Raw genomic sequence first — 114,777 nt, 5'->3', positions numbered from 1 at the left:
ACCAGGAGCAGGACATGATCGAGTGCGTCGTCAATCCGGATGAACGCAGCCGGCTCAGCTGTCAGATCACTGTTTCCGCCGCGCTCGACGGCCTCGTCGTGCATCTGCCGGCCGGGCAATACTGAACGGGGCTAACGCACCGTCGTATGTAAAAAGACCGGAGCCGCAAGAGGTCTGCGGTCCGGCCAGCCTTCTCGGGGGAAGTTCTGAGATTACGGTACCGGGGCATTGTCTGCCCCGGTCTTTGTCTTATTCGGCGAAGAAGGCAAAGCGCACGATGAAGAGCGCCGCAACCAACTGCGTTGCCGGGTGGATGACGCTCCACTTGCCGGTGAACACCTTGAGCACGACATAGCTCACGAAGCCGAAGGCAAGGCCGTTGGCGATCGAATAGGTGAAGGGCATGGCGAGTGCGGTGAGTGCTGCCGGTGCCGCTTCCGTCAGGTCGTCCCAGTCGACTTCCGTCAGTTCGCGCATCATAAGGCCCGCGACATAGAGCAGGGCCGGAGCCGTCGCGTAGGATGGGACGGCGGCCGCCAGCGGCGAGAAGAACAGGGCCGCCAGGAAGAGCACGCAGACGGTGAGCGCCGTTAGGCCCGTGCGACCGCCAGCCTGGACGCCGGAGGCGCTTTCGACATAGGCGGTGGTGCTGCTGGTACCGATCAACGAACCGGCAACGATGGCGGTGCTGTCGGCGAGAAGCGCACGGCCGAGACGGCTTGGCTTTCCTTCTTCCACCAGCTTGGCGCGCTTGGCCACCCCGATCAGCGTTCCCGTGGCATCGAAGACTTCGACGAGCACGAAGACGAGGATCACGTGGACCAGACCGCCATGGAGCGCGCCCATGATATCGAGCTGCATGAAGGTCGGTGCGATACTCGGCGGCGCAGAGACGATACCCTTGAATTCGCTGACACCCAGCAGCATCGACAGAATGGTGACGACGAGGATGCCGATCAGGATCGAGCCGCGCACTTTGAGCGAATCGAGCACCGCAATGACGAAGAAGCCGAGGATCGCCAGCAGCGGACCGGTCTGCTTCAGGTCGCCGAGGCCGACCAGCGTTGCCGGATTGTCGACGACGATGCCGGCATTCTTCAGCGCGATGATGCCGAGGAACAGGCCGATACCGGTGGCAATCGCGCTTCTGAGTGAATGCGGGATGCCGGCGATCAGCCAGCTTCGCACCCCGGTTACAGTCAGGATCAGAAAGATCACGCCGGAGATGAACACGGCGCCCAGCGCCTGCTGCCAGGTGAAGCCGAGAGCTGCAACCACGGTAAAGGCGAAGAAGGCGTTGAGGCCCATGCCCGGCGCCATGCCGATCGGCCAGTTGGCGACGAGCGCCATGACGGCCGAGCCGAGTGCGGCGGCAATACAGGTCGCGACGAAGACGGCATCCCTATCCATGCCCGTGGTCGACAGAATGTCGGGATTGACGAAGATGATGTAGGACATCGTCAGGAATGTCGTGACGCCGGCAATCACCTCGGTGCGCACGGACGTCCCATGCTCATTTAACTTGAATAGTCGTTCAAACATATTTCCTCCCTTGGCGGCGTCGCCACGACGCAGCCGAACGACAGAGATCGGGACACAGTCTCCTCCAGTCCCCGACCAGTGCATTTCGATCGTCGCCGAATGATCCGGCGCAACCGCATCACGGACCGCATGCGGCCCATGCCGGGCGGGCGATCGTCCGCCCCCTTGAGACGACGCGAATGCCCTTGTGCACAGCCTTCGGATTGTGCGTCTTCCCGCGGCCGACCGCTAGCCGTCCATTCCAGGGTTCGGCGATGAAAGACTTTCAAATTTTTCGGAGCAGTTGCGGCCGATATGACGGCCATTTCTCGACTTTTTGCCGGCGGATTCGGCGGCCGAAGCACGCGGGAAAAATATCTCCGACCGGCCTCTTGACCTTCCAACGATGGGAAGCCCCATCTTTGTCTCACATCGAAAACAAGGAGACAAGCGATGCAGAACTACAAGATCGACAACATGACCTGCGGACACTGTGCCGGCAGCGTCCAGAAGGCGATCCTGAGCGTCGATCCGCAAGCATCGGTCAAGGTCGATCTCGGCGCGCGTGAGATCAGCGTGGAGACCGTCGCCGCAGCCGGCTCGATTACCGAAGCGCTGAAGGCGGCAGGCTACGACAGTCGCCTGCTCTGAACTGGAAGCTTGACGGTGCCTCCCGGTCACCGGTTGACGCCTCGGCTCAGCGCCGGGGCGTTTGCCGTTTGATGGCAGCGGACCGAAGCAGAAGATCGTGGTGCGCATTATCAGAAGAAATCTTTGAAACCGCCCTTGACCTTCCCATCGTTGGAAGCCCCATCTTCCGATAAAAGAACAGGATAAAGGAGCACGATCATGGGATCTGTGACCACCATCGAAACCAAGAACGCGACGGCAATTCCCGGTGCTGCGCTCACCGCCAGCATACCGGTCGAAGGCATGACATGTGCCTCGTGCGTCGCACGCGTGGAAAAAGCGATCCGCGCAGTCCCTGGGGTTACCTCCGCCTCCGTCAACCTGGCGACCGAGCGCGCCGATGTTCGCTTCGATGCGACGACCAAGGCCGCCGACATCGTCAAGGCGATCGAAAACAGTGGCTATGGCGCCGCTGAGGAATCGATCGAGCTGGCAATCGAAGGCATGACGTGCGCCTCCTGCGTCGCTCGCATCGAGAAGGCGCTGAAGGCGGTGCCCGGTGTGATGCAAGCCAGCGTCAACCTCGCGACCGAGCGCGCCTCCGTGCGGCTCACCAAGGGCATTGCGACGTCTGCCAGTCTCGAACAGGCCGTGCGCGCGGCCGGCTACGACGCCCGGCGCATCACCGGCGACGAGAGCACCGACGAGGAAGCAGAAAAGCGCGAGCGCGAAGCGAGGCGCCTCAGCCGATCGCTGCTGATCGCCGCCGCTCTGACGCTGCCGATCTTCGTCCTGGAGATGGGGTCGCATTTCATCCCGGCCGTGCACGACTTTGTCATGATCAACATCGGCATGCAGGAGAGCTGGTACCTGCAATTTGTGCTGACGACGCTGGTGCTCTTCGGTCCGGGCCTGCGCTTCTACCAGAAGGGCATCCCGGCGCTCCTGCGTCTCGCGCCGGACATGAATTCGCTGGTCGCGATCGGCACCGCCGCCGCCTGGGGTTATTCGGTCGTCGCCACCTTCGCATCCGGACTTCTGCCCGAGGGCACGGCCAACGTCTATTATGAGGCCGCAGCCGTCATCGTCACGCTGATCCTGCTCGGTCGAGTGCTGGAAGCCCGTGCCAAGGGCCGCACCTCCGAGGCGATCAAACACCTGATGGGTCTGCAGGCAAAGACGGCACGCGTTGTACGCGACGGTGAAACGATCGAGATTGCGCTTGCCGACGTTCATGCCGGCGATACCGTGCTGGTGCGCCCCGGCGACCGCGTTCCGGTCGATGGCATCGTTGTCGAAGGTAATTCCTACGTCGACGAATCGATGATCACCGGCGAACCGGTTCCGGTTGAAAAGACCGCAGGTGCTGACGTTGTTGGCGGCACGATCAACAAGACAGGCTCCTTCACCTTCCGCGCCACCAAGGTCGGTGCCGATACGGTGCTGGCACAGATCATCCGCATGGTCGAACAGGCCCAGGGCGCCAAGCTGCCGATCCAGTCGCTGGTCGACAAGGTGACAGCCTGGTTCGTTCCGGCCGTCATCGCCATCGCCGCCATTACCTTCGCGATCTGGCTGATCTTCGGTCCGGATCCGGCGCTGAGCTTTGCGCTCGTCAACGGCGTCGCCGTGCTGATCATTGCCTGCCCCTGCGCCATGGGTCTTGCGACCCCCACCTCGATCATGGTCGGGACCGGCAGGGCGGCCGAAATGGGCGTGCTGTTCCGCAAGGGCGAAGCCTTGCAGACCCTGCGCAACGCCCAGATCATTGCTGTCGACAAGACCGGCACGCTCACCAAGGGCCGGCCGGAGCTGACCGACCTCGACACCGCCCCCGGATTTGAACGTGGCGACGTGCTAGCATTCGTGGCTGCCGTCGAAACCCGGTCGGAACATCCGATCGCCGAGGCGATTGTCGAGGCCGCGAAGGCGGAAGGCATCGCTATTGCAGCGCCTGCCAACTTCGAAGCCGTGCCCGGCTTCGGCGCCAGCGCCACCGTCAACGGACGCAGCGTCCATGTCGGCGCCGACCGGCTGATGGCCAAGCTCGATCTCGACGTCTCGATGTTTGCCGACCAGGCAGCCCGCCTCGGCGCGGAAGGCAAGAGCCCGCTCTATGCCGCAATCGACGGCAGGCTTGCGGCCATCATCGCCGTTGCCGACCCGATCAAGGAAACGACGCCGCAGGCGATCCGCATGCTGCACGATCTCGGCCTCAAGGTGGCGATGATCACCGGCGACAACCGTCGAACCGCAGAAGCGATCGCCGCCAAGCTCGGCATCGACGAAGTCATCGCCGAGGTGCTGCCCGACGGCAAGGTTGCCGCCCTGAAGCGGCTGAAAGCCGGCGGCCGTGCCGTCGCCTTCGTCGGTGACGGCATCAACGATGCGCCAGCGCTTGCCGAGGCCGATGTCGGGTTGGCAATCGGTACCGGCACGGATGTCGCGATCGAAAGCGCCGATGTGGTGCTGATGTCCGGAGATCTCCTGGGCGTGCCGAACGCGATCGCCCTGTCGAAGGCAACGATCCGCAACATCAAGGAAAACCTGTTCTGGGCCTTCGCCTACAACGCGGTCCTCATCCCGGTTGCTGCGGGCGCTCTCTACCCCGCCTATGGCCTGTTGCTGTCACCGATCTTCGCCGCCGGTGCGATGGCGCTGTCGAGCGTCTTCGTGCTCGGCAATGCGCTTCGCCTGAGGAGTTTCCGCGGCGTCGTCGCGCAAACGCCCGCGACGCGATAACAGCACACCTCTCCCCGGCGGCTCGCCCACATGGTGCCTGCCGGGGAGAGTTCCTATATTCGATACGAATACAAGCGCTCCGCGCACCGCTCGAAAGGTGAAGTCATGAACATCGGCGAAGTCGCACGCGCCTCCGGCGTTTCGACGAAGATGATCCGCTACTACGAAACGATCGGCCTCATTCCGCCGGCCGACCGCAGCGAGGCCGGCTATCGCAACTACGGTGACAACGACGTCCACACCCTGCGCTTCATCCGCCGATCCCGCGATCTCGGTTTCACCGTCGAGCAGATGGCCGATCTGTTGACGCTGTGGCGCGACCGCTCGCGCGCCAGCAGCGAGGTCAAGAAGATCGCGCTCGAGCACGTCGAAATCCTCGAGCGCAAAGCCGAGGAATTGAAGGCGATGAGCCGTACGCTGAAGCACCTGGCCGCCAATTGCCACGGCGACGGCCGGCCGGATTGCCCGATCCTCGACGATCTCGCCGCCATGGCGACCGAACCGTGCAAAGCTCCCGAGCCGGCACGCTTCGGTCCGGCCGGCCTCGAGCCGGTCCGCAACCGCCGACGGGCCTAAGAACTTGGGCCAAGGCTCACGCATTCGTGAGCCTGAGCTACGCCGGTAGCATTGACAGGAATCGAGAGCGTTTCTACGGATTGATGATGGAAAAGGCACGACATGCATATCAGCGTCTGCTGACGATGCTCAAGCTGGTGACGATGCTGTCGCTGGCCGTGTTGCCCTTTTCCACGGCTGCCGGCATGACCCACGTTGCCTCGCATGCGGCGATGCAAATGCACGCAGCAACGCAGCCGGATGCCTCGGTCGATACAGCGACCCTAAGCGAGCATTGCCCGAGCGCCGACAGCAACAAGACGAAACCGATCAGCGACAGCGGCAAGGCCGACAAGAAGGACTGCTGCAAGACGTTCTGTGCGTCCGTCGCCGTTCTTGCCGATGCCGGCGAAACCCGCTTCGGCCTGCCACGCTCCACATTGAACGCCGGGCCGCAGTCGCAGCTGAGCCCCGGCGACCGTGCCGGTCTGCACCGCCCTCCAAGAACCTGATTTCGTGAACAGCTGACCGCATCTGCGGTCAAGGTCTTGGCCTGCCCGGCTTTGCCGGTCGGACGCCGATATCCGTCATTCACATTTCAGGTCGTACCATGAAACGTCTGTTTCCCATGGCGCTCCTGCCCATTCTTCTGGGCGGATGCGCAACCACGATGCCTGCCGAGGTCACAAGCCTCGCCGATCCCGCGGAAAGCTCCGCGAATACCAATAACCAGACCTACAGAAGCCCTGTCGCCGGTTACGTCCACCGTGAGCCGGTCGGCCCGAAGCGCTGGGTTCCGCTCAACGATGCGCAATCTCCCGTCAAGGGAGACGCCTCATGACCATGCGGAAGTTCAAGCTTGCAGCGATCATCGGTCTGCCGTTGGTCCTTGCCGGCTGCGCCACAAACGCCGAATATTCGGCTGGGGATGCCGGGTTCACGACCGTCGAGGCCAAGGTCGGTGCCGGAACTGCAAAGCGAAGCGTCTGGATTCAGAACCGCGAACAGGCCGCGAAGGCGGAATCGCAGGTGAAGGCACTGCTTGCGCGCAAATCGGTGGATGCCGATACCGCTGTCCAGATCGCACTGCTCAACAACAAGGGCCTGCAGGCCGCCTATGCGGATCTCGGCGAAGCGTCGGCGGATGCCTGGCAGGCAACGATGCTGCTCAACCCGACGATCTCGATCGGCACCACCGGGATCGGAGCGCCGGAGCTTCAAGCTTACCGCGCCATCGAAGGGCTGATCACGACCAATATCCTGGCGCTGATGACGCGGGAGAAGACCATCGCTGTTGCCGACGCCCGCTTTCGCCAGGCACAGCTCGCCTCAGCCCTGCAGACGCTTGCGCTTGCCGGCGAAACCCGGCGCGCCTGGGTTGAGACGGTCTCGGCGTGGGAAACTGTGGCACAGCTCAACCGGGCGCAGGCAGCCGCCGACGCAGCTTCCGAACTCGCAGCCAAGCTCGGCGAGACCGGCGCCATGGGCAAGGCCGACCAGGCCCGCGAGCATGTGTTCAATGCGGAACTCGCCGGCCAGGTGGCAGAGGCGCGTCTCGCCGCCCGCCTTGCGAAGGAAAACCTCACTCGGAAGATGGGACTTTGGGGAGCGAATGCCGACTACCAGGTACCCAACCGGCTGCCCGACCTGCCGAAGGCGCTTTCCCGCCGGGACAGCATCGAGGCTGAAGCGCTCAAGCGCCGCGTCGATTTGCAGATGGCGCGCCTGGATCTCGAGGCGGTGGCAAAGTCCTATCGGCTGACCGAGGCGACACGCTTCGTCAGCGATCTGACGCTCGTTGCCGGTGCGGAAGCCGAACGCGAGCGCGAAGACGGCGACACAAAGCTCGAGACAACAGGCCAGGTGGAGCTGGAGTTCACCATCCCGATCTTCGACACAGGCAAGGCCAGTCTGCGCAAGGCGGAGCTGGCGCACATGCGCGCAGCAAACCAACTTGCCGAGAAGGCGGTCAACATCCGGTCTGAAGCGCGGTCTGCCTACCAGGCCTATCGATCGCGCTACGACATCGCCCGACACTATCGCAACACCGTCGTACCGTTGCGCACGAAGATCGAGGAGGAAGCCACTCTCAGCTACAACGGTATGATCACCAGCACCTTCGAACTGCTCGCCGACAACAGGTCTAAGGTGGACTCAGTGATCCTCACCATCAATGCCAAACGCGATTTCTGGCTCGCCGACGCCGATCTGATGACGGCCATTCATGGCGGCGGCGCAGCGGCCGACGCAGGCGCGGATTGAAAGGGACGATGACCATGTTCAACAGACGACAAATCCTTGGCGCAGGCGCGGCACTCGTTTCCACCACAGCCTGGGCACAGACCTCGAACTCCGGATTGCCGGAAGCGGAAGGCATGGACAATGCCGCCACGCAGAAGCCGCTCGTGCCGACGAGTGGGCCGGACTACAATCCGGTCGTCACGCTCAACAGCTGGACCTTGCCGCACCGGATGAACAATGGTGTCAAGGAATTCCACCTCGTCGCCGAACCGGTGGAACGCGAGATGGCCGAAGGCATGACCGCCTATCTCTGGGGCTACAACGGCCAGTCCCCCGGCCCGACCATTGAGGCGGTCGAGGGTGACCGGGTGCGCATCTTCGTCACCAACAAGCTGCCGGAGCACACGACGATCCATTGGCACGGCATGATCCTGCCATCGGGCATGGATGGCGTCGGTGGCCTGTCGCAACCGCATATCCCGGCAGGAAAGACGTTCGTCTACGAGTTCGATCTCGTGAAGTCTGGGACCTTCATGTACCACCCGCACGCCGACGAGATGGTGCAGATGGCCATGGGCATGATGGGCTTCTTCGTCATCCATCCGAAGGACCCGGCCTTCATGCGGGTCGACCGCGACTTCGTCTTCCTGCTCAACGCCTATGACATCGACCCCGGCACCTATGTCCCGCGCATCATGGAGATGACGGACTTCAACATGTGGTGCTGGAACAGCCGCATCTTCCCGGACATCGATCCACTGGTCGTTGCCAAGAACGACCGGGTGCGGGTGCGCGTCGGCAACCTGACGATGACCAACCATCCCATCCATATGCATGGTTACGATTTCGAGGTGACCTGCACCGATGGCGGCTGGGTTCGACCCGAGGCCCGCTGGCCGGAGGTCTCGATCGACATTCCGGTCGGCGCCATGCGCGCCTACGAGTTCGACGCCAAGTATGAAGGCGACTGGGCAATTCATTGCCACAAGTCGCACCATACGATGAATGCGATGGGCCACGATGTGCCGACCTTCATCGGCGCCGACAAGACTGAGGTCGCGGCCAAGATCCGCAAGATCAAGCCCGACTATATGCCCATGGGGACGGCTGGCATGGCCGACATGGGCGAAATGGAAATGCCGCTTCCCGACAACACGATCCCAATGATGACCGGCTGGGGTCCGCACGGCGCGTTGGAGATGGGCGGCATGTTCTCGGTGGTGAAGGTGCGCGAAGGCATCTCCGCCGGGGATTACAGCGACCCCGGCTGGTACGAAAACCCGCCGGGAACACAGGCCTGGGAATGGACCGGCGCGCTGCCGGAAGCCACCCGCGCAACCGACGCCAAGACGGTGATCACCGCACCTCCCGCGAAAAAGGGCTGATCGCAATGACCTCTTCCAATGCAAACAAGGAAACCAAGATGAAGACGACACTTTTCGCACTGGCGTTCATCGCCGCTTCCTCGCTCGCCTCGCCGATGCTGGCCAGCGGTTCGCACGCCGGCGGACATGACGCCATGTCGATCGGAGAGCCCGGCGACGCCAAGAAGGCGACCCAGACCGTGCGCGTGACGATGAAGGAAACTGACGACGGCAAGATGATCTTCACACCGGCAACCATCAAGGTCCGCCAGGGGCAGACCGTGCGTTTCGCGATCAAGAATGTCGGCGAACTCGAACATGAATTCGTCCTCGACGACAAGGCGCAGATCCAGGAGCACAAGGTGGCGATGGAGAAGTTCCCGGACATGGAACACGCCGATGCGAATGCCATTCGGCTTGAGCCTGGCAAATCCGGCGAGATCGTCTGGACCTTCACCAACACCGGCACCTTCGAATTCGCCTGCCTGGTGCCCGGCCACTATGACGCCGGCATGCACGGGCCGCTCGAAGTCGTGAAGAAGTGACTGTAACCAGTTGAAAGGATGATACTATGAAAACGCTTATCACATTGTTTGCAGTCCTCGCGCTCGCCGCGTCTGCCCAGGCAGCCGAGTTCACCAAGGGAACGGTCAAGAAACTGGATGCCTCCGCCAAGAAGGTGACGATCGCCCACGAGGACCTGAAGAACCTCGACATGCCGGCCATGACCATGGTGTTTCGTGTCAAGGATGAGGCCATCCTGGCAAAGCTCAAGGAAGGGGCCGCAATCGAATTCGTCGCCGACCGCGTCGATGGCAAGCTGACAGTGACCGAGATCAAGTAATGAGACGCCCAAGGCCCGGTATAAGGAATTCCGGGCCTTGGGCGACCAGGCAGAACAGACAGGAAAGGAGCGTTCGATGTTGAACCTCAAACGCAGACATTTCATCGCCGGTACGATCATGAGCATGTCGATGCTGATATCAGGCATGGCGATCGCAGCCGGACCGATGACGGTCTACAAGGATCCGCAATGCGGCTGCTGCGAACAATGGGCCGAAGCGATGGAAGCGGCCGGCTTCAAGGTCGACATCCGCGACGAAGCCGACATGACGCCGATCAAGACCCGGTTTGGCGTTCCGGCCGACATGGAGGGCTGCCACACTGCCGTCATCGACGGTTATGTCGTCGAAGGGCATGTGCCGCTGGAGGCCGTGCAGAAGCTGGTGACCGAGAAGCCGGATGTGGCAGGCATTGCCGTGCCGGGCATGCCGGCAGGCTCGCTCGGCATGGGCGACGACCCCAAGGCGTCCTATGACGTCTACACTATCGCCAAGACCTCGGGCGCAGCCGCGACCGTCTATTACAAGGTGCGACCGGCGCAATAGCGCCGGCTTGACTGGGCAGATTGAACCGTCAGGCGGCGCGCCAGGCGCCGTCTTCCTCTTTGGTCAGCAACGGCGTGCGGAACACACCGACGACGCGGTCCGGCCAATGCGGCGCGAGGTCGGCCAGGGGCTGTCGCCACCGCTCGGTCTGCAGCATGGCGGCGCCGATCGCGACCGGCTCGACGCCACAGGCCTGCATTAGCGTCAAACCCGCCACGATCGACGTGCCGCTGGAGATGACGTCGTCGACGAGCACGACGCGCTTACCCTCCAGTAGCGGCAGCATGCGCGGATCAACATAGAGCCGCTTCTTCTGGTCGGGCGTGGTGATCGACGACAGCGGCACGGAGAGATCGTCGACGTACCAGAATTTGCGCGACGTGCCGAGCGGCACGTAGCGGGCATGGCCGAGCTTGCGGGCGACGGCAGCCGCGAGCGTCAGCCCCAGCGTCGGCAGGCCGGCTATCACATCCGGATTGAACGGCGCCAGCCTTAGGGCAAGTTCCGTTGCCAGCGTCTCCTCGACGGCAAAACTCGCCTGGTTGACGATCAGCGAAGCCAGCGCGTGCCTGCCATCGGAGAGTTGCCGGATCGGCAACTGGATCTGGCGACCGTCATCAAGCGTTGCCGGGAAGAAATCCCGATAACCGCTTCCAGTCTCGAAACTTTTCGGCGGAAACACTTCCTGCCAGAATTCATGCGGCTGCATCGATACGGTCCTCTTCTGCGCCACAAAGGCTTCGAACGAAAGGCGATGAAAACGCCGGCGCACTGTTCTGGTTCCGGCGGTTTTCGTCTATACCGTTTACCACTTCGATCAAACCGAAAGGGCGCCCCGGCCGACGCAAATCTGGGGAATTCGACGGCCCTTCGCCGACAGACATGCAAGGAACTGCCTGACAATGCGCGTGCCAGATGGGATCACCAACGACCTGCCCTTCCTCACCGAATTCCGCCGTGATCTGCACGCCCATCCCGAACTTGGCTTCGAGGAAGTCCGCACCAGCGATCTGGTGGCCAAAATACTTGAAGAGGCAGGACTTAAAGTCCACCGTGGGCTCGGAAAAACCGGCGTCGTCGGCACGCTGCAGATCGGCAACGGCACGCGCTCGATTGGCCTGCGCGCCGATATGGATGCACTGGCCATGCCGGAGCTGGCCGACCGGCCCTACAAATCCAAGGAAGCCGGCAAGATGCATGCCTGCGGCCATGACGGCCACACGGCCATGCTACTGGGGGCCGCCCGCCATCTCGCCAAGACGCGCAGTTTTTCCGGCACGGTGCACTTCATCTTCCAGCCTGCCGAAGAAGGTCGTGGCGGTGCCAGGCGCATGGTCGAAGACGGACTCTTCCAGCTCTTTCCCTGTGATGCCGTTTACGGCCTTCACAACATGCCCGGTCTCGACCCGGACGAAATGGCCGTCGTGGCAGGACCGCAGCTCGCCTCGTCCGACAGCTGGCGGCTGACCTTCCGCGGTGTCGGTACCCATGGCGCCAAACCGCATCTGGGCCGCGACCCGGTGACAGCGGCCGGCACCTTCCTCGCCTCGCTGCAATCGATTGTCGGTCGCGTCGTCGATCCGCTGCAGCCGGCTGTCGTCAGCGCCTGCTCGGTGCGCGCCGGCGACCCGAAGGCGCTAAACGTCATTCCCGATACGGTCGAGATCGGTGGCACGGCCCGCGCCTATACCCCGCATGTCCGCGATCAGCTCGAGGAGGAGATCGGTCGTCTGGCCCGCGGCACTGCCGAGATGTATGGCATCAAGGTCGACTACGCATTCGAGCGTCGTATCCCGCCGGTCGTCAACGATGCAGATGCGAGCGAACGGGCGCTGTCGGCAGCCCGCGCCGTCTTCGGAGAAAAGACGCGGACACAGTTTCCGCCATCAACCGCCGGCGACGATTTTGCCTTCTTCGGCCTGGAAGCCCCCGGCTGCTACGTCTGGCTTGGCAACGGCCCAGCCGTCGACGGCGCGCTTCACCACAACACCGCCTATGATTTCAACGACGACGCGATCGGTCCCGGTGTCACCTTCTGGACGACATTGGTGGAACAGGAATTGAGCGCTTCGGCGGATCTCTAAACTTCGAACGCAACCCGCTCAGCGCGTATCCGCACGCGTGATTGCTCTGAGCGGATTGCGCCCCGGGAAAAGGCTATGCCAGAAACGGTGGCTGCCGGCCTGCCGCACCGCCGAGAGGTTTTGGCCGCCGGCACTGACAAAGACTGTCGGACTGTTGGACTGGGCACACGGGATTTCGCCAATGCGGCGAACGGATAAATTGCCGTGATCAATTGTGTGCGTGGCAGGGCGACAAACGTCGCCCCGCTTGATGCCTCAAAGAACTTCGAGAACCGGGCTTTCGAGAAGCTTTCCCGTCAGTACATCGGCTATGCCGCGATCGGTCTGGTGCGGGCCGGCGTTGCAGGCAAGCGTCGCTCCGAAACAGGCCTTGAAGACGAGATAGGGCGGCTGCCAATCGACGATCCGCCCGACAGCGTCGCGCAGGCGCGCAAAGCCGGCCGATACTTCGGCCAGCGGCGCATCGGAAACCAGGCCGCACAGCGGCAGCGGCAGGATCGCATCGACCTTGCCGGCAGATGCCACGGCCATGCCGCCGCCGGCGGCAATGACGGCATTGGCAGCCACCATCATGTCGTGGGCGTTGCCGCCGAAGACCGTCAGGTTGTGGCTGTCGTGGGAGACAGTCGTTGCAAAGGCGCCTCGCCATTCTCCCCAGCCGGTGAGCAACCCGACACGCGGCCTGCTGTCGCCGCGGCCGTGGCGATGGGCAACGGCAATCAGCGTCGCGCCTTGCGGCGGAACGACGAAGCCGTTCTGGACGTCGGCCATGACCTCACCCCACTGAGTAAAACGCGGCCGGTCGATGGTAGCGATACGCACCTTCGAACCCGTCGAAGCAATGGCGAAATCGGCCTCGCGCAACGGCTCGATCTTCATCGTATCGACGAGCGCCTGGACGTCTACCTTCGGCGCGGCATCGATCATCCGGCCGTTCACGGCTACCTGCTTGCCGCCCGCAATGACCGTCCGCGCACGAAATGCCTGGAGATCGTCGAAGATCGCGATATCCGCCCGCCGTCCCGGCGCGACGAGACCGAGGTCGGTACGGCCGAGGCGCTGAGCGGCGTTCAACGTGGCGGCGCGCAGCGCCCATTCGGGCTTGAGCCCGTAGCGGACCAGTCGACGCACCACGTCGTCCAGACCGCCGGAGCGATCGAGGTCGTCGGGAAAGACATCGTCAGTGCACAGCGTCACGGTCTGCGGCAAGTGGCCGAGCGTGTTCAGCGCCTCGACGAATTCCGGCAGCAGGTGATCGTGCGAGCCGCGCAGCTCGATCGTGAGCCCGGCGCGGAGCTTCGACTTGAGATCGTCGGCAGAAACCAGTTCGTGATCCGAGCTGACGCCTGCGGTCACGAAGGCCTGCAGGTCGGCTCCGGTGAGGCCGCGCGCATGGCCGTTGACCGCCTTTCCCGCTGTAAGCCCCGCCTGGACGATGGCGTGCATACGGGGATCGCCATCGATCACACCGCGCATGTTCATCATCTCGGCAATGCCGCCGATCTCGGGCCAGGCAAGCATGGTGGCGATGGCATCGCCGTCGAAATCGGCGCCGGCCACTTCCAGACCAGGCGCTGAAGGCACGCTCGAAGGTGCCAGCAACACGCAGCGCAGCGGCAGGTCCGCGATCGCATCGGCCGCCCAGCGCACGCCGGCGATGCCGCTGACATTGCCGAACTCGTGCGGATCCCAGACGATCGTCGTGACGCCGCGCGGCAGCACGGAATCGGCATAGGCAGCGGGCGTCACCATCGAGCTTTCAACATGCATGTGCGTGTCGATCAGCCCCGGCGACAGGAAGGCGCCGGAGGCATCGACCACCGCTGCGGCATCGCTGCGGCTCCCCGGTGCATGCACGCTCGCAATCAGCGAGCCGACAATGCCGACGTCGGCCGCGCGCCGTTCGCCGGTGACCATGTCGACCACGGTGCCGCCGATGATCAGCAAATCGAATGCCTCGGCGCCACGCGCGGCAGCAACGGCGCGGGCGCGCAACGTCGCATCCATCAGGTCCATCGGCTCCTGCGGGCGCGTCACTTGGCGGCTTCCTTCATCAGGGCGCCAAGGATTTGCGCACGCGCCGCTTCCGCATGTACGTCCGTCGCGTACTCGGCATTGAAGGCAGCGTGACTTTCGCGGATCTCGACCACCGTGCGTCCGCGGGTGAGAGTGCCTGCTAACTCCGCATCGATCCGCGCCTTGCGGAAGGAAATCGCGCCCGGATTGACGAAGGCGATGGCGGCGCAGGGATCGTAGATCGCCATCCCCGGACGCCCGCGGCTGGTGCCGATCGAGACGTAGCCGGACAAGAGGTCGGCGATCAGCGCAGCGTTGACGCCACCGGCTGCACGAATGGGAGCGATATCATCGGGATAGGCGAAGACCTTTCGGCAGAGGTCGAGGTCGACCATGCGCAGCGGCAGGTCGTGCGCCAGCACGATCGCCAGTGCTTCCGGGTCGGCGAAGGCGTTGAATTCGGCCGAGGCCGTGTGGTTGCCACTGGTGACGCCACCGCCCATCCAGGTCAGATCGGTGATCTTCGCGGCCAGATCCGGGCGGGCGAGGCACAATGCGGCAAGGTTGGTGAGCGGACCGAGCGCCAGGATACGGCGGGGTCCGTTGTCCTCTTCCAGCCAGTGGCAAAGCGCGTCAAAGGCATCGCTCGCGGGAAGCGGCTCGGCCGTCGGCAACGACAGGCCGGCTGTCGGCATGCCGCTCTCGCCCAGAATCCGTTCCGCGGTTTCGAGTTTGCCGAGCACGGGCAAGGCGCGGCCCTCGTGGATGGGAAACGTCCAGCCGAAGGCCATAGCCGCACTGGCGGCGTTGCGTCGCACCTGCTCCATCGGCGTATTGCCGAAGACGAGCGAGATGCCGTCAATCACCTCATTGGCGTGGAGAACGACGAGCACCGCAGCGATGTCGTCGAACCCCATGTCGGTATCGATCCAGATGCCCATTGCCGGTTATCCGAACCGCTCGAGCCGCGCCGCCTTGGCAACCGGGAGGTCGAAGGTGAGCTCGGTGCCCGGCTGATGCGCGGCGAGGCCCGCATCCTCCTCGGCCTTGATGGCGCCGAGCGGCGTATCGAGCAGATATTCGCGGGTGCTTCCGGAGAAAGAGGCTCCGCGCACAGTGCCTTGGAAAGGACCTGAACCAAGGGTCACCATGCGCGGACGCCACGCAAGCCCTGCCGTGTCAGGCGGCAGGGATTCGGAAAGGGCGATGGGGCCGTTTGCGGCCTTGAGCTTGCCGCCTTCGACGGCAAAGATGTTCTCGAAGCCGACGAAATCGGCAACGAAGCGGGAAACCGGCCGATTGTAGATGTCTTCCGGCGTGCCGATCTGCTCGATCGCGCCGTTCAGCATCACCACGATCCGGTCAGCAAGCGACAGCGCCTCGCCCTGATCGTGGGTGACGAAGATCATCGTCACGCCGGTTTCCTTCTGCACGCGCTGCAGCTCGGTGCGCATCTCCAGACGAAGACGGGCGTCGAGGTTCGACAGCGGCTCGTCGAGCAGCAGGACCTTCGGCTCCATCACCATCGAGCGGGCAAGGGCGACGCGCTGTTGCTGGCCGCCCGAAAGCTCGGCTGGCTTACGCGAAGCGAACTTGGACAGGCCAACGGATTTGAGGCCGGCGGTGACGCGCGCCTCGATATCGCTTGCCGGCAGCTTCTTCAGGCGCAGGCCGAAGGCGACGTTTTCGAACACCGAGAGATGCGGAAACAGCGCATAGGACTGGAAGACCAGGCCGACCGACCGTTTGTTGGCGGAAACCCGGGTGATGTCGATGCCGTCGAGGCTGATGCGGCCGGACGCCGGCGTCAGCAGCCCGGCGATCGAGCGCATCGTCGTCGTCTTGCCGCAGCCGGACGGACCGAGGAAGGCCATCAGTTCGCCCTTGCGGATCGACAGGTCGAGGTCCTTCACCGCAACGGTATCGCCATAGGCAAGCGTCAGTTTTTCGAGGCTGAGGAAGGAAGCGTCAGACATAGCGGGAAAATCCTAGGAAGCGTTCGGCAAGGAAGACGATGCCGATGGACATGAAGGCGAGCAGCGCAGACAAGGCCGCGACCGACGGGTCATAGGTGATCTCCATGTAGGAGAGCATGTCGATCGGCAGCGTGCGCACGCCCGGCCCGGACAGGAACAGCGAGACCGGCACCTGGTTGAAGCTCGTGACGAAGCCGAGGATGAAGGCGGCAAGAATGCCGCTGCGGATATTCGGCATCACCACCCGGAAGAAGGCGCCTGCGCGCGAGGAGCCAAGCAGCACTGCCGCCTCCTCGATATCGGAGCGCAGGTTGTTGAGGCTGGCCGAGACGACGCGCACGGCATAGGGCAGCACCAGCGCCGTATGCGCGAGGAACAGCGCCAGCGTGATGTTGAAACCGAAGGGCACGACGATGTAGCGCAGCAGCGCCAGGCCGACGATGATGCCCGGTACGATGATCGGCAGCGACACGATCGTGCGGATGGTCTCGCCGAAGGGCAGCTTGTAGCGCGACAGCGCGTAGGACGCGGGAATGCCGAGCACCAGAGCCATGGCGGTGCCGCCGATGGCGAGGAGCATCGACACGGCGAAGCTCTCGCGGAAGCTTTCGACCGTGAAGACCTTGGCGACCCACTTCAGCGAAAAGCCCTGCGGTGGAAAGGCCAGGGTCTCGCCACCCGACAGCGATGCCGCGACAATGATGAAGAACGGCCCGATCAGGAAGGCGACGACCAGAAACAGGACGAGCGGAGAAAAGATGCGAGGGGTCATCGTTTGTTCCTCGCGGTGGCGAGCCGTTTCAGAAGGAGATTGGCAGCAAAGCTCATGACGATCAGGATGAAGGCAATGACACTTGCCGAGACGAAATCATTAGCAACGGTGACGCGCTGGTAAAGCAGCGTCTCGAGCATCAGCACCTTGGAGCCGCCGAGGATTGCAGGCGTGATATAGGCCGTCAGCGAACCGGTGAAGACCAGCGTTCCGCCGATGACGAGGCCTTCCTTGGTCAAAGGAAGGATGACCTTCCAGAACACCTGGAACCAGTTGGCGCCGAGCACGCGTGCCGCGGGAATGGCATCCTTCGGCATGTTCTCGAGCGCGCTGATCAGCGACAGGATCATCAGCGGCAGGAACAACTGCAACAGACCGATGAACACCGCCGTCTCGGTGAAGAGAAAGCGGATCGGTTCGTCCGAAAGGCCAATCAACTGCAGCGCCTGGTTGACGATGCCGGTGCGGCCGAGAATGACGATCCAGGCATAGGTTCGCGCGACCGACGAAATCATCAGCGGCAGCACGACGAGGCCGATCATCTGCCCCTTGCTGCGCGGCGAAAGATTGACGATCGCAAAAGCTGCGGCATAGCCGATCACGGCGGAGACGACTGTGACCATCAGCCCGAGCCGGAACGTGCGCAGGAAGACGGTACGGTTCAGCGGGTCGGTGAAGAAGTCGACATAGGCGGACAGCGACCAGCTGTCCGCACTGCGAAAACCTTCGGCGAGCAGAATGACGACGGGCGCCAGAAAGACGATCGCCGCAAACACCGCAGCCGGCAATGCGAGCGCCAATGCCTCGGCGCGGTTCTGAAACATCCCTCGTCTTCCTTTCGTCACGTTCATTTTTGCGGGCGCGGCTCAGTTGGCCGCACGTCCCGCAGAACCGCCCCCACCCTTGTGGATGGGGGCTTCTCTAGGTGTGTTACTGGCCGACCTGGGCGTTCCACTCGGAAAGCCAGGCTTCGCGGTTGTCGAGGGCGACGTCAGACGGAATGAGCTTGAGGTTCTTCACGGTTTCTTCGCCATAGGTGAGGTTTTCGGCGATCTCCGGCGCGACCTTCACCTCCTTGTTGGAGGGGCTGTCGACCAGCTTTTCGGCAAGCGCCGTCTGGATTTCCGTCGAGAGCCAGAAGTCCATGAATTCCAGCGCCAGGTCCTGGTTCTTGCCGCCCTTGGTCAGGACCATCACGTTCATGCCGCCGGTCTGGCCTTCCTTGGGGGTTGCCCACTTGATCGGCAGACCAAGCTTGGTGAAGCCTTCCCAGGAGAAGCGGCCGATCGGAGCGGCCCAGATTTCTTCCTGCTGCATCAGCTGCACGAGCTGCGAAGACTTGACGTAGAAGGTGACGATCTCGTCCTTCTTCGCGCCGACGGCAGCGATCGCTTCCTTCAGGTCCGGCGTGTTCTTGCCGATCGCCTCACCGACCATGTAGAGCGCCGGCGGGCCCTGGTTGGTGGTGACGTTCGGGAAGGCGACGTGGCTGGCGTTCTTCTCGTCGAGCAGGTCTGCCCAGGAGTTCACTTCCATCTTGTCGGAACGATAGACGATCGAGGTGGCGTAGAAGGTGTAGCCGACGCTCATGCCGTCGCCGTTCGGGTCCTTGGCGATGTCATAGAGCTTGTTGAAGTTTGTGAGTTTGCTGTTGTCGATTTTCTCGATCAGGCCGGCACGCGAGGCCGAGAGCGCGTCCGCCATGGAGACGACAGCCATGTCGACGACAGGGCTTGCCTTGTTGGCTTCCATCTTTGCCAAGCGCTCGACGCTGTTGCCGGTCTCGACCACCAGCTTGCAGCCACACTTGGCTTCGAAGGGGGTGTAGACCAGCTCCTTGAAGGCGTCCTGGGCGAAACCATAGACGGAAATGGTCAGCGTCTTTTCCTGGGCGGAAGCGGCATTGGCGCCGATGAGCAAAAGCGCGCTGGAAGCGAGCAGGATCTTCTTCATGACTGGTGTTCTCCTTCTGGGGCGGTGGTTCTGGCTGGGGCCGTGGTTCCGGCGTTGGCAATCGTCTGAGGCTGAAACTGTGTAGCCAGCGGCGCGGCGCTCGATTGCCGCACGACCAACTGCATAGGCACTTCGGCGTTTTCGGCGGTCACCGGCGCACCGATGCCGGCGTCGGCCGGATCACGCTCGCCGATCGCCTTCACCAGCGCTTCGACGGCGATCGCAGCGATCCGCGTCATGTCCATGCGCGCCGTCGTCAGCGCCGGGGTTACCACGGGCGACCAGATGAGATCGTCGAAGCCGGTAACGCTTGCCTTTTCCGGCACGTTGATGCCGGCACGCTGCAATTCGGTCAGCGCCCTCAGTGCATGAAGATCGGAGACGCAGGCAAACGCGGTGAAACCTTCGGCCACCTTCTCGGCAAGACCGAGCGGACAGCCCTTGCCCGCTTCGCGCTCCAGCGGTTCAATCCAGAGGATTTCGACGAAGGCGGCCTCACCAAAGGCCGAGCGAATGCCGCCGATACGGTCGTTCTGCACGTTGGAAGCCGGATTGTTGCCGATGACAAGAACGCGCCGGTGCCCGAGCGCCTTCAGATGCTCGGCGATCTGCCGGCCACCGCCCCAATGATCGGCGGCAACCGTGTTGCCCGGCGTCGATGGGGTATCGATGACAGCGACGGGACAGCCGACATCGGCGATGCGCGTGCCGCGCCGGGGCACGATCACCATGCCGTCGACGTCGCGGTCGATCAGCCGTTCGATGGCCTTGGTCTGGGTGGCGACGTCGCCGCGGGAGTCGGCGATCAGAACACCATAACCGGCCGAAGACGCGGCAAGCTCGATCGCCTGTGCGATCTGTGGGAAGAGCGGATTGGCGATATCGGGAAGGACGAGACCGAGGACGGCGGTGCGGCCGGTGCGAAGCGCCCTGCCCGCAAGGCTTGGCACATAACCGAGCTCTGCGGCAGTTGCGCGGATCTTCTCGGCGAGTTCGGCGGAGACGCGGCCCTTACCGGAAAGCGCGTTGGAGACCGTCGCCGCGGAGACGCCCAGTGTTCTGGCAATCCTCGTCAGTTTTGGTCCGGAACGCGCCAAGGCCGTGGTTTCCGCTATCGGTGATTAAACGATTAATCATGCGATATATCAGAATCTCTTCACTGTCGAATCCTTTTGCCGGCTGTCGAATAATTTGTGCTTCTTGTGGCACTCGGCCTGTGGACAGGCGGTGCGGCGCAGCGACGCCACTCGCCCTCATTTTCGCTGGGCCCCGACCCCTTCCATTCGCGCGGGCAGCCGATTAAGTCTGAGGAAAACGGCGGGGCAGCATCATGACCTTTCAGCGACGGCGTCGGATCATCAAGCGCCAGCGAACCGGCACAGCGCTTCTCGTGGTCGCGCTCATTTCCTTTCTGGCCGGAATGACTGATGCGATCGGCCTTTTGACAGTGGGCGACTTCGTCTCCTTCATGAGCGGCAACACCACGCGTGCCGCGACAGCCGTCGCCGACGGCAACATCCTGCGGTCGCTCATCCTTCTCGGCTCGCTCGCGGTCTTCGTCGTCGGCAATGCCATGGGAACGATCGTCGCAAGCCGGCTTCGCGCCGTCGGTGTTCTGTGCAGCGTTACCGTCATCCTCGCCGTGGCCGCAGCCGGTGGCGACCACCTGCCGAACGTGCTGCGCTTCTATCTCATTGTCCTTGCCATGGGCGTCGTGAACGCCTCCGTCGAGCACATCGAGGGACTGCCTATCGGCTTGACCTATGTGACCGGCGCCCTCTCCCGTTTCGGCCGTGGTCTGGGCCGATGGATCATGGGGACGGGCAACATACAATGGACGATCCAGATCGTCCCCTGGATCGGTATGCTTGGCGGGGCCATCGTCGGCGCCGTATTGGAAAATCGATTCGGGCAACTCTCGCTTTGGGCGCCCGCAATCCTGGCCGGGCTGCTGTGCATTCTGGTCCTGACGATTCCGGTGCGCTGGTCGAAGCGATACGCGCAACGATAATCCCGTCGATGCATCCTCCATGGGAGGAACACCCTTCGCCTGCCGGCGCCAGCCGCAGGTGCAAATTTCAACTTTGCGCGACAAAACGAACCAAAATTCCCACTAAATTACTAGGGAATTTGTATGATGCACCGCAACCGCCCGATGTGTACATTCGGATGGCAAGCGCGATAGCGCGTGATGAGCATTTATGCAGGAGTTAGGGAAATGACTGGCAACACGATCGATTTGGGTGGACTTTCAGGGAATGGCCGGAAAGGCGGGCGCTCGATCCTTGCCTCTGCAGCCTTGGCCATGGTTCTGTCGACGAGCACGGCAGCGCTCGCGCTGGACGCAGGCTTCAACCCGGATGCCTCCATCGTCGTCGGTTCACTCTATGAGCCGCAGAATCTGGACAACACTGCAGGCGCCGGCCAGGGCATCAACGAAGCCTTCAACGGCAATGTCTACGAAGCGCTGTTCACGCTGACCGACGCGGGCGACGTCGCGCCCGGTCTCGCGGCTGAACAGACGATCAGCGAAGACGGCCTGACCTACACCTTCAAGCTCCGGCCGAACGTAACCTTCCATTCCGGCGACCCGCTGACGGCCAAGGATGTGAAGCACAGCATCGAGCGCGTTGTCGCGCCGGACTCCAAGAGCTCGCGCAAGAAGAGCCTGGCGACGATCAGCGAGATCCAGACGCCCGACGACCAGACTGTCGTGGTCAAGCTTTCCGCCCGCTCGATCTCGCTTCCCTACAATCTCAGCTACGTCTGGATCGTCAACGACGCGGCCAAGGATCTGAACGCCAGCGAAGACGGCACAGGCCCCTACCGCCTGGACGAATGGCGCCGCGGCTCCTCGCTGGCGCTGACGCGCAACGACAAGTACTGGGGCACGGCGCCCACCAATGGCGAAGTCGTCTTCCAGTACTTCACCGATGCGACCGCGCTCAACAATGCGCTGCTGACTGGCGCAGTCGATGTCATCACCAGCGTCCAGAGCCCGGATTCAATCGCGCAGTTCAAGGACAACCCCGATTTCACCGTAACCGCCGGCCAGTCGACCACCAAGGAACTGCTGGCGTTCAACGACCGGGTCGAACCCTTCAACAACGTCAAGGTTCGCAAGGCCATCGCCCGCGCGATCGACGACAAGAAGCTGCTGGAGTCGATCTGGGGCGAATACGGCACGTTGATCGGTTCTTTCGTGCCGCCGACCGATCCCTGGTATGTCGACCTCACTGCCGTCGACACCTATGACGTCGAAAGCGCCAAGGCGCTCTTGAAGGAAGCCGGCTTTGCCGATGGCTTCTCGTTCAAGCTCGACACGCCGAATTACGACCCGCATCCGATCGTTGCCCAGTTCCTGCAGAGCGAACTGGCGAAGGTCGGCATCAAGGTCGAGATCAACGTCATCACCGCCAATGAGTGGTACACCAAGGTCTACAAGGCGCATGACTTCCAGGCGACGCTGCAGGAGCATGTCAACCATCGCGACATCGTCTTCTACGGCAACCCCGACTTCTACTGGGGATACAACAATCCGAAGGTTGTCGACCTGATCAAGGAATCCGAAGCCGCCGCAAACACCGACGAACAGACGGCAAAGCTGACCGAGGCGAACCGCATCATTGCCGAGGACGCAGCCAGCAACTGGCTCTACCTCTATCCGCAGATCGTGGTCTCGAGCTCGGCCGTTACCGGCTATCCCGTCAACGGCCTGAACTCGCAGTTCTTCGCCTACAACATCAAGAAAAGCGGGAACTGATCCCTCGTTTTCCAGAGCATTTCCAGGAAAAGTGCGAAGCGGTTTTCCGTCAGGAGATGCGTAAAAACAAAAGACAGAGCGCTTCCGCTTAAGTCGGAAGCGCTCTGAACTATCCGTTGTAACGACGCGCTGATGAAGGAGCCCCAAGCGATTTGGGGCTCCTTTGCGTTGCACGTCAGTCCGCTTCATTGCGCCGACAACAGCAACGCAAGGTCAGATCATTTTCGCCCGCATTTGCGACTGCTCCCCGCGCCGGCTCGGATGCCCGAAGTGCAGTGCAGCGTTTGAAACCCGCCGGGTCATTTCCGCGGAAATCGATGCTCATTTCGGGGACAATGCAGTAGCGTCACGGTTGTTTTTGTGCAAAAGCCAGCACTGCCGGCCTCGGGCGTCACGCCTGTCGGACGAAAGGAATCCTGCCATTCTCGCCTATATCCTGCGCCGATTCGCCATCTTGATCCTGTCGCTGCTGATTGCTGCGGTGGTGCTGTTTGTGTTGCTGCGTCTGCTGCCGGGCGACCCTGCGAACGCCCTGCTTTCCGTCGGTGCCGATCAGCAACAAATCGAGGCGGCGCGCGAACAGGTCGGTTCCAACCTGCCGCTCTGGGAGCAATTCCTGCGCTTCGTCGGCAGCCTCGCCCGCTTCGATCTGGGAACGTCCTTCGTCAGCGGCAAGCCCGTTGTCGAGGAAATTGCCACGCGCCTGACCGTGACGGTGCCGCTGGCGCTGCTCGGTTTCGCGCTCGCGATCGCCATCGCCGTTCCACTTGGCATCCTCTCGGCCGTCAAAGCCAATCGCTGGTATGGTGCGGCCATTTCGACCGTGTCTCAGCTTGGCATAGCCATACCGGTCTTCTGGGTCGGCATCCTGCTGGTGACCGTCTTTGCCGTCAATCTCCGGCTCTTTCCCTCCGGCGGCTACCCCCGGCGCGGTTGGCAGAACGAGGGCCAGGTTCTCTACGCGCTCGCGCTGCCGGTTTTGACGATAGGCCTCGTCATGGCAGCCTCCCTCATCCGCTACATTCGATCTGCCACGCAGGACGTTTTGGGCAGCGACTATCTGCGAACCGCCCGCGCGCTCGGAGCCAGCTTCTCGCAAGCCTTGATCCGGCATGGCATTCGCAACGGCGCCGTGCCGATCGTCTCGATCCTTGGCATCGAACTTGCGACAACCCTGCTCGGCGCCGTCGTGGTCGAGCGGGTGTTCGCCCTGCCCGGCCTCGGCTCGATGTTGCTGCTTGCAATCGAGCAGCGTGACTACCCGAACGTCCAGGGCGTGTTGTTCATCTCGACCCTGCTGGTGCTGCTGATCGGCTTCGCCGCTGACCTGCTCCAGCGCGTCATCGATCCCCGCCTGCGCGAACGGGCGACGGGAGCTGCAACATGACCGCATTGGACCTTTCAGCGGATCGCCCCGCCCGCAGACATTCGCTGGCACTTTCCATCGGGCTTGCCCTCGTCGGCCTCAATGTCGCGGTCGCGATCCTCACCCTGTTCTGGACGCCCTACGATCCGCTCAATGCCTCCGGCGGTCGTCTCGAAGCGCCGTCGTTGCTCCATTGGGTCGGCACGGACCGGCTCGGCCGTGACTACCTGACGCAAATCATGATCGGCGCCAGAACGGCCTTGATCGTCGGCACCGGTGCGGTTGCGATCGGCGCCTCGATCGGCGTGACGCTCGGCATTCTCGCTGCTTTCGCCACGCGCCTGCTTGACGACGTCATGGCCGCCACGCTCGATATCCTGATTGCATTCCCGACGCTGCTGCTGGCGATGCTGGTTGTCGCCGCGAGCGACAGTGCCAGCCTATGGTCGGCGATCCTGGCGCTCGGCCTGGCGATTTCGGCGATCGTCGCTCGTTTGACCCGCATCCTCGCAAAGCGCGTGCTGCGTCAGGACTACATCATCGCGTCGCGGACCTCTGGCACCTCCTGGCCGGGCGTCGTCGTGCGCCATGTGCTGCCCAACATCTGGCCGACACTCTCGGTCAACTTCGCTCTGCAATTCGGCCTGGCAGTGATCGCGGAAGCGTCGCTTTCCTATCTCGGCCTTGGCGCACCACCACCCAACGCCTCCTGGGGCAGGCTGCTGCAGGAAGCTCAAGGCACAGTCTATACCGCCCCCGTCGGCGCAATCGCGCCGGGCATTGCCCTTGTCGCACTGGTCATCGGCATGAACCTTCTTGCCGATGGCCTACGGGATGTCGGCGACCCGACACGCGGGAGATCACGATGAGCGCCTTGCTTTCTGTTCAGGGCCTGACCGTAAGTACCGGTGGCAAGACACTGGTTTCGGACGTGTCCTTCTCCATCGGCTCCGGCGAGCGCATGGGATTGATCGGCGAATCCGGCTCGGGCAAGTCGATGACCGCGATGGCCATTACCGGGCTTTTGCCAGCGAACATCTCCGTCACTGGCTCGATCATGCTTGATGGCCAGGAGGTGGTCGGCACGGATGACAAGCATCTGAACCGGCTTCGTGGGGTTGCAACCGCAGTCGTCTTCCAGGAGCCGCTGACAGCGCTCGACCCCCTGATGAAGATCGGCAAGCAGATTGCCGAACCCGTCCGCCGAAGGCTCACGCGCGAACACAGACGTGCCACGCGGATAGCAGTCGAACGCGAAGTGCTGGATCTGCTCGACAAGGTCGCGCTGCCGCAGCCGGAGCGCATTGCCAATGCCTATCCCCACGAGGTGTCGGGCGGACAGCGCCAGCGTGTGGCAATTGCCATGGCGCTCGCCTGCCGTCCAAAACTTCTGATCGCCGATGAACCGACAACGGCGCTCGACGTGACCACGCAGGCCGAAATCCTCAATCTGCTCGATGGGCTGGTTCGCGAAACCGGAATGGCGCTTCTCTTCATCAGCCATGACCTGCCAGTCGTGGCCGAAGTGGTGGAACGGGTGATGGTGCTTCGCGACGGGATCGCGGTTGAAGAGGGCGCCGTTGCCGACGTGTTCGGCAATCCGTCTCATGATTATACACAGACGCTCGTCGACGCCGCACGTGTGTTCGACGAGGCCCTTGGACGGACGGGATCCTGATGCTCGACCTGCGGAATGTGAACTTCGGCTACTCCCGTCACCGCAAGGTTTTGACCGATGTGTCGTTCAGCGTGCGTGCCGGCGCCAGCGTCGGCCTGGTTGGCGAGTCCGGTTCCGGCAAGACAACACTGCTGCGACTGCTGCTCGGTCTCGAACGGCCCACCAGCGGCACCATTCGCTTCGGTGATGATGCGCTCGATCCTGCCGATGGTGCATTCATGCGTCGCTACCGGCGCGCGGTGCAACCGGTCTTCCAGGATCCTTACTCCTCCCTTGATCCGCGCCAGAAGGTGCTCAACATCATCGCCGAGCCGCTGCAATCGCTGCGCATCCCCGGACCGCACAAGGACGCGGTGGCGCAGGCGCTGGAGGCCGTTGGCCTGCCGCTCGACGCCATGCAGCGCTATCCGCACGAATTTTCCGGCGGCCAGCGCCAGCGCATCGCAATTGCACGCGCCATCGTCGCACGCCCGCAGATCATTCTTGCAGACGAAGCAGTCAGCGCGCTTGATCTGTCGACCCGCATCCGCATCGTCGATCTGTTCAAGACCCTTTCCGCAACGCTGACGCTGGTGTTTGTGTCGCACGACCTCGGTGTCGTCGCAGCACTTTGCGAGGAGATGGTCATCCTCGAAAAGGGACAGGTGGTCGAGAGCGGTAAGACGCGCGATATCCTGGCCGCACCGCAGCATCCCTATACGCAGCGGCTGCTATCCAGCATCCCGCGGATGCCCGCATGAGCCTTTCGCCTCGATAGGCTTTCGTCAGGTCACGAATCTGCCGGCAACGACCATATCGTCAACAAACAGAATACCTTGATCTAGAACAACCCCTCCTTGAGCGGAGTTGCCCATAGTGCCCGCGGCCGCAGATTCCCTGCAGCCGCCTGCCCTAAATGGCAAATTTGAAACTCTTCTGGGGGTCCGGAATCATGTCTACTCGCTCCATCCTGCCAACCGCCGCCGCACTTCTTCTGCTGGCGGTCTCGGTCACTGCGGCGCCCGCCGCGGACCTGACTGCACCGAGCGAACCTGCCCCTGAATTGCCGGCCATCAGCGAGCAGAGCCCATGGATGATCCGCGCTCGCGCCCTTGCCGTCCTGCCGGAGGACAGGGCCTCGCTGCAGTTGAACGGCACGTCGCTCGACGGCGAAAAGGTCGGCGTCAGCAATTCGGTCGTGCCCGAGCTCGATATTACCTACTTCTTCACCGACAATATTGCGGCGGAACTGATCCTTGGCACGACCCCGCACACGGCCCGGGGCAGCGGCTCGATCGCCGGCCTGGGCGAGATCGGCAAGGCTTGGTTGTTGCCGCCGACGCTGACGCTGCAGTACCACGTCAATCTGACCGACACGATCAAGCCCTATGTCGGCGTCGGCGTGAACTACACCATCTTCTACAACGAAAAGGCCAAGGGCGACTTCTCCAGCTTCAACCTCAAGAACACCTTCGGCGTCGCCCTGCAGGCCGGCGTCGACATCAAGCTAGATGATCACTGGGGGATCAATTTCGACGTGAAGAAACTGTTCCTGGAGACGGACGTCAGCGCGACCCTGCCGGGCGCCGGTGCTGTGACGGGCAAGGTGAAGCTCGATCCCTGGCTGATCGGAACGGGCATCAGCTACCGCTTCTGACGTTCATCGCCAGTACGAAGCAGGGCTACATCAAGACCGATGCAGCCGAACGACTGTGCGCCTTCGTCACCGTTCAGCGGCGAAGGCGCATCCAGGTCGTCAGTCGCATGTCATGCGTGATGTGCGGTTACAGCCTTAACCAATCCGGTCGTCAGTTCGCGGCTGGTCGCGTGCGAGATATCGCCGAGCGACAACATGCCGACCATGCGCTTTTCGTCATCGATGACCGGCAGGCGCCGTACCTTCTTTGCCTCCATAAGACGGACAGCCTCTTCGATACTCTCGCTCGTGCGGCAATAGACGATGTCCTTCGTCATAACGTCGCGCGCGGTCAGCGACGCGGCGTCGTGCCCATTCGCCCAGGCCCGAACCGCAATGTCCCTGTCCGTGACCATGCCGATGAGGCGATCGTTTTCGCCGACCGGCAGGGCGCCGATATCCTCATCACGCATGATCCTTGCCACGGTGCGCAAATCCGTTTCAGGGGCTATCCAGCGCGCGCCGGGGTGCATGGCTTCCCAAGTTCTCATCGCTTCCTCCTACGGTTTGAGGAGTGACGATAGACGAAGATCGTGGCCAATCATTGATCCGCGCAGCCGGCATGGTCAGCGAACGTGGCTATTCCTACTCCAGCAGGAAGTCGGTCGTCCGGCCGCACGGCCAGTGTCGGCTGCCGTGCGCAAGAAGAGCGAGAAGCTTTGATCTGGGAAGAGCGAGGTTACCGGCCGTCGCCCTTGGCAACGAAGAGAAGATCGAAACCGCGGAATTCACGCCGGGCGGCGGACTTCTTGAGGGCAGTCCATATCGCCGAGGGATTGTCGAGGCGGAACCCGTTGAAGCTACGGACCAGGCCGAAGGTCGCCATGATGGTGCGAAACGCCCTGACGATGACGGGGCCACTCAGCGTGGCGAACAGGATCTGCGGGTGCACGGCAAGCAGGACGCCCGCTGTCCGCGCCCGATCGATATCCCCGAACTGAGCCAGCGACCTGTACTCATAACCCTCGATATCGATCTTGAAACACAGCTTGTCGGTTCGCGCCATCGACTGCAATTCGGCGATTTTGATCGTTTTCGCCTTGATGGCCTGCCCGGTCTCGTCCGCGATCAACGCCGAGGTTTCCGAACTGCCAAAACCGCCGCCGACCGAGTTCAGCACCAGCACCTCGTCCTCGGAGAGCGCGGCATTGATCAATGTGACATCGCCCTCATTCTGCGGCTCCATTTCCTTCAGTATGCCGAAGCAGACGGGATCGGGCTCAACAGTAATGACATTGTCGGCGATCTGAGCCGCCCAATAGGGCGTCACGCCGATCCAGCCGCCGATATCGACAAAGGTCGTGTTGCCGTCGACGAGGCGTTCGATGTTCTGGAACGTGCAAGGCTCCCACTCGCCGCTTTGAAGGCGCGTAAAGAAACGCTTCTTCTCAGGCTTGTCGGGGAAATGGACTGTCTTACTGAAGTAGGTGATCGCACGCATGGCGCTTCTCTAGCCCATATCCCGGCGAAGCGGAATCGTTTTTGCGAAGATCTTCCATGCGGCCAGGACATGTCAAAGGCAGGTGCCGCCGAGATGGTTTCACGCTTCCATGCGCTCGTTGCGGCTGCGCGCTTCGGTCAGTTCAGCGGTCGTCTGGCTCAAGCGGTCGGCCAGCACGCGCATGATCTCCACCGCCATTTCCGGGAAGTCGGCCAGGAGCTTCAGGAAGTCGTCCTTGCGGATGCGCAGGGCCTCGAGCGGGGTCGTGGTGCGCACGGTTGCCGTACGCGGGGTATTACAGAGAATGGCGATTTCGCCGACGATCGAGTTCTGCTCGACCTCCGCCAGCTTCAGCGGCCCGCCTGCGGTCGTCACCAGCACGTCGGCCTTGCCGGAGAGGATGACATAGGCGGCGTCACCGATATCACCCTGGTAGAAAAGGGCCTCCCCGGCGCTATACATGACCCGATCGGAGGTAAAGGCAAGAAGCTTCAATTTTGCAGGCGGCAATCCCGAAAACAGGGTTATCCGGCGCAGCATTTCCACTTCATCCTTGAGCAACATCACAATCCGTTTCTCCCAGTATCCGGTCGAGGGCAACCCGTGTCCCGCTTCGCCGCGGGACCTTATGCTCGTGCCCTGACATTAATATTACATCAAGATGCCATTTCCTTATAGTCGGGTCCTTCGTTAGCCCCCACTTCCGTATCGTCGTCGCGAAGCAGACGGCCATTCTCGAAAACTGCGACGCGGTCAAACAGTTCCATCACCGCCGGATTGGCCACCACCCAGACGATTGCCGGGTTGCGGCCATCCTGGCGCAGAAGCGCAAAGACGTTGCGGATCACCTGTTCCTGAACGCGTTGGTCGAGTGCCAGCAGCGGCTGGTTGAAGATGTAGAAATCGCAGATGCGGATGAGCGCGCGAGCCAGATCCAGCTTCTGCCGCTGACCCGCCGTCAGTCGCTTCCCCCCAGCGCCGACGTTGAAATCGAAGCCGAAGGCGAGCACATCGTTGTAGAGACCGACAGCCTCGAAAAGATCGCGCACGATCGCCCGGATCTTCTCCGATCCGTCGGCGTGCTTGTGGCCAATGCGCCCGAAAAGCACGTTATCGATGATGCTGCCGGAAGCGATGTAGCGGTTCGGACGATAGTGCTCGATCATGCCTGCGAGGTCCGCCGGCAGGCCTTCGTCGAACTCGCGTCGCGCTGCGACGATCCTTGCCATGAGCTCGTCGGTCAGGAGACCGAAACGGTGACGAGGTTCGATGTAACCGAAACAGAGCCGAATGATCTTGATCTGATCGTCCTCGGCAACATCGGCGCGCGCCCGGCCGCGAACCTTTTGCAGCAACGCCTCATAAACGGGGATATCTTCAGCCGTCATGAAGGTCAGCTGCTGGAAGAACGGGTGATCCGGCGGCAGGTCGCGGAACAGTTCGACAACGTTCTCGGCAATCTCCAGACCCATTTCGTAGAAGACGTCACGCAGGCCGACCCGCTGCAGCACTGTCTTGAAGAATGGATGCCCATCGAGCGCACCGTCCCACATCACCTGGTCGGTGATCGTACCGAAGAGCAGGTTTTCGCCGATGGTCGCTTCGATGTTGTACGAGCCAGGCTCGAAGAACACCACGAGATCGCTGAGCTTTTCCTTTTCGAGGCGCTGCCGCAGCGCACCACGCATCTCGACGATACCGGCGGCAAAAGCCGCATTGCGGTTCGGATCGATGGTAGAGCGGACCGCCAGCGCCATCACGTCGTTGGTGAGAAGAACGGCATCGAGGACGGGCCTGATCTTGACCAACAGATCCTCGGGCCCGGTTGCGCCAGCAGCCCGGTAGTCGATCCAATCGCTATTGACGTCAAAGTGTGGGTTCCCGGCGAGCTTGGCTTCGACCAGCTCCCACTTGCGATGGGCAGCACCTTCACCTTCATAGCGCACTTCCGTCAACGGCGCGTGCTTCAACCCGTAGAGCAGGTTGTCACCAAGGCTGCCCTGGAACACGTAGACATCCGAGGAAGCGTAGGAGATGCGTCTGCCGGTAACCGATTCCGGCATCTCCAGAATATCCTGGCTGCCGATGAGAATTCGACCGCTCGCCGGCCAGATCAGTCGGGCGAAAGCTTCGGCCAGCACTTCGCCGCCGGGCTTGAGTGCGACCGCCTCGCCTGGCTGCACCTGCAGCGAAACGTGATCGAGAAGCGTCGCGCCGCCATCATCGGTCACAGTCAGGTTGACCGCGGCGAGCGCGCCGCTCAAAGGCTCGGCACTTGTCGCGGCGATCGCGTGAACCTTGGGATCGAGCAGCGGATCGACACTGAATTGCTCGACGACCTGCGCATACTTGACCTGCACGTCCTGGCGCGCCTGATCCCAGTCGATCAGTTCCTTCAGAGGTCCCGGCAGATCCTTGTAGGCGCCGATGACGGCAACAAGCTGGCCTATGTCAAGCCGGCCCTGAAGCGCGAAATAGCCCCCGATCGAATAGAACAGGAAGGGCGTCACCTGGGCGAGGAAGTTATTGATGAACTTGACCAGAAACTTCCACTGGTAAAGGTCGTAACGGATCTTGAAGATCCGGGCGAGCCGCGATGCGATGTCGGCGCGCTCGAAATTGGAGGTGTCGTATCCGCGGATGGTGCCGATGCCGTCGACGATCTCACTCACCCGGCCGGACAATTCACGCGCGGTCAGCTGGCGCTCCCGCCCAAGGACGAGCAGCCGCTTGCGCATGCGTGGAATGATGATCGCCTGCACGGCGACGATGACCGTGGCGATGAGACCGAGCCAGAAGCTCTGCAACAGAATGAAGATCAAGGCCGTCAATGCCTGGCCACCAAGCAGCGCCGGCGACACGAAGGCATCGCCAGTGAAACCGCCCAGCGGCTCCACTTCATCCTTGATCATCGTCGAGATCTCGGCCGGCTTCACCCTCTTGAAATGCGTCGGTGGAAACCGCAGCACCCGATCGACGAGTTCGAAGCGGATGCGTCGCAAGAGACGCTCGCCGAGCCGTCCCTTGAAGGTGTTGATGTAGAACTTGAAAAGGCCGTTCACTACCACAAGCAGCAGGAAGACGAGGCTCAGTGCCAGAAGCATACCTTCGCGGCCGAGCTGGAAGCCGTCGAACAGATTGATCGTCCCCAGATAGGGCAGGTCAAAAGAGATCGCCAGGAACGCCTGCGTCGCTTCCGGACTGTCAAAGCCGTCACCTTGAATAGGTCCGTTGACGATCTGCTTGGGCAGATCGAAGGACAGGAAATACGGGATCATGGAAAACGCGACAACCACCAGAATCCAGAGCTGGTCCTTGCGCGTATGGGTCCAAATGTAGCGGGAGAGGCGTGATTCCATGTTTCTGGCAACGGGACCTTATTGAACACTACGATGTGTGCGGCGAGGGCTGCCACCATACCCGGCCACGATATGCTTGCTTACCGCGCATCTCGACTGAATTGGCACAGGCCTTTGGCCGCGAACGCGTTTCGGCGAAATCCGATCCGGTTTCGAATCCGGTTTATTAGATTATGCAGGTGCAAGAGAAATCCGCAATGGACACCTGCCTTCGCCTGTGAGCCCCCCGATCGAATTCCACGACAAGAGGTGGAACTCGCACGAAGGGAAAAGAGCGCCCTTGTTGCACTCGATTGCCCGCCAGCTTACAACGGCAGCATGAAACACGCCAGCCACCACCCTACTCCCGCGAGCGACTGGTACGAAAATGCTTTCGACCTGACGCGCGGAATTGCCGCTTACACCAGAAGTCCGCTGATCGACGGTATCGCCAAGGTGATCGCCAAACACCCAGACGCCGATATCGCCAACGCCTTCAACCACAAGCAGGTCGCCTGCAAGATCTGGGCGCGCGACACGCTGCTGCAAGCAGCAGGAAAATCCTATCAGCGGATCGTGGTTCTGGGCGGTTGGTACGGGATCCTTCCGGCCATGTTGCTGGAGGACCGCCGATTCGAGATTGCCGTGGCTGAAAGCTATGACATCGACCCCTCGGTCGAGACTGTGGCACGCACGCTCAACGCGACCCATGCCGACCGTTTTCGCGCGGTCACCGCCGATATGTATGCGATCGACTACCCTCGTCTCGGCGCCGACCTGATCGTCAACACGAGCTGCGAACACATCGCCGATCTTCGCAGCTGGCTTGAGCTGATACCGGCGGGCACACGTGTCCTCCTGCAGTCCAACGATTATTTCAGCGAACCGACACACATCAACTGCGTTGCGTCCGTCGAAGCGTTCGCCGACCAGGCGAAACTTGCGACGCTCGATTTCGCCGGCGCCTTGCCGACGAAGAAATACACACGGTTCATGCTGATCGGGACGGTCTGACGGGCGCCTTCAAAAGCCACGCACGCAGGATCGCCGCCGTCTGGGCGGCGCCTTCGAGGTCAAGCGGCGGCATTGCCGGCTTCGCACGAGCAAGCTGCGTTTCGACATCGCGCGCCAGGCGAGCAGGAGATACGTCGTGCTCGGGCAGGACGCCGGCGAGCCCGAGCTTTTCCAGTCGCGCTGCCCGCGTCGATTGTTCCGTTTCGCCGCCGGCGGTAAACGGGATCAGCAGAGATGCGCAACCCGCCCGAATGATGTCGCAGACCGTATTGTAACCGGCCTGTGAGACGGAAAGCCGCGCACCGGAAAGCAGGCTGGCGAAATCCCGGCGAAACCGGAACAGTTTCACATTCCCCGGAGCGGCGGATTCGAATGCGTCGTAGTCGACCTGCGGCAGATTGGGCCCTGTCACCAGGCACCAACTAAGCTCCGGCGGCAGAAGTTTAGCGGCCTCCAGGCCGGCGCCGATCAGCTCCTTACCGACCGCGCCGCCGCCGGCCGAAACGACCACATCGAACCGCTCCAGCGGCAGCGCAGGCGCGCTGCCCGCAACGAGGCCGGTATAGGCGACTTTGTCGGCGATCTCCCGCGCGTAGGGAAACGTCTCTTCAAGCCGGGCAAAGGCGGGATCGCCATGCACGAGCACGAGGTCGAAATGCGCCTGCACCAGTTCCAGCATTTCCTCCGCCCGGCCCGGCTTGTTCCGCTCCTGCAAGATATCGCGCAGCGATGTAGCCACCAGCGGGCGCCGGCTTGACGCCTCGATCAGGTCGAGCAACGGCATCAGCTCGAACCGCATCTGGCGCCGCCCGAACGGAAACGCCTCGAAAATCACAACATCCGGGTCGCAGGTGCGGAATGCGTCCAGCAGCATGTCCCGCCGACGTTCCCTGAAATCATCATCGACCGGCTTTCCGGTTTCGTCGGCGAGGCCCGAAAACCCCTTGTCGCCGGCAACGACCGGCGGCAGCGCGACGTGCTTCAATTCGGACGTTGGAAATCCGGGAACCGGTGTACCGCCAGTGACCACCGTGACGTCGAAACCATCGACAGCGAGCGCACTGCAAATGCGGCTTGCCCTTGCCAGATGGCCGATCCCCAGCAGATGCTGGACATAAAAGAAGACCCGCAGCTGCCGTGTCATGCCGATTTCCACTCGTGTGCAAACAGGTTCGTCAGCTGCTCGATGCTGGAGTGATGGTCAAACTGCGTCCTCACCCGCCGTTCGGCAGCAGCCCCCAGCTCGCTGCGGCGCGCTGGGTTGCGGATCAGCTCCTCCAGGGCGAGCGATAGCGCTTGCGGATCTTCCGAAGGAACGACCCGGCCGTTTTCACCGTCAATCAGGAGCTCGGGCACGCCTGATATTGCCGTAGACACGCAAGCAAGCCGCTGGCTCGACGCTTCGACGAGCACATTCGGCAGGCCATCGCGATCACCGTCGGCCGTCACGCGGCAGGCGAGCGCAAAGATATCACTGGTTCGATAGTGCGCGAGCACGTCCGTCTGGTCGAGCGCACCCTTCCAGGCAATTCTGTCGGAAATGCCGAGCTCGTCACCCAAAACCTTGAGCTTCCCCGTCAATTCTCCGGCGCCAATGTGCTCGAAGCGCCAATGCAGCTCGGGCGGCAACAGGGCGAGCGCCTTCAGGAGGACATCGTACCCCTTCTTGCCCACCGCCCTGCCGACGCTGACGATGCGGACCGGTTCCGCCCTATCGGAGCCATCGCGGATCGAATGTTTGCCGTCGAAATGCGGGAAGCGCTGAAGGTCGAGACCATGATAGCTCAGGTTCACCCTTGCCTTCTGCGATGTCAGGCTCCGCAGGTGCTCATATCCGGTGCGCGTGCACGTCACCGTCCAGCGCGCGCGACCGAGCTTTTCGGAAAGCTCCCAGTCGGGCGATGTCCAGATATCCTTGGCATGCGCCGAACAGGTCCATGGCGTGCTCGCGATCACGCTTGTATATGCGGTGACAGAAGCGGGCGTATGGATGAAGTGCGCATGCAGCCAGCCTGGATCACCCGGCCACTCCGATGCAAGCACCAGCGCCTGTCCGAAACGACGGAAGCGATTGCGGGTCGGGTCCCGTGCAAGGTCCTTCGAGAATTGCCCAAGCGCCTGCCAGAAACCTGGTTTCGGCAGTGAACGCACCAGCGCCTTGAGGACGCGCAGCGGCTCCTCGTGCAGATACTCCGGCAGATAGTGCACATCGGCACGGATCTCGTCATGCACCGGATGGCGCTTGCCATCGGTCGGACGTCTCAACGCGATCAGGACGAGATCATGCCCGGCCTTCTCAAGCCCGAGCAATTCCTGCGCGATGAAGGTTTCCGAAAGGCGCGGGTATCCTTTCAGAACGACGGCAATCTTGCGGTCTGTTGGCAATGCTTCAGCTCGATTTCTTGACGATGCTCAGATGCTCGCTCGACTGCTCGCCGAGCCACCCACCAACAATTTCCGAGATATGGACGAGCCCCTCGAGCCGCAGCCCGTTGGCACAGCTTTTGGATGGCGGTGCCCGTTGCGGCAGCGCCTTCAACGCAGCAGCGAAACGCAAGGGGTTCTCGGCCTCCTCGGGCAGCAACATGTCGATGAGACCCAACTCGGAGGCGCGACGCGCACGAATCAATTGCTCTTCACGCGGCTGGATACGGGGCACGATCAGAGCCGGCTTGTCGAAAGACAGGATCTCGCAATAGGTGTTGTAACCGCCCATCGCGACGACGCCCTTGGCTCCCGCGATCAGCTCTTCCATGCGGTTGTCGAATTCGATGATCTTGATGTAGGGGATCTTGCTTCCCTTCTTGATCAGCTTTTCGCGTTTTTTCACCGGCATGTAGGGGCCGAGGACCACCAGCGCCTTATGGGTCAGCTCCGGATCCTGCTGGTAGGCATGAATGAAATCGTGGATCAGCTCGGCACCATCGCCGCCGCCACCGGTCGTGACGAGAATGTAATCGCCTTCCGGCTTGTGGCCGGGCAATTCCTCGCGCGGCACGCTCCTCTGTAGGAAGCCGACGAAGTTCATGCGCTCGCGCACCGCAGGCGGCACTTCGAGTTCCGTGAGCGGATCGTAAAAATCCGGCGGGCCATAGACCCAGATCGTATCGTAATACTGCTCGATCTTGCGCATGGTGTCGCGGCGCTTCCATTCCGCCTCGAGCAGATGCGGCGCATCCATGACCTCGCGCAGGCCCAGCACAAGCGTGGTACCATGCGCCTTGAGGTAGGTCAGCGTCTCCTCGACCTCGCCGCGCAACCCCATCGGCTCCTTGTCGACGATGAAGATGTCCGGCTTGAAGGTTTCTGCCGTGTGCCGGATGATCGACTGGCGCATCTTCAAAGTCTCGTCCAGCTCGATATGGCGATCGAGGGACGTGTATTCGCCGTTATGCAGCTTGATGACGCTCGGTATCTTCACGAAATCGACGCGTGCGCGATAATCGAACGCACCGGCAATCGTTGCGCCAGAAATGATCAGGATGTTCAAACCCCGATAGTCTTCCACCAGCGAATGCGCAATCGTACGGCATCGGCGCAGGTGGCCGAGCCCGAAAGTGTCGTGGCTGTACATGAGAATTCGGGCATCTTCTAAGCGCCGCATCATGCCAGAAACCTTTCGCTCAGGAAAAAACGTACCAAAAGACGCGACGCCGGCTTGCGGCCGGCGTCGAAACGAACCTCATTTGTAGGGATCGGCGGCATCGCGCAAGCCATCTCCCAAGAAGTTGAACGCCAAAATCACAAAAATGACCGGGATCGTTGGGAATAGCAGCCAGGGGTAGAAAGCAATGACGCTCACGCTTTTCGCCTCCGTCAGCAGGATACCCCAGCTGGTGATCGGGGGACGCAGCCCCAAGCCAAGGAAGCTCAGCGCCGTTTCGCCGAGGATCATGCCGGGGATGGAGATCGTCGCGGTGGCGATCAAGTGAGACATGAAGCCTGGCACCAGGTGCCGGCCGATAATGCGGCCGCTCTTGGCGCCCATCAATTGCGCGGCAAGAACGTAGTCCTCCTCACGCAACGCCAGCAATTTCGAGCGCACCGCTCGGGCAAGCCCGGTCCAGTCGAGGAGCCCGAGGATGATCGTGATGCCCAGATAAATCAGGATCGGGCTCCAGGTCGCCGGCATGATTGCGGCCAGCGACAGCCACAGCGGAATGCTCGGGATCGACTGCAGCACTTCGATGACGCGCTGGACGATCAGGTCGAAAACACCGCCGTGATAGCCGGCAAGACCACCGATAACGATGCCGAGAACGAAGCTGACGGTAATGCCGAGGAGACCGATCGTCAGCGAAATGCGGGCGCCATAGATGATACGCGAAAGCACATCACGGCCAAGCCTGTCGGTACCGAGCAGGAAGAGCTGCCCATCCTTTGCCGGGCACACGAGGTGCAAGTTGCTTTCAAAAAGCCCCCAGAACTTGTAGCCGTCCCCGCGGCAGAAGAAACGGATCCGTTCGATTTGTTCCGGGTTGTCGGTGTAGGTGCGTCTCAACGTCTCCATATCGAGTTCCATCGTCCGTCCGTAGACGAACGGCCCGATGAACTGGCCCTCGTGGAACAGCCGTACGGACTGCGGAGGCGCATAGATGAAGTCCACATTGCGTGTGTGCAGATTGTAGGGCGCCAGGAACTCGCAGATGAGGATCATCAGGTAGAGCGCGACCAGGAAGATGCCGGAGATCAGCGCCAGCTTGTGCCGACGGAATTTCCACCACATAAGCCGCAGTTGCGACGCCTGGTTAACCCGCACCTGCTCTTCCGTCATCGCTTCGACGGAATAGGGATCGAATGGTGCGGTCGATACGTAATGCGGCAACGGTTCGCCGGGCGCCGGAAGGAATGACGTCACTTGGTGCTCCTGCCTTGCAGCCGTATCCGGGGATCAAGAATGGCGAGTGCGAGATCGGAAATCAGCACGCCGATGACGGTCAGAAATGCGAGGAACATCAGGAAGGATCCCGCCAGATACATATCCTGGCTCTGCAACGCCTTGATCAACATCGGGCCGGTGGTTTCGAGCGAAAGCACGATCGCCGTGATTTCCGCACCGGAAATGATTGCAGGCAGGATGGAACCGATATCCGAGATAAAAAAGTTCAGCGCCATGCGCAGCGGATACTTGATGAGCGTACGCATCGGCGAAAGCCCTTTTGCGCGTGCGGTCACGACATACTGCTTCTGCAATTCATCGAGCAAATTGGCGCGCAGACGCCGGATCATGCCGGCGGTGCCTGCTGCACCGACGATGATGACAGGTATCCAGATATGTTCGAGGATCGATTTCGCTTTCGCCCAACTCATGGGCTCGGCCATGTATTTCTGATCCATGAGGTGGCCGATCGAAATACCGAACCAGATATTGGCGAAGTACATCATGATCAGCGCCAGCATGAAGTTGGGGATGGCGATACCAATCAGCCCCATCAGCGACAGACCGTAATCGCCCCAGCTGTATTGATGCGTAGCCGAGTAAATGCCGATCGGGAAGGCGATCAGCCAGGTGAAGATGATCGTCAGGAAGGAGACGAGGATCGTCAGCCACAACCTGTCGCCGACGACATCGCTGACTGGCAGCTCATATTCGAACGAATAACCGAAATCGCCCTGCAGCATGCCACCGAGCCAGTGGACATATCTCAGCAGCGGCGGCTGATCGAAGCCATATTCCTTCCGGAGCGCCTCGATCTGCTCCATGTTGACGCCCTCGCCCTGCGCCCTGATCTCGGCGACGTAGCTCTCGAAGTAGTCGCCGGGCGGCAATTCGATGATGGTGAAGACAAGCGCCGAAATGATGAGCAAGGTCGGAACCATCGCTGCGATACGCCAGAGAATATATCGCAGCATATCAGCCTTCCTGCTCGATCCAGAACGTGTCGGGTTTGTAGACGCCGAAATAACTCGTCGGATCGAAGCCGTAGAGCGCGGATTCCGGAACGTTCTTGATCTTGTTGGCGACGAGGATCGGTTGCAGCGAGGAGTTTACGAGGCCGATCGAGAAGACCTGATCGGTGTAGATCGATAGCATCCGCCCCCAGATTTCCGCGCGCTCCGCATCCTCGGCCGAGCGCCGCCAGCGCTCCAGCAGCTCCGTCAGTTCAATGGCGGCCGGCAGATCGGGCGCCTGCCCCATCTCCCCATGCGAGAGATAGTTGAGCCCCCAGACCGGCCATTGCAGCTGATCGTCGGCGGTCGGCGCCAACTGTCCGGGGTTCATGTCCGCCGTCGGCACGCCATTGTCGAGCCCGAACCACATGGACATGGTGATCTCGCCACCGACAGCGCGGCTACGGAACGTGTCGCGTTGCGACGTGCGGATGAACAGGGAAATGCCGACTTTCTGCCAGTAGTCGGTGATCAGTTGCAAGACATCGGTCTCGAGCGTGCTTTCGCCCGCGGTCTCGACCACGATCTGCGCGGCGCGGCCGTCCGGGAGAATACGAATGCCATCGCTGCCGCGGTCCGTCAGGCCGGCTTCATCCAACAGCGCGTTGGCCTGCACCGGATCGTGGGCGATCCAGGCGGTGGCGTATTCCGGCCGGAACAACGGGCTGTCGGGCAGAACCGTGTCGGCACTTTCCTTGGTCAGCCCGTAGAATACGGCCTTGTTGATCTCGGAACGGTCGATGGCCAGCGACAACGCTCGCCGTACGCGCACATCCTGCAGCAGCGGACGCCAGACCGGATCGGAGCAGTTGAGGTTGGGAAGCAGCGCAAGCCGTGAGCCTTGCGTCTTCTTCCACAACTTGACCGTAACGGGGTAGCGCTTCTCGGCGTCCTTCAGAAAGGTGTAGTCGATGAAGTCGATATTCGTCGCTTGCAGGTCGCTTTCGCCGGTGCCCGCTTTCGCGGGGATCAGCGCCGGCGAGCTGACATTGAGGACGAACTTATCGATGTAGGGCAGTTGCAGACCGTTCTCGTCGACCCGGTGATAATAGGCATTACGCTCGAATACGAACTGTTCGGCCGGCATCGACGTCGTGTTGCGCCAGGGGTCAAGCGTCGGCAGATCGGGATTTTCCGGGCGATAGGAACGGGCCATGCGCATGTGCAGCTGGCTCCATTTCTTGACCCTTTGTTCCTTCATGATCGCCTTGAGCTTATCTTCTTCCTGGTACTTTTCGTGGAACTGCTTGAGGTAGGCGGCCGGCATTGCCAGCACCAAAGGCTGCGGCGCCGCGAGCTTCTGCAGGAAATCCGGGTTGGGTGTAGACCAGGAATAGCGCACGGTTCGCGCGTCGATGACCTCGAATTTCCCGGCTTCGCCGTCCATCACCAGCGCCGTCGACAGGCCCGCCGGGCTGAGCTTCTCATTGAGCAGCACATCTTCCCAACAATAGCGGAAGTCTTCCGTCGTCAGCGGGCTGCCGTCTGACCACTTGTGTCCCTCGCGCAAATGGAACGTGAAGATCCGATCCTCGACCGTCTCGTAGCTTTCCAGCACGTCTGCGTGCATCTCGAGTTTTTCGTCGTAGCCGACGAGGCGCGAATAGCCATAGACGGTCATCAACCGTATGTCCTTCGCGCTGCCGATCAGGCTTTGTACGGTGCCGCCATGCTTGCCCGGCTGGCGGCCCATGCCGGCAACATTGATGACGCGCGGGGTCTTCGGCACCCGCTCATTGACGGGCGGCAGCTTTCCCTCGGCGACAAGCGCCTCGAAAAACTTCGGCTCGCTTGCCGCCGCAAGGAGATATTTGGGAAACGCCGCGGTAGCGAGCAGGGCGAGCGCGGTTCGGCGAGTGATCATGGCCGTAACTCCCTAGCATCCACTGACTTGCGCGCCAGCACGTAGTGATCGCCGCCGAGATCAGCAGGAAAAAGCGCACCTTCCTCGCCGTCGTCACTGAATTGCGGCCCCCACCGTCGCATGTCCGATCCCTCAACTGCCTTGAGCAGATCGAAATCCAGCGGACGATCGAGATCCGGATACGGAACGGCAGCGAGCAGTGATTTCGTATAGGGATGCACTGGCTTGCGCATCAGAACTTCGCGCGGCGCCAATTCCACGATGCGCCCTGCACACATCACCGCGATCCGATCGGCCATGTAGTCGACCACCGCGAGGTTGTGCGAGATGAACAGGCATGTCAGCCCGAGTTCCTTCTGCAGATCCTTGAGCAGATTGAGGATTTGCGCCTGGACCGAAACGTCGAGCGCCGACACCGGTTCGTCGCAGATCAACAGTTGCGGCACCAGGGCAAGCGCCCTGGCGATACCGATGCGCTGGCGCTGGCCACCGGAAAAACTGTGCGGATAACGGTTGACGAACCGCTGGTCGAGGCCAACGGCCTGTAGCAGCAAACGGACCGTCTCTTCGCGCGACTTTGCCGTTCCGCGTCCATGGATCTCGAGCGGCTCGCTCAGGATGTTCTTGACGGTCATGCGCGGAGACAGCGACGACACCGGATCCTGAAAGACCATCTGGATTTTCGAACGCAGCGTTTTCAGCTCGTCACCTTCGGCCTTGAGGACATCAATCGGCCCCTCGCCGTCGTCGAAGTTGACACTGCCGCCATCCGGCGTGATGGCCCGCATCAGGATCTTGCTGATCGTCGTCTTTCCGCAGCCGCTTTCACCCACCAGGCCCAGACATTCGCCACGACGGATATCGAAGCTGACATCGTCAACCGCGCGATGCCGGGACGTATCCTTCTTGCCGAACCAGGAGGTTTTGCGCGTGCCATAGGTCTTGGAAAGGTTGCGTACCGACAGAAGGACGTCGGGGCCAGCCGCCTTGTCGGAATCCTTGGCTCCCAGCAAAGTCCCTGCTTTGACCGGCACTTCGCGAAGCGCCTTCAGCCGCTCGCCCGGCTTCATGTCGAAATGTGGAACGGCGGCCATCAGGCCCTTGAGATAGGGGTGCTGCGGATTGCGGAAGATCGCATCGACCGGGCCCGCCTCGACGATCTGGCCGTGGTAGATCACCACGACTTCGTCAGCCATGTTGGCGACCACGCCAAGGTCGTGGGTGATCAGCAGCATCGCCATGTTGAGCTTGACCTGCAATTCCCGAAGCAGTTGCAGGATCTGTGCCTGCACCGTTACGTCGAGCGCCGTCGTCGGCTCGTCGGCGATCAACAATGCCGGCCGGCAGATCAGCGCCATGGCAATCATCGCGCGCTGGCGCATGCCGCCGGACAGCTCGAAGGGGTACATGTCATAGGCCCGCTTCGGGTTGGCAAAGCCAACATAACCGAGCAGCTCTTCCGTTCGTGCGCGCCTCTCGGACTTCTCCGCATCCGTGTGAATCTTCAGAACTTCGGAGATCTGGTTGCCGATCGTATGGAGCGGTGACAGCGACGTCATCGGCTCCTGGAAGATCTTGCTGATGCGTGTGCCGCGCAAAGCACGGATTTCCTCACCTTCGCGTTCCAGCGAAATCAGATCGATCGGCTTACCCTTGACATCGGGATCGTTGAAAAGGATCTGCCCGCCGACCCGCGCGACATTCGGAAGAATGCCCATGACAGCCTGGCTGATGGCCGACTTTCCGGACCCGGACTCGCCAACGAGAGCGGTCACCTTTCCTGGCAAGATTCTGAAATTCGCTTCCTTGACGGCTTCAACTTTGCCGCCGAGCACCGAGAATGTGATCCGCAGACCTTCAACTCGAAGCAGGTCCGCCCCTGATGTCATCGCAGCACGCTTCCCTCATCGCCCGTGTATCCGTCGCCTCTAAAAAAGACTATCGCAGCTTCAGGAGGCTGTCCAGCTTAGGCCTTGCAACCACAGCATAGTTCACGGTCGCGTCGCAATCATCAGGGAAAGGGGCAAGCCTCTTTGGCCAGCACGTCGGCGCAGTTCGGCGAGCGACGGAAATCGTCGTAATAGAGCGTCCAGTCCGTCACGTCGGCCGCACGATACGGACCGAACTTGAAATACTGGTTATGGCCGAGCCCCTTGTCGTCATGCCCGACATGGCCCTTGACGGTGATGATCGGCTTACCATTGGCATAGAGTTCGATATGGCCGGCGCCATCGGCGCCGGGCTTCGTGTAGATCGCGAAATCGATCCAGCCCGATTTCGGATCCGGCAGCGGATTGCCGTGGTTCGTCACGGCGATGGCGTCGGTGCAGGCATTGAACAGTTTGCCGTCGTCCGGCCTCCACGCAGGATCTGTCGCCACGAGCATGCGCATCTGGTTGATGCCCGGGCGCCCCCAGACCGGCACTTGACCCGGTCTGCAGGCGGCAGCAACGCCGTCCGGCCCCGAAGATGCCGGCGCGATGTAGTTGGTCTCCACCGTTGCAAACAGCTTGCCGAAATTCATGCGCAATGCCAGGAACGGACTGAAATCGCCTTCCGCGCCCGGTTCGATTTCGCGCTTCCATTGCGCCACGAGGTAGCGGTGGTCGCCGGATGGGATCGGATCGGCGAACTTCACCGAGAAGCCGTACCAGATACCTTGGTCATAGGGCACCCGAAGCTCCGTCTTCTCCCAGATCTCCGCTCTCTCGCTGCAGCCATCAAGTGAATCCGGGCAGACCGGCACGACACTCAGCTTAAGACCGCCATTGCCGCTGCGTTTGACGGCGCTCTGAAACTCGACCGTGCCCGCGCTCTGTTCGAAATTTTCCCGGTAGTAAAGCCCGCCATCCGGCGAGAACTCCTTTCCCTCGAAACCGTCGTAAAGTTTGGTTTCCCACGGTTGCGCAGCCGCAACGCCAGTGATGAAGAAGCTCGCGATGATAAGGGCTGTTCGGAACATTGCGGTCCTTACTGAAGCATCTTGTCGATGAGGCCGCGCGGCGGCTGCAACGGACGGGTGTTGCGATGAAGCAGCATGACATGTTCGGCCTCCGAAAGTCCATCCTGCAAAACATCGTCGAGGCGCTCGTCCGTCTTCGGCAAAAGTGCTGCCTCGTTCGGGTAGAGAATGGTGAACTTCTGGCGCACGCCCCGCAGTTTTTCTTGGCCCAGCGCCGTCCAGTCGCCGCCGCAATAATTGACGAAAGCCTCACTGGCGACGATGCTATGGGCGTATTTCTTCGTGAGGTTCTGCAGCCGCTGCACCTCGTTGACCGCCGACCCGAAGGCCGAAAACGTCAACCGGTCGCGAAGACCGACATTGCCGAACATCACATTGCCGACATGCAGGCCGACGCCGTAACCGATCGGATCGCGCCCCTGCTTGCGCCGCTCGGAGTTGAGCAGTTCCATACGGGCCGTTGCGGCGCGCACCGCGCCGAACGCTTCGCGGGCCGCAAACTCGGACGGCTCCTTGTGCCGGCCACAGGGATACACCGCAAGGAAGCCGTCGCCGACAAAGCTCAGAATGTGGCCACCATTGCGGTTGAACGGTGCGGCAATCGCATCGAAGTAGCCGTTCAGCGTTTCGATATAGGACTGGCGCCCCTCCTTTTCCGCAAGCATGGTCGAGCGGCGCATGTCGGCCATCACAAGGATGGCTCGCACCGTCTCGCCGTCGCCGCGCCTGACCTGCCCGCTCATCACCCGACGGCCGGCACTCGACCCGAGATAGGTTGTCAACATGTTGTCGGCGAGCTTGCCGAGAACGGCCATCTTGGCCGCAACCGCCAGATGGTTCTGCAGCCGCAGCAACGCTCCGATCACATCATCGGTGAAGCCGCCATGCTGGTCCGTCGTCCAGGAGCCGACCATCCCGTGGCCGGAATCAGCACCGAGCGACTGCATGAAGGCGATATAGTCGGTCGCCCCCTGCTCCTTCAGTTCGTCGAAGATCGGGAACTCGGACGGCGTATCCTTGTAGAGGCGCCGCCGCACATGCTCGAGATTGTTGTTGAGCAGGTAATAGTAGGGGCTGCGCAGGAACCGCTCGGGGTTGAGCGCAAGCTCCTCATGTCGAAGGCCGCTGACCTCGACGCCCTTGCCCCGCACCCAGGTGAAACCGAGCGCGTCGTAAAGCGGATGCAGCATCGAAAATGACAGGTGAACGCGCATCAAGGGCAGGCCGGCCGCAGCCAGCCGCTCGCAAAAGCCCTTGACGATCGTCTCCAGCGACTCGTCGCTGAGCGACGTCCGCATGAGCCAGTCCGCGACCTTGTCGATCAGAATTTCGGATACGTTGTCGTTTACCGCGCCCATTTCGCGTCCTCACCGTGACAGACAGTCCAGCACCATCCCTTTGCGATGGTCGAACGGCCCGACGATGTGTCGGCGTTCGCTCGCGGCGGGTGATGATGATACGTGCCCGTTAAGAAAATGCTCCAGCCGATTCCAGCGTCGATGACGTGCAGGCACCCGGAATGCGGCGGTTATATGCTGCAGATATTGATGGCCCTCTGCAATTTCCAGAGGTGTGACAAGTTTTATTCGTTCACCCGCCCACACGAAGATTTGATAGCTGGCTCACCAGGCGCGGTCACAGCCGGGACGAGGTGCCGCGCTTGACTTGCGGCCTGTTTCTATCCAACAAACCACGGCATGTCGCCAACTTGGCGCTTCCCATTCACGAGAGCTGGAACCAAACTTTGACCTCCCCCCACAACGAAAGGCTGCTGGCGTCGATTTCGGCCCGCGCCGCCCATGTCGGCGTCATCGGACTTGGTTATGTCGGCTTGCCGCTGGCGATCGCAGCGGCGCGCGCGGGCTTTTCCGTCACCGGATTCGACATCGACCCGGCAAAGATCACGACACTTGATGCGCACAAATCCTATATTGCTGCCGTCCCGGACACGGTACTTGCCGAGCAAGCGACGGCCGGACGGTTTCGCTCGACAACGGATTTCGAAAGGCTTGGCGGCTGCGACGTCATTGTCATCTGCGTGCCGACGCCGCTGACGAAACACCGCGACCCCGACCTTTCCTTCGTCGAAAAGACGGCGCGCGCGATCGCTGCGACGTTGAGGGCCGGTCAACTCATCGTGCTCGAGTCGACGACGTATCCGGGAACGACCGATGGCGTCGTGCGCACCATTCTCGAAGAAACAGGCCTGAAATCCGGCCTCGACTTCTTTGTCGGCTTTTCGCCCGAACGCGAAGACCCGGGCAATCCGGTCTACGAGACCACAAGCATCCCGAAGGTCGTGGCCGGCGACGGGCCGCTCGCGGCAAGCCTGATGGAGGCGTTCTATGGTGCCGTCGTCAAGACGGTCGTTCCGGTATCGTCCAATGCCACCGCCGAAGCGGTCAAGTTGACGGAGAACATCTTCCGCTCGGTCAACATCGCCCTCGTCAACGAATTGAAGATCGTCTACGAGGCCATGGGCATCGATGTGTGGGAAGTGATCGAAGCGGCCAAGACCAAGCCGTTCGGCTACATGCCCTTCTATCCAGGCCCCGGTCTCGGCGGCCACTGCATCCCGATCGATCCGTTCTACCTCACCTGGAAGTCGCGCGAATACGAGTTGCCCACCCGGTTCATAGAACTGGCCGGCGAGATCAATTCGGCCATGCCGCGGCACGTGGTCAGCCGGCTCGCCGAGGCGCTCGATCGCCACCAGGGCAAGGCCCTCAGCCGATCGACAGTCCTCGTCATCGGCCTCGCCTATAAGAAGAACGTGCCGGACATTCGCGAAAGCCCGTCATTGAAATTGATCGAACTGATCGAGGAACGCGGCGGTCATTGCGAATACCACGATCCCTATGTCGCTGAGATTCCGTCGACGCGCGAATACAGCGCCCTGAAGGGCAGGCGATCCGTGGCACTCGACGAACAATCGATACGCCAGTTCGATGCTGTGCTGGTGGCGACCGACCACGACCAGGTCGACTACGCCGCGCTTGCCGCTGCCTCGCCGCTCATCGTCGATACCCGCAACGTGTTTCACCGCCAGGGGCTAATCGGCACGCACATCGTCAAGGCCTAGCCAAGGCCGCCTTCAACTTGGCAGCGGCAACGGCATAGCCGCCAGAGGCTCCGTCGACGAAATGCATATGGTCCCGGCTCATCGGCGTCGGCACGATGCAGGTCATCAGCGCGGAATGCTGCTGATGCAGACCGTAGCGGCTGACACCGTCCGCTGCGGCCCGGCGCAATCGAGCCTCGATCAGGGCGAGGCGCGCGGCACTGATATCAATGGTCATCTTGAGACCGTCGTCGAACTTGCGAAAGTCGGTGTTGTTGGCGAGATCCCGTCGATAGCGATTGGTATCGAACGTGCCCAGATTCCAGCCCATGCGAAGGCAGACGAACAGCGCCAATGTTTGCAGCGTGATCCAAACGCGCGACAGAAGCCGCCCTCCTCGCGGTGACCGCGCGCGCGATTCGGCTTCGATGCCCTGGATGGAGAACCGCGGTTCAGGTCCAAGTTCGGGTACGGGATGCGCGTGTCGTTCCTCTGCGTCGGCGAGGGCGACAATATCGGCGATCAACGCCTGAAACTCGGGTCCACTGCCTTTGTCTCCAGGCACCGCGATGATGGACGCGATCGAACCGTGACGCGATTGGATCGGGTTCCAACGGCAGGAAAGCCCCGTGAGATCCGGCCGTGTGCCAGGTGGCGCGGCCTCCACCTGGTATCGACCCGCCTTCATGGCCGCTTCCGCCCAGCTTGCTCCGCCACCGGCAAACATCGCATAGGAAACGTCCTCGCTCGCCTTGAAGCGCGCGACGCGCATGTCGAGGCCTGCGGCCCTGACATCGCTGACCGGAACCACTGCGGCACGCAGTTCCAGACCGAGTTCTTCGAGCACCCAGGTCTTGACGGCAGAAAGCGTATCCTTCGCGCGCCCGGACATCGATGCCGGCAGGACCGCCAATGCGCCGTCGCCGCCAAAAACGAACGGCATCGACTTCACGTCGAACGCGTTCATCAGCGCCGAGATAACGCTCGCGCCAGCCATGTTCACGGATTTGTATCGACCTTCGGCGATCGCCCCGGTGGAATTGACGATGTCGGCAAGGGCCAGCACCCAGTCATCAGGCAAGGGCCGATAATTCGCCTCGTCTGCCACGCCATCGAAGACATCGAAGAGCGGCACGCTATCGTAAAATCCCGTTTCACCTGCCTGTGCCATGGGTGCTCCGACCTGCTGACCGTCGGCTATGTCGATAGATGTTCCACGCGAGACCGCAAGAAAAAGTTTCATGCGGCTTGTCCGCTACGGCGCGGCAACGCAGGCGGTGAACGGACCGAGGTATCGCCAGACCGGCCAAGTCTGCCACTTATCGCAGCGCTCCACAGTGCCGCTGTTACCTCGGGCACAGCGGCGCATGTGTGAGCATCGATAAGGTTAATGTCTAAACAATAACCCATGGCATTGCAGGGGGGTGGTCATATGTGCTTGTCTATTGGGCAAGCGCAGGCAACCAGGTCTGCGCGGGCAGCGTAAAGCCGAAACAGGAATGCAAGAAGACAACTTTCGAGTGCGGTTCTGGGGCGTAAGAGGGAGTTTGCCGGTCTCCGGCGAGCAGTTCCTGCGCTATGGGGGAAATACATCCTGCATCGAAGTCCGGTGCGGCAAGGAAGTCTTGCTCTTTGATGCCGGATCCGGATTGCGGGAAGCCGGTGCTTCGCTGATCGCCGAAGGCGTCGACAACTACGACCTGTTCTTCACCCACAGCCATTACGATCACATCATCGGCCTGCCCTATTTCAAGCCGATCTACAAATGCCAGTCGTCGGTGCGGTTCTGGTCAGGGCATCTACACGGCCTGATGACCACAAAGGAAATGATCCGCGACTTCATGCGGCCCCCGTGGTTCCCGGTCGATCCGGACATCTGTCAGGCGAGCCTCGAAGGCATAGACTTCAAGCCGGGTGACGTTCTGACGCCGCGCGACGGCGTGACGATCCGCACGACGAGCCTCACCCATCCCGGCGGATGTGTCGGCTATCGCGTCGAATGGAACGGCCGCGCCGTTGCACTCGTCTACGACACGGAGCACGAACCCGGCATCCTCGATCCTGCGGTGCTGGAGTTGATCGCCGGCGCCGATATGATGATCTACGACTGCACCTATCTCGAAAGCGAGATGACGTACTATCGTGGCTTTGGGCATTCGACCGGGGACCACGGCGCTCGCCTTGCCATGGCCGCCGGCGTCAAGCGCCTGGCGATGTTCCATCACGACCCCGCGCGAACGGATGCGCAACTGGACGCGATGGAAGTCGACGTGCAGTCCCTCTTCGCCGGAGCATTTGCCGCCCGCGACGGCCAGACTATCGATCTGTAAGATCTCTTGTCCGGCGCCAACGGCACGCGGGATGGCCTGATGTGGCGGCGAAGAGTTTTTCAAGAAAATCCCATACGGCTGCATCGTGCACGAGGTGATGGGTCAAAAGCCCGAGCGTGCCGCCCGACTGATCCTCCCTGCCCTCCACGTCGCCGCAGACCTGCCGTATGCGCTCGATGATATCGGCAATGATCAACGTGTGGTCCCTGCATCCGCGCGTGCCGCGCCAATCCATGACGTCGACGTGGGTATTGACGAGCGGGAACGGCGATGGCTTCTCCGGGCCGAAAACCGAAAGCACGGAAAACCCGATCTCGGGCAACCGTGGCGATAGAGCCGCATCGATCCGGTTCCATGGCGGCACGAGCATCGGGACGAAGTGTTCGGGAAAAAGCATCCGCAGGCGCTCGGCGCCGCGTCGCAGTTCATCGAGGATCACCGCCGGGGGGCGATGCGCACCGAGTTCCTGCTTCTTCTCCTCTCTCGGCGCATGGTTCCAGTGCGCCCAGCCATGCGCCGCCACACCGATATCTCCACGGCCGGAGAGATGCCGCGCCAGCGCTTCTGTCGCCGGCGCAGGCGGCACGGCAAGTGTCAAGGGTACGGCATGGCTTGCCGCAAGCGACAGAAGTCGATCGAGTGGCGCGGTCGGCTCAACGGCGTCGTCGTCCCTCAACCAGAAGTCGATCTGGCGTTCCCGCGCATGAACGCGATCGAGTTCATCGACGAGTAAGTTCCAGTCCGCGTCAACGGTCACAAAGTCTTCTCCAGGAATTTGCCGAAAATCTCGTCCAACCGTCTTGCCGCAGCGCAAAAGGACCGCTCGTCGTGGACGAAGCGGCGGGCGTTTTCGCCGAACTGTCGACGGGTCTCCGGCTGATCAATCATGTGGCGGATCGCGGCTGCATAGGAATTGATGTCGCCCTCCGGCGTCAGCAATCCGGTCACGCCGTCCCTGACCACCTCCGGCACTCCAGCCGTCCTTTGCGCGATAACCGGGAGCCCCGCCGCCTGCGCCTCGAGGTAGGCCAATCCATAGGCTTCGCCGCAGCCGGGCCAGAGATAAAGCGCACTTTCGCCGAGGATGCCCGGGATCTCGCTCGCGTCTTTCTCGCCGAGCCATGCCAGCCGACCCGCCGGCAATGCGGCAAAAGCATCGTGGACATCCAGCCGGCATGGCCCATCGCCGACAATGGTCATGGTCCAAGGGCGATCGGCAACCATGGAAAGGGAACGGGCAAGCATCTGATAGCTGTGCATTTTGTCGCCGCTACGCATCATCGCCACGGTGACGAGACGGCAGTCGTCGACGGCACCAGGCGATACCGATTGGAACCGCGTCGTATCGATAAAGGGGGCCAGCATCGCATGCCGACACGCGGGCGCTGCCTCGAGTAGGCCATCACGGTCCCGCTGCGTCAGGCAGATATTGACCGCAGCCTGCTCGATGGCGGCAAGCACATGGCGTTGCGCGACTGCGCGGATGCCTTCGTTTCGGCGCAACGAGTAGGAGGCTTCGGCAGTCAGGTAGGGGATGGAAAACTCGGCTGCAAGCCCCGGCCCGATTAGGTCAGGCGCCTTGTAATAGGGGTGGTAGCAAAACCAGGCATCGGGCGGCGTTCCTGCCAGCCAAAGCTTGCGAAGACGTTCTGTTTCGCCCGCTGCCGCTGCCATCGTCAGCGCAAACTGCGTGTCGGAACCATCGGCCATGAAGCTGCGAAGTTCGCTTGCGATCGACACTTCGTGCCCGGCTCGTCCCAGCGCATCGATCAACATGCGCGCCATCAGCCGGTCGCCGGACGGAACAGGGTGGCTGGGCGATTTCAGCGGTGCGTAGAAGGCGATTTTCATGCAGGCTGAGCTATCTCGTCTTCCTGGTATGGTGTCAACGGCGCCGGGGCGTGCAAGTGCAGCCTTTGCCCGGATCAATTGACCGGGATGTCGAAGTAGTCCCTTCGAACGAGCTTGAGCGATCGGTCGGGCTGGATGATGTAGCTCTCTTTGACGAAGCTGCTTCCGCTCATGAAAGTGTGCGGCACGATGCTGCCGACCGGTGCTTTCGTCAACTTGGTGCGCGGCTGCCCACCATAGGTGATGCTGCCCGGTATCGGCTCCAGATCTGGCGTCGTACAGCCGGCAAGGGCAAGGCACAGCGCAGCGAGCAAGACCAATGACTTGCCGGAAGGGGACGCCCGTCCAAATACAACCATCACCAATACCTCCTTAGGCCGGAACGAAACGAAGTCCGAAAGCATGGCACGCGAAGAATTGCAGCGTTTTGCCACCACGACATGCGTAAAAACAATAGACTAAAGCGCTGTCAACGAATCTCAAGGACCGCGACGCGCTTTGGCGGTCGGTGTTGGCGCACCGCAAACGGGATGCGCAACGATCGCCGGACATTCCAGACGGACCATATGATGCTTGCCGCCGGTCGCGGTTGAAGCATTATTGCTCAAGACTTCTGCCGCGGCGCGACCGCCCTCACCTTCAGATTGCGGCCGTCAGCGACAACGCTGAAGCGCTCCAACGGACCGACTGCGAACTACTGTGCGCTGGCGTCGGCCGCAGCCGGCGATTTGGCCGCAGACGTTTCCTTGGCGTGTTCTGCCAAGAGTTCGTAGGCGACATAGTACTTGTAGATATTGCTGACATATTGGACCGTCTCGCGCCCGACGATCTCGGCGGCAGCATTCTCGACGTTGCCGAACCACAGGTCAGGATCAAGCCCCATCTCTTTTGCCTTCGCCCGGAACTTGCGCAGGTCCCGGTCCGGCGTTATAGGCCGCAAATGCGAACAGGAGCTGGTTGTGCGGCGTGATCTGCGGGTCGTTGATATAGACATCGACAAGATGTCTTAGATATTTCGATCCTGCCTCGACGTTGCGATCCTGATCCTTGTCGATCCCCTTGATACCGACGGACTTGTCGGCCGCGGTCGATGGCAGCAGTTGCATGACGCCAACGGCGCCGCGCGGGCTTCGCCTGGACTGATCGAGCTGCGACTCCTGATAACCTTGCGCCATCAGCATGAGATAGTCGAAGGAGTATGTGCCGCCATGCTTGCGGAAGATCTCTACCAGCTTCTGGAAGCGCTCCACGTCTGCCGGCGCATAGGCGCGCTTCAGCATCTTGTCGCTCTTGTAGTAGGTGTTCCTCAGGATGTTGCCGAATGTCGTGCCGACGCGGTGCGTCTTGACGAAGGCATCGAGCGTCGCTTTCAGCCTGGGGCTGTCCTTGCGGATCGCCCAGGCGATCTGTCCGTGGTCCGACAGCAGGATGTCTTCCCGCGCCTTGATATCCTCAAAGACCGTCGCCCAGATGTCGGCCTTGTACTTATCGACAACCGTCCACGGCAGCAGGCCGGCGTTGACCATCTCGAGCACGTCTTCGTCCTCGAGGTTTTCATCCATGTCCTTGATCGATATAGGCGCTCGGCCGGCTTTGACGAAGGCTTCACTCAAGGCAGCCAGATGTTCGTAGTAGCTGCTTGACTTCCGGACGCGGACCTCCTGCCCACTGAGTTCGTCCAGGCTGGCAATCGCCGGCGCCGATGGCCCCGTTACCAGCACTTCCTTGGCCTCGTTGAACAAGGGGTCGGTGAAATCGACCTTGGCGAGCCGTGCCTCGGTTACCGTCAGATTGCCCATCACGATATCGCCGTGCCCGTCTTCCAGCGCCGTCAGGAGATGCGCTCGCGGTACCGGCACGAAGGCGATGCGAATCTTCTCGATCTCCTTCTTCCGGGCCGCATTGAGCTCCTTCTCCAGTGCCGTCCCGAACTCCACGGCCGTGCCGAACTGCCGGCCGCGATCGATGAAGTAGATGGTCTTGCTGAACGGAACGAGAATGCGAATGAGGCGTCGCTTCTCCATGACATCGAGATCGCCCAGATGTGGGGCGGTGATCGCCTGGAATGTACTTTCGTTCGATTGTGCCCATGAATGTCCGATCCCCGCCATCGCGAAGAGCAGAACAAGCAATGCCAGCCGTCTCATCTTGGCCTCCCCAGCCCGAGAAACCCTATTCCGGCGGCGCGCCCTCGCCGAGTGCTACCGCGGCATTCTTCTTGGCGATCGCATCGCGCGTTGCCGCAGCCGCGGCTCCGTGCTGTTCGTCGCCAGCCACTTGTACTGTCGGCGAGGCAAAGGAGATGCCGTTCTCGTCGAACGCTTCCTTGATCATCGCCTGCGCCCGGCGACGGACTTGCGTCTGGTGCCCGGGCTTCGTCGTCATTGCAAAGCTCAAACTGATGCCATAGTCGCCGAAGGCCTCCACACCCTTCATCTTCACGGTCTCTATGATCATCGGACCCAACTCGGGATCCTCGAGAAGTGCGGCACCGATGCCCTTCACCACCTTCTTCACCTTGGCGATGTTGGCGTCGTAGGACACGTTGATCAGGAACTTGTCGATGACCCAGTCGCGGCTCATGTTCTGAACGGCTCCAAGGGAGCCGAATGGCACGGTGAAGACCGGTCCGCGGTGATGCCTGAGTCTCACCGAGCGGATGCTGAAGGATTCGACAGTGCCCTTGTAGCTGCCGCTCTGAATGTACTCCCCGATACGGAAGGCGTCATCCGTCATGTAGAAGATGCCGCTGATCACATCCTTGACCAGGGTCTGAGAACCAAAGCCGATGGCGACGCCAAAAACGCCAGCGCCAGCGATGAGCGGACCAATCTGCACGCCAAGACCCGAAAGGACCATCAACACCGCCACCACCAGGATGAAGGCGGCGAGGAAGTTGCGCAGGATGGGCATCAGCGTCAGCAGACGGGTGTTGCGGGCACGTTGTGCCGGATCCATAGTTTCGCAGGCCGCATGCTTGACACGCAGGCTGATCAGGCTCTTCGTCAGCTGCCAGATCAGATCAGCCGCCAGCAGTATGACGATACCGGCAAGGACACCACGGAAAATCCGGTTGAAGGCGTCGTCCTGGATCATCATCGATGCGTTGACGCGGAAGACAAGCGCAAGCCAACCCGCCGCCAGGGCAATGATCACAAGTCTGGCGCCGCGTTCGATCAACACGTTGCGCATCACGCGTATGTCGTCGTCGGCAGACGTGTCCAGCATCGTCTTGGCAAAGGCGCTGGTGAAACGCAGAAGCGGCGGCAGGCCGATGACGTAGAGGCCGATCCAGAACAGAACCCGCATGTCCGCCACCCACAGCAGCCACAACAGCACGAGAAATGCGACCATCATGATATTGCCGACCACACGGCGCGAGCCCGTGGTGGCGCCCGCAGGTCGCCGCAGCACGGTAAGGATCGCAAGCGCAAGCACGACAAGACCGAGAATGGCAGCAATAAAATCGCGAACGTCCGGGGAGACCGAAAGGGCGGTCATGGCGTCGCCGATGCCCCATATGCCGGCAGCAATACAAATTATCGCCGCTGACGAGCGATACCAGAACCGTGCATCCTCAGCCGTCAGCGAAAAATAGCCGGTTCGGCCGGACGGATCCGTCACATCGACCGGTCCGCCGGACAGTACGGCGGATGCAATGGTGATCAACAGGCGGGCCCCGATCCAGGCAACAAGGAGCGGCGCGATGGTCTTCTCGAGCCGCAAGGGCCAGTCGGCCACCGCGAGCACGGTCGTCGTGGCAATCGCGAACACCAGCAGCGGCAGCACCTTGACGAGCATCGTACGCGCGGGCCCAGTCAATTGGGCAGAACTCAATGTCCGTCTCAACAGAAAGCGCAGCAGATATTCGGCGCCGTAACCAATCACCAGGATGAAGAAGAAACCTTTGATGATCGGCGACGAGCCGTGGTTTTCCATTTCCCCCGCCAGGCGCGCGCGCGCCGCGTGGAATTCGGGAGCGATGCGCGGAAACGCGTTCCTAATGCCGGTCATGTGGCGACGGAGCTCGGCAGTCCAGCGCGCCGCAAACCCGCTCGCCGGTGCCGCATCGGCTTCGGCTGACGCCGCCGCCTCAGGCGTCGCAGCGGCTGATGTCGCTGGCCGTTTGGTGGCCAGCCACTGGCGCACTTCGGGATCATCGAGCAATTCGATCAGTTGCTGCACTTTTGCCGGTTCGGCGGCGGGTGCAGCGCCTTGCGTCTGGGCATGGCCTACGGACAGGAGCCCAAGGAATATCGTCAAAAAAGCGAGCATACGGGGCGTCAGCCCCCGAACGCCATGCGACCACCTGATACCGATCATCCTGAACATTCCCCCAGCGATCGGCGGAGTGCCGATCGATTCCTGCCCTCATCCGCACAAACGCTAACACAATCCCCGACGTTTATGCCAACTTCCGCTTCCGGTGCGCCTTTTCGGATCAACGACGACGGAAACCTCCGCCGCCACCGCCATGAAATCCGCCGCCGCCTCCGTGAAAACCACCACCGCCGGAGAACCCGCCTCCACCAAATCCGCCGCCACCACCGCCGCCAAATCCGCCGCCACCGCCAAATCCGCCCGGGCGATCGAACCCGCCCCCTCCGAAACCGCCACCGGTTGGGGCATTCAATGGACGCTGGTTGAATGACTGGTACTCGAATGAGCGCTGATTGCCGACCTGGCGCCCGGCGCGGTCGATCGCCAGATGGTCGGGCGCTCGATTGCGGGCCGCAGTTCCGCCGCCAGTGGTGCGGCGATTGTCGATCCGCTTGTTCAGGTTTTGCGCCGCGTCCGGGTGCTGGGTCGCAAACTGCTGCCCGGACTTCTTCGCGCCCTGAATCGATGGCTTTTGAACCGGCTGCCAGCCGTCCGGCGTGTGCTTCTGCCATTGACCATTGTCGCGGCGGTAGACATTGCCGTCGCGCCCGGCATAGACGTCACCGCCCTTGCCCCCAGCGACGAAACCATGATTGCCGTCGGACGTGCGCCAACGGGCGCCAGCGGCTCCTCCAGCGGTCGAACCGCCGCTGATGCGGGCGAAATCCGACCCACGCTTGACCGCGGCCGTCCCCCAGTTGCCGTAAACGTTGCTGCCGCCGCGTGCGATCGCCGCGTTGCCCGTCCGGGGATTGTAGGCCGCGACGAAACCGCGCTCACCCGCAGGACCGTAGGCTGCCGCACCGCGAATGTAGGTGCCAGTCCGCGGGTTGTAGGCGGCACCTGCCACGATGCCGCGATAGGGGCCGTAGGCGTAGCCGTAGCGCCCAAAGGTTCCGACAGCCGGATTATAGAAGGCACCTACGCCATAGGTGATGGGCCGCGGATAATAGGGCCAATAGCCGCCCCCGGCCCAGCCATAGTCCCAGTAGTCGTCATAGTACCAGCCGGTGCCGTAGACAAATGTGTCCCACGCGAGATACGCCCCCAGATAGCCCATGGTGTAGCCGAACCAGACCGCGTCCGGCTCGGTTTCATAGATTCGCACATAGGTGGCATTGTAGACCGGCGACGACGGCGGGATCGTGTAGACTTCGTCCGGAACGGCCTTCGCCACGGTGAACGGCCCGGTCGGGGTATCGCCGACAAACCAGACACCATCCTTCAGCACGAAATACTTATCGGCAACCTTGATCACCGTCTCGTTGGTGTTGACGGCGTAGGTGAGCGACGTTCCGTCGATCTTCTCGAATTTCGGGTCGCCGCTATAGGCGACATCAACCGTGACGGAGCCGTCCAGAGAGACGCGCGCTTTCTCGGGGATGCTTGCCTTCAGCCTGGCTTCGGCATTCTCCGAGGTGCCGGGAACCGATGAGCGGACGGTATAATAGGAAGCGTCCTCGGGAATATTCAGGAAATCCTGCGGTAGGTCGGGCGTAGCGAAGGTCCAGGGCCCCTCAAGCGACGCGGCTGCGAACCAGCGGCCCGAGACCAGCACGTACCAGTTCGAATCCGCATCTAGATAGAAGACGTCGCTTTCGGTGTTCGTTGCAACCTTCAGCGCGGTTTCCGGCACCGGTTCGAGCTTCGGTTCACCGTTGAAGACGAGCAACTCCGACGGCTTGTCGGAATAGACGACCTTCGGCGCCGTGCCCTTCCCGGCAACCAGAGGGATCGCCGCCTTCGCATCCTTCCAGTCGTCGCCGTCGGGCAACTTGGCGAAGAGATCGGGCAGCGCGGTTGCCGGCTGCCAGCCATTCGACAGGTCCTTCGACTGAAGCCATGCCTTTTCGTTGCGAAGGTAGTATGTGCTGTCCGCGTCGAGCTTGAACAGATCCCAATTGGTGTTGACGGCGAAGGAAAGGCCCTCAACACCCTTGACCGGCGCGAACACGGCCTTGCCGTCCGTCTGGACAAGCAGCGCCGGCTCCTTGCTGACATAGATCGGCGGCGGATCGGCTTTCAGTCCCTCGACGTTGCCGAGCCGTTCATAGTCGGCAAGGCTCGCCGTCAGCTTGTCCTCCGATAGCGTTATGGTGCCAACAGGCATCAACTTGCCGACGTCCAGTGCCAGGTCGGCAAGCTCCTGCCGATCGAGCACCGAGAAATTGATTTCGTCGACCTTGATGTCGGAGACGATCACCTCGTTGGAGCCGCTATCCGTCACGGTCTTGCCCGTCACCCCGATGACACCGAAGATCGGCTTGGCATCGTCGGACTGCTTGTACTCGGCAGCAATCAGGGCGTCGAGATCGGTAAAATCCTTCCAGGCGTTCACCTGCGGTTGGTAAAGCGTGATCGTCGCCCCCTTGTCGGTCTTGTAGGCGCGTGGCCATCCGAGGCCTTTCGGATCTGCATCGCTCAGGTATTTGCCGCTGACGAAGCCATCCTTTCCCTCGAAGCTGACGGCGCACCAGGTGCCGGCATCATCACATTCCTTGACGTCGACCTGCGCGCCCTCGTCTATCGCTCCCATGCTGTCGAAGCCCGTGCCCGGACCGGCGCGAAAGTTGACCGACGCCGTCGTCGTGGCGGGGCCTGCCCACGCTGGAGCGGTAGCAATGGCGAGCAGGGTCAGGGTGAAGCTTATTCCGCGCATCTCGCATCTCCGACGTGGTCGAAACTGTCTTATAGCCCGCGGGTTTATGCGCGGGTCGGGCCCACATTCTTCAACACCATCGCTCCGGCCAGATCCGGCGCAAGTACGTAACAGTAACAACGGCCGTAATTTCGGGCTTGCCTCGGCGCGCAGCGGCGCCTTCCCGAGCAATTATCCGTGTATTGGCGCCTAGTGATTGCATCGAGTCATTTATTCGAGCAAACTCATATGTATGATTTGGTGACGCCCACATGCGGAGGAAACACACGTGAACACAAAAGCACCCAGCCAGATTGATGTCTTTGTCGGTTCCCGCGTCAGGATGCGTCGGTTGATGGCCGGGTTGAGCCAGGAAAAACTGGCGGACGGACTCGGAATCACCTTCCAGCAGGTCCAGAAATACGAAAAAGGCACGAATCGCATCGGTGCCAGCCGGCTACAGGCCATCGCCGACGTTCTCGGCGTTCACCCAAGCTTCTTCTTCCAGGAAGGCGAAGAGGGCGCAACCCCGCGCGCGGGCCTTGGCGATGTGCGCGAACCCAACGAGATCTCGTCCTTCGTGTCGTCGAAAGAGGGCATTGCGCTCAACCGGGCCTTCCTGAAGATCACCGACCCGGTGCTGCGCAAGAAGATCATCTCGCTGGTCGCGGCCGTCGCACAGACGCCCGAGGCAGAAGCTGTCGCTGCCCATGGCAGTGCGACGCACGCCCCTGACCTCCACGGATAGGCCCAACCGGTTGCCGATGAGATAGCCAGATGAAATTTCGTTTGCAGACCCTCGGACGGTTACGTCTCGTCGATGAAGACGAGTGCGACGTCGCCTTCCCCGAAAAGGGTCTGCTCATTCTCGCTCAGGCGATCGCCGGCGGCCATCGCGAGCAATCGCGCAACGACGTCGCCAAGCTCTTGTGGAACGAAGTCGTTCCGAGCCAGGCCCTTGTCAATCTGCGCAAGACGATATCCCGCGTCACCTCGCGGCAGGAGGAACTCGGCCACACGTTCCTCAGTTTTTCGCCATCGACCGTCCGGATGGAGCCGGAAGCGATTGCGAGCGACCTCGACGACATCGTCGGAAACGACGATCAGGATGCGTTATCGCGTTTCCGGTGGGCCGCAGAAAAATTCCGCGACGACTTCCTCAAGGATCTGAAATCGCAGGGCCAGGCGCTGCGCGACTGGATCGCCCAGCAACGCTCCGATCATGCCGCTCTCCTGCGCGAGAGCCTGATCAACGCGGCCGACAATGCGACCGGTCCGGATCGAAGGCTCGTCAGATCGACTGCCGTCAAGCTTCTGGAGAGAAACCCCGAAGACGACGAGGTTCGCAAGATCCTCGATACTGCCCTGGCATTGGAGGGGCGGCAATTCGATGCGCGCCTGCTGCCAAGAGGTGGCTCGCTACCCGTGCCTGCCAAAGCGGCGCCATTGCCAGCCACCGCCATTGAACCGCTGCTGGAGGCCATGGGCGAGATGCGCCCGCCGCGCGTAGTGCTGCTGCCGCCAGGCGCCGGCAACGCCGACGCGACGGCAACATTGTTTGCTCATTCCTTGATCGAGGACGTCACCATCGGCCTTTGCGCACTTCGCTCGGTCTCGGTGATCGCACCCTACACTGCCGCCCAGATCAGCCTGCAGGCAGACAAGGCCAGCACTTACGAACAACACGCCATCAGCTACATCCTCGATACCCGCCTGACCAATGAGGGCAGCCGCCAGACGTTGTTTACGCAGCTCATCTTCTTTGCGAACGATGAAGTGATCTGGGCCGACCGCTTCACGCTCGATGACCGCGGGTTGATGAAGTCGCGACAGGAGATCGCGCGACAGATCGCATTCGCCATCGCCAGCCAGGTCGAGCGCAACGAGACGATGCGCAAGACCTACGAAGGCAATGGTGGCTCCTATCGCAGTTACCTGCTTGGCCAGCGCTACCTCAAGCAGCTCAACCTGCCGGAGGTGCGGCGCGCCCGGAAGAGTTTCCGCGAGGCGCTCAACCAGAATGCCGACCTGGCTCCAGCCATGAGCGGGCTTGCGCGCAGTTATTTCGTCGAGTGGCTTTTGACAGCCCGCGGCGACAGCGAACTCCTGGCTCTTGCCGAACAGCACGCCCGAGAGGCGATCGCCATCGACGATACCCTTGCGGCCGGTTACCGCGAACTGGGCGTCGTCAAACTTTACAGCCGACAATTCGACGAGAGCATCGAGTTTCATGAGCGAGCCGAAGCGCTCAGCCCGCAGCACGCCAACGTGATTGCCAGCTACGCCGATACGCTCGTGCAGGCCTCGCGGCCGGATGGTGGCCTGCAAAAGATCGAAGCGGCGATCAATCTCAATCCGATCGCTCCGGACGAGTATTTCTGGACCGCCGCCGGCGCCTGCTATTCGCTTGGTCAATACGATCAGGCTCTCGCCTATATCGAGCGAATGCGCGATCCCACGCCCGCCGATCGGCTCGCTGCAGCGAGCTGGGGCATGCTCGGCAATCGCAAAAAGGCAGGCCAGTACGTGCGCAAGACGTTTGAAGTTCATCCGGACTTCAACCTGGAAAAATGGATGGCGATCGTCCCGTTCCGGGAGGAATGGCAGAAAACCCATTACGGCGAAGGCCTGCGCAAGGCTGGCTTCTAAACTGGAGCATTCCGCGTTCAAGTGGCTTCACTCGAGGCGGATAAAATGCTCTAGAATCAAAGCGCACGGGGCGTTCTCCGTGCGTCCTTACGCACGGTGCTCTCGCGCAATCACATGAGGGATAAGGGGAAATTCGATGACGGCACAAACGACACAGGTAGTTGTATTTGGCGTTGAGGGTGACGATGGCCTGTGGCTTGCCGATCTCGCGGCGGGAACTGTCACACGCATCGTAGATCCGCTCACCGGCGCCTTGGCTTCGGCAAACGAGCACAGAAATGCCGGCGCCACTGTGGTCAAGGGCGTGAACTTCGCCGTCAGGGCCAATTCGGCCGGCTCCGTCTCCGGCGGGTTCATGGACGGCTAAGCCTCGGCGCGCCCGCGCATGACGATAGCCATCAATACGGATCGGGCGAACGAAAATCGCCCGATCTCAGCAAATTCCGACAATGCTGACAGATACTCCGACCGCGTCTGTGCGCCCGAAGAAACCTTCGCGCGCATCGCTTTGCTGTTGCCCGCTTTCGGCATCAGCAGACTGGCACGCCTGACCGGGCTCGACCGCATCGGCATCCCCGTCTGGAACGCGGTCTCTCCCAACGCAAAATCGATCGTCATCAATCAGGGGAAAGGCATCACTGATATCGACGCCAAGGTATCGGCGGCGATGGAAGCTCTGGAGCGTGCGGTCGCCTGCAACCCGTCGGCGCAAGTGCTAAACGCAACGCGACAGTCCCTTCTGGAAAGCGGAGAAAGGGCGCTCAACCTGCCCGGCCTTGTCGCGGCAGGCGAGAGCGATCTCGGTGATGATGAACCGGCGACATGGTTGCGCGGTTTCGATCTCATCGGTCAACAGACGACTTTCGTGCCGTTTCATGCCGCACTGCTCGACCGCACGCTCGAGCGGTGCCGCTACTGGCAGTCGTCGGACGGACTTGCCTCCGGCAACACCGAAGACGAAGCAATCCTGCACGGCCTGCTGGAACGGATCGAGCGCGATGCCGAAACGTTGTGGCGGCTGCTGCCTTTAACGGCGCGTCTGCGCACGTGCATCGACGCCGGCTCGTTCAAAGACCCCATTCTCAATGACATGACAGGACGGATTGCCGCGGCCGGTCTCACGTTCCGCCTCTTCGATATGACCAGCGACATTGGCATCCCGTGTCTGACGGCGGTCATCGCGGATACCGGCATCCTCGAGGCGAAAGAACCGCGCTACCATGACGTGACCATCGGGCATGGCGCCCATCCCGATCCGCGACGCGCCGCCATCCGGGCCGTCACCGAGGCCGCGCAGTCCCGCCTCACCTATATCAGCGGCGCACGTGACGATGTCTTTCCGGAGACTTTCACCCGCAGGCTGCCGCGCGAGACCCAGCAACTGTTTGAGGCATTACCGCGCGCAGAAAACCCGGTCGCCGCGGTTGCCGGCAGCACAGCAAACTCGCTGATCGAATATGTGCTCGATGCCTTGAAGCGCGCCGGCATCGGCACCGCCGTGGCCGTTCCGCTGCTCGCCGAACCGTTGCCGTTTTCCGTGATCAAGGTCTTTGTGCCGGAACTCGAAAATCCGGATGGAGCACGCAAGCGCCGTTTCGGCGCGCGGGCACTGTCGCGCGCCCTGGAGATCGCATGAAGATCCTCTTTTGCGGCCCCACCTTGCCCGAAGCGCAGGCACTGATCGGCACGGACATCGTGCTGCGCCCGCCAGCCGTGCAAGGCGACATCCTGCGCGCCACGCAGGACGGCGCAACGGTCATCGGACTCGTCGACGGCCATTTCGAACAGGTCGCGCCGGTCTGGCACAAGGAGATCCTGTTTGCGCTTTCTCAAGGGGTACGCGTTTACGGCGCAGCCAGCATGGGCGCACTTCGTGCCGCCGAATGTGCGGCCTTCGGCATGGTCGGCGTTGGCAAGATCTACCAACAATACGCCGCAGGCGAACTCGAAGATGATGCCGATGTTGCCCTGCTGCATGGGCCGGCGGAGCTGGGCTACATGCCATTGACCCTGCCCTTGGTGAACGTCGTGGCGACGCTTGAGGATTTGTGCGCACGGCAAAAGATCGATCCTGCGCCTGCCGCGCAACTTCGGTTGGCGGCCGCCGAGATCTTCTACAAGCACCGCAGCTGGCGCGCGATCGTGGCGCGTGCCGACCTTCCAACCGGCACGGATCTGAAACGCATCGAAGCGTGCCTGTCGACCGGAACGATAAATCAGAAGCGCCTCGACGCGCTGCAACTGATCGACATCCTGCGCTCTGCCCCCGCCCTAAGGTCGACAGCGCCGGAAGGGTGGACATTCAATTCCACAAGTCTTTGGAAGCGCTTGCTCAATCAACTTGTCGCTTCATCTTAAGCACGCGGTTTTCCCATGCAACGTGTGTCACGCTCGTGTCACGCGCATCAATGAAAAGTCACGCTATGATTTGCCATGTTGAAGCGGATCGGGCTGATCCGCAGGGAACCGGGGAAAATCATGCAATCTTCGATCGCCATGTCCTTTGAACCTGAAGACAAGGAGAAGGAGCTGCTGGCGCTGGCCCGCCTTGTCACCTACGCGCGCGATTCGTCGCGCACTCTGAATGTCGAAGGCGTTCAATATTGCCTCGAGCTCGCGCTCGCAGCGCTGCTCAAGGAAGTCGAGGAATGCGGCGACAAGACCGCACTGCTGACCAACGAACTCATGAGCCGCGCCAGCCTCGGAAACTGCTGAGCAGTCGGGGTCGACGTCAATTTCGCTGGTGGCATAGAAAAAAGCCCTGCTTCGCGCTCCCGCAAAGCAGGGCTTTCCATTTTAAAGCGCTTCGCGATCTTTCAGATTCGCTTGACGCGCTTTAAGTTCTTGTTTTTGCGCATGTCGTTATCGCAAAACCGCGGCACACTTTTGCGTGACATGCTTTAGTCAGCCTGGCAATCCCACCAGAAACGCGAGAAGTTCAGGTCCCAGCTCTGCATCGGGATATAGGCATAGCCCTGGAGGCATTTGCTTGCGGCGTAGCGCTGCGACTCCACCGTCAGGAACACGTCGGCCTGCGCATCGGTGACCTTGCGCTGTATCTGCTTATAGAGATCGTTCTGCGCGGCCGGATCGAGCGTCTCGCGCGACTTGTCGATCAAGGCGTCGACTTCCGGATCCTGCAACCATTCCATCGAGGCCCAGGTGCCTTTCGCCTTGGAGTGATACTGCACATAGAAGACGCTGTCAGGCGACGGATAGGTCGGGCCATAGAAGACCTGGGTGGTCGCCGGCGTCGTCTCCACCTTGGCGGCCAGTTCGGTGATGCGGTTCCAGGGCTCCGGCTTGATGTCGAGCTCGATACCGATCTGCTCGAGATTGGCCTGCATCAACAGCGCGATGTCCTCTTCGAAGGCCAGGCCCGTGACATAGGTATGGCTGAGCTTGATTGGCCCCTTGCCGGCATATTTCGACTTGGCAAGCTCTTCCTTCGCCTTTTCCAGGTTGTATTCCGGGGCGGACAAATCGTTGAGATAGGCATCCTTGAACACGGACGCCAATGGCCCGTTCATAGGTTCGCCGGGATGGATGACATTGCGCACCGTTTCGTAGTCGGTCGCAAGCGCAATCGCGCGCCGGACGTGGATATCGTCGGTCGGCGGGACCTGGGTGTTCATCTTGATGTAGAAGCCGGTCGCCGTCGTGCCGCGCAGGATCTTGTAGCCCGGCATCTTCTCGATTGCCTCGAAGGTCTCGTTTGCCTGGGCGCGCGCCGACATGCCGAGTTCGCCCTTTGCCGCAAGCGCCTTCACCGTCGCTTCGTCATGGGTGATGACAAAACGGATTTCGTCGATCGGCGTCCCCTTGCTCCAGCCGCCGTGATAGCCCTCGAAACGATTGACGACCATCTGCGAGGCACGTTGCCAGGATGACAGCATGTAAGGTCCAGCACCCGCCGGATGATCTGTCAGGTAGTCCGTCCCCCACTCCTCCTTGCTGTTCTCCCGGATCAGTTTTTCATTGAGAACAAGGATCAGCGGCGTGTTGCTGATGAACGGCGCATAGACCTTCTTCAGACCGATCTCCACGGTCCGATCATCGACGGCCTTCAACTTGGCGGGATCGACGATATCGGTGAAAAGGTAGGACGGACCTTCGTTGATCGCGAGCAGGCGCTTGACCGTGTAGACGACATCTGAAGCCTTGACTGGCGTGCCATCCTGGAATTTTGCGCCGTCCTTCAGCTTGAAGGTGTAGGTCTTGTCGTCATCGGAGACGCTCCAGCTTTCGGCGAGTTCCGGCACCACAGAGCCATCGGGGTTGACCGTCGTCAGACCTGAATAGAGGTTCACGGCAGCCATATACTCGGTGTAGTCGTTGATCTTGCCGGGATCGATGGTGCCGAACTCCTGCGTCGCGTTGACGACGATCGACACCTTCTCCTGAGCCGCGGCCGGGGCGGTGAGTGCCGTCGTCTGCACCAACCCCAGAAGCAGCCCTGTGATGAGTGTTCTCTTCATGTCTGAGTTCCCTTTTTGTTGATTGTCGTTGTTTCGGTCCGGCCGCCCTCAGGCGGCCGGGTTGAGCGCCTCGACCGGCTCGTAGGCATGGTCGTAACCAAAGTAGCCGGGGCCTGCGAGTTCGAGCCCCTTGGCCGTCCGCCACTGGCGATCACAGGGAAGCCCGGTGAATTCGACCGTCAGGCCGTAACGCAACTGCTCCGTCGTGACCGGCAGCCCGCCATCGGCGTCGAGTGCGCAGATGAGATCCGGCGTCGAGGCGATGACCTGTCCGCCATCGCCGCGCGCGACCAGGAACTCGTTCTGGAAGGCGACTTCGAAAGTGCGGCCGGAAAAACCGTCGATGCCCTTGAGCACGGCCCTGCCCCGCGCGAAACCGCCTGTCGTCACCCGGTCGACATCGACGACGCGGCCGGTAAACAGGTGTCGGCCGTCGAACTGCTCGCGAAGCGCGATGCCGGGATGACGCTTCGCCCTGCGCTCGGCGGCAATCGTCTCGCCGATGCCCTTGATGAGACTGAGCGTGCCGCGCAGGATTCCAGCCTTCATCTGGGCCCCGGTCATCGGATAGGCGGCAACAAGGCTGGCGCCACCCATCTGGATCGCCTGGACGCGGGCGAGCCGTTCGGTCCACAGGTTCGAGACTGCATTGATGATCGCGCTGTTGCCCTTGTCGTCGGCATGAACCAGTGGCGTTGCGCTGATGTCATGCATGGTGAAGCTCACCATCTGCAGCTCGGGAAAGGCCCGACCCATGCCGTCTCCGTCGATCAGCGGCAGGCCCGTTGCGGCGGCCACGGCAAAGGGGATGGTCGAGTTCAATCCGCCGGCCTCCACGCAGATCAGCGCATCGGCCTTGCGTCCGAGGAACCGTTCGAGCTGGCCCAGCGCCTCCAGCGCTTCGTCGCCACGCGGCAGCTTCTCCACCATCACGGTCGGTGCGCCCATCATGAAGACGGGAACACAGAGCGCGTCATCGGCGACGGTTTCCGGCTGGACCACCCGAACAGGGCCGTTCGCCTCGATCGCCGTTCGCGCCATCAGCTTGCCGATATAGGGATCCCCGCCGCCGCCGGTGCCGAGATAGGCACCGCCGATGGCGATCGCCTCCATGTCGGCAGCCGTAATCAGCTGCTCGGTCATGGCTGCATCCCCTCGATCGGCCGGAAGGTCAAATCGTCGAAGCCGAAGGCTTTCGGGCCGACAACCTCCAGCGCCGCGGCGGAGCGCAGCAGGGAGTGGCAGGGCAACGCCACGATCGCGACGCGCTGGCCGTAGCGCAGCATTTCGGTGGTGATCGCGTTGCCGCTGTCGACATCGAGCACGATGATCAGGTCCGGGACCGACACTTCGACTTCGCCATTGCGGCTGAAGACGAGGTTTTCGTTCTGGATCATCACCGAGGCGCTGTCGCCGTTGAAGGCATCGATGCCGGCAAGCTTGGCTTCACCGATGACGAAGCCGCCACGCAGGTGACGTTCGAGATCGACGATCTTGCCGGAAAAGACCTGGCGCCCGTTTTCCTGGGCGCAGATGGCCGCGACCGGATCGGCATGATCGCGCCGCGCTTTCAGCACCGCCCGCCCGAGCGAGACCGCCTGGGTGTAGGAATGCGGGATCGAGTACTTCTTGAGAAACGCACCCGTCATCGGCGCCGAGGCAAGCGTCGAGGCCCCGCCTTGCGAGACCACGCAGGCGCGCGCCATGCGTTCGTGCCAGAGTTCGGATGCCGCATGCTGGAACAAGACGACGTTGCCGTGCAGGTCGCACATGACGCTCGGGGTCGAGCGATGACCGTAGATCGAGAAGGTGGTCATCTGCATTTCCGGGAAAGCACGCCCCATGCCATCGCAATCGACGACCGGAAGCCCGGCAAAGGCGGCCGCGATCAGCGGCTCCATCGAATTGGCGCCACCGATTTCCTCGCAGACGATGGCGTCGATCGCGATCCCGAGATGCTCTTCAAGCGCGCGAACGCACCGCAGCCCTTCGCGTCCCTCCTTCAGCCGCTCATAGGCGACGACCGGCGCGCCGATGCCACCGAGCGAGATGCAGCGCGCATCGTCGGCCAGCCGGTCGAGCGGCAGGATCGACAGGTTGTAGCCGCTGCGCATCGCCAGCCGCGCCCGCAGCTTGCCGATATAGGGGTTGCCGCCGCCGCCGGTGCCGAGAATGCCGGCGCCGATTTCCAGCGCCTCCAGATCCTCTTCGTCGAGCACCCAGAGATCGGACGGATCGTAGTTCAGAGCCTTCAATGCACGCTCAGCCATGGAAGCCTCCCATTTCGCCGACGACCTTGACGTGGATGCGGGTGGCATTGCCCGGCAGATAGGCAAGCGGCACGTCTTCCCGCTCGATGACCTGGATGGTTTCGGCAATCGCGCCGGCCGAAAGCGCGCGTTCCGTTGCTTCCTGCTCCGCCTGCTTCAGGCAGATTTCGCGCGTCAAACCCTTCTCGAGCGCAAAGACGCGATCAACTTCGCCGCTGATCTGGGCGATGGCGGCGCCGACGGCGTTGGCGACGGCAAAATTCTCCGGGCGGATGACGTCCAGATCCCCAAGCCTGTCTGGCATCAGGATCGAGCCGCCGCCGACGGCGATGACCGGGATCGGGTCGGCCGAAACGCGGCTGCGTTCGACCGAGTTTTCAAGCATCTGCACGATCCGAGCATGGGCCTTTTCGGCGAGCGCCCGATCGAGATGCGCGACCTTGGACGCATGGCCGACATCGGCCTTGCCGAGTGCGACAGCGATGTCCGTCGTCGTCAGCGTCTGGCCACCGAAGACCAAGGCATCCCTGGCGATGCGATAGCCGACGGACTGCGGACCGACAGTCACGTCACCATTGGCGAGTTCGCGCACAAGCGAGCCGCCGCCGAGACCGATCGAAAACACATCGGGCATGCGGAAATTGGTGCGCACGCCGCCGACGTCGACGATGGTCGCCGCCTGGCGGGGAAAGCCGTGATGCAGGGCGCCGACGTCGGAGGTGGTACCACCGATATCGACGACGATCGCTTCCTTGCGGCCGGTGAGGAAGGCAGCACCACGCATCGAATTGGTCGGGCCCGACGCGAAGGTCAGAACAGGGAAGCTTCTGACTGTCGCAGCGGCCATCAGCGTGCCGTCGTTCTGGGTGATGAAGAACGGGCAGGACAGTCCGGCATCCTTCAGCGCCTTGGCGAAGGCGTCGACCGTCTTGGCGGCCAGCGACAACAGGCTGGCGTTCATGATGGCAGCACTTTCGCGCTCCAGCAGGCCGATGCGACCGATATCGCCGGAGACGACGATCGGAAGGCCCGGGCAATGCTTCTCGATGACAGCCTTGGCACGCTGTTCCATCTCGGCGTTGATGGGGCTGAAGACGCAGGTGATTGCCGCCGCCTTGACGTTCTTGAGGCGGATATCGGCCGCGATCCGGATCAGCTCTTCTTCATCGAGCGGGGCAATGGCGCGGCCGTCGAATTCGTAGCCGCCGCGCACCAGGTAGGTGTGATGACCGACGGCTTCGGCGAGATCGTTCGGCCAGTCGACCATCGGTGGCAGGCAGGCGGTCGCCGGAAGGCCGAGGCGAATGGCGGCGACATGGTTGATATGCTTGCGCTCGATCACAGCATTGGTGAAATGCGTCGTGCCGATCATCACGGTGCTGATCCTGGACCGGTCGATGCCGGCCTTGGCAATCGCCCCCTCCAGCGCCTCGATGACGCCCGTCGTCACGTCTTCCGTCGTCGACGCCTTGACGCCCGACAGAACGTGCCGCCCCTCCATGATCACGGCGTCGGTGTTCGTACCCCCGACATCTATTCCCAATCGATACACGGACAGTCTCCTTGTTGATGGGCCTTCGGCCCTGTTTCCTCGTTCGGCCTCTAGGCCGTTGATCTCACTAGGAAGCGCGCTCTCTCCTCGACGCTTACCGTTGGTTTCAATGCTTCCTCCTCGTCGCTCATCACCGGGATCGCCGAGATGAGCGCGCGGGTGTAGGGGTGCCGGGGATCGGCAAAGACATCCGCCGTCCTCCCCTCCTCGATGATCTCGCCCTTCAGCATGATGGCGATGCGGCTGCAGAAATTTCGCATCAGCGAAAGGTCGTGGGAGATGAAGAAATAAGTCAGCCCAAGCTCGTCCCTGAGGCGCTGCAGCAAGGCGATGACCTGCTTCTGTACGGAGACGTCGAGGGCCGACGTCGGTTCGTCGAGCACGATGATCTTCGGTTCGGCCGCAAGCGCCCGGGCAATCGCCACGCGCTGCTTCTGCCCGCCCGAAAGCTCGTGCGGATATTTGGAAAGATAGGCGGACGGCAGGTTGACCAGCGTCATCAGCTCTTCCATCCGCAATGTCGCCGCCTTGCCGTGCAGGCCAACATGGCTGAGCGGAACCGCCAGGGTCTGCGCCGCCGTGCGTTTGGGGTTCAGCGAGGTGCCGGGATTCTGATAGACGATCTGGGTCAGCCGCTGAGACGCACTTGCCTGCGCGGGCGAGCCGACGCGGATCGTGCCGGAACTCGGCGCAATCAGGCCCATCACCATGCGCGCAATCGTCGTCTTGCCGGAGCCGGACTCGCCCGCAAGGCCGAAGATCTCGCCTTCAGGCACCGACAGCGTCACCGGCTTGACCGCCTCGTGGCGCTTCATGCGGCCGAGGAAGGGTTTTTCGACATAGACTTTGCCGGCCCCTTCAAGCGTGATGATCGGGGCATTCGAGGAAATCGGCTGATTGACCACCTTCGGACCGTAAAGCGGCGGGATCGCATCGATCAGATCGATCGTGTAGGGCTGCCGCGGCGTCTGGAAGATCTGGCGCAGATTGCCGCTCTCGACAATCTCGCCGTGACGCATGACGAAGACGCGGTCGGCCGTCTGCCGGACCACGCCAAGATTGTGCGTGATCATCAGCAGGGAAAGTCCCTCGCTGTCGACCAGCCGGTTGATCAGCTTCAGGATCTCGTCCTGGGTGGTCACGTCGAGCGCGGTGCCGGGTTCGTCGGCGATCAGCAGTTGCGGCTGGTGCAGAAGCGCAAGGCCGATCAGCACGCGCTGTCGCATGCCGCCGGAAAGCTGCGATGGATAGGCATCGAAGATCCGCTCCGGATCCTGAAGCTGCACGCGGCGCAGGACATCGAAGATGCGCTGCTTTCGGTCTTTCGCCGAAGTTCTGACACCGTCGCGCCGGTCGGCATAGAACATCACGTCGTCGAGGTGCCGGCCGATCCGGAAGACCGGATTGAACGAAGACAACGGGTCCTGCATGATGATCGAGAACGCCGTGCCTTTCAGCGCCTCACGCTCGCGGCCAGGCATATCGAGCACCCGCCTGCCGTTATATTCGATGCTGCCGCTCTCGATGCGGGCGTTGTCGGGAAGCGTGCCGAGGATCGCCTTCGAGGTGACCGATTTGCCCGAGCCGGTCTCGCCGATCAGCGCCACACGCTCGCCCCTGCCGATCTCGAAGGAGACATCCTTCAGGATATGCTGGCGGCGGCCGTAGGTGGTGAAGGCGATATTGAGGTCTTCGACCTTGAGGAGAGGAATGCTCATCGTCTCAGGCCTCCACATCGAACATGTCGCGCAGCCCGTCGCCGAGCAGGTTGAAGCCGAGCGTGGCGTAGAAGATGGCAAAGCCGGGTGCCAGAACCTCCCACCACTTCTCCGGCAGGAACTGCCGGCCGTCGGCGACCATCGAGCCGAGGTCGGGTGTCGGCGGCTTCACGCCGAGGCCGAGGAAGGAGAGCGTCGCGCCGAAGAGGATGACGAAGGCGGCATCGAGCGTCGTCTTGACCGAGATGACCGAGATGCAGTTCGGCAGGATCTCCTTGGCGAGAATGTGCAGGTGGCTGGCGCCGGCGAGCCGCGCTGCCTCGATATAGTCTTCCGCCGCGATCGATTTTGTCACGCGATAGACGAGGCGCGCATGCCAGGTCCACCAGAGCAGCGTGATCGCCAGCATGGCATTGACCAGATTGGGCTCGAGCACGTTACCGATGGCAAGCGCCATCACCAGCGGTGGGATCGCCAGCATGATGTCGGTGAAACCGGTCAGGAGCCGCTCGGTCAGGCCGCCGGCATAACCGGCGATCATGCCCAGCGCCGAGCCGATCGGGACAGCCACGCCAAGCACGCCGATGACAAGCAACAGCGAGACGCGGAAACCGAAGACCGTGCGCGAGAAGATATCACGGCCGGCCTTGTCGGTGCCGAACCAGTTGTCGACATCCGGCGGCATATGGCGGTTGCGGAAGTCGACGACGGCGCCGACATGTTCGGGAAAGCGTGCGATCAACGGCGCGAAGATGGCCATGACGATGACCGAAAGCACGATCAGCGCGCCGATGACGGCGGCCGGGTTCCGGCTGAATCGGTACCAGGTCATGTAGCCGGCGGACAGGCGGGTTGCATCCTGCATCAGCGGGCCTCCTTGAAGCGAAGCCGCGGGTCAAGGATGCTGATGATCAGGTCAATGACGAGATTGGCGGCGATGAAGAAAATGCCCGAGACGAGGACCACGGCCATGACGGCGTTGAGGTCCTTCTGCAGGATGGCGTCGAGGCCGTAGGAGGCGAAGCCGCCCCAGGAGAACACCATTTCGACGACGAAGGCGTTGCCGATCAGCGAGGCGAATTCGAGCCCCATGATCGTCAATGGCGCGATCGAAGACAGCTTCAGCAGATAGCGAAACACGATAACGCGGTCCGGCACACCGAAGGATTTCAGCGTCAACACATGATCGCGGCGCTGATGGTCGATCATTGCCGAGCGGGTGATGCGGGTGATCTGGCCGATGCCGGCCATTGCCAGCGCCAGCGCCGGAAAGGCGAGATGCTGGAGGGCGCTCAGAAACACGTCCGGGCGGCCAGCAAGCAGGCTGTCGACCAGCAGGAAACCCGTGGGGCCAGCGGGTGCGCCGAGCTGGAAATCGACCCGGCCGAGCGTCGGCCATGAGGGAAAATGATCCGCCGCGAGAATCTGAAGAGTCACCGCGAAGAGAAAGCTCGGAATGGTGACGCCGATGAGCGAGAAGAAACGGCCGCTATTGTCGATCCAGCTGTTCCTGTAGCGCGCCGTCAAAACGCCGAGTGGCACGGCCACCGCGAAAATGATGACGATGGTGACGATCACAAGCTCCAGCGTCGCCGGCAGGAAGGTGGCGATGTCGGCGCTGACCTCCCGATCGGACACGATCGAACGTCCGAGGTCGCCGGTCACCGCATGGCTAACATAGCTGACATACTGGGTGATCAGCGGCTCATCGAGGCCCATGCGCTGGCGAAGCTGGTCGACCTGCGCTTGCGTTGCGCTCGGACCGAGGGCCATGCGTGCCGGGTCGCCCGGAACGATGCGGGCGAGCACGAAAATCATCAGCGACAACACGAACAGCACCATCAGGAAGCCGACCGCGCGCCGCGCAAACAAGGCGACGTAATAATTGCCCATTGGCAACCCTTTCCCCTCAGCCGGTTATCGTCCGGCCTGTCTGCCGCTTTTTGCGGTCGAGGGCAGTTTCAAGCCGAAAGGGTCGTTTGCACAACGGCTAGAAAGGATAGGTTTTTACAAGAAAGGTATAGGTTCTTGTATCGGCCGAACGAGCGAACGGCGTATATCGCGCGGACTGCAACCTGATCAGGAAATGACGCCGAGCGCCTTTGCAGCGATGATCGCTTCCCGTCGGCGGCTGCAACCGAGCTTGCGATAGAGATTGCCGAGGTGGAATTTCACCGTGGCCTCGCTCAAGCCCAGGGCATGGGCGATGAACTTGTTCGACGCCCCCTCAGCAATCATCAGCAGCAGGCGGGTTTCGCGCCGGGTCAGGCCGTTCTTTTCGCCGAGCGGAGTGTTGGGCAGGCCGGTGTCGCGCAGCCGGCGCAGGATCTGCTGGGACGTCGGCGTGGTCTGCAGGAAGTCGCTGATGCGCCGGTCGCCGGTCAGTTCCCGCAGGAATTGCCGCTCTTCCGACAGCGGCGCAATGGTGCCAAGCCGCGCCGCATTCTCGAACGTTTTCTGCAGGATGGCGCGCGCGCTCGTGAGGTTGTGCCGGCGACGGGCGACATAGGCCTGCCAGACCTCGATGCACAATCGCTGACGGCCCGTCAGGTTGAGGTTGCTCGCCAGCGCCGTAAGCTGACGGTCCAGATGCACGCGCCCCGGCATTTCGAAGACGATATGGCGCAGCCAGACGACTGCCAGGGCGATCTCGTCGCGGTCCTGCAGGCGGGTCAGTTCGTCAACCGCCGCCTCCACCCAGGTTCTGTTGATCCGCGCCTGCACTGCCGCAAGCTTTTCTGCCGCTTCCTGCCAGCGGTTGCCGTTCTGCAGGATAACGGCGTCGCGGACCTCGATCATCAGGCGGAACTGTCTGTTGTAAACCTGATAGGCGCGCCAGCGATCGAGGAAGCCGCGTGCGGCGATCATCGAAAAATGCTCGCTCAGCGCCTGGCTGCCATATTGCAAGGCGAACTCGATCAGGCTCGGCCAGATTTCACCATGCGAAAAGTCATCCATTTCGGAGGTCAGGAAGCGCGCCAGTGGCTCCGGCTTGCCGTCCTCGTACTCAACGCATGCCTGTAGCAAAGCGAGCAGTCGCGCATCCATCGGGCTTTCGAACGGCACGCGCGACAATTGCTCGGCAGCGTCGACCGCGTTCCTGCGGGCACGCACCGCATCGCCGCTCATCAGGTGCATCATCGCCTGATGCAGGTTGATGTAGAAGCACAGAAGCGGCACGCCCGCGCGCTCGTAATGGAAGAGCGCCCGATCGGCGATGTCCTGTGCGACGGCGAACCGGCGGCGGCGAATGTAGAATTCCAGGATCGAATTGTAGATGCTGCCGCGCTCAAGATCGGCGTCCAGCGGGAACTCCGACAGGAGCGTCGTCGCTTGCTCCAGAAGATCATCGCCGAGCACGACGTCTTCGTAGATCAGCATCACCAGGCGGAAGGAGCGGAATGCGGCTGAGAATGCGGCACGATCACTCAGTACCTTCAGCACATTGTTGGCGCGCGAGCCGTAACAATCAGCAAGCAGCCGTTGCGCGCGCAGCACCTCGCCGCGCTTCAGCGCCTGCATCGCAAGTGCGGTGACGATTCCCTCATTCTGCGCCGCCAACTCGGCCGGGAACCCGGCGAGTACCCGGTCGAACGCTTCCGAGCCGTGGAAGAAGATGTAGTACCGGCCGAAGTTCGCGATGAAGGCGCGAACCGCCAGTTCGTGAAGCCCCGCGCGCTGCAGCACGGCGATCGCCTCTGTCTGCATGCCGTGCGCCGCATAGGCAGTTGATATCGCCGGGACACGCGTGCCGTCTTCGAGACGCTCAGCCAGCACCATGTCAACCGCTGTGGCGAGCGGACCGGCAATGCCACTTGCCTGCAGATAGGCCGGCACAGCTTCTTTGGCCTTGGCAGCCGGCTTTGCCGCCTGCTGGGCGAGCCTGAGCTGGACGAGTTCGAAATCGGCCGTTTCACTCAGGACATCGTCTGCCAGAAAGCGGGTGACAGCTGCCTCTTCCCGCGAGGCGCGCGAGAACAGCCCAACCAGAAACGGCCACCCTCCAGTCTCCGCCAACAGCGGCCCGACCGCCGCCCTGCCGCAGGTTGCCTCGAGTTCGCCACGTGAGAAGCAGAGATCCTGAGCACCAAGGCAGAGTGCCTTGCGGTAGGCAATCGCCCGATCGAGACCGAGGAGGCGGGTATACGGCCGCTTCGCGATCACGACGCGTCGTCCCTCATCGCGCCAGATTGCGGGAATCTCGGCTTCCAGCGTGTCCGGCGGCAGATCCCAGAGCAGCACGCCATCGCAAAAATCGTCCTCGCCGGGAGAACGCGCCGATCGCCATATGCGACATTGAAGATGGGACGCCAGTTGCGACAAAAGCGTCGACTTTCCCATGCCCGCAACGGCGTCCAGAACCACGATCGGTTCTGCCGCCATCACGATGCGTCGCAGAAGACCGTCTCGCCGGATGTCGATCGTTTTGTGGGGCGTATCAGCCATTCATTCTCTGCCCATCGGGCGAAGCGCGGTTGTCGGCGAAACCTAGACAAGGACGCTCGGGTTGGCAAAGGCGGAATAGACTGGCCGGCCAACATCGGCCCCAATTATTCGCTGCGCTGCTAGAAATCGCGAAAACGATCGACCAGGGCGTCGACCGCAACGCGCACGCGCGGGGTCGTGCCGAGCCGATGCGGCCAAAGGGCAAAGATGGGCAGCGGCACGGGCGCAAAGGCCTCGAGAACGGGAACGAGCCGACCGTCTGCGACCGCATCGTCGACAATCCAGGTCGGCAACTGCACGAGCCCATGCCCACGGCAGGCTGCGTCCGCCATCAAGGCGTGGTCGGCAATGCAAAGCGCGCTGCGAACGTCGATGTGCTTCGTCTGCCCGGATTCAGTAAACCTCCAGGTCTCTGCTGCGCGCCCACGCGATTGCGTCACGCCGTGATGCGCAGCAAGCTCCGCCGGGCGCAACGGCATCCCGTGCTTCGCCAGATAATCCGGCGCACCGCAAAGCGTCAGGCGCTGCACACCGAGTTTTCTGACCATCAGGTCGCCACCGCCGGCAAGTTCCCCGACACGCACGCAGAGGTCGATGTTCTCTTCGACCAGATCAACAAGCCGATTGGTGAAGGCAATATCGAGTTCGAGTTTCGGATGGTCGGCGGCCAAGCCGATCAGGCATGGCCCGGCAATCCGCCTGCCGAGCAATTCCGGAAAACTCACGTTGAGGCGGCCGGCGGGTTCATCCATGCGCGAGGCAAGCGCGGACTCGACCGCGGCCAGTTCCGCCACGGCGCGTTCGCAACCATCGAGGAACACTCTGCCTTCCTCGGTAAGTGCGAGATGACGTGTGCTGCGCTGAAACAGACGCACGCCCAGCTGGCTCTCAAGCCGGGCAACAGCCTTGCCCACCGTCGATGTGGAAAGGCCAAGCCGCTCGGCAGCTTCGGAAAAACTGGAAGACCGCGAGGCCTGCATGAAGGCTCGGATCGCACTGAGATGATCGCCGGGAAGCATGACACACTCCAGAACTCCATTCGCAGTTACTGCGAAAACTGTTCTCATAAGCGATTTTTGTTCGCGGATATAGTGCGCCCATTCATTGACATCCTAGGGATCCAACAGAATGAGAAAGCAGAGAGTAGCAATCATCGGCGGCAGCTCCGGCATCGGCCTGCGCGTTGCCGAGCGCGCGATCGACCTTGGCGCGGACGTGGTTATCGGCGGGCGCAACGCGGAAAAGCTGCAGCGTGCGGCAAGCAAGCTCGGTCCGGCCAGCCGCGCGCTGACGGTCGACAATGTCGATCAGGACTCCTTGCGCCGCTTCTTCGAGCAGGCAGGTCCGATCAACCACCTGTTCACGCCAGGCGCATCCTACTCGCGCGGACGGATCGACAAGGCGTCCGACGAGGTCGCCGAAAGCTCCTTCCGATCGAAGTTCTGGGGGCAGTATTATGCGGTGAAGCATGCGTTGCCGTACCTGGATAACAACGGCTCCATTACCCTGATGGCGGGCGCCTACAGCGTCAGGCCGGCGGCAGAAGGTGCCGCCTATGGCGCCTGCAATGCCGCGATCGAAGGCCTCGGGCGAGCGCTCGCCGTCGAACTAGCGCCGATCCGCGTGAACGTCATTTCGCCCGGCACGATCGACAGCGACCTGTGGCGCCGTCAGCCGGACGCCGTCCGGGAGGCTTCCTTCTCCAGCTATGGCGAGGCTGCGCTGCTCAAGCGGGTCGGCACCACCGATGAGGTGGCGCACACTGTCATCTACCTCATGGAGAACGGCTTCATGAACGGCTCGACGCTTTACCCCGACGGGGGCTTTGCCTTGCGTTGAGCCCAACCGCGGTGATTGACCGCTCCCATCACGTCAACACCATTCCCGTCGTATCGGGAATGGGCAAGGCCGCGGCGCCGTATCGCTCGATCAAGAGCGGCTGCTTTCCGTTGCTTTTGTGGGTCCGAGACACCTGAAGTCAGCCGCTCAATGTCTGTCGCTTGCAACGCGTTGTTGTCCAGCGCCGGCGGCAAATCTCTCGGCAAAACCCCAAAGGTTGAAAATTCTCGCAGCTCAATCGTTGTCCGGACGGCTCTTGCGCCAACGTCGCGATATTTAGTCTATAATTTCAATAGAGAATATTGAAAGGTCGCCAACAACAGGTAGGCTTCTCATACCATTTGCGGCCAGCCACAACAGCAGTGTGCAGACACACCCAGATGAAGACGGCAGCGCCGCAGCACAGACAGTGAAGGAGCCTTCCATTGACCAACGCCAACTCATCCCTTCCGATTCTCGATTTGCAACGCTTTGCGGCGGGCCATCCCGAGCGGGCGGCGGCGCTTGACGAATTGCGCAGCGTCGCCCGCTCGGTGGGCTTCTTCTATCTGGAGGGGCACGGGATTGCGCTAGAGCAGATCGATGGCGTTCTCGATCTCTCGCGTTGCTTCTTCGCTCTGCCGGAACAGGACAAGCTGGCGATCGAAATGCGCAAGTCGTCGCACTTTCGCGGCTACAATCGCGCCGGCCTCGAATACACCCGGGGCACGCAGGATTGGCGCGAACAGGTCGATTTCGGGCCCGAGCGCGAACGCATCGAGCTCAACGCTGGCGATGCGCCGTGGAAACGGTTGGTCGGTCCCAACCAGTTTCCTGACGCCCTGCCCGACCTGAAGCCGGCGATCCTCGCCTGGATCGAGGCAGTCACCCGCCTTGGCATCCGCCTGATCGAGGTTTTCGCCGAGGCGCTCGGTCAGCGCGCCGACGTATTCGAGCCGATTTACCGCGACGGGCCCAATCAGTTGTTGAAGATCATCCGCTATCCTGGCCGAGACAAGACGGAAAGCGACCAGGGGGTCGGCGCCCACAAGGACGGCGGTTTCGTCACCATCCTGCTTCAGGATGAAGTCGGCGGCCTGCAAGTCGACGACGGCAAGGGCGGCTGGATCGATGCGCCGCCGAAGCGCGGCACCTTCGTCATCAATGTCGGCGAGCTTCTGGAGCTGGCATCGAACGGCTACCTGCTTGCCAATGTTCATCGCGTGGTCACGCCGCCCGCCGGTGGTGATCGCCGCTCGGTCGCCTTCTTCCTCGGCGCCAACCTCGCTTCCACCATTCCAGTTCTCGATCTGCCACCCGAGCTTGGCGCAGAAGTTCGCGGTGTGACGCAGGACCCGCTCAACCCTCTGTTCCACGAAGTCGGGCGCAACGTCCTGAAATCACGCCTGAGATCACACCCCGACGTCGCTGCTGCCCACCACGCCGATCTGGTCGAACAGCTGAAGGTGCCGGTGCCAGCCTGAACAATGCAACTGCAACCGCTCAACCGCTGAAGGAAGCAATCCATGACGATCCATCAAAAGCCTGAGGAACCTGCAGTCGAAGTCAAGGCGCCGAACGGCCTGCGCGATACGTCGCGGCCTCTTCAGCCCGAAACACTGGCGCTTCATGGCGGCAGCTATCGTTTCGATCCGGTCACCGGCGCGGTCGCCGTGCCGATCTATCAGACGACCTCCTACCAGTTGCCGGGGACAGACGGCGCCGACAAACTGTTTGCCCTCGAGGCCGCTGGCCATCTCTACACCCGCGTCTCCAACCCGACGCAGGACGCATTCGAGCAGCGCCTTGCCGAAATCGAAGGCGGTGCGGCGGCACTGGCGCTCGGGTCCGGCCAAGCGGCGTCGGCCTACGCCGTCCTCAACCTTGCCAGATCAGGAGACAACATCGTTAGCGCCGCCGGCCTCTATGGCGGCACCTGGGCGCTCTTCGCCTCGACGCTACAAAGTTTCGGCATCGAAGTACGCTTCGTCGACGCGTCCGATCCCGAGGCGTTTGCCACGGCGACCGATGACAAGACGCGGGCCTACTACGCGGAATCCCTTCCCAATCCGAGCCTCGAGGTCTTCCCGATCGGCGAGGTCGCCGAGATCGGCCGCCGGTTCGGTATTCCGCTTGTCATCGATAACACGGCAGCACCGTTGACCATTCGGCCGTTCGATCATGGTGCTGCGATCGTCGTCTATTCCACCACGAAGTATATCGGCGGACACGGCACCTCGATTGGCGGCGCCATCATCGATAGCGGCACCTTTCCCTGGCACGACCATGCCGCGCGCCATCCCAATCTGCACGAACCGGACGCGAGCTATCAGGGAAAGACCTGGCTTGAGAAGGCCGCCACGATCGACTTTCATCCCTATATCCTGCGCGCCCGTGCCGTGCTGCTGCGCGACCTTGGTGCTGCCATCAGCCCGCAGAATGTCTTCCAGTTCATCCAGGGGCTGGAAACCTTGCCGCTACGCATCCGCCAGCACAGCGAAAACGCCATCAAGGTCGCCGACTTCCTGCGCTCGCATCCCAAGGTGGCGCGGGTCATTTTTCCGAAGTTTCAGGAAGGCGTCGCCAAGGCGCGGGGCGAAAGATACCTGCGCAATGGCCACTTCGGCGCGTTGGTCGGTTTCGAGCTGAAAGACGGACGCGAGGCTGGCCGTCGCTTTATCGACGGGCTGCAGCTGCTCTACCATGTCGCCAATATCGGTGACGCGCGGTCGCTCGCGATCCATCCGGCAACGACGACCCACTCGCAGCTCTCCGAGGCAGACCAACTGAGAACCGGCGTCACGCCTGGCTATGTCAGGCTGTCGATCGGCATCGAGCATCCCGATGACATCATCGCCGACCTGAAACAGGCCATTGACGCCGCCTGAGCCGGCGACGTCCACAATCTGCTCTTTGGCCCAACCGTCAGCAACGGTTGGGCCTTTGGCATGCTGGGTGACCGCCTCAGTACTTGCGCAGATCGAGGATGCGCCCGAGGGTCAGAAGTCGCGGCTTGCCGTCTTGCGCAGCGCCCGCGAAGGTAGGCCCGAACAGAAACATCATACCTGCTGCGCTGCCACGGTCGGGCTGCGCCAGTGGTGGAAGGAAACGCCATGACGTCCGAAAATACCCAGGTCCTTCTTGCTTCCCGCCCAGACGGCAAGCCAAAAGCGGATGATTTCGAGATCGGCCATTCCGCGATACCGGAACCTGCCGCAGGCCAGATCCTGCTGAAGATCCTCTATCTATCGCTCGACCCCTATATGCGCGGGCGTATGAATGCCGGAAAATCCTACGCAAAGCCCGTCGAGATCGGCAGCGTCATGGAAGGCGGAACGGTGGCCCGCGTCGTACGGTCACGCCATCCGGATTTCGCCGAGGGCGATTTCGTGCTGTCCCATTCCGGTTGGCAAAGCTACGCGCTCTCCGATGGTGTGGGCCTGCGCAAACTCGACCCGCAGGCAGCACCCCTTACAACCGCGCTCGGCGTCTTGGGCATGCCGGGCTTTACCGCCTATTCCGGCCTTTTGACGATCGGCAAGCCGAAGGCGGGCGAAACGGTGGTGGTTGCCGCAGCAAGCGGCGCCGTGGGATCGGCCGTTGGCCAGATTGCCCGCATCAAGGGCGCGCGTGCCGTCGGGATTGCCGGAGGTGCTTCGAAGTGTGCGTTCGTTCGCGACGAACTCGGCTTTGACGCGGTCATCGATCACCGCGCAGCCGATTTCGCCGAGCAACTGGCAACAGCCTGCCCCGGCGGCATCGACGTCTATTTCGAGAATGTCGGCGGGCATGTCTGGGATGCGGTGTTTCCGCTGCTCAACGATTTCGCCCGCGTTCCCGTCTGCGGCTTGATCGCGCAGTACAACAGCCGCCCCGGCGAACAGACGGGTGGCGACCGCCTTCCCGCCGTCATGCGCGACGTTCTGAGCAAGAGCCTGTCGATACGCGGCTTCATCCAAAGGGAGTTCGTCGACCAGCGCCCCGACTTCTATCGCGAAATGGCCGCATGGATTTCCGCGGGCAAGGTTCGCTATCAGGAAGATATTGTCGACGGTCTTGAAAACGCGCCGACCGCTTTCATCGGCCTGCTGGAAGGCCGCAACTTCGGCAAGCTCGTCATCCGCGTTGCCGACGAGGCGTGAAAGCCGGAGCGGCGGCACGCGGTGCCGCCGCCCGACGCCTAAGGATTTCCGACAATTCCGAGGCTGGCCTTGCCGAGGCCGTCTTCAATAGACGCGGCCAGTTCCGGTGCATAACTCCTCATAGCCGGCTCAGCCGTCAGCGAGATTTGCTGCGGACCTTCCGCCGAACGCATTTCGTCAAGAGCGCTGGTCGCCTCCTGCGTCAATCCAAGCTGACCGGCGACAGCCAGTCGCAGCAGATTGACGGCCCGGTCCGACGAGTTTGCAAGCTGGCGCACGCGAAGCAGGGCCTCTTCGTAACGGCGCCCTCGATAGGCATCGAGGGCCAGCGTCAAAGCCGCGTCGTGATGCGTATACTCTCCATTTTCCTCTGCCAGTCGCGCCAGCCTCAGGCCTTCGGACCAATGGCCGGAGATGTACTGCAACAGACCCATTCTGGCTGGGATAGCCTCATCCAGCGGATTGAGTGCGCTGGCGCGCTGTCCCGACAGAAAGGCAGCTTCCCGGTCACCGGCCGCAAAACGCGCCATCATCTGCGCCACGTAGCTCTGGCTCGCCTGGGGAGCAAGCGCGACAGCTCTGTCGGCAAGCTTCAGTGCTCTGTTGCCAACGGTCGGCGAGGCGCCTGCCTCACCCGTCGCCACCAGGACCATGGCCAGGCTGGCCGATACATCGGGATCATTTGCCTTGTAGGCGAGCGAGCGCTCCAGGCAAGCGAGCGCATTCGCGAAATTTTCAGCATCAGCCCGCGCCAGCGCCAGATCGGCCTGCAACACGCAACCATATCCCAGCGACGGCGCTGCTATCTGGCGTGCCGTCTCCAGACTGGTGACCACACCGTCTTCACCCGCAAGCGCGCGCGCAAGTCGCACCAGAAGGGCTTGCTGGACTTCCTCGACGTTCCCGCCATCTTCGAGCGTCAGTTTCGAGGCGCCGGAGCGCAAGGCCTCGTTGCTCTGCGGGTCTACCACCTGCCAGGCAAGCTCGTGAGCATCGTTTGCCATGTTGTAGCTGATCGACAGTTTATACTCCTTGCTGCCGGCAAGGCGGACAACGGATCTGGGCGCAACCCAGCCAGTCACCGATGCGACGTCGATGCCCTCAGGCGGCTCCTGCGCCAGCGTCCGCACCGACGAGAACTGCGACAGCGCGTGGACCAGATAGCCCCCGACCCTGCGCCGCTCTTCGCTGCCTTTCAATTTTTGCGGTTCAACATCGACGATGATGGTCGGTTTTTCCGACAGGATCGGCTTCCAGGGAAATTGATCGGCCGTCGAAGCATAAAAGGCAAAAGCAAGCGCCATAACCCCTGCGCCGGCAAGGGCAACGTTCGCCATGGATAGACGACGACCAGCAACAGCCGTCAAAGACAATTGCTCGGGCGGCTCCGGCACATAAGAGGATATCGGCGGCGGAGCGAGCAGAACCTGCGACGGCTTGCCATCAGACCGGACAAAGAGCGGCACGTAGTTGCCCTTAGGCAGCTCGATACGCAGCGTGGCTTCATCGCCAAGCGCTTCATAGTATTGTGCCAATGCAGCGCGAAGTCGCGACGCCTCGACCCGAACGATGGGGTCCGTTGCCGGATCGAACGAACTCGGCCGGGCAAAGACGTCGATCGCGATCGTATAGGCCTTCACCGACGCTGACCGCCCGGCGAAGAACTCTTCAACCAGGTATCGCAACAGTTTGCGGTGGCGCTCGGTGCCGTGAAAGCGCGGATCGCTTAGCATGCGATCGAGTTCGGCTCTGGCCGAGCGTTCGGCAACAGGGCAATAAGCCGCTCGGTCCGCGTCTTCTCCTGTTTTCATACCGCGCCCCCATCTACCTACAACCCGAAAGAGAGTGCCAATGCGAGGTGAACTCTAGATCACACACCGGGCAGCGGGAAGTGAAATATTGACCCGTCACAAAACATTTTCAAAGAAACGCCGCAGGTTCAAAATGAAACAGTGTCCGGACTTGAAAACCACTGAGTTCTCAGGGGAAAACCGATAGAACAGGGCGATGCCATACGAATGAATAACTAATCACATTGGATTAGATTTGTTATCTGCATTGGCAAGACAGATGGAAATCACTTCCTCTTCGATCTCCAGGCAGATCAGTTCGTACTCCGACACCATCGAAGTATCCTGCGGATCACGCCGGCGCTGGCGATCAAGCATGGCGTCCGCCTCGTCATAGGCCTCGCAAAGACTGGCGAGCGGCATGTTCTTGGCAGTCAGAAGCTGCAACTGGCCGCGCAGCGCCGGAAGCTTGAGCATCAGCTTCAAAAGTCCCCGTTGTTTGGCTTCGTTGGGCATTGTGCTCTACCCGATTGAACGATGATCGATGCTTCATGCCACACCTACGCGCGAAGACCTCCTTCACGCGCATCTTGCACAGATCGAGCGGTGTCACCGCCACTCTGATTGCCAGCGTCTCGTTGAGATTTGCCTATCTGACGGATACAGTCTCGGGACAGGCAGATGACCAACTTCCGCCTGCACCTCTCTCCTGCGCTGCAGATTTGCAGGAACCTGGTCCGTGCGGAAGTACGTAACAGTTACATTGGTGCCGACCGCTTGACGCAGGCTGCATAAAGGCGCGGAACCACGCCGCTGGCACGCATCGGATCATGCATCGCTGACCGGGCCAGCGGATTTTCGCCGCGGCCGCTTTTTCATGAACCGCCAACGCGCGACAGACCGCAGCCGGTGCTGCTTGCCCGGCTTGGGCGATGCGCTACAGTTGTCGTTGCCAGGCGTTACGCTTGGGCTGCTGCGATCTTCGGCCTTCAATCGCTGCCGATTGTAACTGTTACGTACTTCAACGCGGAATGCTGCTTCGCTTAGAATACCTGCGGCGACATCCGGCGACGGACCCTATCGCGTGTTGAGCACAACGGAGAGAATTCCATGCGATCCTTGGACAAGATTTCTCGTGACCGACGTATTGTGACGTCCCTTTCCGCCGGGATTGCCGCGACCGTTATGACGCTGTTGAGCACAGAGCTTGCGGCAAGCGACGACAAATTGAGCGGCCTGCCGTCGCTTGTCCTTGGCGGACAGACGGCGACAGCGCAGACGTTCCAATTCGAGACCCCGTTCAACAATCTCGTCAATGCGGGGCCACTCTCAATTGTGCTCGAAAAGACAACTCTCGACGAAGTCAAGACCGCGTTCGGAGGCAACATTCGCAGCCGCTCTGTGGAGGGCCTGTCGATCGGCTGGCTGTGCTACGAGCTTGCGACCGGTAACCTGCCTCGGCGCATCTGGTTCGTCGCAAACGGCCGAGACGCCGCAACGCCCGCCGAAAAGCCGGTGACGTTCATCTCCACCGAGGAAGTGGCCGGCGACACCGATAAATGCGACACCCCAACCGTGGAGCTCGCCCCCCTGCTTCTACCGGTTCCGACCTTGAAGGACGGCACCGAAGCCTTGGAAAAACGCTTCGGCGCAGCGCCGCAGCAAGGGATGGCGCGCTACGCCCACGAACACCAAGGTGAACAGAACACCACGGTTATGCAGTCGCTCGTTTACAGACTGAAAGACGGCCATATCGATGGCATCGCCTTCACACAGGTTACATCGAAATAGCAGGCATATCGGCATCACTCGCCGCTATATCGGCGGCGAGTGATGTGGCCGCGACGTTGCCTATTTCTCGAAGGCGTAGATCCTGTTCCAGTCGTCCTTCATGTCGACGAGCAGCCACTTTCGCTGCTCGGCCTCGGTCATCGCCTTGTCGAGCTTGCCGATATGCGACTGGCGATCATAGGCCCACTCGCGCTCGCCGTCGGTGTGATGCACGATCATCCCGAAGCTTGGCCCGGAACCAGAGGTAACCCACCGCAGCATTTCGTAGTCGCCGTCCGAGTTCCCGGCAGCGAAGATCGGCCGCTTGCCGATGAACTTGTTGATCCCCACGGGCTTGCCGGGACCGTCGTCAACGAAGTCCACCTTCGGCTCACGCATCAGCACGGGTGTGTCGCCCTGCAGTTCGTACTTGGTGGTAATGGTGCTGCCGATGACCTGCTCCGGAGGAATCCCATACATCTGCTCGGTCATCGTGCGCATGAACTCGACGCCGCCGCCGGAGACGATATAGGTCTTGAAGTCGTTCGCCCTGAGATACTCCAGCAGCTCATTCATCGGCAGGAAGGTAATCTCGTTGTAGGGCCGGTCGAAGCGCGGATGCTTCGCGCTCGCAAACCAATCCTTGACGATCTTCGCGAACTCGTCGGAGGTCATGCCCGCATGCGTCGCCATCGCGAGTTCGACAATGCCCTTCTCGCCCGACGCAACGACACCAGCCATATCGCCCTTGAGCAGCGATGCGAACGGCTCCTTGTCCTTCCATTCCGGATGGTCCGGGGCCATGGCCTTGACACGGTCATTGATGAACATGCCCTGGAAGTACATCGGCTGCTCGCTCCAGAGCGTGCCGTCATTGTCGAAGACTGCGATGCGGTCCGCCTTGGCGACAAAATCCGGACCACCTTCGCTCGTCACCCGCGTCACGAAGTCAATGATGGCCGATTTCGCCTCGCCGTCTTTCCAGGAGGGAAGGTCGGCCGGAGGCGCATCGGCGGCCAGGGCAAGCGCAGGCGCCGCCAGCATCAGGGCGAGCGAAGCGGCCGCAGCCATAAAGGTCCGTCGCCGCCAGCCTTTCGCTCGTGAATTCCCTGCAATCGGCGCGCGCCGTCCTGCTATCATGGTCATCGGGTACCCTCCTCAGCTGAAACAAGACTGCCTTGGCAAAGACGCTCAGACGCGCCGGATGCAGCGGAAGCCGATATGGGTCGTTGCCGCATTCTCTTCGTGTGCATGGCGAGCTGCCGGGCGGTAGCGACGGCAATAGTTTGGCGCGCAGAGGTGGGACCCGCCCTTTACCACCCGCCGCGCGATCAGGATTTCCGGCTGCCTCGGATCGAAGCTCGCCTCGAGTCCGCCACCGCGCGGATTGGAGGGGATGCAACAGCTTTTTTGCGCAGGTGCCGGATGATTGGTCGACCAGTAGTCGCTCGTCCATTCCCAGACATTGCCGATCATGTCGTAGAGGCCATAGCCGTTAGGAGGAAAGCTGGCGACCGGAGAGGTACGCTCGAAACCATCAGGACGCAAATTCTCCGTCGGGAACGTGCCGTGCCAGGTGTTGGCCATGAAGCGGCCATCCGGCACGAGTTCATCGCCCCAGGCAAATTCCGCCCCCTCCAGGCCTCCCTTGGCGGCAAATTCCCACTCGGCCTCCGTCGGCAGATCCTTGCCTGCCCACGTGGCATAGGCCATGGCGTCGACATAGGAGATGTGCACGACGGGATGGTCGAGCTTGCCGCGGATATTGCTTTGCCGGCCGTAGGGCCGTCGCCAATCGGCGCCGAACTTGAAGTCCCACCATTGCGAGGAATCCCGGCTGACGACCCGTTTGGGTGGATCGAAAATGACCGAACCCGCCCGCATCATTTCCGGTTTGGCACCTGGATAGTCCTTGGGATCGGGCGCCTTCTCGGCAACCGTGACATAGCCGGTTGCGTCCACGAAGGCCGCGAATTGCCGGTTGGTGACCGGCGTTACATCGATCCAGAAACCGTCGACCTTGACCGGATGGGCCGGCGCCTCTTCGGGGTAGTGATTGTCAGATCCCATGATGAAGGTGCCACCCTCGATCCAGATGGGCTCGCGCGCGCTGATCGCCATCGGCGTTTCGTCAGGGACCTGCCTTGCCGATAAGACTTGCATAGGGCCAAATACTCCCTTCGAGGTGTCCCGATTATCCTAGTCGCCTCAAGCCTAAACGCAAATCTTGCGCATCCAAAGTACGTAACAGTTACGACGAAACAGAAAATGTGGGCCGAAGCGTTTCTCCTCGGCCACGCAGGGCGCAACGCCGCAATCGTCTCCTTCGTTACTGTTACATTCTTTCCATTGGGCCACATGTAACCTTAATCTGCGTTGGCAGTTCACAGGGGCCGGCGGGAAGGGCTAGATCTCATGGGTACACGTGACGACATCGAACTTCTCGGCAAGCGCATCGGCCAAGCCATTGTCGGCCAGGAGGGCATGATCGAGCGCCTGCTGCTCGGTCTCCTGAGCAATGGCCATCTGCTCGTCGAGGGCCTGCCGGGGCTTGCCAAGACGCGGGCGATCAAGAGCATGGCGAAAAACCTCGATGCGCAACTGTCCCGCATCCAGTTCACGCCGGATCTTCTCCCCTCCGACATCACCGGCTCGGAAGTTTATTTCACCGAAGGCGGCAAGGGCGAATTCCGCTTTCAGCAGGGACCGGTCTTTGCCAACCTCATCCTGGCCGACGAGGTAAACCGCGCGCCGGCGAAAGTGCAGTCCGCCCTGTTGGAGGCGATGGAGGAGCGGCAAGTCACGGTCGGCGGTGCCAGCCACGAACTGCCCGGCCTCTTCATGGTCATGGCGACACAGAACCCGATCGAGCAGGAAGGCACGTATCCCCTGCCTGAGGCGCAGCTCGATCGTTTCCTGATGCACATCCAGGTCGATTATCCCGACGCCAAGTCGGAGGCCGAGATCATGCGGCTGGTGCGATCGGAAGAAACGGCCGTCACCTCGAAAGCGAGGTCGGACGAAAAGCTGGCTCAGGATGCGGTGTTTTCGGCGCGCAAGGAGATCTCAGCGATAACCGTTTCGAGTGCGATCGAGGATTACATCGTCGCTCTCGTCATGGCGACGCGCTACCCGGACAAGCTCGACAAGGATCTCTCCAAATGGATCCAGGTGGGCATCAGCCCGCGTGGCGTCATCGGCCTCGACAAGGTCTCGCGCGCCCATGCATGGCTGAAGGGCCGAGATTTCGTCACGCCGGATGACGTGCAGGCAACCGTGCACGATGTTTTTCGCCATCGCCTTGTCCTTTCCTATGAAGCCCACGCCGGCGGCACGACAGCCAACCAGGTCATCGACCGGATAGTGCAGCAGGTTGCTGTCGCCTGAGAGATGGAGAAGGTTCGATGGCAATATCCCTTTCCGCATTCGCAAGGTCGAAGGGCATCTCCCGTCCCGGGAAGGCGGAGGCATCAGGCGCCTACACCTCCGTCGACGAACTGGTCGCGCTTGAGGCAATCGCCTGCGACCTGACCTTCCTTCGCAAGGCGCCGGTGCGACGATTGATGGCCGGACGTCATGAATCGCGCATGCGTGGCCGTGGGCTATCCTTCGAGGAACTTCGGGAATACTTGCCCGGCGACGACGTTCGCACCATCGACTGGCGGGTGACGGCACGGACAGGAAAGCCGGTCGTGCGGGTCTATGACGAGGAGAAGGATCGACCGGCACTGGTGATCGTCGACCAGCGCATGAACATGTTCTTCGGCAGCCGGCGTGCGATGAAGTCGGTGGCGGCAGCGGAAGTGGCGGCACTCTGCGCCTGGCGCATCACGGCGCTCGGCGACCGGGTCGGCGGCTTCGTGTTCGGTGACGAGAGCGTCGATGAGGTCCGCCCCCACCGCAGCCGCGAAGCCGTCATCCGTTTTGCCGACGTCATCGTGCGCCACAACACCGCACTTACCGCCGCCTCCCAGGTTGCAAGGGGCGACGAGCAATTGGATCTGGTGCTTTCAACCGTCGCCAATATTGCCAAACACGATCATCTGATCATCGTCATCAGCGATTTCGACGGGCACGGCCTGGAAACGCGCGACATGCTGCTGAAGCTGTCTGCTCATAACGACGTGATCGCCATCCTGATCTACGATCCCTTCATGCTCGAGCTGCCGCGCAAGGGCGACATCGTCGTCAGCGGCGGTGCTCAGCAGGCCGAACTTCAGTTCGGCCGTGGAAACGTCCGCGAAGCGATCGACAGCTTTGCCCGCAAGCGCGGACGGGCGCTGAAGGCATGGCAGGAGGATTTGGGCCTGCCGATGCTGCCCATCTCCTCGGCGGAAGAGATTGCACCGCAATTGCGCACGATGCTCGGCCAGCTCGCCTGGCGTCAGCGGAGGCGGTAGCGATGGAAGGCACCACGCCAGCGGTCGATCCCGGGCTTGCTGCCGCGCTCCGCGGCCTCGCCGACATCGCCTTGCCGCCTGATGTCTCGATGCTGCCGCAGACCTGGGCGTGGGCCGTACTAGCCGTTCTCGCTCTCTTGGCGATCGCCTTTGCGCTCTGGCGCTGGTACCGCTACCGTCAGCTCAATCGTTACCGTCGCGAGGCGCTTGGCGCGCTGCGCGAGATCGAAGGGCGTATCGGCGCTGCTCAAACACGGGGACATGCGCTCGCTGCACTGCCCGCCCTTCTCAAGCGCACGGCGCTCGCCGTCTGGCCGCGTGAGACGGTTGCCAATCTGAGCGGCAGCGGCTGGATCGGCTTCCTCGACGCCCATTCCGGTGGCCCGGTCTTTCCGGCAGCGGCAGCGCATTTCTTCGAAGAGGCGGAGTACCGCGGGCCGGCAGCGTTGGCATCTGTCCCGGAAGCCGAAGCGAAGGCCCACATCGCGGCGGCACGCCATTGGATCGAGGCGCATCATGTACGTCCTTGATCATCCGTGGCTGCTCGTGCTGCTGCCGCTTCCCGTCGTCATCTGGTGGCTGCTGCCTGCCTATCGCGAACAATCGTCGGCGATCCGCTTTCCCTTCTTCAAGGACATCACCGCGGCAGCCGGCATCGGGGCGACCGAGGGCTCGGTGGTGCCGAAGACCAATCTCGGGCAAAAGCTGATTGCGCCGACCTGCTGGATCCTGGTCGTCCTGGCGCTGGCCCGGCCGCAATACATCGAGCCGCCGATCGAAAAGACCGAACCGCAGCGCGACCTGATGCTGGCGATCGACCTCTCGCAATCGATGGACACCCGCGACTTTCACGATCCAGCCGGCAATCTCCAGGCCCGCGTCGACGCCGTACACAAGGTCGTTGCCGATTTCATCGACAAGCGCCCGGAGGACCGCCTCGGCCTCATCGCCTTTGGCGATGCGCCCTACCCCCTCGTGCCGTTTACACTCGACCACAAGACGGTCCAGGCGATGCTTGCCGATAGCCTGCCGGGCATGGCCGGCCCGCGCACTGCGATCGGCGATGCGATCGGCCTCGCCATCAAGATGTTCGACCAGAGCACGGCGCCGGATAAGGTCATGATCCTTCTGACCGACGGCAACGACACGGCAAGCAAGATGCCGCCTGACAAGGCCGCCGGCATCGCTGCCGATAAGCATATCGTCATCCACACGGTGGGTATCGGCGATCCCAATGCACAAGGAGAGCAGAAACTCGACACGTCGGTGCTGCAGCAGATCGCAACAGCGACGAACGGTCGATATTTCTTCGGCCAGGATCAGGCGTCGCTCGAGAAGATCTACGTGCTTCTCGACCAGCTGACGCCGGCCAACCAGAAGACCCTGTCCTGGCGTCCGCGTATCGAACTTTTCCACTATCCACTCGGTGCGGCGCTGATTGTCCTCCTCCTCTATCACTCCGCGATGTGGCTCCTCTCGGCGCGGACGGCCCGGCAGCGCGAGCGGGAGGCGGACGCATGATCGCCGATTTCCATTTCCTGCGCCCCCTCTGGTTGCTCGCACTGCTGGCTGCGCCCCTGCTTGTGGTCCTGATCGGCCGGCGCACCGACGTGCGCTCGCAATGGAAGGGCATGATCGCGCCGCATCTTCTCGACCATCTGCTGATCGAGAAGGGTGGGAAGCACCGGTTCCACCCCGTCCACTTGACTGCAGCCCTGATCGCGATTGCAGCGATCGCTGCCGCCGGACCGACATGGCAGCGTGAGAAACCGCCCTTTGTCGAAGACACTGCACCGCTGGCGATCGCCATCGATCTCACCGAAACGATGAACGCCACCGATATCTCGCCAACCCGGCTTGAGCGCGCCAAGCTCAAGGTGCAGGACATCCTTTCAATGCGAAAGGGCGCACACACCGCGCTCTTTGCCTATGCCGGCACGGCCCACATGGTCTTGCCGCTCACCGACGATGCCAATCTGATCCGGACCTATCTCGCCGCCCTGTCGCCCGGCATCATGCCGGTTTCCGGCCGGGACACCGGCAAGGCGCTGCAAGTGGTGGAAGCCGCGCTTTCCAGCGAGGCCGTTCCAGGCACGATCCTGTTCATGACGGATGGCGTCGAGCGCACGGCGTTCGACGCCTTTGCGCAGTACAAAGGGCGCAATGACCTGATGGTGCTCGGCATCGGCACCGCCGACGGCGGCCCGGTGAAGACGGCCGGCGGCCAGTTTCTGACGGATGCGACGGGCGCGCGGGTTCGCGCCAAACTCGACGTCGATGCGCTGAAAGCCTTGCAATCGGCTTCGAAGACGCAGGTGGCAACCGTCACGCCCGACGATAGCGACGTACGCTGGATCGTCAGGCGGATCCAGACCAGCTTTGCACAGAAGACGGCGGAGGGTCTGACACGCTGGTACGATGCCGGCTGGTGGCTGACCATTCCAATCACGTTCCTGGCCGCGCTCTGGTTCCGTCGCGGTTGGACGGTACGCTGGGCGGTCTATCTGGTTGCCATCGGCACGGTGCTTTCGGGAGCAAAAGCCGAAGCGGCCGATCGCAGCTTTGCCGATCTCTGGTTCACCCCGGATCAGCAGGGACAACGCGCCATCGCGCGCGGCGATTTCCAGGGTGCAGCCGGCGATTTTGCCGATCCGGCCTGGCAGGGCGTGGCGCTCTACCGCACCGGTCGTTACCAGGACGCCATCGATGCCTTCGCGCAAGCCGATACGGCCGAAAGCTACTACAATCAGGGCAACGCCCTGATGCACCTCGACAAGGCCGAAGAGGCGATTGCCGCCTACCAGCAGGCGCTGAAACGCCGCCCGGACTGGGCCGAAGCCAAACAGAATCTGACGGTCGCCGAAAAACGCAAGGCCGACAAGGACAAGCAGGATCAGGACGCCCAACAGGAGGCCGCCGGCCTCGACCCGGACCAGGTCCAGTTCGACGACAAGGGCAAGAAGGGCAAGGAAGGAACCGTCGCGGGCGCGCCACAGACCGCCGAGATGTGGATGCGCAACATCCAGGTTTCGCCAGCCGACCTGCTCGCGCGGAAATTCGCGATCGAAGCGAAGGATGCGCAACCATGACCCTTTGCATCTGGCGCCCGCTTCTCTGGCTCGTCGCCCTCTGGCTATCACTCGCCAACGTCGCCTTGGCCGCCGACCCCTTCGCGCGTGCCACGCTCGCCACCAAGGGAACGATTTATACCGGCCAGCAAATCGAAGTCGACGTCGACGTCTTCGCTCCCAATTACTTTCTGTCGCCGCCGCAGTTTCCGCTGTTCGACCTGCCCGGCACTGTTGTCACGATGCCCGACGATCGAGGCCTGAACCTCAACGAGACCATCAACGGCGTTGCCTTTTCCGGGATCCGCAAAACCTACATCATTACCCCGCAGGCAGCCGGCGACTACGTATTGCCGCCGGTCGATATCCCATTCGGCTACGCCGCCGTTCCGGGCGAAACAGCACAAGGCCAGGTGAAAATGCCGATGCTGCGGTTCACCGTCACGGTCGTACCGGGAGGTGCTGACGGTCGGTTGACTGTCACCTCCGCCAAGGTGACCATGACCCAGACCTTCGATCGCGACCCGGCAAGCCTCAACGCCGGTGATGCCCTGGTCCGCACCATCATCGTCAACGCGCAAGGGCTCGCAGCGATGATGATCCCGGAGCCGTCCTTCGATGCGCCTGAAGGCGCGCAGGTCTATGTCCACAATCCCGTTCTTTCCGAGGACAGATCCGACCGGGGCGAGTTCCGCGGCGGCATTCGCAAGGATACGGCCACCTATGTTTTTGCGAAAGCCGGTGAGTACACGATCCCTGCCATCCCCTTGCAGTGGTTTGATCCGGCAGTCGGCAAAGCCCAATCGGTCGACGCGCCTGCGGCCAAGGTGTCGGTTGCGGCAGCGCCCGCCAACGCGACAGGTCTTGCCCCACCATCTCCATCGCCGGAGGAAGCGCCCTTCGACTGGTTGTGGTGGATTGCCGCTGGCCTTGCCGTGGCGACATTTGCGCTCGTGATCCAAATTGCCGCCGTTTTGGCCGGTCGCGTCCAGGCATGGTTAGACGAAGTCCAGGCGGACCGAGCGCAGTCCGAACCCACGGCCTTCCGCCGCGTCGACGAGGGATGCCGTAGCGGCGACGCCCAACGTTTTGAAGCGGCGATCGACGCATGGTCGCGCAAGACGGGGAATGTGCCGTTGACGGAGTGGCTCGAACGCTTCGCCGACCCCGGGACGAACGCAGCCTTCGCCGACCACCAGCAGTCGCTTTATCGCTCCACGCAAGCGGCTCAGAAGCCCGATCTCCTGCCACTCAGAGCCGGTCTCACCAAGGCGAGGCGTCGCTGGCTCGAGCAAACCTCCGACATCGAGCCGGCGTCAGACAATGGCCTGCCCGATCTCAATCCGGTGTTCGAAACAGACGTGCTGAACACGCGCTAACGCTTGGCCACCGGGACGTTACGGCCCGATGCAGGCTTTCGTAACCGTTACGTACTTGCCGGTTGCACGCCGTTCAACCCACAGTTCAGCGGTACGATCCAAGACTTTGCCTGCCAGACCCAACGCAATCCGTCGTGGCCTCAGGGAGACATGAGATGCCCATTGATTTGAAGAGTGCCTTCGGCCTGCTGGCTGCTTCGGCGGTCCACAGGTCCATCAAGCCGAAAGCGCTTGCGCTTGCCGGCACCGTGCTGATGACGACGATCTCGGCGTCGTCCCTGCCGGCCTTCGCCCAGGATACAGCCAAGCCCAATATTCTCGTTATTTTCGGGGACGACATCGGCCAGACCAACATCAGCGCCTATTCCTTCGGCGTGATGGGCTACAAGACCCCGAACATCGACCGCCTCGCTAGCGAAGGCGTGCTGTTCACCGACTATTACGCCGAGAACAGCTGCACGGCGGGCCGCTCCACCTTCATCACCGGCCAGTCGGTACTGCGCACCGGCATGTCAAAGGTCGGTGTTCCCGGCGCGCCCGTCGGAATTCAGGATCGCGATGTCACGATTGCCCAGGCGTTGAAGCCGCTTGGCTACGCGACCGGACAGTTCGGCAAGAACCACCTTGGCGACAAGGACGAGTACCTGCCGACCGCCCACGGCTTCGACGAATTCTTCGGTAATCTTTACCATCTGAACGCGGAGGAAGAGCCGGAGCGGCCCTATTGGCCGAAGGATCCGAACGATCCCTTCGTCAAGGCGGCCACTCCGCGCGGTGTGCTGCATTCATTTGCCGATGGTAAGATCGAAGACACCGGTGCGCTCAACACGAAGCGCATGGAAACGATCGACGACGAAACCACGGCGGCGGCCATTGGCTTCATGGAAAAGCAGGTCAAGGAAGGCAAACCCTTCTTCACCTGGATGAACACGACACGCATGCACCTGTTTACGCACATACGGCCTGAATACCAGGGTCAGAGCGGCATGCCCGGCAACGACTATGCGGACGGCATGGTCGAACATGACAACGACGTCGGCAAACTCCTGAAAGCCATCGACGACCTGAAGATCGCCGACAACACCATCGTCGTCTACGCCACGGACAACGGCCCCAATCAGTTCTCGTGGCCGGACGCGGCAACCACGCCGTTCCGCAGTGAGAAAGATACCAACTGGGAAGGCGCTTTCCGCGTTCCCGCCATGATCCGCTGGCCGGGCAAGATCAAGCCTGGCGTCTCCAATGAGATGGTCTCCGGCCTCGACTGGTTCCCGACGCTGCTCGCAGCTGCCGGCGACAAAGACATCAAGGACCGGTTGCTGAAAGGCACGAAGCTCGGCGACAAGGACTTCAAGGTCCATCTCGACGGCTACAACCAGCTTCCCTACCTCACCGGCGAGCAACCGAAGGGATCCCGCAACGAGTTCTACTACTTCAATGACGACGCCAAGCTTGTTGCGATGCGCTTTGACAACTGGAAAGCCGTCTTCTGCGAAATGCGCAAGCCTGGCGGCTTCGATGTCTGGCAAGATCCGTTCACCTGCCTGCGCGTGCCGAAGATATTCAACCTGCGCATGGATCCCTACGAGCGCGCAGACATCGTCTCCGATCAATACAACGACTGGAGGACAAAGAACGTTTATCTTGCCGGGATTGCGACCATGAAGGCAGCTACTTTCCTGGAGACCTTCATCGAGTATCCGCCGAGCCAGAAGCCGGCAAGCTTCTCGGTCGATCAGGTCGAGGAGGGCGTGCATGCCAAAATCGACGAGATCATGAAAAAGGTCCCGGCGGCCCAGTAAGCTGATAAGGGCGGCGCGTCTCGGACGCGCCGCCTATTCCTTTTCCGCATTCAGCATCTATGGTGAGCCGGATTGACCGTAAAGAGTTCCGCACCCGTGTGCCCGGTCGATGTCGACGGGTCCAACGAGAGACAGAGTATGCAGCACCGGGCCTATGCCTTCAGCCCCGCCATGGCCGGCTTCATGCTCTTTTTGTCCGGTGCGGCCGCGCTGATCTTTCAGGTTCTCTGGATCAAGCAGCTCTCGCTCGTCACCGGTGTCGACATCCATGCGGTGAGCGCCGGCGTCAGCGCCTTCTTTCTCGGCCTTGCCCTTGGCAGCTTTATTCTCGGACGTTTCGGTGATCGCGCCACCCGTCCCTTGCGCGTCTATGCCCTGCTTGAAATCGGCGTCGCCCTGCTCGGCGTTGGGGTTACTTTTGGGCTTTCGCGGATCGCCCCACTCTTCGTCTCGATCGAGACGAACCTGCCCGTTGTCGCGTGGACAATGCTGATCCTGATTGTTGCCGCACCGGCTTTTCTGATGGGCGGAACGCTTCCCGTCCTCCTTCGCGCCCTCGAAACAGCGCCCGGCGGGGTTGGAGCCAAGGGTGGGCGTCTCTACGCGGCCAACACACTTGGCGCCATCACCGGCTGCCTTGCGGTCTCCTTCGTTATCGTTCCAGCGCTCGGGGTGCAGGCAACCGGCCTTGCCGCGGCCGCTCTCGGGCTTTCCGCCGCAGCGCTCGCGCTCTCTCGCAGCGCGGTGTCCGCGATCGCTGCACCGGCGGCATTGCCGGCATCCTCCACTGGCGAGGGCGGCTCGCGCCTCGCCCTTGCTCTCTACGCGCTCGCCGGCGGCGTGGCGCTCGGCTACGAGGTCGCCTGGTCGCAGGCAATCGTGCAATTCATCTCGACCCGCTCCTTCGCCTTCTCGGTCGTGCTTGCCACCTATCTGGCCGGCCTCGCGCTCGGTGCAGCGCTGTTTGCACGCCGAACCGATCGGCTTGCCGATCCCTGGACCACATTCGGCCTGCTCATTACCGCGGCGGGCCTCGTCGCACTTTTTGAGTTGGCCGTGCTCGGCACGTGGCTCACGGTTTGGCAGACAAACGCCGAAGCGGCGGTTGCAGCCGTCACAGGCAGCATATTTGCCGGCATGAGCGTCCGCTTCGTCGTGGCCGCACTTGCCATCGTTTTCGTGCCGACACTGATCCTCGGCGCCGCTTTTCCGGTGGCGTTGCGCCTTTCCGTCAACCCTGCCCATATCGGGCGCGATACCGGCCGTGTGCTCGCCTTCAATACGCTCGGCGGTATCGCCGGAACGCTTGCCACCGGTTTTCTGCTGATCCCGACGCTCGGTATCATCCGCAGCTTTGCCATCCTGGCGGTCATTGCCGCGGCGATCGGCCTTGTTGCGATTAGCAGAGGTAAGAGCAGCCTGCGTGCCGGCCCTCGACTTGCCGTGCCGGTGCTCGGTGCCCTCACTCTCTTGCTCGCCATCTTCGTGCCGCCGGACAGGCTCGCCGCTCTGCTGACGAAATCACGCAGCGACGGCACGATCGTTTCCTACGAAGAAGGCCTCGGCGCCACCGTCGCGGTCATCGAGCAGGGGCAAGCCGACCGCCGCTTCCGGCGGCTCTATATCCAGGGTGTCTCCAATACCGGCGATGCCATGCCGTCGCTGCGCTACATGCGGCTACAGGCCTTGTTGCCGCTCCTGATCCACAAGGGCGAACCGAAGTCGGCGCTGGTAATCGGTCTTGGAACCGGCATCACCGCCGGGTCGCTGCTGGCCTATCCCGGGCTGGAACGCCGCGTGGCAGCGGAACTCTTGCCTTCGGTCGCCCGCGCGTCTGCTCTGTTTGCGGGCAACCTTGGCGCTGCCGGAGATACGCGGCTGGAGATCCGCCTGCGCGACGGACGGCGCGAACTGCTGCGCAGCGAGGAGCGCTACGACCTCATCACTTTGGAGCCGCCGCCGCCGTCCGCAGCCGGCGTCGTCAATCTCTATTCGTCCGACTTCTACCGTCTGGCGCGCGCGCGTCTGGCCGAGAACGGCATGGTGGCGCAATGGCTACCTATCGCCACCCAGAATGACGAGGACACCCGCTCCCTCGTCAGAAGCTTCCTCGACACTTTCCCTGAAGTCACGCTCTGGTCGACCGAGCTACACGAGATGCTGCTGGTCGGGTCGCTCCAGCCGCAGGAACTCGATGCCACGCGAATCGCTGACCGGATGAAGGAGCGCCCGATTGCCTCGGCACTTGGCGAGGTCGGCATTTCCAGCCCGGCCGATCTGCTGGCGACCTGGATGATGGATCGCTCGGGACTGGAACGCTACGCAGGCAGCGCACTTCCGGTGACGGACGATCAGCCGCGCATCGAATACGCAAGCTGGGTGCGGCCCGACGAGTTGCAGCGCACGCTTCCGTCGCTGCTCTCTCTCAGGACCGAGCTTCCGCTCCTTGCGGCCGAGCCCGCAACGAAAACGGCGATTGCCGAAGCGCACAACAGGCTTCTGCTTTTCTATCAGGCCTCTCTCAATGCCTATGCCGGCTACCGCGCGGAATGGGCGCGCGACATGGAGGTGCTGATGCGGGTCGAACCGGCCGACCCGTATTACAGGTGGTTCGTTCCAAGCAGTCCGCGGTAACGGAGTTGATTGCTGTCGTTGACGTCCCGCTCTGTCTTCCGAGCGGCCTGCTCAAGCCGCGCGGACAACCGCAGCCGACCAAGAATAATTCCGCCGTAAAGGCAGCCTGGCGCGAAATATTTGCGCAACGGCCCTTATGAATGGCACCTGATTGCAACCCGGCATCCACGATCACGGTGTATCCTGTCGCCATTCAATCCAACCATCTGTTGGGCAGGGAGGCAGGAAATCTCATGACGGACCAGGACAATTCAGCAGCCGCCGCGACATCGCGGGCGGCGATGGAAGGTGAGCTGGGCATTCTGGCGCGGCGGCGCATAGAGGCCGGCATCATTGCACCGATCTATGAGGCGATGCGCGAAGAGATCGGCGAGGAACGCGCCCAGGCGATCCTCGACAAGGCTGTCAGCCGCGCCGCCATCGAGGCCGGCAAGGCGTTTGCGGCCAAGACCCCCGGCGGCACCAATCTACGGACGTTCCAGGAGCTGCAGGATCTCTGGACGCAGGACGATGCGTTGACGATCGAGGTGACGAAGGCGACCGACGACGAGTTCCACTACAACGTCAAGCGCTGTCGATACGCGGAGACCTATCGCGAGATGGGGCTCGGCCATATCGGACACTTGCTTTCCTGCAACCGTGACGGCGTTTTTTGCACCGGCTACGATCCGCGCATCACGCTGGAGCGCACGCAGACAGTGATGCAAGGCGCGTCCCATTGCGACTTCCGCTACCGCCTGAATGCTGAAGCGGCGGGAGAAGCGAAATGACCGCCACGGGGCAAGCGCGCAAACCCCTGGCTACCGGAACCAACATGCCTGCGATCAACGGCGACCGGCTATGGGCCGATATCGTTGCCACGGCGGGCTTCGGCGGCACCGACAAGGGCGGCGTGACCCGGCTGACACTGACGGAGGAAGACCGGCAAGTCCGCGACTGGTTCATCGCCGAATGCCGCTCGCTTGGCTGCACGATCGAAGTCGACCGGATCGGCAATATCTTCGCTACCTATCCCGGCGAAGACCCGTCACTGCCGCCGATCGCGGTCGGAAGTCACCTTGATACCCAGCCGCAGGGCGGCAGGTTCGACGGGATCCTCGGCGTGCTCGCGGGGGTGGAACTGATCCGCACGCTGAAGGAGACAGCGACTGTGCTGCGGCACGGCCTGACCGTCGTCAACTGGACGAACGAGGAAGGTTCGCGCTTCTCGCCGGCGATGATGGGTTCCGGCGTCTTTTCCGGCGCATCGCGCCTGGAAGCAATCGAGGCTTTGATCGACCGGGACGGAAAGACGGTGTTGGCGGCGCTCGAAACCATCGGCTATCGCGGCGAAACCGCTGTCGGTCATGTCGGCTTTGCCGCCTATGTCGAGCTCCACATCGAGCAAGGCCCGCTGCTGGAGGCGACAGCGACCGAGATCGGCATCGTCACCGGCGTCCAGGGCGTGCGCTGGTTCGATGTGACGATCACGGGGACGGAAGCCCATGCCGGCAGCACCCCGATGGCGCAGCGTGACGACGCGCTGGTCGCAGCCTCCGAGATCGTGCTTGCCGTGCGCGATATCGCGCGCCGTCACGCACCCGGCGTCGGCACCACAGGGTCTGCCGCAGTCGGCCCCAATTCGCGCAATGTCGTGCCGGGCTCGGTGCAGTTGCAGATCGACATGCGCCACCCCTTCGAAGCAGGGCTAGACCAGATGCAGGCCGCGCTTGAGCAGGCGATCGGGGCGATCGACGCCAGGGTCGCCCTCAGTCACATCTGGTCGAAGCAGCCGGTCGTGTTCGATCCCGGCATTGTCGATGCCGTGCGTGCCAGCGCAGCCACACTCGGTTACTCCGCAACCGAGGTCGTCTCCGGCGCCGGTCACGATGCCGCCCATATCGCCGGCAGGTGCCCGACCGCCATGATCTTCGTGCCATCGAAGGACGGGCTGTCGCACAACGAAGCGGAGTATTCCTCGCCAGAGGAATGCGCCCGCGGTGCCGACGTGCTGCTGCAGACGGTGCTACAGATCGATCTGAAATAGCGAAAAGCGTCGCCGGCGGTATGTTCCGCCGGCGACGTTGGTTTCAATGCTCGTTTCCGCGCTCTCAGCGCTTGGTGTTACGCAGGCCGCTAGAGCGTTTCCGATTTAGACGGAAACACAGAAACGCTCTATGTCTCTGTTTTTACGCATTTCCTGACGGAAAACCGCTCCGCATTTTTCCTGGAAATGCTTTATCCCATAGCCACCACGCTTTGCGCCACATGCCGGCTCAGCCGCGGGCCGAGTCCAGTTGCTCGTTATCTTTCTCGACTTGCTGCGCCTTCAGATAGCTTTCGATCAGCAGCTGATATTCCGGGAAGATCTTGGTGTAGATCTCGGCCCATTGCTGCGCGTCGTCGCGGTGCCAGGTGCGCTGCAGTTCGGAGGCGACAGCAGCCGTGTCCATCGGGATAACACCCGCCTGGACGACGCGGGCAAGGGTGATCTCTTGTGCCATCTTCGAATAGGTGCCCGACGCATCGACGACGGCGAAAACCTTGTAGCCCTCGTGCGCGGCGCTGATCGCCGGGAACGCCATGCAGACGCTGGTGATCGTGCCGGCAATGATCAGCGTCTTGCGGGCGGTCGCCTTGACGGCCGCAACGAAGTCCGGGTTGTCCCAGGCGTTGATCTCGCCGCGACGGGCGACATATCTCGCATGCGGCGCATTGGCGTGGATTTCCGGGATCAGCGGGCCGTTCGGGCCTTGCGGCACCGACGCCGTGGTGATCACAGGCATTTTCGCCAGCGTCGCCATGCTGGCGAGCGCTGCCGCGTGAGCGCGAAGCTTCGGCATCGGCATGTCGTTGACGGTCTGGAACAGGCCGCTCTGATGGTCGATCAGAAGCATGACCGCATCGTCCGGGTCGATGACCGGGCGGGCGCCGTTGAAGTTTGCGACATTCGTCATGGGCTTTTCTCCTAGGGTGGCCCGCGGTTAGCGGGAAGCCTTGGTGGTGGTGTAGCTGTTGATCAGGTTGCGGTAGTCGGGGATATGGTTCGAGAACAGCGTTCCAAGCCCCTCGACGTCGTTGCGCCAATCGCGGTGCAGTTCGCAGGCGACACCGAACCAGGTCATCAGCTGGGCGCCGGCCTGCGACATGCGATCCCAGGCAGAATGGCGGGTGATGTCGTTGAACGTGCCGGAGGCATCGGTCACGACGAAGACATCGAAGCCTTCCTCGATGGCGGACAGCGCAGGGAATGCGACGCAAACCTCGGTGACGACGCCGGCAATGATCAGTTGCTTCTTGCCAGTGGCCCTGATCGCCTTGACGAAGTCTTCATTGTCCCAGGCATTGATTTGGCCGGGGCGCGGAATGAAGGGAGCATCGGGAAACATTTCCTTCAGCTCCGGCACGATCGGACCGTTCGGCCCGTCCTCGAAACTGGTCGTCAGAATCGTCGGCAGCTTGAAGTATTTCGCGAGATCGGCGAGCGCCAGAACATTGTTCTTGAACTTATCCGGGTCGATATCCCTGACCAGCGAGAGCAGGCCCGCCTGGTGGTCAACAAGCAGGACCGCAGCCTGATCCTTGTCGAGACGCTTGTATGTTTTTGCCATGGTGAAGGCTCCTTCATCTTTCGTCATGTCCGCGTGCTCGGGCCGTCGATCGGCCGTCATGCGCTCGGCGCGGGGTTCCGAGCACCCGAGAGCTCAAAGTGCCGGTTCGGGGACGGCGCCGAAGCGGCCGTTCTGGAAGTCGGCGAAGGCCTGGCGGATTTCGTCGGCGGTGTTCATCACGAACGGCCCATGCATGACCACCGGCTCGTCAATCGGCTCAGCACTCAGGACAAGCACCGTCGCATCGGAGCTCGCGTCGAGTGTGATGGCGCCGCCTTCACGGCTCATGAGGCCGAACTGGGCTTCGCCGATCAGGTCGCTGCCGTTGACGAGCACGGTTCCGCGCAACACCGCCAGCCCGACCGAATGGCCTTGAGGCAGCTCAAGGGCCAGCGAACCGCCCTGATTGAGGCGAAGATCCCAGAGATTGATCGGCGTAAACGTCTGCGCCGGTCCGTCGCGACCGTCGAACGTACCGGCGATCACCCTGAGCGTGCCGGCACGTTCCGGCAGCGTCACTGCGGGAATGTCACCGTTGAGCAGGGTTTGGTATCGCGGCCTTACGGACTTGGCCCGCGCCGGCAGGTTGACCCAGAGCTGGACCATTTCCAGCGTGCCGCCCTGCCTGGTGAAAGCGTCGGAGTGGTATTCCTCATGCATGATACCGCCAGCGGCTGTCATCCATTGCACGTCGCCCGGGCCGATATGGCCACCATTGCCGGCAGAGTCGCGGTGATCCACTTCGCCACGGTAGACGACGGTCACCGTTTCGAAGCCTCGATGCGGGTGCACGCCGACACCGCGACGGTGCGTTGCCGGCGCAAACTCCGCCGGGCCTGCATAGTCAATCAGCAGGAACGGGCTTGCATGCTCGCCGACGCTGTCATGGGACAAAAGCGAGCGCACCGGAAAGCCATCGCCGACCCAGTGCGATCGGGCGTTTCCGAAGATGCCGAGTATCTTGCGCATGTCTGTTTCTCCTTGTGCATCGTGTGACAAGCGATGGCGTTGGGAGGAACATATTCTTGTGACAAATCTGGCGGTAGGTAGCTAAAACGGGCTACAGTGTCCTAAAGACAGGACAATAATTCACCATGCAGGACTTGAACGATCTTAAACTTTTCGTCGATGTCGTCGAGCAGAACGGCTTTGCGGCGGCAGCCCGCAAGCTCGATATGCCGCGCTCGCGGCTCAGCCGTCGCATCGGACTGCTGGAAGAGCGGCTCGGCGTCCGTCTCGTCCAGCGCTCGACGCGCCACTTCGTCGTTACGGATATCGGCAAGGAATACTACCGCCATTGCGTCGCCATGCTGGTGGAAGCCGAAGCGGCGCAAGAGGTGATCGACCGCACGCGTTCCGAGCCCCAGGGCGTCGTGCATGTCAGTTGCCCCTCCTCAGTGCTCTATTTCCAGGTCGGCGAAATGATCGCCCGCTTCATGGCCGGCTGCCCGAAGGTCGAGGTGGTGCTGGAGAGCACCAACAGGCAGGTGGATGTGCTGCGGGAAGGCATAGACATTGCCATCCGCGTCCGCTTCCCGCCGCTGGAAGAGAGCGATCTGGTGATCAAGCGACTGGCCGAGAGCGCGCAGCGCCTGGTCGCCAGCCCCCGGCTGCTCCGTCCCGACGCACGGCCCTTGACGCCCGCCGATCTCGCCACCCTTCCGAGCCTGGCATGGAATTCAAACCGGCAGGAGCATGAGTGGTGCCTGGACGGACCCGATGGCGCCAGCGCCATCGTGCGCCACAACCCGCGGCTTGTCACCGAAGACATGGTGGCCCTGCGCCTCGCCGCACTGAAAGGCGTCGGTGTCACACAATTGCCGACCATGGTCGTCAGGCAGGATCTGAAGGATGGAGCGCTGGTCGACGTGCTGCCGCAGTGGGCGCCCCGGGCCGGCATCATTCATGCCGCCTTTCCGTCCCGGCGTGGGCTGCTCCCCTCGGTCAGGGCCCTGCTCGACTTTCTTGCCGTCGAATATGCCGAGCTTGCGCGTCTGGACGAACCCAGAACGTGATGCCGCCGCAGTCCTGTGTCAGGAAGCGTCGACCGTGCGCGTCTTCAGGATCGCCGAAAAGCGCGGATCGAAGGTACGGCTGATCGGCTCGGCGGCAGCGCCGATGGCGACTGCCCAGGGATCAGTGAATCCGACTTGCAGCCGTGGCAGTCGGCGGTCGCGACGATCGGCGAGCGAGGGAAGCAGTGGTTGCATTGCATTGGTGATCAACTGCGCCAAGCTCGGCGGCAGCCCGCCGCACAGGATCACGGTCTGTGGATCGAAGATGGTTTCCAGCGCCTGCACCGCCGCGCGCAATTCGTAGACGGCCGCATCCAGCCAACCTGGCAACCGGATATCCCCGCCTGCGACTGCCGCATCGATGCGGGCATAGAGCTCCGGGTCGGCGGGATCGAACTCGAGCAGCTTGCAGAGAGACGCAATCGAGGCGCGGTATTCGAGCGGTGTGCGCTCATGCTCGGCAGCCCCCCGCGGCCGGCTGAGGATCATGCCGATCTCGCCGCCGTTGCCGTTGGCGCCCCGATAAAGCTCGCCGTTGAGGATCAGCCCGGCGCCAAGACCGTAGCCGAGATAGATACAGATGGCGTGATCGACACCGTGCGCTGCGCCGACCAGACGCTCGGCCGTGGCGGCCGCCGCCGAATCGTTCTGCAAGGCAACATCGAGGCCGGTGCCGGCGGCAAGCGTTTCAAGCAGCGGGTAATTCTGCCAGGCCGCCATCATCCAGGGATCGTCGCCGTCCGCCTCAACCCCGAACGGACCCGGCATCGCCGCACCAAGTCCGACAAGGCGTTGCTCCGATTGCGGCGCGATCGACGCCAGATCACGCCGGGTCTTTTCGATGAGATCGAGAATGGTCTTGACACCGGTCGCCGGCCCGCCCGCCGGAAGGTTGGCCTCTGCGCGCGCCAGAACGGTACCCTCGAGATCCACCGCGATGGTGCGCGTGACGTGCCGGTCGATCTGCAGGCCGATGGCAAAGGCGCCCTCGGCAACCAGGCGATAGGGCGTCGACGGCTGTCCCCGGCCATTGCGGACCGCTGTCAGCGACTGCACCAGCCCGTCGCATTCCAGATCCTCGATGATGTTGGAAACCGTCTGCTTCGTCAGCGCGGTCGCACGGGCAAGGTCGGCGCGGGACAGTTGCCCGTTCAGCCGCAATGCGTCGATCATGACGCGCCGGTTGTGGGCGCTCGTCCCTTCCTGGTTGGTGCCGCTCTTTGCCCGGATCGGCCGCAAATCATTCATCCCGAAAACCCCACTTGACACCGTTAGAATATTGAACAAGAAATAAGTCAAGACAATTGACTTAATTGGGAGCCGCAAAGAGCTCCGGGGGAACGAAGGCTACGACCAGAGGTCGTCACCAGCGCTCCGATAGATATGTCGACGGCCGCCCGCAAGCGGGCGGATTTCTCATATCCGGCTCACCGGAAAGGTGTGCCGGCAAACTGAAACGCTCAGTTATTGGAGGCAGGAATGTTGAAATCCATTAAAACCACATTGCTCAGCGCAACCTTGCTCGGCTTGTCCTTTGCCGGCCACGCCTATGCCGAAACCACGCTCAATGCACTGTTCATGGCGCAGGCGGCCTATAGCGAAGCCGACGTGCGCGCCATGACCGAGGCCTTCACCAAGGCCAATCCGGATGTGAAGGTCAATCTTGAATTCGCCCCCTACGAGGGCCTGCACGACAAGACCGTGCTGGCGCAGGGCTCTGGCGGCGGCTATGACGTCGTGCTCTTCGACGTAATCTGGCCGGCCGAATACGCCTCCAACAAGGTGCTGGTCGATGTCTCCGACCGCATCACCGACGAGATGAAATCCGGCGTCCTGCCGGGCGCCTGGACGACGGTCGAATATGACGCCAAGCGCTACGGCATGCCGTGGATCCTCGACACCAAATACCTGTTCTACAACAAGGAAATCCTTGAGAAGGCCGGCATCAAGGCGCCGCCGAAGACCTGGGACGAACTGACCGAACAGGCCAAGATCATCAAGGACAAGGGACTGGCCGCAACGCCGATCGCTTGGAGCTGGTCGCAGGCCGAGGCAGCGATCTGCGACTACACCACGCTCGTCAGCGCCTATGGCGGCAAGTTCATCGACGGCGGCAAACCTGCCTTCACGTCGGGCGGCGGTCTCGACGCGCTCAACTACATGGTAACGAGCTATTCTTCGGGGCTCACCAATCCGAACTCGAAGGAGTTCCTGGAAGAAGACGTTCGCAAGGTCTTCCAGAACGGTGAAGCCGCCTTCGCGCTCAACTGGACCTACATGTACAACCTCGCCAACGACCCCAAGGAAAGCAAGGTCGCCGGCAAGGTCGGCGTCGTGCCGGCACCGGGTGTCGCGGGCAAGAGCGAGGTTTCGGCCGTCAACGGCTCGATGGGCCTTGGCATCACCTCGACCAGCAAGCATCCGGACGAAGCGTGGAAGTACATCGTCCATATGACCTCGCAGCCGACGCAGAATGCCTATGCCAAGCTGAGCCTGCCGATCTGGGCGTCCTCCTATGAAGACGCCAACGTCACCAAGGGCCAGGAAGAGCTGATCGCCGCTGCGAAGCTCGGCCTTGCCGCCATGTATCCGCGCCCGACGACGCCGAAGTACCAGGAGCTTTCGACAGCCCTGCAACAGGCGATCCAGGAAGCGCTGCTTGGCCAGGCCTCCGCCGAGGATGCGCTGAAGACCGCCGCCGAAAACAGCGGCCTCTGACCCCTTCGGTCCTCGACTTCCCGGGTGGCTCTGCCGCCCGGGACTTGCCGGGACGATTTGTTCGGCAATAGCATCATGGCCAAGATGGCCGAAAAGGTTTCCAACCCATGTCCGGTACCTGGATAACGACGCGCGCGTGGCTTTTAATGCTGCCGCTGCTCATAGTCATGATCGCTGTCATCGGCTGGCCGCTGCTCGACACTGTCAGGCTTTCGTTCACCGATGCGAAGCTCGTCGGCACCGAAGGCACATTCGTCGGCATCGACAACTATGCCAAGGTGCTCGGCGGCTCAAATTTCCAGCGCGCCCTGGTCACCACAACCTGGTTCGCGGTGATCTCGGTAACGGCCGAAATGGTGATCGGCGTGCTGGCGGCTCTCTTGCTCAATCAGCAATTTCGCGGCCGCACGGCGCTGCGCGCCTTGATGATCCTGCCCTGGGCGCTGCCGACCGTCGTCAATGCCACTCTGTGGCGGCTGATCTACAATCCGGAATATGGTGCATTGAACGCCGCCCTGACCCAGATCGGACTGATCGACAGCTATCGTTCCTGGCTCGGCGAGCCCGGGTCGGCGCTGACCGCGCTCATCGTCGCCGATTGCTGGAAGAACTTTCCGCTTGTCGCCCTGATCGCGCTTGCCGCCCTTCAGGGCGTGCCGCGCGACATCACGGCCGCCTCGCTCGTCGATGGCGCCGGGCCGATAAACCGCTTCCGCTATGTCATCATGCCCTATCTCGCAGGTCCGCTGCTGGTGGCACTGGTGCTGCGCACGATCGAGGCCTTCAAGGTGTTCGACCTTGTCTGGGTGATGACGCGCGGCGGTCCGGCCAATAGCACGCGCACGCTGTCGATCCTCGTCTATCAGGAAGCCTTCTCGTTTCAGCGCGCGGGATCCGGCGCCTCCCTCGCACTGATCGTCACCCTCCTGGTCACGGTGCTCGCGGTCGCTTATGCCGCCCTCGTGCGCAAAGCTGCAGGAGCCACCTGATGGAACGCCAGGCCCCGCTCTTTACCGCCTTCATCTACGCCTCGGCCCTTTTGCTGGCGGCCGTCATCCTTGCGCCCGTCCTGTGGCTCTTCATCATGAGCATCTCGTCTGCCGCCGACCTTTCGGCAAAGCCGCTCAACTGGTGGCCCGATGAGATCGACCTGTCGCGCTACGGCGTGCTGCTGAGCACGCTCGAAAACAGCGCGGGTGCGGCCTTCGTCGCCTCGCTCCTCAACAGCCTGAAGGTTGCCGGCATGGCGACGCTTGCCGCCATTGCCGTTGCCATTCCCTCGGCCTGGGCCGTGTCGCGGACGCCTGCGGTCTCCTGGTCGCTCTACGCGGTGATCGCCACCTACATGCTGCCGCCGGTGGCGCTGGCCGTGCCGCTCTATATGGGGCTTGCCACTCTCGGCCTTTTGAACTCGGTCTTCGGTCTGGCGCTCGTCTATCTCACCATCCTTGCACCGTTTACCACCTGGCTGCTGAAATCCGGCTTCGATGCCATCCCGAAGGAAATCGAGAGCGCTGCGATGATCGACGGCGCACGGCTCGACCAGATCCTGAGGATCATCACCCTGCCGCTCGCAGCCCCCGTCATGGCAACCTCGGCGCTCTTTGCCTTCCTGCTTGCCTGGGACGAATTCTTCTACGCGCTGCTGTTCACATCGGACCTGCGCGCCAAGACGCTCACGGTCGCCATCGCCGATCTCGCCGGCGGCCGTGTTTCCGACTACGGACTGATCGCAACAGCCGGCGTGCTTGCCGCCCTGCCCCCGGTGCTGATCGGTCTCGTCATGCAGAAAGCCTTGATCTCAGGGCTCACCAGCGGCGGCGTCAAGGGATGACCATGAGCGATACAACCAACCGCCCGGCCGGGCTCATTGCAATCGATCTTGAAATGGCACGCCAGGCCGCTGACGCGGTCGCATCGTTCCATGCCGCCGAGGCGCTTGCCGGCAGGATCGCCGCATCGCTCAAATCGACCGGCAAGCTGTTGTTGCTCGGCATGGGCGGCTCGCATGCCGTCGGCCGCGCGCTCGAACCGCTCTACCGTGCGCACGGCATTGATGCGATCGCACTGCCGTTGTCCGAGCAATTGGGACAGCCGCTGGCGATTGAGGGCAAGACGATCCTCGTCACCTCGCAGTCGGGGGAAAGTGCGGAGGTATTGCGCTGGTTTGCGGAAACGAACGGAGCCACGAGCGACACCTTCGGCCTGACCCTTGAAGGCAGCTCGTTCCTGGCCCGCAGCGCGCCCTCCCTGGTCGGCGTCGGCGGCACGGAAAAGGCATTCGCTGCGACACGCAGCCTGACGATCAGCTTTGCTTTGCACCTTTCAGTCCTGGCCGCCCTCGGCGACGACGCTGCCGCAGCCTTGCAGGCAATCGAAGCGCCGCAAGCGCCCGACGCGGCAGCGGCGCTCGCAGCCCTTGCCGGCGTCCGCGCCGTCGTGACGTCAGGCCGCCAACTTCAGGGATTGGCCGAAGCAATCGGCCTCGGCCTGACCGAGTTGTCGCGACTGCCCTGCTTCTCGCTCGAAGGCGGGCAACTGCGGCACGGGCCGATGGAGATGCTCGGCCCGTCGGTCGGCGTCGTCCTGTTTCGCGCCGCAGATGCAACCGCCGGCCTCGTCAGCGCCATGGCGGTTTCGGCAGCAGAAGCCGGCGCGCCGGTCATCGTCTTCGATGCCTCCGGCGAGACACCGATCCCCGGCGTGACCACGCTTTCCTTCGAAAAGGCCGCCGGCATGGCAGCGATCTTTGCGATGCTGCCGGTGGCGCAATCCTTCATGATCGCCTTTGCGCAGGCACGCGTCACTGACGCCGGAACGCCGGTGCGGTCGACCAAGATTACCCGGAGTGAATGAAGCATGCGTCCTCTTGTCGTCATCGGCAACGTCAACGTCGATCTCATCCTCGGGCCGGCCGCTCCCTGGCCGAAGGCGGGTACAGAAATCATCGTCGACCATGACGAACTGCGCGTCGGCGGCTGTGCCGGCAACAGCGCGCTTGCTTGGGATTCGCTCGGCGTCGACTATGCGATTGCCGCAAACATCGGCAACGACCAGTTCGGCACCTGGCTGAAGGACGCCTTTGCCGAGCGCGCCAGCGGCTGGCCAGTCAAAAACGTCGGCACGACCCTGTCGGTCGGCATCACCCATCCGGACGGCGAACGCACCTTTTTCACCACCCGCGGGCACCTGCCGCTCTTCAGTTTCGACGAAGTCCGCGCCATGCTCGATGGCGAGCGCCTGCGTGGCGGCCTTGCGCTGCTTGCCGGTTCGTTCCTGACCGATGCGCTGACCGCTGCCTATGACGATGTCTTCGACTGGGCCGAGGCGCACGATATCGCCGTCGCGCTCGACACCGGCTGGCCGCTCGACGGCTGGACGGACACAAACTGTGCCGCGACGATCGGCTGGCTGAAACGCTGCCGGCTTGCGCTCTTCAACGAGGTCGAGACGACGACGCTGACCGGCCTTGCCGATCCAGCGGACGCCGCCCGCGCACTGAAGACACATATGCCCGAAGACGCGATCGTCGTCGTCAAGCGCGGGCCAAACGGGGCATTGGCCCTTGGCTCGACCGGAGACATCGTCTCCGTCGCCGCGCCCTCGGTCAAAGTGATCGACACGATCGGCGCCGGCGACGTGTTCAACGCCGGCTTTCTTGCAGCCCTTGCAGCCGGTATGCCGCTCAAGGACTGCCTTCGCACCGGCGTCACCATAGCTTCCGAGGCGATCTCGACGCTGCCGCGCGCTTATGGAAACCCCTTATCCGCCTTTCTTCAGGAGACGACCGCATGAGCGCGCTTGAGATCCGCAACATTCACAAGCGCTACGGCGAAGTCGAGACGCTGAAAGGCATCGACATCGCGCTGGAAAGCGGCGAATTCCTAGTGCTGCTCGGCTCGTCGGGCTGCGGCAAGTCGACCCTGCTCAACATCATCGCCGGCCTTGCCGAACCGAGCGGTGGCGACATCCGTATCGGCACCCGCTCGATCGTCGGGGTACACCCCAAGGATCGCGACATCGCCATGGTGTTCCAATCCTATGCGCTCTACCCGAACATGAGCGTCGCCCGCAACATCGGCTTCGGCCTCGAAATGCGCAAAGTTCCGGCGCCCGATCGGGAGAGGGCCGTCGCTGAGACCGCAAAACTGCTGCAGATCGAAAACCTGCTTCAGCGCAAGCCAAGCCAGCTCTCCGGCGGTCAGCGCCAACGCGTCGCCATCGGTCGGGCGCTGGTGCGCAATCCGCAGGTGTTCCTTTTCGACGAACCGCTGTCTAACCTCGACGCCAAGCTGCGCATGGAGATGCGCACGGAGCTGAAGCGACTGCACCAGTTGCTGAAGACGACCGTGGTCTATGTGACCCACGACCAGATCGAGGCGATGACACTGGCCACCCGCATCGCCGTCATGCGCGACGGCCGCATCGAACAGCTCGGTACGCCGGAAGAGATCTACGACCGCCCGGCAACGCTCTATGTCGCCGGCTTCGTCGGCTCGCCGCCGATGAACATTTTCGAGGCCGCGGTCTCTGACGGCGGCTTGCGAGTGCAGGGCGGCGACGAGCCGATCGCCCTGCCGGCACGCTTCCACGGCAGAGTGCATACTGTCCAACGGGTCAAGGTCGGCATCCGCCCGGAGGCGCTGCGGCTGGCAACCGACGAGGCAAATGCGCTGCGGCTGACCGCCCGCGTGGACGTGGTCGAACTGACCGGCCCGGAACTGGTGGCCACGGCGCGTATCGGCGGCGAGCGGATCACCGCTTGCCTGCCGCCGCGCACGCAGCTTGCAATCGATACCGAGCGGTCCTTTGCCTTCGACGAAGGCGCCTTGCATCTGTTCGACCCGGAAACCGGTCGATCGCTGCTCGCCTCGTAACGCCGAGAGCAACCGTTGCGTGCGGCAGTGACCTGTGCATAGTCCAAGGTCCTGACGTTATGGTGCGAGGATTGCGATGAAGCCGTTGAGCCATTTCTTTTCTGTTATCGACGCCGCGTCCGGCGCGGACGACCAACCCGCGATCGCGGCCGAATTCGCCCGCATTTCCGAGACCACGGGCCGGATTGCAGCATTGGTGGCCGCGTACGAACGCCTGTCAACGAAAGGCGCACATCGAACCTTCCGGGCGACCGGCGAAGTCGGGCCATTACCGGCAGCCTCCCCTGCCAAGACCGGCGCTTAGCAAAAAGGGTGTGGATGCTCGTCGCCGACACGCCCACCGGTTCATGAAGATCAGCCGGGAGGAAATCTCTTGGCGTAAACTATTTCGCGCGTGGCTAGCAGCACGCTCTCGCCGTCCTCCGCCAACCCCTGATCACCTGCATCTCGCCATTTTTTCCCTCCACTTATATTCCATTATAATAGATTTAAATCCTGAATAATGGATTGACGCCTGGAATGCCGACGGTCATAACTTGTCAAGGGCGAATGATGTAGCTTCGTCTTATGTAGCGCCCGACAGAAGGATTTGATGAGCGATGCCCGTGCCGATCGAAACCCCCGCCGTGCTGGTGGATATCGAGATTGCCAAGCGGAACATCCGCACGTTCCAGACCTATGCGGATGCGCACGGCATCCGCGTCCGCCCGCATATCAAGACGCACAAGTTGCCACAGATGGCCGAGCTGCAGCTGGACGCCGGCGCGGTTGGCATCACCTGCCAGAAGGTGACCGAAGCCGAGGCGATGGTGGACGGCAGCGAGCGGATCACCGACGTGCTCATCACCTACAACATCCTGGGCAAGCCCAAGCTCAATCGCCTCGAAGGCCTCAACAATCGCATTGCACTTGCCGTCGTCGCCGACAACGAAACCGTCATCGATGGTCTGTCCTCGCATTTCTCGGCCAAGGACAAGCCGCTCCGGGTGTTTGTCGAATGTAACACCGGCGCTGACCGGTGCGGGGTGCCATCACCGGCCGAGGCCGCCCGTCTGGCAAAGCGGATCAACGATGCCGAGGGCGTAGACTTCGCCGGATTGATGACCTATCCGCCGATTGCGGGCGAAGCGAAAGTCCAGGCCTTCATGAGCGAGGCCAAGCGCCTGATCGAGGCCGACGGCATCGCTGTGCCCTCAATCACATCAGGCGGCACGCCCAGCATGATGCATGCTGCCGGCGCGCCGGTCGCGACCGAATACCGTCCCGGCACCTACATCTACAACGACCGCTCCCTCGTTTCGCGCGGGGTCGCCACCTGGGACGACTGTGCCCTCACCGTGCTCGCCACCGTCGTCTCGGTGCCCTCGGAACACCGCGCGATCATCGATGCCGGCAGCAAGGTGCTCACCGCCGACCTCCTGGGCCTGACGGGCTATGGCCATGTGCTTGGCCGCGACGACATCCGTATCGACCAGCTTTCTGAAGAACACGGCCGGCTGGTAAGCGACGGGCCGATCCGGCTCGCGGTCGGAGAGCAGTTGCGGATCGTCCCGAACCATGCATGCGTCGTCACCAACATGGTCGACGCCGTGCATATTGTCGAAGGCGACGAGCCCAAGGCCGTCTGGCCGATCGTCGCACGCGGCCACGTACTCTAACCGCCTCGCATCAACCGGCGCGCAAACACCGCCCGAATGACATCGGCAACGCTCAAGTCGCGACTTCCGGACCATGTTCGAGCCAGTCGCGTCTTCGAAGCCGCAATTTTGATGCACGCCTGAGAAAACGCCATGCTATCCTCCCGCCGGCTCTCCAAACAGGGAAGATTGGCGGGTCGGATGGGCGCCGGGCAAACTGTTCCTAAAAAATGCTAAATAACGATAGGACATTTCCCCATAGCCACTTCCAGCATCATCAGTTTGCGTTGTTGCAGTCGATTAAATTGATAGTTTTATCTGGTAACCGATGGAGGTCGAGATGGGCTTTGGACGAATTACCGGAATTGTGGGACTGGCAATTGTAGTCGGAGGCCTGCAGCTTGGTGCTGCAAGTGTGGCTTTTGCCGACACGACGATCCTGAACGTGTCCTATGACCCGACACGTGAACTTTATAAGGACTTCAACGTCGCTTTCGCTGAAAAGTGGAAGGCGGACACCGGTGAAACGGTGACGATCCAGACGTCACATGGCGGTTCGGGCAAACAGGCTCGCTCCGTGATCGACGGTCTGCAGGCCGATGTCGTGACCCTCGCACTTGAGGCCGATATCGACGCGATCGCCAAGGAAACCGGAAAGATCCCGGCGGACTGGAAGACCAAGTTCGAAAACAACAGCGCACCCTATACGTCGACAATCGTCTTCCTAGTGCGCAAGGGCAACCCGAAAGGCATCAAGGACTGGGGCGATCTGGTCAAGCCTGACATCCAGGTGATCACGCCGAACCCGAAGACCTCGGGCGGCGCCCGCTGGAACTTCCTGGCGGCCTGGGCCTATGCCCGCGCTGCAAATGGCGGCGACGATGGCAAGGCACAGGAATTCGTCACCGAGCTGTTCAAGCATGTGCCGGTGCTCGACACCGGTGCGCGTGGCTCGACCACGACATTCGTGCAGCGTGGCCTTGGCGACGTTCTGCTCGCCTGGGAAAACGAAGCCTATCTTTCGCTGGAGGAGCTGGGCCCCGATAATTTCGATATCGTCACGCCGTCGATCTCGATCAAGGCCGAGCCGCCGGTGGCACTTGTCGACGGTAACGTCGATGCCAAGGGCACGCGCAAGGTCGCCGAGGCCTATCTCGGTTACCTCTACAGCGATGCCGGCCAGAAGATCGCAGCCAAGCACTACTACCGTCCGTTCAAGCCGGCTGCTGCCGACCCCAAGGACGTCGCGCGGTTCGGTGATCTCAAGCTCGTGACGATCGAGGACTTTGGTGGCTGGAAGGAAGCGCAACCGAAGTACTTCGGCGACGGTGGCGTGTTCGACCAGATCTACAAGCCGGGCCAATAATCGACCCTGTTGAAGCAATGATGCAATCGGCCGGAACATCCGATCCGGCCGATTGTTTTGTCAGGCCCGCATGGGGATTGCGGGTATAATGGGAGCGCCTGGGTTTTCCTGAGGCGCATGGAAGAGGTGAGCTGGATTTGAGAGAGCATGGCCACAAGAGCCG

General features: G+C 62.1%; 101 protein-coding genes (1 of these 101 only partly in view). 54 read left to right on the top strand and 47 right to left on the bottom strand.

Annotated features, from left to right (window positions below; translation table 11 throughout):
* Positions 1-125: the 3' end of a 2Fe-2S iron-sulfur cluster-binding protein gene (locus tag AC07UR_RS28070; RefSeq protein ID WP_209790020.1), read on the top strand. The gene continues 196 nt to the left of window position 1, outside the view; the window shows 125 of its 321 coding nt (coding positions 197-321); its start codon lies off the left edge, out of view; the stop codon is at positions 123-125.
* A 124-nt stretch (positions 126-249) separates the two neighbouring features.
* Here AC07UR_RS28070 and AC07UR_RS28065 read toward each other — a convergent pair whose 3' ends face one another.
* Positions 250-1,542, bottom strand: a complete 1,293-nt coding sequence (locus AC07UR_RS28065; protein ID WP_173423067.1) for an NCS2 family permease — start codon at positions 1,540-1,542, stop codon at positions 250-252.
* A 432-nt stretch (positions 1,543-1,974) separates the two neighbouring features.
* On the opposite strand from AC07UR_RS28065, the gene AC07UR_RS28060 reads away from it, so the two are divergent.
* The 10 genes from AC07UR_RS28060 (at position 1,975) to AC07UR_RS28015 (ending at position 10,441) form a co-directional block, all read left to right on the top strand.
* Positions 1,975-2,172, top strand: coding sequence for a heavy-metal-associated domain-containing protein (locus AC07UR_RS28060; protein ID WP_209790021.1), 198 nt, complete (start codon positions 1,975-1,977; stop codon positions 2,170-2,172).
* Between the two features lie 198 nt (positions 2,173-2,370).
* A complete protein-coding gene (locus AC07UR_RS28055) occupies positions 2,371-4,893 on the top strand; it encodes a heavy metal translocating P-type ATPase (protein ID WP_209790022.1) in 2,523 nt (840 codons plus the stop codon).
* Between the two features lie 105 nt (positions 4,894-4,998).
* Entirely contained in the window at positions 4,999-5,469 is a 471-nt protein-coding gene (cueR, locus tag AC07UR_RS28050) for a Cu(I)-responsive transcriptional regulator (RefSeq protein WP_209790023.1), read from the top strand.
* 86 nt (positions 5,470-5,555) lie between these two features.
* Positions 5,556-5,960, top strand: a complete 405-nt coding sequence (locus AC07UR_RS28045; RefSeq protein WP_209790024.1) for a hypothetical protein — start codon at positions 5,556-5,558, stop codon at positions 5,958-5,960.
* Positions 5,961-6,058: 98 nt separating this feature from the next.
* Positions 6,059-6,289, top strand: a complete 231-nt coding sequence (locus AC07UR_RS28040) for a hypothetical protein (protein ID WP_173423072.1) — start codon at positions 6,059-6,061, stop codon at positions 6,287-6,289.
* Positions 6,286-7,710 (top strand): TolC family protein, encoded by a 1,425-nt coding sequence (locus AC07UR_RS28035; RefSeq protein ID WP_209790025.1) that lies wholly within the window; start codon positions 6,286-6,288, stop codon positions 7,708-7,710. The genes AC07UR_RS28040 and AC07UR_RS28035 overlap by 4 nt, the downstream gene beginning before the upstream one ends.
* Before the next feature lie 14 nt (positions 7,711-7,724).
* A complete protein-coding gene (locus AC07UR_RS28030) occupies positions 7,725-9,074 on the top strand; it encodes a multicopper oxidase family protein (protein ID WP_209790026.1) in 1,350 nt (449 codons plus the stop codon).
* A gap of 38 nt (positions 9,075-9,112) precedes the next feature.
* Positions 9,113-9,598: a cupredoxin domain-containing protein gene (locus AC07UR_RS28025; RefSeq protein ID WP_209790027.1), complete on the top strand. Its 486-nt coding sequence runs from the start codon at positions 9,113-9,115 to the stop codon at positions 9,596-9,598.
* A 26-nt stretch (positions 9,599-9,624) separates the two neighbouring features.
* On the top strand, positions 9,625-9,897 hold the full coding sequence (locus AC07UR_RS28020; RefSeq protein ID WP_173423076.1) for a copper-binding protein: 273 nt from the start codon (positions 9,625-9,627) through the stop codon (positions 9,895-9,897).
* A 76-nt stretch (positions 9,898-9,973) separates the two neighbouring features.
* The gene (locus AC07UR_RS28015; RefSeq protein ID WP_209790028.1) at positions 9,974-10,441 is read left to right on the top strand and encodes a DUF411 domain-containing protein; all 468 of its coding nucleotides are present in this window, start codon (positions 9,974-9,976) and stop codon (positions 10,439-10,441) included.
* Positions 10,442-10,469: 28 nt separating this feature from the next.
* Here AC07UR_RS28015 and AC07UR_RS28010 read toward each other — a convergent pair whose 3' ends face one another.
* Positions 10,470-11,150, bottom strand: coding sequence for a phosphoribosyltransferase (locus AC07UR_RS28010; protein ID WP_209790029.1), 681 nt, complete (start codon positions 11,148-11,150; stop codon positions 10,470-10,472).
* A 193-nt stretch (positions 11,151-11,343) separates the two neighbouring features.
* On the opposite strand from AC07UR_RS28010, the gene AC07UR_RS28005 reads away from it, so the two are divergent.
* Entirely contained in the window at positions 11,344-12,525 is a 1,182-nt protein-coding gene (locus AC07UR_RS28005) for a M20 aminoacylase family protein (RefSeq protein WP_209790030.1), read from the top strand.
* A gap of 255 nt (positions 12,526-12,780) precedes the next feature.
* Here AC07UR_RS28005 and AC07UR_RS28000 read toward each other — a convergent pair whose 3' ends face one another.
* From AC07UR_RS28000 to AC07UR_RS27970, 7 genes are all read right to left on the bottom strand, one after another.
* Positions 12,781-14,541: an adenine deaminase gene (locus AC07UR_RS28000; RefSeq protein ID WP_234941801.1), complete on the bottom strand. Its 1,761-nt coding sequence runs from the start codon at positions 14,539-14,541 to the stop codon at positions 12,781-12,783.
* Between the two features lie 17 nt (positions 14,542-14,558).
* Positions 14,559-15,482 (bottom strand): nucleoside hydrolase, encoded by a 924-nt coding sequence (locus AC07UR_RS27995; RefSeq protein WP_209790032.1) that lies wholly within the window; start codon positions 15,480-15,482, stop codon positions 14,559-14,561.
* A gap of 6 nt (positions 15,483-15,488) precedes the next feature.
* A complete protein-coding gene (locus AC07UR_RS27990) occupies positions 15,489-16,517 on the bottom strand; it encodes an ABC transporter ATP-binding protein (protein WP_209790033.1) in 1,029 nt (342 codons plus the stop codon).
* Positions 16,510-17,289, bottom strand: a complete 780-nt coding sequence (locus AC07UR_RS27985) for an ABC transporter permease (protein WP_209790034.1) — start codon at positions 17,287-17,289, stop codon at positions 16,510-16,512. Before AC07UR_RS27985 ends, AC07UR_RS27990 begins: the two co-directional genes overlap by 8 nt.
* A complete protein-coding gene (locus tag AC07UR_RS27980) occupies positions 17,286-18,113 on the bottom strand; it encodes an ABC transporter permease (RefSeq protein WP_209790035.1) in 828 nt (275 codons plus the stop codon). Before AC07UR_RS27980 ends, AC07UR_RS27985 begins: the two co-directional genes overlap by 4 nt.
* 106 nt (positions 18,114-18,219) lie before the next feature.
* The gene (locus AC07UR_RS27975; protein WP_209790036.1) at positions 18,220-19,242 is read right to left on the bottom strand and encodes an ABC transporter substrate-binding protein; all 1,023 of its coding nucleotides are present in this window, start codon (positions 19,240-19,242) and stop codon (positions 18,220-18,222) included.
* On the bottom strand, positions 19,239-20,339 hold the full coding sequence (locus AC07UR_RS27970) for a LacI family DNA-binding transcriptional regulator (protein WP_209790037.1): 1,101 nt from the start codon (positions 20,337-20,339) through the stop codon (positions 19,239-19,241). Before AC07UR_RS27970 ends, AC07UR_RS27975 begins: the two co-directional genes overlap by 4 nt.
* 233 nt (positions 20,340-20,572) lie before the next feature.
* On the opposite strand from AC07UR_RS27970, the gene AC07UR_RS27965 reads away from it, so the two are divergent.
* The 7 genes from AC07UR_RS27965 to AC07UR_RS27935 all read left to right on the top strand — a co-directional run bounded on the left by AC07UR_RS27965 (position 20,573) and on the right by AC07UR_RS27935 (position 27,685).
* Positions 20,573-21,253: a YoaK family protein gene (locus AC07UR_RS27965; RefSeq protein ID WP_209790038.1), complete on the top strand. Its 681-nt coding sequence runs from the start codon at positions 20,573-20,575 to the stop codon at positions 21,251-21,253.
* A gap of 294 nt (positions 21,254-21,547) precedes the next feature.
* Positions 21,548-23,005, top strand: coding sequence for an ABC transporter substrate-binding protein (locus AC07UR_RS27960; protein WP_209790276.1), 1,458 nt, complete (start codon positions 21,548-21,550; stop codon positions 23,003-23,005).
* Positions 23,006-23,438: 433 nt separating this feature from the next.
* Positions 23,439-24,392: an ABC transporter permease gene (locus tag AC07UR_RS27955; RefSeq protein ID WP_327795844.1), complete on the top strand. Its 954-nt coding sequence runs from the start codon at positions 23,439-23,441 to the stop codon at positions 24,390-24,392.
* Positions 24,389-25,240 carry an ABC transporter permease gene (locus AC07UR_RS27950; protein WP_209790039.1) on the top strand — a complete coding sequence of 284 codons (852 nt, stop codon included), beginning with the start codon at positions 24,389-24,391 and terminating at the stop codon, positions 25,238-25,240. Before AC07UR_RS27955 ends, AC07UR_RS27950 begins: the two co-directional genes overlap by 4 nt.
* On the top strand, positions 25,237-26,049 hold the full coding sequence (locus AC07UR_RS27945; RefSeq protein ID WP_209790040.1) for an ATP-binding cassette domain-containing protein: 813 nt from the start codon (positions 25,237-25,239) through the stop codon (positions 26,047-26,049). Before AC07UR_RS27950 ends, AC07UR_RS27945 begins: the two co-directional genes overlap by 4 nt.
* Positions 26,043-26,789 carry an ABC transporter ATP-binding protein gene (locus AC07UR_RS27940; protein WP_209790278.1) on the top strand — a complete coding sequence of 249 codons (747 nt, stop codon included), beginning with the start codon at positions 26,043-26,045 and terminating at the stop codon, positions 26,787-26,789. Before AC07UR_RS27945 ends, AC07UR_RS27940 begins: the two co-directional genes overlap by 7 nt.
* A gap of 191 nt (positions 26,790-26,980) precedes the next feature.
* The gene (locus tag AC07UR_RS27935) at positions 26,981-27,685 is read left to right on the top strand and encodes an OmpW/AlkL family protein (protein WP_209790041.1); all 705 of its coding nucleotides are present in this window, start codon (positions 26,981-26,983) and stop codon (positions 27,683-27,685) included.
* A gap of 110 nt (positions 27,686-27,795) precedes the next feature.
* Here AC07UR_RS27935 and AC07UR_RS27930 read toward each other — a convergent pair whose 3' ends face one another.
* The 4 genes from AC07UR_RS27930 to AC07UR_RS27915 form a co-directional block, all read right to left on the bottom strand.
* The gene (locus tag AC07UR_RS27930; protein WP_176355845.1) at positions 27,796-28,215 is read right to left on the bottom strand and encodes a CBS domain-containing protein; all 420 of its coding nucleotides are present in this window, start codon (positions 28,213-28,215) and stop codon (positions 27,796-27,798) included.
* 188 nt (positions 28,216-28,403) lie between these two features.
* Entirely contained in the window at positions 28,404-29,165 is a 762-nt protein-coding gene (locus AC07UR_RS27925) for an FkbM family methyltransferase (RefSeq protein WP_209790042.1), read from the bottom strand.
* Positions 29,166-29,264: 99 nt separating this feature from the next.
* Complete coding sequence (locus AC07UR_RS27920) at positions 29,265-29,729, bottom strand: cyclic nucleotide-binding domain-containing protein (RefSeq protein ID WP_077501973.1); 465 nt, start codon at positions 29,727-29,729, stop codon at positions 29,265-29,267.
* 92 nt (positions 29,730-29,821) lie between these two features.
* Entirely contained in the window at positions 29,822-32,524 is a 2,703-nt protein-coding gene (locus AC07UR_RS27915; protein ID WP_209790043.1) for an ABC transporter ATP-binding protein, read from the bottom strand.
* A 318-nt stretch (positions 32,525-32,842) separates the two neighbouring features.
* On the opposite strand from AC07UR_RS27915, the gene AC07UR_RS27910 reads away from it, so the two are divergent.
* On the top strand, positions 32,843-33,517 hold the full coding sequence (locus tag AC07UR_RS27910) for a class I SAM-dependent methyltransferase (protein WP_209790044.1): 675 nt from the start codon (positions 32,843-32,845) through the stop codon (positions 33,515-33,517).
* On the opposite strand, the gene AC07UR_RS27905 is transcribed toward AC07UR_RS27910, so the two are convergent.
* The 9 genes from AC07UR_RS27905 to AC07UR_RS27865 all read right to left on the bottom strand — a co-directional run bounded on the left by AC07UR_RS27905 (position 33,495) and on the right by AC07UR_RS27865 (position 45,593).
* Positions 33,495-34,661 carry a glycosyltransferase family protein gene (locus tag AC07UR_RS27905; protein WP_209790045.1) on the bottom strand — a complete coding sequence of 389 codons (1,167 nt, stop codon included), beginning with the start codon at positions 34,659-34,661 and terminating at the stop codon, positions 33,495-33,497. The two genes, AC07UR_RS27910 and AC07UR_RS27905, sit on opposite strands and share 23 nt — an antisense overlap.
* On the bottom strand, positions 34,658-35,902 hold the full coding sequence (locus AC07UR_RS27900) for a glycosyltransferase (RefSeq protein WP_209790046.1): 1,245 nt from the start codon (positions 35,900-35,902) through the stop codon (positions 34,658-34,660). Before AC07UR_RS27900 ends, AC07UR_RS27905 begins: the two co-directional genes overlap by 4 nt.
* Before the next feature lie 4 nt (positions 35,903-35,906).
* Positions 35,907-37,124: a glycosyltransferase family protein gene (locus AC07UR_RS27895; RefSeq protein ID WP_209790047.1), complete on the bottom strand. Its 1,218-nt coding sequence runs from the start codon at positions 37,122-37,124 to the stop codon at positions 35,907-35,909.
* 75 nt (positions 37,125-37,199) lie between these two features.
* A complete protein-coding gene (locus AC07UR_RS27890) occupies positions 37,200-38,375 on the bottom strand; it encodes an ABC transporter permease (protein WP_115421606.1) in 1,176 nt (391 codons plus the stop codon).
* Complete coding sequence (locus tag AC07UR_RS27885) at positions 38,372-39,370, bottom strand: ABC transporter permease (RefSeq protein WP_176355854.1); 999 nt, start codon at positions 39,368-39,370, stop codon at positions 38,372-38,374. Before AC07UR_RS27885 ends, AC07UR_RS27890 begins: the two co-directional genes overlap by 4 nt.
* Before the next feature lies 1 nt (position 39,371).
* Complete coding sequence (locus AC07UR_RS27880) at positions 39,372-41,273, bottom strand: ABC transporter substrate-binding protein (protein WP_209790048.1); 1,902 nt, start codon at positions 41,271-41,273, stop codon at positions 39,372-39,374.
* Positions 41,270-43,162 carry an ABC transporter ATP-binding protein gene (locus AC07UR_RS27875; protein WP_209790049.1) on the bottom strand — a complete coding sequence of 631 codons (1,893 nt, stop codon included), beginning with the start codon at positions 43,160-43,162 and terminating at the stop codon, positions 41,270-41,272. The genes AC07UR_RS27880 and AC07UR_RS27875 overlap by 4 nt, the downstream gene beginning before the upstream one ends.
* Positions 43,163-43,284: 122 nt before the next feature.
* Entirely contained in the window at positions 43,285-44,235 is a 951-nt protein-coding gene (locus AC07UR_RS27870; protein ID WP_209790050.1) for a polysaccharide lyase family 20 protein, read from the bottom strand.
* Positions 44,236-44,243: 8 nt separating this feature from the next.
* Entirely contained in the window at positions 44,244-45,593 is a 1,350-nt protein-coding gene (locus tag AC07UR_RS27865; RefSeq protein ID WP_209790051.1) for an adenylate/guanylate cyclase domain-containing protein, read from the bottom strand.
* Positions 45,594-45,979: 386 nt separating this feature from the next.
* Between AC07UR_RS27865 and AC07UR_RS27860 the strand changes: the two genes are divergently transcribed.
* Positions 45,980-47,317, top strand: coding sequence for a nucleotide sugar dehydrogenase (locus AC07UR_RS27860; protein ID WP_209790052.1), 1,338 nt, complete (start codon positions 45,980-45,982; stop codon positions 47,315-47,317).
* Here AC07UR_RS27860 and AC07UR_RS27855 read toward each other — a convergent pair.
* Positions 47,307-48,467, bottom strand: coding sequence for a DUF3095 domain-containing protein (locus AC07UR_RS27855; RefSeq protein WP_209790279.1), 1,161 nt, complete (start codon positions 48,465-48,467; stop codon positions 47,307-47,309). The two genes, AC07UR_RS27860 and AC07UR_RS27855, sit on opposite strands and share 11 nt — an antisense overlap.
* A gap of 328 nt (positions 48,468-48,795) precedes the next feature.
* Between AC07UR_RS27855 and AC07UR_RS27850 the strand changes: the two genes are divergently transcribed.
* A complete protein-coding gene (locus tag AC07UR_RS27850) occupies positions 48,796-49,626 on the top strand; it encodes an MBL fold metallo-hydrolase (RefSeq protein ID WP_209790053.1) in 831 nt (276 codons plus the stop codon).
* Here the strand turns inward: AC07UR_RS27850 and AC07UR_RS27845 are convergent.
* The 7 genes from AC07UR_RS27845 to AC07UR_RS27815 all read right to left on the bottom strand — a co-directional run bounded on the left by AC07UR_RS27845 (position 49,613) and on the right by AC07UR_RS27815 (position 58,516).
* Positions 49,613-50,383 (bottom strand): polysaccharide deacetylase family protein, encoded by a 771-nt coding sequence (locus AC07UR_RS27845; protein ID WP_209790054.1) that lies wholly within the window; start codon positions 50,381-50,383, stop codon positions 49,613-49,615. The genes AC07UR_RS27850 and AC07UR_RS27845 overlap by 14 nt on opposite strands.
* Positions 50,380-51,477, bottom strand: coding sequence for a glycosyltransferase family 4 protein (locus AC07UR_RS27840; protein WP_209790055.1), 1,098 nt, complete (start codon positions 51,475-51,477; stop codon positions 50,380-50,382). Before AC07UR_RS27840 ends, AC07UR_RS27845 begins: the two co-directional genes overlap by 4 nt.
* Before the next feature lie 74 nt (positions 51,478-51,551).
* Positions 51,552-51,836, bottom strand: a complete 285-nt coding sequence (locus tag AC07UR_RS27835; RefSeq protein ID WP_234903103.1) for a hypothetical protein — start codon at positions 51,834-51,836, stop codon at positions 51,552-51,554.
* Between the two features lie 335 nt (positions 51,837-52,171).
* On the bottom strand, positions 52,172-52,360 hold the full coding sequence (locus AC07UR_RS27830) for a lysozyme family protein (RefSeq protein WP_234941765.1): 189 nt from the start codon (positions 52,358-52,360) through the stop codon (positions 52,172-52,174).
* On the bottom strand, positions 52,350-53,624 hold the full coding sequence (locus AC07UR_RS27825) for an MltF family protein (RefSeq protein WP_234941766.1): 1,275 nt from the start codon (positions 53,622-53,624) through the stop codon (positions 52,350-52,352). Before AC07UR_RS27825 ends, AC07UR_RS27830 begins: the two co-directional genes overlap by 11 nt.
* A 25-nt stretch (positions 53,625-53,649) precedes the next feature.
* Positions 53,650-55,800, bottom strand: coding sequence for a mechanosensitive ion channel family protein (locus tag AC07UR_RS27820; protein ID WP_412728349.1), 2,151 nt, complete (start codon positions 55,798-55,800; stop codon positions 53,650-53,652).
* A 118-nt stretch (positions 55,801-55,918) separates the two neighbouring features.
* On the bottom strand, positions 55,919-58,516 hold the full coding sequence (locus tag AC07UR_RS27815; RefSeq protein ID WP_209790056.1) for an SH3 domain-containing protein: 2,598 nt from the start codon (positions 58,514-58,516) through the stop codon (positions 55,919-55,921).
* A gap of 268 nt (positions 58,517-58,784) precedes the next feature.
* Here AC07UR_RS27815 and AC07UR_RS27810 point away from each other — a divergent pair, with 268 nt between their 5' ends.
* From AC07UR_RS27810 to AC07UR_RS27785, 6 genes are all read left to right on the top strand, one after another.
* The gene (locus tag AC07UR_RS27810) at positions 58,785-59,243 is read left to right on the top strand and encodes a helix-turn-helix domain-containing protein (protein ID WP_173423110.1); all 459 of its coding nucleotides are present in this window, start codon (positions 58,785-58,787) and stop codon (positions 59,241-59,243) included.
* A gap of 29 nt (positions 59,244-59,272) precedes the next feature.
* Positions 59,273-61,144 carry an AfsR/SARP family transcriptional regulator gene (locus tag AC07UR_RS27805; protein ID WP_209790057.1) on the top strand — a complete coding sequence of 624 codons (1,872 nt, stop codon included), beginning with the start codon at positions 59,273-59,275 and terminating at the stop codon, positions 61,142-61,144.
* A 136-nt stretch (positions 61,145-61,280) separates the two neighbouring features.
* Complete coding sequence (locus tag AC07UR_RS27800; RefSeq protein WP_077502012.1) at positions 61,281-61,511, top strand: hypothetical protein; 231 nt, start codon at positions 61,281-61,283, stop codon at positions 61,509-61,511.
* 18 nt (positions 61,512-61,529) lie between these two features.
* The gene (locus AC07UR_RS27795) at positions 61,530-62,780 is read left to right on the top strand and encodes a YcaO-like family protein (RefSeq protein WP_209790058.1); all 1,251 of its coding nucleotides are present in this window, start codon (positions 61,530-61,532) and stop codon (positions 62,778-62,780) included.
* On the top strand, positions 62,777-63,502 hold the full coding sequence (locus AC07UR_RS27790; protein WP_209790059.1) for a TfuA-like protein: 726 nt from the start codon (positions 62,777-62,779) through the stop codon (positions 63,500-63,502). Before AC07UR_RS27795 ends, AC07UR_RS27790 begins: the two co-directional genes overlap by 4 nt.
* A gap of 120 nt (positions 63,503-63,622) precedes the next feature.
* Positions 63,623-63,859 carry a hypothetical protein gene (locus AC07UR_RS27785; protein WP_025428511.1) on the top strand — a complete coding sequence of 79 codons (237 nt, stop codon included), beginning with the start codon at positions 63,623-63,625 and terminating at the stop codon, positions 63,857-63,859.
* Between the two features lie 185 nt (positions 63,860-64,044).
* On the opposite strand, the gene AC07UR_RS27780 is transcribed toward AC07UR_RS27785, so the two are convergent.
* The 9 genes from AC07UR_RS27780 to AC07UR_RS27740 form a co-directional block, all read right to left on the bottom strand.
* On the bottom strand, positions 64,045-65,622 hold the full coding sequence (locus AC07UR_RS27780) for an ABC transporter substrate-binding protein (protein WP_173423114.1): 1,578 nt from the start codon (positions 65,620-65,622) through the stop codon (positions 64,045-64,047).
* A 48-nt stretch (positions 65,623-65,670) separates the two neighbouring features.
* A complete protein-coding gene (locus AC07UR_RS27775) occupies positions 65,671-66,765 on the bottom strand; it encodes an S-methyl thiohydantoin desulfurase family protein (protein ID WP_209790060.1) in 1,095 nt (364 codons plus the stop codon).
* Positions 66,762-67,892, bottom strand: coding sequence for an S-methyl thiohydantoin desulfurase family protein (locus tag AC07UR_RS27770; protein ID WP_209790061.1), 1,131 nt, complete (start codon positions 67,890-67,892; stop codon positions 66,762-66,764). Before AC07UR_RS27770 ends, AC07UR_RS27775 begins: the two co-directional genes overlap by 4 nt.
* Complete coding sequence (locus tag AC07UR_RS27765; RefSeq protein WP_209790062.1) at positions 67,885-69,444, bottom strand: hydantoinase/oxoprolinase N-terminal domain-containing protein; 1,560 nt, start codon at positions 69,442-69,444, stop codon at positions 67,885-67,887. The genes AC07UR_RS27770 and AC07UR_RS27765 overlap by 8 nt, the downstream gene beginning before the upstream one ends.
* A 50-nt stretch (positions 69,445-69,494) precedes the next feature.
* Positions 69,495-71,162 (bottom strand): ATP-binding cassette domain-containing protein, encoded by a 1,668-nt coding sequence (locus AC07UR_RS27760; RefSeq protein ID WP_209790063.1) that lies wholly within the window; start codon positions 71,160-71,162, stop codon positions 69,495-69,497.
* Positions 71,163-71,166: 4 nt separating this feature from the next.
* Positions 71,167-72,027 (bottom strand): ABC transporter permease, encoded by an 861-nt coding sequence (locus AC07UR_RS27755; RefSeq protein ID WP_173423119.1) that lies wholly within the window; start codon positions 72,025-72,027, stop codon positions 71,167-71,169.
* Positions 72,027-73,055, bottom strand: a complete 1,029-nt coding sequence (locus AC07UR_RS27750) for an ABC transporter permease (protein ID WP_209790064.1) — start codon at positions 73,053-73,055, stop codon at positions 72,027-72,029. The genes AC07UR_RS27755 and AC07UR_RS27750 overlap by 1 nt, the downstream gene beginning before the upstream one ends.
* A 186-nt stretch (positions 73,056-73,241) precedes the next feature.
* Positions 73,242-75,608 (bottom strand): helix-turn-helix transcriptional regulator, encoded by a 2,367-nt coding sequence (locus AC07UR_RS27745; protein WP_234941767.1) that lies wholly within the window; start codon positions 75,606-75,608, stop codon positions 73,242-73,244.
* A 119-nt stretch (positions 75,609-75,727) separates the two neighbouring features.
* Complete coding sequence (locus AC07UR_RS27740) at positions 75,728-76,627, bottom strand: LysR family transcriptional regulator (protein ID WP_209790065.1); 900 nt, start codon at positions 76,625-76,627, stop codon at positions 75,728-75,730.
* Between the two features lie 109 nt (positions 76,628-76,736).
* On the opposite strand from AC07UR_RS27740, the gene AC07UR_RS27735 reads away from it, so the two are divergent.
* The 5 genes from AC07UR_RS27735 (at position 76,737) to curA (ending at position 81,568) form a co-directional block, all read left to right on the top strand.
* Positions 76,737-77,447, top strand: a complete 711-nt coding sequence (locus AC07UR_RS27735) for an SDR family oxidoreductase (RefSeq protein WP_209790066.1) — start codon at positions 76,737-76,739, stop codon at positions 77,445-77,447.
* Between the two features lie 425 nt (positions 77,448-77,872).
* Positions 77,873-78,910, top strand: coding sequence for an isopenicillin N synthase family dioxygenase (locus AC07UR_RS27730; RefSeq protein ID WP_209790067.1), 1,038 nt, complete (start codon positions 77,873-77,875; stop codon positions 78,908-78,910).
* Between the two features lie 42 nt (positions 78,911-78,952).
* Entirely contained in the window at positions 78,953-80,314 is a 1,362-nt protein-coding gene (locus AC07UR_RS27725; protein ID WP_209790068.1) for an O-acetylhomoserine aminocarboxypropyltransferase/cysteine synthase family protein, read from the top strand.
* 67 nt (positions 80,315-80,381) lie between these two features.
* The gene (locus AC07UR_RS27720) at positions 80,382-80,543 is read left to right on the top strand and encodes a hypothetical protein (protein ID WP_209790069.1); all 162 of its coding nucleotides are present in this window, start codon (positions 80,382-80,384) and stop codon (positions 80,541-80,543) included.
* Positions 80,540-81,568: an NADPH-dependent curcumin/dihydrocurcumin reductase gene (curA, locus tag AC07UR_RS27715; protein ID WP_209790070.1), complete on the top strand. Its 1,029-nt coding sequence runs from the start codon at positions 80,540-80,542 to the stop codon at positions 81,566-81,568. The genes AC07UR_RS27720 and curA overlap by 4 nt, the downstream gene beginning before the upstream one ends.
* A 38-nt stretch (positions 81,569-81,606) precedes the next feature.
* Here curA and AC07UR_RS27710 read toward each other — a convergent pair whose 3' ends face one another.
* Both AC07UR_RS27710 and AC07UR_RS27705 read right to left on the bottom strand, forming a co-directional pair.
* Positions 81,607-83,379, bottom strand: a complete 1,773-nt coding sequence (locus AC07UR_RS27710) for a tetratricopeptide repeat protein (RefSeq protein WP_209790071.1) — start codon at positions 83,377-83,379, stop codon at positions 81,607-81,609.
* 219 nt (positions 83,380-83,598) lie between these two features.
* Complete coding sequence (locus AC07UR_RS27705; RefSeq protein ID WP_173423127.1) at positions 83,599-83,874, bottom strand: hypothetical protein; 276 nt, start codon at positions 83,872-83,874, stop codon at positions 83,599-83,601.
* 594 nt (positions 83,875-84,468) lie between these two features.
* On the opposite strand from AC07UR_RS27705, the gene AC07UR_RS27700 reads away from it, so the two are divergent.
* Positions 84,469-85,149, top strand: coding sequence for a PQ-loop repeat-containing protein (locus AC07UR_RS27700; RefSeq protein ID WP_209790072.1), 681 nt, complete (start codon positions 84,469-84,471; stop codon positions 85,147-85,149).
* A 60-nt stretch (positions 85,150-85,209) separates the two neighbouring features.
* Here AC07UR_RS27700 and AC07UR_RS27695 read toward each other — a convergent pair whose 3' ends face one another.
* The gene (locus AC07UR_RS27695; protein ID WP_234941803.1) at positions 85,210-86,172 is read right to left on the bottom strand and encodes an HAD family hydrolase; all 963 of its coding nucleotides are present in this window, start codon (positions 86,170-86,172) and stop codon (positions 85,210-85,212) included.
* Positions 86,173-86,319: 147 nt separating this feature from the next.
* Positions 86,320-87,249, bottom strand: a complete 930-nt coding sequence (locus tag AC07UR_RS27690) for a formylglycine-generating enzyme family protein (RefSeq protein WP_210264623.1) — start codon at positions 87,247-87,249, stop codon at positions 86,320-86,322.
* A gap of 294 nt (positions 87,250-87,543) precedes the next feature.
* On the opposite strand from AC07UR_RS27690, the gene AC07UR_RS27685 reads away from it, so the two are divergent.
* The 10 genes from AC07UR_RS27685 to AC07UR_RS27640 all read left to right on the top strand — a co-directional run bounded on the left by AC07UR_RS27685 (position 87,544) and on the right by AC07UR_RS27640 (position 100,437).
* On the top strand, positions 87,544-88,515 hold the full coding sequence (locus AC07UR_RS27685) for an AAA family ATPase (protein WP_173423130.1): 972 nt from the start codon (positions 87,544-87,546) through the stop codon (positions 88,513-88,515).
* A 17-nt stretch (positions 88,516-88,532) separates the two neighbouring features.
* On the top strand, positions 88,533-89,528 hold the full coding sequence (locus AC07UR_RS27680) for a DUF58 domain-containing protein (RefSeq protein ID WP_173423131.1): 996 nt from the start codon (positions 88,533-88,535) through the stop codon (positions 89,526-89,528).
* A 2-nt stretch (positions 89,529-89,530) separates the two neighbouring features.
* The gene (locus AC07UR_RS27675; protein WP_173423132.1) at positions 89,531-90,058 is read left to right on the top strand and encodes a DUF4381 domain-containing protein; all 528 of its coding nucleotides are present in this window, start codon (positions 89,531-89,533) and stop codon (positions 90,056-90,058) included.
* Entirely contained in the window at positions 90,045-91,049 is a 1,005-nt protein-coding gene (locus tag AC07UR_RS27670; protein WP_209790074.1) for a vWA domain-containing protein, read from the top strand. The genes AC07UR_RS27675 and AC07UR_RS27670 overlap by 14 nt, the downstream gene beginning before the upstream one ends.
* Positions 91,046-92,617 (top strand): vWA domain-containing protein, encoded by a 1,572-nt coding sequence (locus tag AC07UR_RS27665; protein WP_173423134.1) that lies wholly within the window; start codon positions 91,046-91,048, stop codon positions 92,615-92,617. Before AC07UR_RS27670 ends, AC07UR_RS27665 begins: the two co-directional genes overlap by 4 nt.
* Complete coding sequence (locus tag AC07UR_RS27660) at positions 92,614-93,975, top strand: BatD family protein (RefSeq protein WP_173423135.1); 1,362 nt, start codon at positions 92,614-92,616, stop codon at positions 93,973-93,975. The genes AC07UR_RS27665 and AC07UR_RS27660 overlap by 4 nt, the downstream gene beginning before the upstream one ends.
* Positions 93,976-94,229: 254 nt before the next feature.
* Positions 94,230-95,777, top strand: a complete 1,548-nt coding sequence (locus AC07UR_RS27655; RefSeq protein ID WP_234903128.1) for an arylsulfatase — start codon at positions 94,230-94,232, stop codon at positions 95,775-95,777.
* A gap of 138 nt (positions 95,778-95,915) precedes the next feature.
* Complete coding sequence (locus AC07UR_RS27650) at positions 95,916-98,411, top strand: fused MFS/spermidine synthase (RefSeq protein ID WP_234941768.1); 2,496 nt, start codon at positions 95,916-95,918, stop codon at positions 98,409-98,411.
* A gap of 233 nt (positions 98,412-98,644) precedes the next feature.
* Complete coding sequence (locus AC07UR_RS27645) at positions 98,645-99,181, top strand: L-2-amino-thiazoline-4-carboxylic acid hydrolase (protein WP_209790075.1); 537 nt, start codon at positions 98,645-98,647, stop codon at positions 99,179-99,181.
* Between the two features lie 44 nt (positions 99,182-99,225).
* Entirely contained in the window at positions 99,226-100,437 is a 1,212-nt protein-coding gene (locus tag AC07UR_RS27640; protein ID WP_234941769.1) for a Zn-dependent hydrolase, read from the top strand.
* A gap of 229 nt (positions 100,438-100,666) precedes the next feature.
* On the opposite strand, the gene AC07UR_RS27635 is transcribed toward AC07UR_RS27640, so the two are convergent.
* From AC07UR_RS27635 to AC07UR_RS27625, 3 genes are all read right to left on the bottom strand, one after another.
* The gene (locus AC07UR_RS27635; RefSeq protein ID WP_173423140.1) at positions 100,667-101,347 is read right to left on the bottom strand and encodes an isochorismatase family protein; all 681 of its coding nucleotides are present in this window, start codon (positions 101,345-101,347) and stop codon (positions 100,667-100,669) included.
* Between the two features lie 27 nt (positions 101,348-101,374).
* Positions 101,375-102,001, bottom strand: a complete 627-nt coding sequence (gene ycaC, locus AC07UR_RS27630; RefSeq protein WP_173423141.1) for an isochorismate family cysteine hydrolase YcaC — start codon at positions 101,999-102,001, stop codon at positions 101,375-101,377.
* Positions 102,002-102,094: 93 nt separating this feature from the next.
* Positions 102,095-102,970, bottom strand: coding sequence for a pirin family protein (locus AC07UR_RS27625; RefSeq protein WP_209790077.1), 876 nt, complete (start codon positions 102,968-102,970; stop codon positions 102,095-102,097).
* 125 nt (positions 102,971-103,095) lie between these two features.
* Here AC07UR_RS27625 and AC07UR_RS27620 point away from each other — a divergent pair, with 125 nt between their 5' ends.
* Positions 103,096-104,016, top strand: coding sequence for a LysR family transcriptional regulator (locus tag AC07UR_RS27620; RefSeq protein WP_209790078.1), 921 nt, complete (start codon positions 103,096-103,098; stop codon positions 104,014-104,016).
* Between the two features lie 18 nt (positions 104,017-104,034).
* Here AC07UR_RS27620 and AC07UR_RS27615 read toward each other — a convergent pair whose 3' ends face one another.
* Positions 104,035-105,264, bottom strand: coding sequence for an ROK family transcriptional regulator (locus AC07UR_RS27615; protein ID WP_209790079.1), 1,230 nt, complete (start codon positions 105,262-105,264; stop codon positions 104,035-104,037).
* A 231-nt stretch (positions 105,265-105,495) separates the two neighbouring features.
* Between AC07UR_RS27615 and AC07UR_RS27610 the strand changes: the two genes are divergently transcribed.
* The 9 genes from AC07UR_RS27610 (at position 105,496) to AC07UR_RS27570 (ending at position 114,614) form a co-directional block, all read left to right on the top strand.
* Positions 105,496-106,734 carry an extracellular solute-binding protein gene (locus tag AC07UR_RS27610; protein WP_209790080.1) on the top strand — a complete coding sequence of 413 codons (1,239 nt, stop codon included), beginning with the start codon at positions 105,496-105,498 and terminating at the stop codon, positions 106,732-106,734.
* A gap of 107 nt (positions 106,735-106,841) precedes the next feature.
* Entirely contained in the window at positions 106,842-107,723 is an 882-nt protein-coding gene (locus AC07UR_RS27605) for a carbohydrate ABC transporter permease (RefSeq protein ID WP_173423146.1), read from the top strand.
* Positions 107,723-108,568, top strand: a complete 846-nt coding sequence (locus AC07UR_RS27600) for a carbohydrate ABC transporter permease (protein WP_173423147.1) — start codon at positions 107,723-107,725, stop codon at positions 108,566-108,568. The genes AC07UR_RS27605 and AC07UR_RS27600 overlap by 1 nt, the downstream gene beginning before the upstream one ends.
* Positions 108,565-109,590, top strand: coding sequence for an SIS domain-containing protein (locus AC07UR_RS27595; protein ID WP_173423148.1), 1,026 nt, complete (start codon positions 108,565-108,567; stop codon positions 109,588-109,590). The genes AC07UR_RS27600 and AC07UR_RS27595 overlap by 4 nt, the downstream gene beginning before the upstream one ends.
* A 3-nt stretch (positions 109,591-109,593) precedes the next feature.
* Complete coding sequence (locus AC07UR_RS27590; protein WP_209790081.1) at positions 109,594-110,529, top strand: PfkB family carbohydrate kinase; 936 nt, start codon at positions 109,594-109,596, stop codon at positions 110,527-110,529.
* Positions 110,526-111,611 carry an ABC transporter ATP-binding protein gene (locus tag AC07UR_RS27585; RefSeq protein ID WP_209790082.1) on the top strand — a complete coding sequence of 362 codons (1,086 nt, stop codon included), beginning with the start codon at positions 110,526-110,528 and terminating at the stop codon, positions 111,609-111,611. The genes AC07UR_RS27590 and AC07UR_RS27585 overlap by 4 nt, the downstream gene beginning before the upstream one ends.
* Positions 111,612-111,687: 76 nt before the next feature.
* The gene (locus tag AC07UR_RS27580; protein ID WP_209790083.1) at positions 111,688-111,915 is read left to right on the top strand and encodes a hypothetical protein; all 228 of its coding nucleotides are present in this window, start codon (positions 111,688-111,690) and stop codon (positions 111,913-111,915) included.
* A gap of 295 nt (positions 111,916-112,210) precedes the next feature.
* On the top strand, positions 112,211-113,269 hold the full coding sequence (locus tag AC07UR_RS27575; protein ID WP_209790084.1) for a D-TA family PLP-dependent enzyme: 1,059 nt from the start codon (positions 112,211-112,213) through the stop codon (positions 113,267-113,269).
* Positions 113,270-113,576: 307 nt separating this feature from the next.
* A complete protein-coding gene (locus AC07UR_RS27570; RefSeq protein WP_412728350.1) occupies positions 113,577-114,614 on the top strand; it encodes a sulfate ABC transporter substrate-binding protein in 1,038 nt (345 codons plus the stop codon).
* Positions 114,615-114,777 lie beyond the last annotated feature (163 nt).

The organism is Ensifer sp. GW821-FHT05G01, from assembly GCF_059419585.1.
Note: the sequence above shows the minus strand (reverse complement) of the source record. Positions and strands in the feature narration are given on the sequence as shown.

Excerpts from the sequence above, each read along its gene's own strand:
- AC07UR_RS28065 (WP_173423067.1), bottom strand. The coding sequence starts at position 1,542 with ATGTTTGAACGACTATTCAAGTTAAATGAGCATGGGACGTCCGTGCGC.
- AC07UR_RS28060 (WP_209790021.1), top strand. The coding sequence starts at position 1,975 with ATGCAGAACTACAAGATCGACAACATGACCTGCGGACACTGTGCCGGC.
- AC07UR_RS28055 (WP_209790022.1), top strand. The coding sequence starts at position 2,371 with ATGGGATCTGTGACCACCATCGAAACCAAGAACGCGACGGCAATTCCC.
- cueR (WP_209790023.1), top strand. The coding sequence starts at position 4,999 with ATGAACATCGGCGAAGTCGCACGCGCCTCCGGCGTTTCGACGAAGATG.
- AC07UR_RS28045 (WP_209790024.1), top strand. The coding sequence starts at position 5,556 with ATGGAAAAGGCACGACATGCATATCAGCGTCTGCTGACGATGCTCAAG.
- AC07UR_RS28040 (WP_173423072.1), top strand. The coding sequence starts at position 6,059 with ATGAAACGTCTGTTTCCCATGGCGCTCCTGCCCATTCTTCTGGGCGGA.
- AC07UR_RS28035 (WP_209790025.1), top strand. The coding sequence starts at position 6,286 with ATGACCATGCGGAAGTTCAAGCTTGCAGCGATCATCGGTCTGCCGTTG.
- AC07UR_RS28030 (WP_209790026.1), top strand. The coding sequence starts at position 7,725 with ATGTTCAACAGACGACAAATCCTTGGCGCAGGCGCGGCACTCGTTTCC.
- AC07UR_RS28025 (WP_209790027.1), top strand. The coding sequence starts at position 9,113 with ATGAAGACGACACTTTTCGCACTGGCGTTCATCGCCGCTTCCTCGCTC.
- AC07UR_RS28020 (WP_173423076.1), top strand. The coding sequence starts at position 9,625 with ATGAAAACGCTTATCACATTGTTTGCAGTCCTCGCGCTCGCCGCGTCT.
- AC07UR_RS28015 (WP_209790028.1), top strand. The coding sequence starts at position 9,974 with ATGTTGAACCTCAAACGCAGACATTTCATCGCCGGTACGATCATGAGC.
- AC07UR_RS28010 (WP_209790029.1), bottom strand. The coding sequence starts at position 11,150 with ATGCAGCCGCATGAATTCTGGCAGGAAGTGTTTCCGCCGAAAAGTTTC.
- AC07UR_RS28005 (WP_209790030.1), top strand. The coding sequence starts at position 11,344 with ATGCGCGTGCCAGATGGGATCACCAACGACCTGCCCTTCCTCACCGAA.
- AC07UR_RS28000 (WP_234941801.1), bottom strand. The coding sequence starts at position 14,541 with ATGGACCTGATGGATGCGACGTTGCGCGCCCGCGCCGTTGCTGCCGCG.
- AC07UR_RS27995 (WP_209790032.1), bottom strand. The coding sequence starts at position 15,482 with ATGGGCATCTGGATCGATACCGACATGGGGTTCGACGACATCGCTGCG.
- AC07UR_RS27990 (WP_209790033.1), bottom strand. The coding sequence starts at position 16,517 with ATGTCTGACGCTTCCTTCCTCAGCCTCGAAAAACTGACGCTTGCCTAT.
- AC07UR_RS27985 (WP_209790034.1), bottom strand. The coding sequence starts at position 17,289 with ATGACCCCTCGCATCTTTTCTCCGCTCGTCCTGTTTCTGGTCGTCGCC.
- AC07UR_RS27980 (WP_209790035.1), bottom strand. The coding sequence starts at position 18,113 with ATGTTTCAGAACCGCGCCGAGGCATTGGCGCTCGCATTGCCGGCTGCG.
- AC07UR_RS27975 (WP_209790036.1), bottom strand. The coding sequence starts at position 19,242 with ATGAAGAAGATCCTGCTCGCTTCCAGCGCGCTTTTGCTCATCGGCGCC.
- AC07UR_RS27965 (WP_209790038.1), top strand. The coding sequence starts at position 20,573 with ATGACCTTTCAGCGACGGCGTCGGATCATCAAGCGCCAGCGAACCGGC.
- AC07UR_RS27960 (WP_209790276.1), top strand. The coding sequence starts at position 21,548 with ATGGTTCTGTCGACGAGCACGGCAGCGCTCGCGCTGGACGCAGGCTTC.
- AC07UR_RS27950 (WP_209790039.1), top strand. The coding sequence starts at position 24,389 with ATGACCGCATTGGACCTTTCAGCGGATCGCCCCGCCCGCAGACATTCG.
- AC07UR_RS27945 (WP_209790040.1), top strand. The coding sequence starts at position 25,237 with ATGAGCGCCTTGCTTTCTGTTCAGGGCCTGACCGTAAGTACCGGTGGC.
- AC07UR_RS27935 (WP_209790041.1), top strand. The coding sequence starts at position 26,981 with ATGTCTACTCGCTCCATCCTGCCAACCGCCGCCGCACTTCTTCTGCTG.
- AC07UR_RS27930 (WP_176355845.1), bottom strand. The coding sequence starts at position 28,215 with ATGAGAACTTGGGAAGCCATGCACCCCGGCGCGCGCTGGATAGCCCCT.
- AC07UR_RS27925 (WP_209790042.1), bottom strand. The coding sequence starts at position 29,165 with ATGCGTGCGATCACCTACTTCAGTAAGACAGTCCATTTCCCCGACAAG.
- AC07UR_RS27920 (WP_077501973.1), bottom strand. The coding sequence starts at position 29,729 with ATGTTGCTCAAGGATGAAGTGGAAATGCTGCGCCGGATAACCCTGTTT.
- AC07UR_RS27915 (WP_209790043.1), bottom strand. The coding sequence starts at position 32,524 with ATGGAATCACGCCTCTCCCGCTACATTTGGACCCATACGCGCAAGGAC.
- AC07UR_RS27910 (WP_209790044.1), top strand. The coding sequence starts at position 32,843 with ATGAAACACGCCAGCCACCACCCTACTCCCGCGAGCGACTGGTACGAA.
- AC07UR_RS27905 (WP_209790045.1), bottom strand. The coding sequence starts at position 34,661 with ATGACACGGCAGCTGCGGGTCTTCTTTTATGTCCAGCATCTGCTGGGG.
- AC07UR_RS27895 (WP_209790047.1), bottom strand. The coding sequence starts at position 37,124 with ATGATGCGGCGCTTAGAAGATGCCCGAATTCTCATGTACAGCCACGAC.
- AC07UR_RS27885 (WP_176355854.1), bottom strand. The coding sequence starts at position 39,370 with ATGCTGCGATATATTCTCTGGCGTATCGCAGCGATGGTTCCGACCTTG.
- AC07UR_RS27880 (WP_209790048.1), bottom strand. The coding sequence starts at position 41,273 with ATGATCACTCGCCGAACCGCGCTCGCCCTGCTCGCTACCGCGGCGTTT.
- AC07UR_RS27875 (WP_209790049.1), bottom strand. The coding sequence starts at position 43,162 with ATGACATCAGGGGCGGACCTGCTTCGAGTTGAAGGTCTGCGGATCACA.
- AC07UR_RS27870 (WP_209790050.1), bottom strand. The coding sequence starts at position 44,235 with ATGTTCCGAACAGCCCTTATCATCGCGAGCTTCTTCATCACTGGCGTT.
- AC07UR_RS27865 (WP_209790051.1), bottom strand. The coding sequence starts at position 45,593 with ATGGGCGCGGTAAACGACAACGTATCCGAAATTCTGATCGACAAGGTC.
- AC07UR_RS27855 (WP_209790279.1), bottom strand. The coding sequence starts at position 48,467 with ATGGCACAGGCAGGTGAAACGGGATTTTACGATAGCGTGCCGCTCTTC.
- AC07UR_RS27850 (WP_209790053.1), top strand. The coding sequence starts at position 48,796 with ATGCAAGAAGACAACTTTCGAGTGCGGTTCTGGGGCGTAAGAGGGAGT.
- AC07UR_RS27840 (WP_209790055.1), bottom strand. The coding sequence starts at position 51,477 with ATGAAAATCGCCTTCTACGCACCGCTGAAATCGCCCAGCCACCCTGTT.
- AC07UR_RS27835 (WP_234903103.1), bottom strand. The coding sequence starts at position 51,836 with ATGGTTGTATTTGGACGGGCGTCCCCTTCCGGCAAGTCATTGGTCTTG.
- AC07UR_RS27830 (WP_234941765.1), bottom strand. The coding sequence starts at position 52,360 with ATGGGGCTTGATCCTGACCTGTGGTTCGGCAACGTCGAGAATGCTGCC.
- AC07UR_RS27825 (WP_234941766.1), bottom strand. The coding sequence starts at position 53,624 with ATGAGACGGCTGGCATTGCTTGTTCTGCTCTTCGCGATGGCGGGGATC.
- AC07UR_RS27820 (WP_412728349.1), bottom strand. The coding sequence starts at position 55,800 with ATGATCGGTATCAGGTGGTCGCATGGCGTTCGGGGGCTGACGCCCCGT.
- AC07UR_RS27815 (WP_209790056.1), bottom strand. The coding sequence starts at position 58,516 with ATGCGCGGAATAAGCTTCACCCTGACCCTGCTCGCCATTGCTACCGCT.
- AC07UR_RS27805 (WP_209790057.1), top strand. The coding sequence starts at position 59,273 with ATGAAATTTCGTTTGCAGACCCTCGGACGGTTACGTCTCGTCGATGAA.
- AC07UR_RS27800 (WP_077502012.1), top strand. The coding sequence starts at position 61,281 with ATGACGGCACAAACGACACAGGTAGTTGTATTTGGCGTTGAGGGTGAC.
- AC07UR_RS27795 (WP_209790058.1), top strand. The coding sequence starts at position 61,530 with ATGACGATAGCCATCAATACGGATCGGGCGAACGAAAATCGCCCGATC.
- AC07UR_RS27790 (WP_209790059.1), top strand. The coding sequence starts at position 62,777 with ATGAAGATCCTCTTTTGCGGCCCCACCTTGCCCGAAGCGCAGGCACTG.
- AC07UR_RS27785 (WP_025428511.1), top strand. The coding sequence starts at position 63,623 with ATGCAATCTTCGATCGCCATGTCCTTTGAACCTGAAGACAAGGAGAAG.
- AC07UR_RS27780 (WP_173423114.1), bottom strand. The coding sequence starts at position 65,622 with ATGAAGAGAACACTCATCACAGGGCTGCTTCTGGGGTTGGTGCAGACG.
- AC07UR_RS27775 (WP_209790060.1), bottom strand. The coding sequence starts at position 66,765 with ATGACCGAGCAGCTGATTACGGCTGCCGACATGGAGGCGATCGCCATC.
- AC07UR_RS27770 (WP_209790061.1), bottom strand. The coding sequence starts at position 67,892 with ATGGCTGAGCGTGCATTGAAGGCTCTGAACTACGATCCGTCCGATCTC.
- AC07UR_RS27760 (WP_209790063.1), bottom strand. The coding sequence starts at position 71,162 with ATGAGCATTCCTCTCCTCAAGGTCGAAGACCTCAATATCGCCTTCACC.
- AC07UR_RS27755 (WP_173423119.1), bottom strand. The coding sequence starts at position 72,027 with ATGCAGGATGCAACCCGCCTGTCCGCCGGCTACATGACCTGGTACCGA.
- AC07UR_RS27750 (WP_209790064.1), bottom strand. The coding sequence starts at position 73,055 with ATGGGCAATTATTACGTCGCCTTGTTTGCGCGGCGCGCGGTCGGCTTC.
- AC07UR_RS27745 (WP_234941767.1), bottom strand. The coding sequence starts at position 75,608 with ATGGCTGATACGCCCCACAAAACGATCGACATCCGGCGAGACGGTCTT.
- AC07UR_RS27740 (WP_209790065.1), bottom strand. The coding sequence starts at position 76,627 with ATGCTTCCCGGCGATCATCTCAGTGCGATCCGAGCCTTCATGCAGGCC.
- AC07UR_RS27735 (WP_209790066.1), top strand. The coding sequence starts at position 76,737 with ATGAGAAAGCAGAGAGTAGCAATCATCGGCGGCAGCTCCGGCATCGGC.
- AC07UR_RS27725 (WP_209790068.1), top strand. The coding sequence starts at position 78,953 with ATGACGATCCATCAAAAGCCTGAGGAACCTGCAGTCGAAGTCAAGGCG.
- curA (WP_209790070.1), top strand. The coding sequence starts at position 80,540 with ATGACGTCCGAAAATACCCAGGTCCTTCTTGCTTCCCGCCCAGACGGC.
- AC07UR_RS27710 (WP_209790071.1), bottom strand. The coding sequence starts at position 83,379 with ATGAAAACAGGAGAAGACGCGGACCGAGCGGCTTATTGCCCTGTTGCC.
- AC07UR_RS27705 (WP_173423127.1), bottom strand. The coding sequence starts at position 83,874 with ATGCCCAACGAAGCCAAACAACGGGGACTTTTGAAGCTGATGCTCAAG.
- AC07UR_RS27700 (WP_209790072.1), top strand. The coding sequence starts at position 84,469 with ATGCGATCCTTGGACAAGATTTCTCGTGACCGACGTATTGTGACGTCC.
- AC07UR_RS27695 (WP_234941803.1), bottom strand. The coding sequence starts at position 86,172 with ATGCTGGCGGCGCCTGCGCTTGCCCTGGCCGCCGATGCGCCTCCGGCC.
- AC07UR_RS27690 (WP_210264623.1), bottom strand. The coding sequence starts at position 87,249 with ATGGCGATCAGCGCGCGCGAGCCCATCTGGATCGAGGGTGGCACCTTC.
- AC07UR_RS27685 (WP_173423130.1), top strand. The coding sequence starts at position 87,544 with ATGGGTACACGTGACGACATCGAACTTCTCGGCAAGCGCATCGGCCAA.
- AC07UR_RS27680 (WP_173423131.1), top strand. The coding sequence starts at position 88,533 with ATGGCAATATCCCTTTCCGCATTCGCAAGGTCGAAGGGCATCTCCCGT.
- AC07UR_RS27675 (WP_173423132.1), top strand. The coding sequence starts at position 89,531 with ATGGAAGGCACCACGCCAGCGGTCGATCCCGGGCTTGCTGCCGCGCTC.
- AC07UR_RS27670 (WP_209790074.1), top strand. The coding sequence starts at position 90,045 with ATGTACGTCCTTGATCATCCGTGGCTGCTCGTGCTGCTGCCGCTTCCC.
- AC07UR_RS27665 (WP_173423134.1), top strand. The coding sequence starts at position 91,046 with ATGATCGCCGATTTCCATTTCCTGCGCCCCCTCTGGTTGCTCGCACTG.
- AC07UR_RS27660 (WP_173423135.1), top strand. The coding sequence starts at position 92,614 with ATGACCCTTTGCATCTGGCGCCCGCTTCTCTGGCTCGTCGCCCTCTGG.
- AC07UR_RS27655 (WP_234903128.1), top strand. The coding sequence starts at position 94,230 with ATGACGACGATCTCGGCGTCGTCCCTGCCGGCCTTCGCCCAGGATACA.
- AC07UR_RS27650 (WP_234941768.1), top strand. The coding sequence starts at position 95,916 with ATGCAGCACCGGGCCTATGCCTTCAGCCCCGCCATGGCCGGCTTCATG.
- AC07UR_RS27645 (WP_209790075.1), top strand. The coding sequence starts at position 98,645 with ATGACGGACCAGGACAATTCAGCAGCCGCCGCGACATCGCGGGCGGCG.
- AC07UR_RS27640 (WP_234941769.1), top strand. The coding sequence starts at position 99,226 with ATGCCTGCGATCAACGGCGACCGGCTATGGGCCGATATCGTTGCCACG.
- AC07UR_RS27635 (WP_173423140.1), bottom strand. The coding sequence starts at position 101,347 with ATGACGAATGTCGCAAACTTCAACGGCGCCCGCCCGGTCATCGACCCG.
- ycaC (WP_173423141.1), bottom strand. The coding sequence starts at position 102,001 with ATGGCAAAAACATACAAGCGTCTCGACAAGGATCAGGCTGCGGTCCTG.
- AC07UR_RS27625 (WP_209790077.1), bottom strand. The coding sequence starts at position 102,970 with ATGCGCAAGATACTCGGCATCTTCGGAAACGCCCGATCGCACTGGGTC.
- AC07UR_RS27620 (WP_209790078.1), top strand. The coding sequence starts at position 103,096 with ATGCAGGACTTGAACGATCTTAAACTTTTCGTCGATGTCGTCGAGCAG.
- AC07UR_RS27615 (WP_209790079.1), bottom strand. The coding sequence starts at position 105,264 with ATGAATGATTTGCGGCCGATCCGGGCAAAGAGCGGCACCAACCAGGAA.
- AC07UR_RS27610 (WP_209790080.1), top strand. The coding sequence starts at position 105,496 with ATGTTGAAATCCATTAAAACCACATTGCTCAGCGCAACCTTGCTCGGC.
- AC07UR_RS27605 (WP_173423146.1), top strand. The coding sequence starts at position 106,842 with ATGTCCGGTACCTGGATAACGACGCGCGCGTGGCTTTTAATGCTGCCG.
- AC07UR_RS27600 (WP_173423147.1), top strand. The coding sequence starts at position 107,723 with ATGGAACGCCAGGCCCCGCTCTTTACCGCCTTCATCTACGCCTCGGCC.
- AC07UR_RS27595 (WP_173423148.1), top strand. The coding sequence starts at position 108,565 with ATGACCATGAGCGATACAACCAACCGCCCGGCCGGGCTCATTGCAATC.
- AC07UR_RS27590 (WP_209790081.1), top strand. The coding sequence starts at position 109,594 with ATGCGTCCTCTTGTCGTCATCGGCAACGTCAACGTCGATCTCATCCTC.
- AC07UR_RS27585 (WP_209790082.1), top strand. The coding sequence starts at position 110,526 with ATGAGCGCGCTTGAGATCCGCAACATTCACAAGCGCTACGGCGAAGTC.
- AC07UR_RS27580 (WP_209790083.1), top strand. The coding sequence starts at position 111,688 with ATGAAGCCGTTGAGCCATTTCTTTTCTGTTATCGACGCCGCGTCCGGC.
- AC07UR_RS27575 (WP_209790084.1), top strand. The coding sequence starts at position 112,211 with ATGCCCGTGCCGATCGAAACCCCCGCCGTGCTGGTGGATATCGAGATT.
- AC07UR_RS27570 (WP_412728350.1), top strand. The coding sequence starts at position 113,577 with ATGGAGGTCGAGATGGGCTTTGGACGAATTACCGGAATTGTGGGACTG.